The organism is Paenibacillus sp. FSL M8-0334 (assembly GCF_038000405.1).
GTDB classification, from domain to species: domain Bacteria; phylum Bacillota; class Bacilli; order Paenibacillales; family Paenibacillaceae; genus Paenibacillus_AQ; species Paenibacillus_AQ campinasensis.
Window position 1 is genome coordinate 2,709,161 of sequence record NZ_JBBOCH010000001.1, and the last position, 115,343, is coordinate 2,824,503.

At 52.2% G+C, this 115,343-nt stretch carries 103 protein-coding genes and 1 riboswitch (2 of these 104 running past the window's edge); of the genes, 90 read left to right on the forward strand and 13 right to left on the reverse strand.

Annotation, left to right across the window (positions count from 1 at the left end; translation table 11 throughout):
• The 3 genes from MKX64_RS11820 to MKX64_RS11830 all read left to right on the forward strand — a co-directional run.
• A protein-coding gene (locus MKX64_RS11820; RefSeq protein WP_155618497.1) for an MFS transporter crosses the window boundary here: on the forward strand, nt 1-974 show its 3' portion. Its footprint begins 310 nt before the window's first position; only the last 974 of its 1,284 coding nucleotides appear in the window; the start codon falls outside the window, past its left edge; its stop codon occupies nt 972-974.
• Nucleotides 975-1,201: 227 nt separating this feature from the next.
• Complete coding sequence (locus MKX64_RS11825; RefSeq protein WP_095264968.1) at nt 1,202-1,696, forward strand: GNAT family N-acetyltransferase; 495 nt, start codon at nt 1,202-1,204, stop codon at nt 1,694-1,696.
• Nucleotides 1,697-1,857: 161 nt separating this feature from the next.
• Nucleotides 1,858-2,523, forward strand: coding sequence for an MOSC domain-containing protein (locus MKX64_RS11830; RefSeq protein WP_155618496.1), 666 nt, complete (start codon nt 1,858-1,860; stop codon nt 2,521-2,523).
• 18 nt (nt 2,524-2,541) lie between these two features.
• Here MKX64_RS11830 and MKX64_RS11835 read toward each other — a convergent pair whose 3' ends face one another.
• From MKX64_RS11835 to MKX64_RS11845, 3 genes are read right to left on the reverse strand one after another with little or no spacing between them, the layout of a single operon-like run.
• Nucleotides 2,542-3,087 (reverse strand): GNAT family N-acetyltransferase, encoded by a 546-nt coding sequence (locus MKX64_RS11835; RefSeq protein WP_095264966.1) that lies wholly within the window; start codon nt 3,085-3,087, stop codon nt 2,542-2,544.
• Nucleotides 3,088-3,128: 41 nt separating this feature from the next.
• Nucleotides 3,129-3,383, reverse strand: coding sequence for a DUF2164 domain-containing protein (locus MKX64_RS11840; protein WP_095264965.1), 255 nt, complete (start codon nt 3,381-3,383; stop codon nt 3,129-3,131).
• 34 nt (nt 3,384-3,417) lie between these two features.
• Nucleotides 3,418-3,555 carry a hypothetical protein gene (locus MKX64_RS11845; RefSeq protein ID WP_155618494.1) on the reverse strand — a complete coding sequence of 46 codons (138 nt, stop codon included), beginning with the start codon at nt 3,553-3,555 and terminating at the stop codon, nt 3,418-3,420.
• 95 nt (nt 3,556-3,650) lie between these two features.
• On the opposite strand from MKX64_RS11845, the gene MKX64_RS11850 reads away from it, so the two are divergent.
• The gene (locus MKX64_RS11850; RefSeq protein WP_155618493.1) at nt 3,651-5,390 is read left to right on the forward strand and encodes a glutamine--tRNA ligase/YqeY domain fusion protein; all 1,740 of its coding nucleotides are present in this window, start codon (nt 3,651-3,653) and stop codon (nt 5,388-5,390) included.
• Nucleotides 5,391-5,481: 91 nt separating this feature from the next.
• Here the strand turns inward: MKX64_RS11850 and MKX64_RS11855 are convergent, their stop codons facing one another.
• A complete protein-coding gene (locus MKX64_RS11855) occupies nt 5,482-6,717 on the reverse strand; it encodes an MFS transporter (RefSeq protein ID WP_413773626.1) in 1,236 nt (411 codons plus the stop codon).
• 184 nt (nt 6,718-6,901) lie between these two features.
• Here MKX64_RS11855 and mobA point away from each other — a divergent pair, with 184 nt between their 5' ends.
• On the forward strand, nt 6,902-7,576 hold the full coding sequence (mobA, locus tag MKX64_RS11860) for a molybdenum cofactor guanylyltransferase (protein WP_095398358.1): 675 nt from the start codon (nt 6,902-6,904) through the stop codon (nt 7,574-7,576).
• A 68-nt stretch (nt 7,577-7,644) separates the two neighbouring features.
• Here the strand turns inward: mobA and moaA are convergent, their stop codons facing one another.
• On the reverse strand, nt 7,645-8,649 hold the full coding sequence (moaA, locus tag MKX64_RS11865) for a GTP 3',8-cyclase MoaA (protein WP_095264961.1): 1,005 nt from the start codon (nt 8,647-8,649) through the stop codon (nt 7,645-7,647).
• Between the two features lie 345 nt (nt 8,650-8,994).
• Between moaA and MKX64_RS11870 the strand changes: the two genes are divergently transcribed.
• Nucleotides 8,995-9,672, forward strand: a complete 678-nt coding sequence (locus tag MKX64_RS11870) for a TorD/DmsD family molecular chaperone (RefSeq protein WP_095264959.1) — start codon at nt 8,995-8,997, stop codon at nt 9,670-9,672.
• 102 nt (nt 9,673-9,774) lie between these two features.
• On the opposite strand, the gene MKX64_RS11875 is transcribed toward MKX64_RS11870, so the two are convergent.
• The 5 genes from MKX64_RS11875 to MKX64_RS11895 all read right to left on the reverse strand — a co-directional run bounded on the left by MKX64_RS11875 (nt 9,775) and on the right by MKX64_RS11895 (nt 15,387).
• Entirely contained in the window at nt 9,775-12,972 is a 3,198-nt protein-coding gene (locus MKX64_RS11875) for an efflux RND transporter permease subunit (RefSeq protein WP_341035917.1), read from the reverse strand.
• Between the two features lie 42 nt (nt 12,973-13,014).
• Nucleotides 13,015-13,950 carry a TetR/AcrR family transcriptional regulator gene (locus tag MKX64_RS11880; protein ID WP_230875764.1) on the reverse strand — a complete coding sequence of 312 codons (936 nt, stop codon included), beginning with the start codon at nt 13,948-13,950 and terminating at the stop codon, nt 13,015-13,017.
• Nucleotides 13,951-14,116: 166 nt separating this feature from the next.
• Nucleotides 14,117-14,431, reverse strand: coding sequence for a DMT family transporter (locus tag MKX64_RS11885; RefSeq protein WP_095264956.1), 315 nt, complete (start codon nt 14,429-14,431; stop codon nt 14,117-14,119).
• Between the two features lies 1 nt (nt 14,432).
• Nucleotides 14,433-14,780 carry a DMT family transporter gene (locus MKX64_RS11890; protein WP_095264955.1) on the reverse strand — a complete coding sequence of 116 codons (348 nt, stop codon included), beginning with the start codon at nt 14,778-14,780 and terminating at the stop codon, nt 14,433-14,435.
• A 25-nt stretch (nt 14,781-14,805) separates the two neighbouring features.
• On the reverse strand, nt 14,806-15,387 hold the full coding sequence (locus MKX64_RS11895) for a TetR/AcrR family transcriptional regulator (protein ID WP_095264954.1): 582 nt from the start codon (nt 15,385-15,387) through the stop codon (nt 14,806-14,808).
• Between the two features lie 383 nt (nt 15,388-15,770).
• Between MKX64_RS11895 and cls the strand changes: the two genes are divergently transcribed.
• The 6 genes from cls (at nt 15,771) to MKX64_RS11925 (ending at nt 23,776) form a co-directional block, all read left to right on the forward strand.
• Entirely contained in the window at nt 15,771-17,273 is a 1,503-nt protein-coding gene (gene cls / locus MKX64_RS11900) for a cardiolipin synthase (protein WP_095264953.1), read from the forward strand.
• A 154-nt stretch (nt 17,274-17,427) separates the two neighbouring features.
• Nucleotides 17,428-18,549: a type 2 isopentenyl-diphosphate Delta-isomerase gene (fni, locus tag MKX64_RS11905; RefSeq protein WP_095264952.1), complete on the forward strand. Its 1,122-nt coding sequence runs from the start codon at nt 17,428-17,430 to the stop codon at nt 18,547-18,549.
• A 294-nt stretch (nt 18,550-18,843) separates the two neighbouring features.
• Nucleotides 18,844-19,944, forward strand: a complete 1,101-nt coding sequence (ychF, locus tag MKX64_RS11910; RefSeq protein WP_095264951.1) for a redox-regulated ATPase YchF — start codon at nt 18,844-18,846, stop codon at nt 19,942-19,944.
• 267 nt (nt 19,945-20,211) lie between these two features.
• A complete protein-coding gene (gene prfA / locus MKX64_RS11915; RefSeq protein WP_095264950.1) occupies nt 20,212-21,279 on the forward strand; it encodes a peptide chain release factor 1 in 1,068 nt (355 codons plus the stop codon).
• 25 nt (nt 21,280-21,304) lie between these two features.
• Nucleotides 21,305-22,174: a peptide chain release factor N(5)-glutamine methyltransferase gene (gene prmC, locus MKX64_RS11920; RefSeq protein WP_179292093.1), complete on the forward strand. Its 870-nt coding sequence runs from the start codon at nt 21,305-21,307 to the stop codon at nt 22,172-22,174.
• A gap of 402 nt (nt 22,175-22,576) precedes the next feature.
• Entirely contained in the window at nt 22,577-23,776 is a 1,200-nt protein-coding gene (locus MKX64_RS11925) for an FtsW/RodA/SpoVE family cell cycle protein (protein ID WP_095264948.1), read from the forward strand.
• Between the two features lie 470 nt (nt 23,777-24,246).
• On the opposite strand, the gene MKX64_RS11930 is transcribed toward MKX64_RS11925, so the two are convergent.
• Nucleotides 24,247-24,642, reverse strand: coding sequence for a hypothetical protein (locus tag MKX64_RS11930; protein ID WP_341035922.1), 396 nt, complete (start codon nt 24,640-24,642; stop codon nt 24,247-24,249).
• Nucleotides 24,643-25,037: 395 nt separating this feature from the next.
• Here MKX64_RS11930 and spoIIR point away from each other — a divergent pair, with 395 nt between their 5' ends.
• From spoIIR to argH, 73 genes are all read left to right on the forward strand, one after another.
• Nucleotides 25,038-25,742, forward strand: a complete 705-nt coding sequence (gene spoIIR, locus MKX64_RS11935; RefSeq protein WP_196426445.1) for a stage II sporulation protein R — start codon at nt 25,038-25,040, stop codon at nt 25,740-25,742.
• A gap of 300 nt (nt 25,743-26,042) precedes the next feature.
• The gene (locus MKX64_RS11940; RefSeq protein WP_230875763.1) at nt 26,043-27,239 is read left to right on the forward strand and encodes an L-threonylcarbamoyladenylate synthase; all 1,197 of its coding nucleotides are present in this window, start codon (nt 26,043-26,045) and stop codon (nt 27,237-27,239) included.
• Between the two features lie 297 nt (nt 27,240-27,536).
• The gene (locus MKX64_RS11945) at nt 27,537-28,094 is read left to right on the forward strand and encodes a manganese efflux pump MntP (RefSeq protein ID WP_095264946.1); all 558 of its coding nucleotides are present in this window, start codon (nt 27,537-27,539) and stop codon (nt 28,092-28,094) included.
• A 39-nt stretch (nt 28,095-28,133) separates the two neighbouring features.
• Nucleotides 28,134-28,727 (forward strand): low molecular weight protein arginine phosphatase, encoded by a 594-nt coding sequence (locus tag MKX64_RS11950; RefSeq protein WP_341035925.1) that lies wholly within the window; start codon nt 28,134-28,136, stop codon nt 28,725-28,727.
• A gap of 224 nt (nt 28,728-28,951) precedes the next feature.
• Nucleotides 28,952-29,033, forward strand: a riboswitch (ZMP/ZTP riboswitch).
• Between the two features lie 116 nt (nt 29,034-29,149).
• On the forward strand, nt 29,150-29,605 hold the full coding sequence (gene rpiB / locus MKX64_RS11955) for a ribose 5-phosphate isomerase B (protein WP_095264944.1): 456 nt from the start codon (nt 29,150-29,152) through the stop codon (nt 29,603-29,605).
• A gap of 111 nt (nt 29,606-29,716) precedes the next feature.
• Nucleotides 29,717-30,301: a TIGR01440 family protein gene (locus MKX64_RS11960; RefSeq protein WP_095264943.1), complete on the forward strand. Its 585-nt coding sequence runs from the start codon at nt 29,717-29,719 to the stop codon at nt 30,299-30,301.
• Nucleotides 30,302-30,381: 80 nt separating this feature from the next.
• The gene (gene glyA, locus MKX64_RS11965) at nt 30,382-31,632 is read left to right on the forward strand and encodes a serine hydroxymethyltransferase (protein WP_095264942.1); all 1,251 of its coding nucleotides are present in this window, start codon (nt 30,382-30,384) and stop codon (nt 31,630-31,632) included.
• Nucleotides 31,633-32,062: 430 nt separating this feature from the next.
• Complete coding sequence (upp, locus tag MKX64_RS11970; protein ID WP_095264941.1) at nt 32,063-32,692, forward strand: uracil phosphoribosyltransferase; 630 nt, start codon at nt 32,063-32,065, stop codon at nt 32,690-32,692.
• Nucleotides 32,693-32,774: 82 nt separating this feature from the next.
• Nucleotides 32,775-33,929 (forward strand): non-hydrolyzing UDP-N-acetylglucosamine 2-epimerase, encoded by a 1,155-nt coding sequence (gene wecB, locus MKX64_RS11975; protein ID WP_341035928.1) that lies wholly within the window; start codon nt 32,775-32,777, stop codon nt 33,927-33,929.
• A 178-nt stretch (nt 33,930-34,107) separates the two neighbouring features.
• Nucleotides 34,108-34,338, forward strand: a complete 231-nt coding sequence (locus MKX64_RS11980; RefSeq protein WP_095264939.1) for an AtpZ/AtpI family protein — start codon at nt 34,108-34,110, stop codon at nt 34,336-34,338.
• Entirely contained in the window at nt 34,335-34,715 is a 381-nt protein-coding gene (locus MKX64_RS11985; protein ID WP_095264938.1) for an ATP synthase subunit I, read from the forward strand. The genes MKX64_RS11980 and MKX64_RS11985 overlap by 4 nt, the downstream gene beginning before the upstream one ends.
• 34 nt (nt 34,716-34,749) lie before the next feature.
• The gene (gene atpB, locus MKX64_RS11990) at nt 34,750-35,517 is read left to right on the forward strand and encodes a F0F1 ATP synthase subunit A (protein WP_095264937.1); all 768 of its coding nucleotides are present in this window, start codon (nt 34,750-34,752) and stop codon (nt 35,515-35,517) included.
• 97 nt (nt 35,518-35,614) lie between these two features.
• Nucleotides 35,615-35,827, forward strand: a complete 213-nt coding sequence (gene atpE / locus MKX64_RS11995) for a F0F1 ATP synthase subunit C (protein ID WP_006213098.1) — start codon at nt 35,615-35,617, stop codon at nt 35,825-35,827.
• Between the two features lie 98 nt (nt 35,828-35,925).
• Nucleotides 35,926-36,414 (forward strand): F0F1 ATP synthase subunit B, encoded by a 489-nt coding sequence (atpF, locus tag MKX64_RS12000; RefSeq protein ID WP_095264936.1) that lies wholly within the window; start codon nt 35,926-35,928, stop codon nt 36,412-36,414.
• Nucleotides 36,411-36,959, forward strand: coding sequence for a F0F1 ATP synthase subunit delta (locus tag MKX64_RS12005; protein ID WP_095398367.1), 549 nt, complete (start codon nt 36,411-36,413; stop codon nt 36,957-36,959). Before atpF ends, MKX64_RS12005 begins: the two co-directional genes overlap by 4 nt.
• A 15-nt stretch (nt 36,960-36,974) precedes the next feature.
• A complete protein-coding gene (gene atpA, locus MKX64_RS12010; RefSeq protein WP_095264934.1) occupies nt 36,975-38,489 on the forward strand; it encodes a F0F1 ATP synthase subunit alpha in 1,515 nt (504 codons plus the stop codon).
• A 235-nt stretch (nt 38,490-38,724) separates the two neighbouring features.
• Nucleotides 38,725-39,585 carry an ATP synthase F1 subunit gamma gene (atpG, locus tag MKX64_RS12015; RefSeq protein WP_095264933.1) on the forward strand — a complete coding sequence of 287 codons (861 nt, stop codon included), beginning with the start codon at nt 38,725-38,727 and terminating at the stop codon, nt 39,583-39,585.
• Nucleotides 39,586-39,692: 107 nt separating this feature from the next.
• Complete coding sequence (gene atpD / locus MKX64_RS12020) at nt 39,693-41,087, forward strand: F0F1 ATP synthase subunit beta (protein ID WP_095264932.1); 1,395 nt, start codon at nt 39,693-39,695, stop codon at nt 41,085-41,087.
• A 92-nt stretch (nt 41,088-41,179) separates the two neighbouring features.
• Complete coding sequence (locus MKX64_RS12025) at nt 41,180-41,593, forward strand: F0F1 ATP synthase subunit epsilon (protein WP_095264931.1); 414 nt, start codon at nt 41,180-41,182, stop codon at nt 41,591-41,593.
• 409 nt (nt 41,594-42,002) lie between these two features.
• Nucleotides 42,003-42,287 carry a hypothetical protein gene (locus tag MKX64_RS12030; protein WP_095264930.1) on the forward strand — a complete coding sequence of 95 codons (285 nt, stop codon included), beginning with the start codon at nt 42,003-42,005 and terminating at the stop codon, nt 42,285-42,287.
• 395 nt (nt 42,288-42,682) lie between these two features.
• On the forward strand, nt 42,683-42,943 hold the full coding sequence (locus MKX64_RS12035) for a DUF1146 family protein (RefSeq protein WP_176475558.1): 261 nt from the start codon (nt 42,683-42,685) through the stop codon (nt 42,941-42,943).
• Nucleotides 42,944-43,461: 518 nt separating this feature from the next.
• Nucleotides 43,462-44,805, forward strand: a complete 1,344-nt coding sequence (murA, locus tag MKX64_RS12040; protein ID WP_196426447.1) for a UDP-N-acetylglucosamine 1-carboxyvinyltransferase — start codon at nt 43,462-43,464, stop codon at nt 44,803-44,805.
• A 1,361-nt stretch (nt 44,806-46,166) separates the two neighbouring features.
• The gene (gene spoIID, locus MKX64_RS12045; RefSeq protein WP_341035936.1) at nt 46,167-47,204 is read left to right on the forward strand and encodes a stage II sporulation protein D; all 1,038 of its coding nucleotides are present in this window, start codon (nt 46,167-46,169) and stop codon (nt 47,202-47,204) included.
• Nucleotides 47,205-47,263: 59 nt separating this feature from the next.
• Entirely contained in the window at nt 47,264-48,007 is a 744-nt protein-coding gene (locus MKX64_RS12050; protein ID WP_095264929.1) for a M23 family metallopeptidase, read from the forward strand.
• Nucleotides 48,008-48,277: 270 nt separating this feature from the next.
• On the forward strand, nt 48,278-48,562 hold the full coding sequence (gene spoIIID, locus MKX64_RS12055; protein WP_009594246.1) for a sporulation transcriptional regulator SpoIIID: 285 nt from the start codon (nt 48,278-48,280) through the stop codon (nt 48,560-48,562).
• Between the two features lie 201 nt (nt 48,563-48,763).
• Nucleotides 48,764-49,762, forward strand: a complete 999-nt coding sequence (locus MKX64_RS12060) for a rod shape-determining protein (RefSeq protein WP_176475564.1) — start codon at nt 48,764-48,766, stop codon at nt 49,760-49,762.
• Between the two features lie 76 nt (nt 49,763-49,838).
• Complete coding sequence (locus tag MKX64_RS12065; protein WP_341035939.1) at nt 49,839-50,717, forward strand: flagellar hook-basal body protein; 879 nt, start codon at nt 49,839-49,841, stop codon at nt 50,715-50,717.
• A gap of 72 nt (nt 50,718-50,789) precedes the next feature.
• Complete coding sequence (locus MKX64_RS12070) at nt 50,790-51,608, forward strand: flagellar hook-basal body protein (protein ID WP_095264926.1); 819 nt, start codon at nt 50,790-50,792, stop codon at nt 51,606-51,608.
• Between the two features lie 11 nt (nt 51,609-51,619).
• The gene (locus MKX64_RS12075; protein WP_341035940.1) at nt 51,620-51,820 is read left to right on the forward strand and encodes a DNA-directed RNA polymerase subunit beta; all 201 of its coding nucleotides are present in this window, start codon (nt 51,620-51,622) and stop codon (nt 51,818-51,820) included.
• A gap of 493 nt (nt 51,821-52,313) precedes the next feature.
• Nucleotides 52,314-52,745, forward strand: a complete 432-nt coding sequence (gene fabZ / locus MKX64_RS12080; protein WP_095264924.1) for a 3-hydroxyacyl-ACP dehydratase FabZ — start codon at nt 52,314-52,316, stop codon at nt 52,743-52,745.
• A gap of 42 nt (nt 52,746-52,787) precedes the next feature.
• Nucleotides 52,788-54,506 (forward strand): phospho-sugar mutase, encoded by a 1,719-nt coding sequence (locus tag MKX64_RS12085; RefSeq protein ID WP_095398368.1) that lies wholly within the window; start codon nt 52,788-52,790, stop codon nt 54,504-54,506.
• 106 nt (nt 54,507-54,612) lie between these two features.
• Nucleotides 54,613-56,637, forward strand: a complete 2,025-nt coding sequence (locus MKX64_RS12090; RefSeq protein WP_341035942.1) for a DUF5693 family protein — start codon at nt 54,613-54,615, stop codon at nt 56,635-56,637.
• Nucleotides 56,613-57,815 (forward strand): polysaccharide pyruvyl transferase CsaB, encoded by a 1,203-nt coding sequence (gene csaB, locus MKX64_RS12095; RefSeq protein WP_341035944.1) that lies wholly within the window; start codon nt 56,613-56,615, stop codon nt 57,813-57,815. Before MKX64_RS12090 ends, csaB begins: the two co-directional genes overlap by 25 nt.
• Nucleotides 57,815-58,582, forward strand: coding sequence for a WecB/TagA/CpsF family glycosyltransferase (locus MKX64_RS12100; RefSeq protein WP_095398371.1), 768 nt, complete (start codon nt 57,815-57,817; stop codon nt 58,580-58,582). The genes csaB and MKX64_RS12100 overlap by 1 nt, the downstream gene beginning before the upstream one ends.
• A 110-nt stretch (nt 58,583-58,692) precedes the next feature.
• Nucleotides 58,693-59,817: a glycosyltransferase family 4 protein gene (locus MKX64_RS12105; RefSeq protein ID WP_095264919.1), complete on the forward strand. Its 1,125-nt coding sequence runs from the start codon at nt 58,693-58,695 to the stop codon at nt 59,815-59,817.
• A 151-nt stretch (nt 59,818-59,968) separates the two neighbouring features.
• On the forward strand, nt 59,969-63,844 hold the full coding sequence (locus tag MKX64_RS12110) for an S-layer homology domain-containing protein (RefSeq protein WP_341035946.1): 3,876 nt from the start codon (nt 59,969-59,971) through the stop codon (nt 63,842-63,844).
• A 171-nt stretch (nt 63,845-64,015) separates the two neighbouring features.
• Nucleotides 64,016-64,360, forward strand: coding sequence for a hypothetical protein (locus MKX64_RS12115; RefSeq protein ID WP_095264917.1), 345 nt, complete (start codon nt 64,016-64,018; stop codon nt 64,358-64,360).
• A gap of 361 nt (nt 64,361-64,721) precedes the next feature.
• Nucleotides 64,722-67,676, forward strand: a complete 2,955-nt coding sequence (locus MKX64_RS12120) for an S-layer protein (protein WP_341035948.1) — start codon at nt 64,722-64,724, stop codon at nt 67,674-67,676.
• A 73-nt stretch (nt 67,677-67,749) separates the two neighbouring features.
• Nucleotides 67,750-68,244, forward strand: coding sequence for a hypothetical protein (locus MKX64_RS12125; RefSeq protein ID WP_341035950.1), 495 nt, complete (start codon nt 67,750-67,752; stop codon nt 68,242-68,244).
• Nucleotides 68,245-68,433: 189 nt separating this feature from the next.
• Nucleotides 68,434-68,718 carry an alpha/beta-type small acid-soluble spore protein gene (locus MKX64_RS12130; RefSeq protein WP_155618740.1) on the forward strand — a complete coding sequence of 95 codons (285 nt, stop codon included), beginning with the start codon at nt 68,434-68,436 and terminating at the stop codon, nt 68,716-68,718.
• A gap of 233 nt (nt 68,719-68,951) precedes the next feature.
• Nucleotides 68,952-70,157 (forward strand): methionine adenosyltransferase, encoded by a 1,206-nt coding sequence (gene metK, locus MKX64_RS12135; RefSeq protein ID WP_155618741.1) that lies wholly within the window; start codon nt 68,952-68,954, stop codon nt 70,155-70,157.
• 356 nt (nt 70,158-70,513) lie between these two features.
• Nucleotides 70,514-73,204 (forward strand): stalk domain-containing protein, encoded by a 2,691-nt coding sequence (locus tag MKX64_RS12140; protein ID WP_341035951.1) that lies wholly within the window; start codon nt 70,514-70,516, stop codon nt 73,202-73,204.
• Nucleotides 73,205-73,249: 45 nt separating this feature from the next.
• Complete coding sequence (locus MKX64_RS12145) at nt 73,250-74,404, forward strand: sensor histidine kinase (protein ID WP_330164036.1); 1,155 nt, start codon at nt 73,250-73,252, stop codon at nt 74,402-74,404.
• Nucleotides 74,405-74,408: 4 nt separating this feature from the next.
• Nucleotides 74,409-75,131 carry a response regulator gene (locus tag MKX64_RS12150; RefSeq protein WP_095264910.1) on the forward strand — a complete coding sequence of 241 codons (723 nt, stop codon included), beginning with the start codon at nt 74,409-74,411 and terminating at the stop codon, nt 75,129-75,131.
• A 254-nt stretch (nt 75,132-75,385) separates the two neighbouring features.
• Nucleotides 75,386-75,808 carry a hypothetical protein gene (locus MKX64_RS12155; RefSeq protein WP_095398376.1) on the forward strand — a complete coding sequence of 141 codons (423 nt, stop codon included), beginning with the start codon at nt 75,386-75,388 and terminating at the stop codon, nt 75,806-75,808.
• Nucleotides 75,809-76,519: 711 nt separating this feature from the next.
• On the forward strand, nt 76,520-78,505 hold the full coding sequence (locus MKX64_RS12160) for a helicase-related protein (RefSeq protein WP_341035954.1): 1,986 nt from the start codon (nt 76,520-76,522) through the stop codon (nt 78,503-78,505).
• A gap of 361 nt (nt 78,506-78,866) precedes the next feature.
• Nucleotides 78,867-79,445, forward strand: a complete 579-nt coding sequence (locus MKX64_RS12165) for a ComF family protein (RefSeq protein WP_244908263.1) — start codon at nt 78,867-78,869, stop codon at nt 79,443-79,445.
• 120 nt (nt 79,446-79,565) lie between these two features.
• Nucleotides 79,566-79,979: a TIGR03826 family flagellar region protein gene (locus MKX64_RS12170; protein WP_095267055.1), complete on the forward strand. Its 414-nt coding sequence runs from the start codon at nt 79,566-79,568 to the stop codon at nt 79,977-79,979.
• A gap of 87 nt (nt 79,980-80,066) precedes the next feature.
• Nucleotides 80,067-80,363, forward strand: a complete 297-nt coding sequence (flgM, locus tag MKX64_RS12175) for a flagellar biosynthesis anti-sigma factor FlgM (protein WP_095267053.1) — start codon at nt 80,067-80,069, stop codon at nt 80,361-80,363.
• A complete protein-coding gene (locus MKX64_RS12180) occupies nt 80,360-80,860 on the forward strand; it encodes a flagellar protein FlgN (protein WP_095267052.1) in 501 nt (166 codons plus the stop codon). Before flgM ends, MKX64_RS12180 begins: the two co-directional genes overlap by 4 nt.
• Before the next feature lie 19 nt (nt 80,861-80,879).
• A complete protein-coding gene (gene flgK / locus MKX64_RS12185) occupies nt 80,880-82,451 on the forward strand; it encodes a flagellar hook-associated protein FlgK (RefSeq protein WP_095267051.1) in 1,572 nt (523 codons plus the stop codon).
• Nucleotides 82,452-82,460: 9 nt separating this feature from the next.
• Nucleotides 82,461-83,357, forward strand: a complete 897-nt coding sequence (gene flgL, locus MKX64_RS12190; protein WP_244908262.1) for a flagellar hook-associated protein FlgL — start codon at nt 82,461-82,463, stop codon at nt 83,355-83,357.
• 13 nt (nt 83,358-83,370) lie between these two features.
• On the forward strand, nt 83,371-83,946 hold the full coding sequence (locus MKX64_RS12195; protein WP_095267048.1) for a DUF6470 family protein: 576 nt from the start codon (nt 83,371-83,373) through the stop codon (nt 83,944-83,946).
• Nucleotides 83,947-84,020: 74 nt separating this feature from the next.
• Complete coding sequence (gene fliW / locus MKX64_RS12200; RefSeq protein ID WP_095267046.1) at nt 84,021-84,485, forward strand: flagellar assembly protein FliW; 465 nt, start codon at nt 84,021-84,023, stop codon at nt 84,483-84,485.
• The gene (gene csrA, locus MKX64_RS12205) at nt 84,457-84,708 is read left to right on the forward strand and encodes a carbon storage regulator CsrA (RefSeq protein WP_330164037.1); all 252 of its coding nucleotides are present in this window, start codon (nt 84,457-84,459) and stop codon (nt 84,706-84,708) included. The genes fliW and csrA overlap by 29 nt, the downstream gene beginning before the upstream one ends.
• A 156-nt stretch (nt 84,709-84,864) precedes the next feature.
• Nucleotides 84,865-85,689 (forward strand): flagellin N-terminal helical domain-containing protein, encoded by an 825-nt coding sequence (locus MKX64_RS12210; protein WP_095267042.1) that lies wholly within the window; start codon nt 84,865-84,867, stop codon nt 85,687-85,689.
• A gap of 79 nt (nt 85,690-85,768) precedes the next feature.
• Nucleotides 85,769-86,116 carry a flagellar protein FlaG gene (locus MKX64_RS12215; RefSeq protein ID WP_095267041.1) on the forward strand — a complete coding sequence of 116 codons (348 nt, stop codon included), beginning with the start codon at nt 85,769-85,771 and terminating at the stop codon, nt 86,114-86,116.
• Nucleotides 86,117-86,134: 18 nt separating this feature from the next.
• Entirely contained in the window at nt 86,135-87,622 is a 1,488-nt protein-coding gene (gene fliD, locus MKX64_RS12220; RefSeq protein WP_095267039.1) for a flagellar filament capping protein FliD, read from the forward strand.
• Nucleotides 87,623-87,679: 57 nt separating this feature from the next.
• On the forward strand, nt 87,680-88,075 hold the full coding sequence (gene fliS, locus MKX64_RS12225) for a flagellar export chaperone FliS (RefSeq protein WP_244908261.1): 396 nt from the start codon (nt 87,680-87,682) through the stop codon (nt 88,073-88,075).
• Entirely contained in the window at nt 88,072-88,383 is a 312-nt protein-coding gene (locus MKX64_RS12230) for a hypothetical protein (protein WP_095267038.1), read from the forward strand. The genes fliS and MKX64_RS12230 overlap by 4 nt, the downstream gene beginning before the upstream one ends.
• A gap of 13 nt (nt 88,384-88,396) precedes the next feature.
• A complete protein-coding gene (locus MKX64_RS12235; RefSeq protein WP_176475559.1) occupies nt 88,397-91,561 on the forward strand; it encodes an IPT/TIG domain-containing protein in 3,165 nt (1,054 codons plus the stop codon).
• Nucleotides 91,562-91,865: 304 nt separating this feature from the next.
• Entirely contained in the window at nt 91,866-92,063 is a 198-nt protein-coding gene (locus MKX64_RS12240) for a cold shock domain-containing protein (RefSeq protein ID WP_009594275.1), read from the forward strand.
• A gap of 368 nt (nt 92,064-92,431) precedes the next feature.
• On the forward strand, nt 92,432-92,992 hold the full coding sequence (gene hpf, locus MKX64_RS12245) for a ribosome hibernation-promoting factor, HPF/YfiA family (RefSeq protein ID WP_095267035.1): 561 nt from the start codon (nt 92,432-92,434) through the stop codon (nt 92,990-92,992).
• Between the two features lie 475 nt (nt 92,993-93,467).
• The gene (secA, locus tag MKX64_RS12250) at nt 93,468-95,981 is read left to right on the forward strand and encodes a preprotein translocase subunit SecA (protein WP_095398388.1); all 2,514 of its coding nucleotides are present in this window, start codon (nt 93,468-93,470) and stop codon (nt 95,979-95,981) included.
• Between the two features lie 236 nt (nt 95,982-96,217).
• Nucleotides 96,218-97,331, forward strand: a protein-coding gene (prfB, locus tag MKX64_RS12255; RefSeq protein WP_141235842.1) for a peptide chain release factor 2 whose coding sequence is annotated in 2 segments (ribosomal slippage) — nt 96,218-96,289 and nt 96,291-97,331 — 1,113 coding nt in all. Because the reading frame shifts where the segments join, the coding sequence is not laid out codon by codon here.
• 27 nt (nt 97,332-97,358) lie between these two features.
• Nucleotides 97,359-98,273 (forward strand): YitT family protein, encoded by a 915-nt coding sequence (locus MKX64_RS12260; RefSeq protein WP_341035959.1) that lies wholly within the window; start codon nt 97,359-97,361, stop codon nt 98,271-98,273.
• A 291-nt stretch (nt 98,274-98,564) separates the two neighbouring features.
• Nucleotides 98,565-99,617, forward strand: a complete 1,053-nt coding sequence (gene argC / locus MKX64_RS12265; RefSeq protein WP_341035961.1) for an N-acetyl-gamma-glutamyl-phosphate reductase — start codon at nt 98,565-98,567, stop codon at nt 99,615-99,617.
• Nucleotides 99,618-99,637: 20 nt separating this feature from the next.
• On the forward strand, nt 99,638-100,864 hold the full coding sequence (gene argJ / locus MKX64_RS12270) for a bifunctional glutamate N-acetyltransferase/amino-acid acetyltransferase ArgJ (protein WP_095267025.1): 1,227 nt from the start codon (nt 99,638-99,640) through the stop codon (nt 100,862-100,864).
• Between the two features lie 134 nt (nt 100,865-100,998).
• Nucleotides 100,999-101,835 carry an acetylglutamate kinase gene (gene argB, locus MKX64_RS12275; protein WP_341035964.1) on the forward strand — a complete coding sequence of 279 codons (837 nt, stop codon included), beginning with the start codon at nt 100,999-101,001 and terminating at the stop codon, nt 101,833-101,835.
• A gap of 62 nt (nt 101,836-101,897) precedes the next feature.
• Nucleotides 101,898-103,085, forward strand: coding sequence for an acetylornithine transaminase (locus tag MKX64_RS12280; RefSeq protein ID WP_095398394.1), 1,188 nt, complete (start codon nt 101,898-101,900; stop codon nt 103,083-103,085).
• A gap of 54 nt (nt 103,086-103,139) precedes the next feature.
• On the forward strand, nt 103,140-104,096 hold the full coding sequence (gene argF, locus MKX64_RS12285; RefSeq protein ID WP_341035969.1) for an ornithine carbamoyltransferase: 957 nt from the start codon (nt 103,140-103,142) through the stop codon (nt 104,094-104,096).
• A gap of 136 nt (nt 104,097-104,232) precedes the next feature.
• On the forward strand, nt 104,233-105,465 hold the full coding sequence (locus MKX64_RS12290; protein ID WP_095398396.1) for an argininosuccinate synthase: 1,233 nt from the start codon (nt 104,233-104,235) through the stop codon (nt 105,463-105,465).
• A 166-nt stretch (nt 105,466-105,631) separates the two neighbouring features.
• Nucleotides 105,632-107,050: an argininosuccinate lyase gene (gene argH, locus MKX64_RS12295; RefSeq protein ID WP_095267016.1), complete on the forward strand. Its 1,419-nt coding sequence runs from the start codon at nt 105,632-105,634 to the stop codon at nt 107,048-107,050.
• Nucleotides 107,051-107,197: 147 nt separating this feature from the next.
• On the opposite strand, the gene MKX64_RS12300 is transcribed toward argH, so the two are convergent.
• Nucleotides 107,198-107,989, reverse strand: coding sequence for an alpha/beta hydrolase (locus tag MKX64_RS12300; protein ID WP_095267014.1), 792 nt, complete (start codon nt 107,987-107,989; stop codon nt 107,198-107,200).
• A gap of 269 nt (nt 107,990-108,258) precedes the next feature.
• Between MKX64_RS12300 and MKX64_RS12305 the strand changes: the two genes are divergently transcribed.
• Nucleotides 108,259-108,984 carry a polymer-forming cytoskeletal protein gene (locus MKX64_RS12305; RefSeq protein WP_095398398.1) on the forward strand — a complete coding sequence of 242 codons (726 nt, stop codon included), beginning with the start codon at nt 108,259-108,261 and terminating at the stop codon, nt 108,982-108,984.
• A 236-nt stretch (nt 108,985-109,220) separates the two neighbouring features.
• On the opposite strand, the gene MKX64_RS12310 is transcribed toward MKX64_RS12305, so the two are convergent.
• Nucleotides 109,221-110,660, reverse strand: coding sequence for a VanW family protein (locus MKX64_RS12310; protein WP_341035971.1), 1,440 nt, complete (start codon nt 110,658-110,660; stop codon nt 109,221-109,223).
• 227 nt (nt 110,661-110,887) lie between these two features.
• On the opposite strand from MKX64_RS12310, the gene ftsE reads away from it, so the two are divergent.
• From ftsE to MKX64_RS12330, 4 genes are all read left to right on the forward strand, one after another.
• Nucleotides 110,888-111,574, forward strand: a complete 687-nt coding sequence (gene ftsE / locus MKX64_RS12315; protein ID WP_095267124.1) for a cell division ATP-binding protein FtsE — start codon at nt 110,888-110,890, stop codon at nt 111,572-111,574.
• Nucleotides 111,564-112,472, forward strand: a complete 909-nt coding sequence (gene ftsX / locus MKX64_RS12320; RefSeq protein WP_095398401.1) for a permease-like cell division protein FtsX — start codon at nt 111,564-111,566, stop codon at nt 112,470-112,472. Before ftsE ends, ftsX begins: the two co-directional genes overlap by 11 nt.
• Nucleotides 112,473-112,500: 28 nt before the next feature.
• On the forward strand, nt 112,501-113,775 hold the full coding sequence (locus MKX64_RS12325; RefSeq protein ID WP_095267122.1) for a murein hydrolase activator EnvC family protein: 1,275 nt from the start codon (nt 112,501-112,503) through the stop codon (nt 113,773-113,775).
• A 227-nt stretch (nt 113,776-114,002) separates the two neighbouring features.
• Nucleotides 114,003-115,343 carry the 5' portion of a S41 family peptidase gene (locus MKX64_RS12330; RefSeq protein ID WP_095267121.1) on the forward strand. It continues 144 nt past the right edge of the window, so only the first 1,341 of its 1,485 coding nucleotides appear in the window; it begins with the start codon at nt 114,003-114,005; its stop codon lies off the right edge, out of view.

The window sequence follows — 115,343 nt, forward strand, 5'->3', positions numbered from 1 at the left end:
TGACGATGGGGCTCGTCGGGCTCTTTAACGCCGTCTCGATGCCGGCGATACAGGCCTTTATCGGCTTTCGCTTTGCCGATCGGCGGGGAGAGCTGTTCAACGTCGTCTATGTGGCGAACAATATCGGAGTTGCGCTCGGAACCGCAATGAGCGGCTTTCTGGCGGAAATCTCGTACCATCTCAGCTTTGTGCTGAACGGGGTAACATCATTTGGTTTTGCGGTGTTCTTCCTGATCTATCTGACCAAGCTGGATGCGCCGAAGGAGGCAGCAGGCCCAGCCCTTCGCAAAACGCCGCTGTCGGCCGGGCCGGGTGCGTGGGCGCTGCTTTCCCATACACGGATTTATCTGTATATGGGACTCGGCTCATTGTTTCTCTGGTTCGGCAATTCCATCTGGAATACAGGCGTATCGCCGTTCATCATCTCCGAGGGGATGTCGAAGGCCGCATACGGGTATCTGTGGACGCTGAACGGCATTCTCATCTTTGCCGCCCAGCCGCTTGTCGGTTTGATCAGACGCTGGCTGGCCCGCACGGAGTCCAGCCAGATGACGGCAAGTGCGCTATTCTACCTGGCGGCTTATGTGGTGATTGCCTTGATGCAGAGTTACCCGGGGTTGGTGCTGGCGATGGTGCTGGCCACCTTAGGCGAGATGCTGATCTCGCCGGCAATTCCGGCCTTCATCTCGGAGCGGGCGGGCCGTTCGGCTCCGTTCTATATCGGCGTCGCCGGCGGCATGGGCGCAGCTGGACGGGTGCTCGGGCCGTACTTTATGGGAACGATGTTTGACAGCGGCGGACTGACACCGGTCGCATGGCTGGCCGCCGCAACAGCGGTGCTCTCATGTATCGCCTTTGTTGTGCATGCACGAATGAGCCATCATTTTACACTTCCGGAGGATGCGGGCGGTGCCCCGCCTCTCGGAGGCACGGTGCTGCAGAAGCCACTGCTGGATAAGCCGTCTGAATCTTGATGGTTGCGCTGGAAGGCATTATGTCTTCACGCGAAAGGATGACGCTAGGGCTGCCGGCCTGTGGCATGCACGGCTTCACGCTCCTGTGTAGTTCCTCGGCAGCGCCCCTGCATGGAGGTGCCCGACTTCTGCCCCAGGCTGGCCGGCTCAGGCGATGACCGTCCCTGCATGGATCCCAGCCAGCTGTTATAATGAGAGTAGCTACGGTTCATAGAGGGGGGGATGCCATGAAAGCCAGCCAGGAAGTTCTGCTGATCCGCTTGTCCGAGATGAAGGATGCCGGCTGCCTGATGGAGCTGGATCATCTGGTCTGGGACCGGAACACGGCGCCGGAGCCGCTTGTGTGGACATCGCGGGAGCAATACTTGCTGCACTGTCCCCCCGGAAGCCAGCTGGTTGCCTTTACGGGGGATGTGCTGTGCGGGTATGTCGGCTTTCGATCCCCGAGCGGTCTGGCGAGTCAACGCCACGTGAAGGAGCTGAACATCGCCGTTCATCCTTCGTATCGCCGTCAGGGCATTGGTCGGCAGCTGATCGAAGCGGCTTGGCATATGGCCCGGAGGGAAGGGGTCGCGAAGCTGAGGCTGCGGGTGCTGTCCTGCAATCCCGGGGCGCTTGCTTTCTACCAAGCCTGCGGGTTTCAGGAGGAAGGGCGGCTGTCAAGGGAATTCGAGGTGGACGGCCGGTTTGTGGACGAGATATGGATGTGCCTTTTTGTCTGATAAGATAAGATGCTATTGATCGTATACAGGAGCGGTTCGGCAGGATGCCGGGCCGCTTGTATTGTATGAGGGGCGTGGGTCCTGTCTGCGGCTAGACAAGGGCTGCGCATGTGCATATAGTTTAGATAACGATCAAATAGATAAGAGGGAGCTGGCAGAAGATGAGTATGCGGATTGTATCCCTGAACGTAGGGAAGCCGATCACGGTAGATTATCTAGGCAAGCCTTTGAGTACGGGCATTTACAAGCAGCCGGTAGAGGGTGCGGTATTTCTAGGGAAAGAAAATTTTGCAGGCGACGGCCAGGCCGATCTCGTCCATCATGGGGGAGCGGACAAGGCGGTATGCGCCTATCCGTTCGAGCATTATAAGTATTGGGCCAGCTCCCTTGGCAAGGAGATGCCGCCTGCTTCATTTGGGGAGAACCTGACGCTCCAGGGCCTGCTTGAGGATCAGGTGAGCATCGGGGATGTATTCCGGGTCGGAGAAGCGGTGGTGCAGATCAGCCAGCCGAGATACCCGTGCTTCAAGCTGTCGCAGAAGCATGGGGTGAAGGATATGCCGGCCCGTGTGCTGAACACCGGTTACAGCGGCTTTTATTTCCGTGTGCTGGAGGAAGGTGAAGTGAGTGCCGCCTCTCCGGTAACCCGTCTTGAAGCTCATCCGAAAGGGATCACCGTGCGCGAGGTGCTGCTCCTGATGAAGGACGGCCGCAAGGATGAGTCCGGCCTGTCCCGCATGCTGGAGCTGGAGGAGCTGTCTTCGAGCGTGAAAGGCCAGTTCGCCAAGTGGCTTGAAGCGCTGCGCAGCTCCAGCTCCAACTCTTAACGTACAGAACCTATGATTTTACAGCCGTCTCCATTCGCTTTGCAGCATGCCATAGACCGCATGGTTGACATAGCCTTGGGGCAGCTTCTCCGCTTCGCGAATAACCCCTTCCAGGACGAAACCGAGCCGCTCGGGGATGGCACGACTGCGCTGATTGGCGGTGGCACAGCGAATCTCTACCCGATTCAGCCCCATCCGCATCAAGGCGTGCTCGGTGAATGCGCGGCAAGCGCTGGTCATCAGCCCTTGCCCGGTGTAACGCTCGCCCAGCCAGTAGCCGATGCCGACGGAGCGGTTGTTCCAGTCGATCTCGTGGTATGAGATCGTGCCGGCGAGTTCTTCACGAACCCAGATGCCGGCGGAGAAGCCGCCGTTATCGGCCGCTTGCTTAAGCGATCCTTTAATATAATTCAATGAATCATTCACTTCCCGCACCGCGTCAACCCACGGCAGCCACTTCCGCAGGCGGTCCCGCGACCGGTCTGTAAGCTCGAACAGCGCCCGTGCATGCTCAATCGCCAAGGGGCGCAGTTCCACATGTTCGTCAAGCGTAAATGCAAACATCGTGTTCTTCTTCTCCCATTCCTTCGGTATTCCCGACTTCTTTATCGGGTTCTTCTCACGCTTTGCTCCAGCGCATAGATGTCTTCTTCAAGGGTGGCCATCCTGTCATTCACCACAAGCCTGCAATCGCTGAGCGCCTGGTTGTATATATAGGGGCCGAGGGTCGCCGTGAAAAAATCAAGCACACTTTCTGCAGCCAGATGGCCGATCGGCTCACCGCGCTCCACTTCGAAATATTCCATCACTTGCTCTACCAATAGCTCGCGTTGCTCCTTGGGAATTTTAAGGGGTCTCATGAAGAAGCCCTCCTATCGGCTGTTTTCTTTCATGCTACCTCAATAAAAAGCCACCGTCAAAGCCTGCTTGATCCCGCCGCTGCAGCTTGCCTTTAGCCGCCGATGCGAATACAGGGGACATGTCCATGCCAGAGCGGATATCGGCTTCAGCAGCCCAAATCCATCCTGCCAAGAAGCTCTCCATTCCTTGAACAATTGCGGCGTTACAGGTATATTTAAGAGAAACACGTTTATACAGGCTAATAGACGGAAAATTAGGACGAAAGGTTGATCAACGTGGAGAACCATCGGGGCACCCCCTCCAATTTTATAAAAAACATAATTGAAGATGACTTGAAGTCCGGCAAGGTGAAGGAGATTGTTACCCGATTCCCGCCGGAGCCCAACGGCTACCTGCATATCGGACATGCCAAGGCGATCTGGATCAATTTCACGCTGGCTGACGAGTTTGGCGGGCGGACACATCTGCGGTTTGACGACACGAACCCGGTCAAGGAAGACATCGAGTATGTGAACTCGATCAAGGAAGATGTGAAGTGGCTCGGCTTTGAATGGGAGGAGCTTCGCTACGCCTCTGACTATTTTGAAGAGATGTATGACCGCGCGGTTCTGCTGATTAAGAAAGGGAAGGCCTATGTGGACGATCAGTCCCCGGATGAGATTCGGCGGACGCGCGGAACGCTGACAGAACCGGGCAAGAACAGTCCTTACCGTGATCGCAGCGTGGAGGAGAACCTGGACCTGTTCGAGCGTATGCGTGCAGGTGAATTCGCCAATGGCGAGCGCGTGCTTCGCGCCAAGATCGATATGGCTTCACCGAACATCAACCTTCGCGATCCGGTTATCTACCGGATTTCCCATGCGCATCATCATAATACCGGAGACAAGTGGTGCATTTATCCGATGTATGCTTACGCTCATCCTCTGGAGGATGCGATCGAAGGAGTTACGCACTCGCTGTGCTCGCTTGAGTTCGAAGATCAGCGCCCGTTCTACGACTGGGTCATCGCGGAGTGCGAGATGGAGAGCGTCCCTCGCCAGTATGAGTTCGGCAGACTGAATGTCGCTCAGACCGTTACGAGCAAGCGGAAGCTCAAGCAGCTGGTAGATGAGCAGGTTGTGGATGGCTGGGATGACCCGCGGATGCCGACCATTTCCGGGATGCGCCGTCTGGGCTACACGCCGGAGGCCATTCGCAACTTTGTGTATGAGACCGGCATTTCCAAAGCCTATGGCACGGTGGACCGCCAGGTGATGGAGCACTTCATTCGCGAGGATCTGAAGCTGAAGGCGCCTCGGACGATGGCGGTGATCGATCCGCTCAAGGTGGTCATTACCAACTACCCGGAAGGGGAGACGGAATGGCTTGAGGCGGAGAATAATTCGGAGAATCCGGAGATGGGGTCGCGTCAAATTCCGTTCTCCCGTGAAATTTACATCGAGCGGGAAGACTTCATGGAGGATCCGCCGAGCAAGTATTTCCGGCTGTTCCCGGGCAATGAGGTTCGCTTGAAGCATGCCTACTTCATCAAGTGCAATGAAGTGATCAAGGACGAGAACGGTGAAGTCGTTGAGCTTCACTGCACATACGATCCCGAGACGAAGAGCGGCACCGGCTTTACCGGCCGCAAGGTGAAGGGAACGATCCACTGGGTGGAGGCTTCCCAGGCGGTGCCGGCGGAGTTCAGACTGTACGAGCCGCTATTCAAGGACGAGACGGCTGCCGAGGAAGAGCCGGAACAGGAAATTGCCGGAGAAGCCGAAGGCGAGGCTACGGAGACCGAGACGCCAGTGGAGAAGTCGTTCCTGGACGATCTGAATCCAAACTCGCTGCAAATCGTGCACGGCTTTGTGGAACCGAATATGAAGGAGGCCAAACCGCAGGATAAGTTCCAATTTTTCCGTCATGGTTACTTCAATGTCGATTCCAAATATTCGGAGCCGGGGCGTCCGGTATTCAACCGTGTCGTTTCGCTCAAGAGCTCTTTCCAGCTGCCGAAGAAATAAGCTTTAGCATCGAAGCGGCAACAGGGACTTTACATTGCAAAAGACTCGAACATCTTGGTCGATGTTCGAGTCTTTTTTTAGTTGCTCAACGCTATTCGGTTGTCGAAACCTCTTCGATCTCTTGACCGTTCTCATCCAGGTTTAGCGGATGATAGCCTTGTCTGCGCAGGGTATACCACATGCTGCCAAAGCCGATCGCCCCCATGATGGCCAGCAGCATGCCCGACTGGTACATCATCTGGGCCCCGAAGTTCTGGAACATCCAGCCGCCGGCAATGCCGCCGATGACACCGGAGATACCGCTCCAGCTCAGCGTATACAGCGCTTGGCCCGTCGCCTGGAACGCCCGTGGAACGAACAGCATCGTCAGCTGGACCCCGACATAGAAGTAACCGCCGAAAGTGACGCAGTGAAGCAGCTGGATGAAGGCGACCTCGATCGGGCTGGAGGCGTCCGCCATCAGATACCAGCGGAGGGCAAACAGCAGACTGACGACGGCCAGACATCCGACAAGCACATGGATGTTCCGCTTGAGGAATCGGTCAAACAGCAGAAAGACAGCGATTTCGAAGATAGAGGCAAAAAATATCGCCAGTCCGACCATCTGTTTGGAGCCGCCGAGCTCCAGTATGTAAATGGACATAAACGTATTGTTTGCCGTGTTCGGAACCGATACAATGATGCCAAGCAGAATGAATGCAATAAAGTACATGTTGGAGAACAGCCGCCCGAATCCTTTCAGGCTGACGCTGGCCGTATGGCTGGTCCGCTGGACGCCGGGAAGCAGGAAGATCAGCACCGCTGCCAGCACAAGCATAACCGAGAATACGATCGAAATCCGCCCGGAGCCGAGCCTGTCTATTACAGGTCCGGCCGCAATTGCGGTCAAAGCCCAGCCGAGGGAGCCCCACAGCCGGAAGGCGCCGAATTTATGCCGGGTTCCTTCAATATAGGTCAGAATTAATGTGTTGGTCTGAGAGAACATCGGTGTCTGGAAAAAATAAAACAGAATCATGGCCATATAAATCATCGTGTACGTGTTGGCCTGAAATACCCACTGTACCAACAGCAGAGTGCCGGCCATCATAATCAGAAGCACGCGTTTGATATCTCCAGCCCGGTCGCTCCAGAAGCCCCAGAAAGGATTGGCAAATACCGACACGAATGGAGCGATGGCCATCAGACTGCCGATCTCGATTTTGCTCATGCCGATATCCTGCAAATACAGCTGGAAGAAACCGGTGAAGATGACCATGGTTCCATACATGAAGAAGTTGAACAGCTTCAGGGAGTGCAAGGATGCTGAGTCATTGTTCTTATTCCGCAAGAAGGTCATTCCTTTCAGAACCGAATGCAGTCCATAATGCGACAGTGTCTCAGTAGCTGCCTGTCCTTCTCAATGTAACACGCATTCATATGGGATACAAATGATCTTTTTATCGTATTTTTCAACAAGGATACTGATAATGGGTCCGGAATGCAGCGATAAACGATGAAAGGATTGTCTAAACATGAACGGAAATCACGCAAGTGAAGAGGAGAAAAATACGGTCGTAACCGGCATTGTGCTGGCTGGGGGCGCCTCCCGCCGGATGGGCACCAATAAGGCGCTCCTGCCGGTAGGGGATAAGCGCTCCATTGAGCATGCGGTTGCCGGTTTGAAGCCGATCTGCAGCCGGGTCATCATCTCTTCGAACGATGAAGATGCCTATGCCTTCCTTGGTCTTGACATTGTGCCGGACCGATATCCGCAGTTGGGGCCGATGTCCGGCATTCATGCAGGGCTGTCGGCATCCGAGAGCCGGTGGAACGTGGTGGCCGCATGTGATATGCCGTTCCTTGATGCCGCCGTCATTGCCGCGCTGGTACAAATAGCGGAAGCTGCCGAGCGCAGGGAGCCGGGGCTGGAGGCGGTCATTCCTGTGGCTGCCGGACGTGAGCAGCCGCTGCTGGCTGTCTATCGGCGGGACGTCAGACATGGTCTGGAACGCAGACTGCAGAAGAGGGAGCTCCGTCTAACAGATTGGATCCTGGGGCTCCGCAAGGAAATCGTGGATGAGGCGCGGCTGGCGGAGCTGACTGGCCACCAGCCGGAACGGCTGCTCTTTAATATGAACAGGCCGGAGGATTATTCGGAAGCCTGCCGCTGGATCGGTCCCTCCGATCGGCAGCTTGGAGACGGATGACTGCTGCCACCCCCGAAAAACAAAGGTCAGGCTGACCGCAATGGAGCGCGATCTGGCCTGACCTGATGTTATCCCCCGATCTGGGACATCCGACGCACGGTCGGTGTATGGCTTTGCGCTTTTCTTTCCAGTGCGAGCGCCATTTCATGATTTTGCGGCTTTGCTCCGAGCGCCTTGCGGAACATATCGGCGACGGCTTGCGGATCATCGACGACCCGGCGAACGTTGAATTCATCCGACCAGTACAGGCAGGCCTTAATGTTGCCGTCCGCTGTCAGTCTGAGCCGATTGCAGGAATCACAGAAGTGTTCGCTGACCGGATGGATCAGGCCGAACGAGCCAGTGGCCCCGGCCACTTTCATATTGCGGGAAGGACCGTTGCCGGAAGGGCCTTTCTCATCGACAACTTCCCAGCCGGCCTCCTGACATACTTCCTGAACCCGGCTCAGCGGCAGATACGAATTCCGCCAATCCTCGGAAGCCTGGCCAATCGGCATATATTCAATAAATCGGACGTGAAGAGGACGATCCAGCGTAAGCGCGATAAAATCGCGAATCTCATCATCATTGAAGCCCTTCATAAGGACCATATTCAGCTTGATCGGATCAAGCCCGGCCTCGTAGGCAGCCTCGATCCCGCTGAGCACGCGCTCGACATTTCCTCCGCGGGTGATGCGCTCATACCGATCCGGCTGGAGGGAATCAAGACTGATGTTGATGCGGGTCAATCCCGCTTCCTTCAGTAATCTGGCCTTCGATGCCAGAAACATCCCGTTGGTGGTTAGTGAAATATCCTCGATGCCATCAATGGCAGAGATCATGCCTACCAGCGATTCCAGGTCCTTGCGTACAAGCGGCTCGCCGCCGGTCAGACGCACTTTGGAAACGCCCATCGGGGCAAGGACTCGGAGTACGGAAGCTATCTCCTCGAAACTCATAATTTGGTCGTGGGGTTGGAATTCCATTCCTTCTGCGGGCATACAATAGACACAACGAAGGTTGCATCGGTCCGTTACCGATATCCTGATATAATCATGGACCCGGCCGAAGGAGTCTTTTAACGGTTCGATCATGAGCATCCCCCTTTCGCTAGCTTCGCATGGTCACATTGTAGCTATTCCCCGGATAAGAGTCAATGCCGCAGTGCATGTCCGGAAACCGGACAGGCCTGTGGCATATGGACGCCGTGTAGTGAGGTTTATCACGGTAAGCGCTTTCGGTTTGGCGTATACTGAAATTGTCAAGAAACGAGGGGCTCCGTGGATAATGAAGTTATCGCGCTTCCGGAATGCGAAACTTCCCAAGTATTTCCGAAATTTTCGGAAAAAAATGCAATTCCCTTTCATTAGACCTGCATCTAAGATATACTGTGAATGATATCACATCCAACAAGATCGGTTTCAGGTAGGAGGTTCAATATGACGATATCACCTGATCAAACTTTAGAGGTACCCGACGTCTGCCACAGGTGGCTTGAGAACCGCGGCGCGATTTATGAGCTGCTTATTGATTTTCTTGGACAATGGCCAACGTTGTCTCTCGTTGCAGAATGGAGCCGGGGAAGCGGAATTGGAAAAGCGGCGGAATTGTCCCAGGGAGGACAGGAGCTGCGCAATTATTTAAGCAATCGTTCACCGGAGGAACTGGTGCGCATCAGCGAGTATGAAGAGGCGGAGTACCGCCGGTTGCTGGCTTACTCCAAGCAGCGGCCGCTGACCGAAACGAAGTATACCAAGCGCGGTAACGCTCAGGATCTGGCGGAGTTTTACGCTTCCGTAGGGGTTGCGTTCAAGAAGCTGGAAGGGGAAGCGGACGATTACATCGCGATTGAGCTGGAGTTTATGACATTGCTCCATGATCGCATGATGAACAACACGTATTGCGAGGACAGCATGATTAAACTGATGGAAATTCAGGAGAAGTTTTTACAGGATCATCTGTTGACGTGGATTCCGTCGTTTTGCCAGGATTTAAGGACTGCTACCGATAGCCCGCTCTATCAATCGCTGTCGCGATTATTGGAGGAATTCCTTGTTCAGGATCTCCATATGCTGAGAACCTGGAGACAGCACCGGGATGTTAGTCGAATCTCTTGATCTGTCGTTTACAATATAGACGTGCAACCTTTGAATGATGAGGTTAGATAATATAAAGCCGCGGTCTCCATATCGGAGCCGCGGCTTTTCTGTTAATTGCGATCACTCTTGTACTTGTTTTCTGCGATATTTCATCAGGAATTCGTATACGATCGGAACGATGACAAGCGTCAGCAGCGTCGAGCTGATCAGACCACCGATAACGGTAATTCCGAGTCCGCGCGAGATGATGCCGGCACTGTTTTCCCATCCGAACACCAGCGGCAGCAGCGCACCGATCGTGGCTAAGGCTGTCATCAGAATTGGACGCAGACGCGTCGTTCCTGCTTCCAGCAGCGCCTCGCGCGTGCTGAGTCCCTCGCGCTCTTTATGAATAACGCGGTCGATCAGTACGATGGCATTGGTGACAACGATACCGATCAGCATGAGAACCCCCATCAGAGCGGATACGTTCAGAGTCTCACCCGCAACGAGCAGGCCGACAATCGCACCGATCACAATGAACGGCAGGGAGAACAGAATGGCGAATGGTGCGAGTCCGCCTCCGAATGTTACAACCAGAACGAAGTAGACGATGGCGATGGCCGCCAGCATGGCCAGACCTAGCTGTCCGAACGTTTCGTTAATCTGCTCGGTTACACCGCCGAACTGTACGGAGACGCCGTCCGGCAGATCCAGCTTGTCAACTTCAGCTTGCAGCTTCGAGGAAGCCGCACCAATGTCGCTGGTCAGAATGTCAGCCGTCACGGTAACCGTCATTCTGCCATCCATCCGGGTGATCGTATCCGGTGTCGTTCCTTCTTCAACCTTGGCCAATTCCTTGATCGGAATGTCCATGCCAAGCGGCGACGTTACGGTTTCATTCTCAATTTCCTCAAGGCTCGTGTAGGTTTGGCTATCGGCCTCGATATACACTTTATAGCTCTTGTCCTCAATCTGAATCTCCGTCAGCACGGGACGTTCGCGCTGAGGGCTGAGCTTCATGGCCAGCTGGCCTGCGGTAAGACCGAGAGAGCTCAGTTTCTCCTGATCCGCAACGATGGTGTATTGCTGATAAGAATCCGACAGGCTCGTCTCCGCATTGTCGAAGTTTTCGGTATCCTGGCTGGCAATCTCCAGAATCTGATCAGCGACTGGTCGGATCTGCTGCAGCGAGTCGCCGAATACGTTCACCGTCAGCTGGGATCCGCCGAAGCCCCCGGTCATATCCATATTAGCCCAGGTGCCTTCCGGTACGATTTCGGCCAGGCCTTCGATCAGACCGGTCTTCACGTCTTCAAAATTCGGGGTATCTGGTTCATACATAATATAGAACAAGCCCGAATTGCCAGAGGAGCTGCCCATGCCAAGCGGACCGCCGCCGCCGATTGAGTATTGCATCTTCTCGATATGTGGCTGCTCCAGAATGAATTTCTCCGCTTGCAGCGCACGCTCTTCTACATCTTCAAGCAGAACGCCTGGTTCCGGGGAATACGTAACCATCACATACTTGTCTTCCTGCTCCGGCAGGAAGCTGACACCCAGGAACGGCGTCAACAATACGCTGCCTACCAGCAGAATAACGGCCATGGCGAACGTAATGATTTTATGATTCAGGGACCATTTCAGAATCGAGCGATAGCCGCGGGCCATGGCGCCCGGCTTCTCTTCATGATCATGCGTATTCTTAAGCCCCTTGCGGAAGAGGCTGTGAGCCATAGCTGGCACCAGCGTAATCGCAACCACGAGGGAAGCGAGCAGGGCGAATACAATCGTCAGAGCAAACGGAATGAACAGCTCGCCTACCATGCCGCTGACCAGGGTGAGCGGCAGGAACACCGCGATGGTGACGATGGTCGAGGACATGATCGGTACAAACATTTCACGCGTTGCTTCAAGAATGAGCTGCCGCCCTTTTAATTTCTCGGTCGACAGGGACATTCGCCGGTATATATTCTCGATAACGACGATCGAGTCGTCCACGACGCGCCCGATGGCAACGGTCATTGCGCCCAGGGACATCATGTTCAGGGTAATATCCATCTGCCACAGGCACAGCACAGCAATCAGCAGGGACAGCGGGATGGAGATGATCGATATGATCGTGGATCTGATATTCCGCAGGAACACCATAATGATCAGGACAGCGAACAGAGCTCCGTACAGTGCTTTGGACAGCATTGTTTTGACGGAATCCTCAATCGGCTTGCCCTGGTCCAGCATGATGGTCAGATCCATGTCCGGATAGACCTGTTTCAAATCTTCGACTTTATCTTTCACGAGGTTGACGACATCCACGGTGTTGGCGTCATTGGCTTTCACGATCTGGATGCCGATCGACTCCTTGCCGTTCGTCCGGGAGATGGACTCGGAAGTGCCGATCACCTCAATGTCGGCAACATCGCTTAGCTTGACGGTAGGAATGCCGGCAGGAATACCCGCATCCATATCGGCCGTGCCCGGCTCTTCCAGGGCTAGCTCATCCGGAACACCTGCATCCGGAACGCCTGCACCTGGAGCGCCACCCATTCCGGCATCAGGCGCCATGCCGCCAGGGGCAGCTGGAGCTCCGCTCGGAATTACCGGGATGGCAACGTTCTTCAGATCATCCAGATCCACGATGCCTCCGTCAACCGCAACGGCTTTCTGGGAACCTTCCATCTGAAACAGACCTAGCGGGGCATAGATCGAGGACCCCTGTACAATGCCTCTGACAGTATCCTCCGTAAGTCCGAGTTCATTCATTTCGTCCTGTTTGAATTTGAGCCGCACTTCATTGACGTATTGGCCAGCTACCTGAATCGTGGCAACGCCATCGAGATCTTCGAGCTGCGGCGCGATCTCATTCTCCGTAATCCGGGTTAATTCATCCAGGCTCATGCTTTCATTGTTGGCAATGCTGAGCGAGACGACTGGCATCGAGCTCATGCTGAATCTGGAGATGGTCGGGCGCTGTGCCCCCTCCGGCAGCTGAATGTCGCTAAGCGCTTCGCGAACAGCAGCGGTAGCGTTGTCCAGATTTGCGCCGTAATCAAACTCCACAATCAGGTTGGCTGCGTTCTCCATCGAGGTGGAGGTGATGGTTTTTACGCCATCAATTCCCCGAAGTCTGGTTTCCAGCGGCTTCGATATTTCTTCGACGACACCTTCAGGCGCTGCTCCGGGATAGATGGCCGTAACACTCAGGAAGGGAACGTTAATGTCCGGGATGGTCTCCTGCTTCATGGTGAGACCGCTGTATAAGCCGCCGAAGCTGACGATTATCGTCAACAGCCAGATGGCAAACTTATTACGAAGCGAAAAGTTAATGATTCCTTTCATTCGTCGGTGTTCTCTCCTCTCAATCTGCTCTATTTTTCTTTGTTAGACATCGCTGGCTTGCTTCGTAAAGCCTGGTGCAAGATAGATATCCAGCATTGTATTCATCGTTTCCTTCAGCTCTCGCTGCAGATCGGCTAATCCTTCAATGCCGTCCAAGTTAGCAAGCATTCCTTTCACAACAGCCCGGCTTGGTCGGATCGAGATCAGTTCCTTCTCCATAATGCCAAGCGATTCCATTGCGTCTTCTTTGACCAGAGGGTCAACGGGCAGTCCTTTGAGCTCCTGCTTCATCGCTCTGATAATGATCAGCGGATGTCGTGGCCCTTGCACTTCGTCTTCCAGGCAAATCCGGTCAAACTGTACGAGCACATCCGGCGGCACAAGCGGCTCAGGCCGTCTGTTCAGCATGCTGTGAACGATATCGTCCATCAGCTGAATCAGATGGTTGGCAGCCTTGCCCACATTCAGGTGAAAACCCGGCAGGAACAGAAAGCGGATATAAGAGCCCAGCATCCCCAACACGAACATGGCAATCTCCATGGTGTACGGCTCGGCTTCGGCCCCGTACAGCGTCTTGAGTTTATTGTTGAACCACACGAGCGTCTTCTGGAGCTGATCATGAAAATGATCTTTATCAAATGGAGTGTTGCCAGGCGGCAACTGATCATGGAACTGCTTGAGGAGAAACTCGCGAATCTCCAGAAAATGAATCAGCAGCACTTCCACCTGCTTGATCAGCTGCTCCTTCAGGCTCAGCAGCGGGTCCTGCTCAATGCTTAATATCTCGTCTTTGATCCGGTTGGCAATATAGTCGTAAATGCTTCGCTCAAGTTCCTCTTTGGACTTAAAATGCAGGTACAGGCTTCCTTTTGACATCCCGCATACTTCCGCGATCTCCTGCATGGATGTCATCGAGGAGCCTTTTGCAGAAAACAGCTGCATGGCCGTGATGAGAATCTGCTGTCTTTTTTCTGTCATTTTGTCCACCAATCAGACGCTCACCTCACAATACAAAACTACTTGGTTTTTATAATGACCGCCGGGTCAAAATAAGTATACAAAAAAGGAACGCCCAATACAAATGTCGCATGGGCGCCCCTGCAGACAGGCCTGCCTTCTAGGTCTGCGGCCTGGTTTTCTCAAGTTATGTGATGATTTTGAGCCCTACCGCAGCACACAGAATCATGGCGATAAACAGCAGGCGTCGCCACTCTCTCGGCTCACCGAACAGCAGCATGCCCACGGCGGCGCTGCCGACCGTTCCAATGCCTGTCCAGATCGCATACGCCGTGCCCATAGGCAGGGTTTTCATCGCATAAGACAGCAGGGAGAAGCTGGCCGCGAACGATACGCAGAGCAGCAGCACGTAGGGCCAGCCCTTGCGGCGGGAGGCCCCCTGAATTCCGATCACGCCTGTAATTTCGCAGGCGCCGGCCAGTATAAGCGCAAACCATGCCATATCAGCTTCTCACTCCTTTCGCAGGCTGCGGCTGTTCATCCGTCACAAGCTTCAGGCCGATGACACCGGCCAGCAGGATTGCAATCAGTATAATTTTCGATAGCCGAAAAGGCTCGCCAAAGGCCAGCATCTCCGTCGTCACCGTCCCCGCCGTTCCGATGCCGGTAAAGACAGCGTATACGGTACCCACCGGAAGCCGCTGAGCCGCCTTCATAATAAGATAAAAGCTGAGCACAATCGTAACGAGCACGGCGGCCCACTCCCATAGCTGCTGGGCATGCTTCAAACCGATAACCCATAAGATTTCAATCAAGCCGGCAAGCAATACATAAATCCAGTTCCTGTTCATATCGGTTCTCTCCTTTAATGCAAGCCTATTCCTTCGTGACCCCTGACCAATAGACCGGCCATACCGCCGCGATCCGCCGGGCCGTACGGTCTTTGCCTCCATATAGAATCTCGACATAAATGCCGTCCAGCAGTGTAATGTACGCGATAGCCGCCTGGCGCGAGTGGTGGATGATATCGCCATGAGCAGGACAGCCTTTGTCCAATAATCGGGTCACCATGTCTTCCTGCCGCCCGATGAAGGGGTACACCATCTCCTCCATTACTTCCACGTACAGGGAGCTTGGCGGAAAAAAGGACATCCGTAAAAAAAATCGGGTCTCATCATCCAGCTCATACGCGGCCTGGCGGCTGTCGAGAAATCCCCGCAGCTGCTCCTCCAGCGGCTGGTCGGCGCAAGAGGCGAAGAACGCGTCGATCTTCCGCTCCTGCTGCTCGAATACGTCTTGCAGCACCTGCAGAAACAGGTGCTCTTTACTGGAGAAATGCGCATAGATCGACGGTTTCTTGATCCCGCAATCATCGGCGATCGATTTCAGCGATGCACCTTCATACCCGTCCCGGGCAAAATGGACAAGCGCTGCTTGTTTAATATTGTCTGCACTCATGGCGAAGCCCCCTAACTAACGGTCGTTAGCTCAAGTTATAACAGGGTATGTTAGATTTGTCAATGAAGGACGAGAACGTTTCTGTTCTTCATATTTGACAGCGAGGCCGAGCGGCCTGTCCTTTAGTTCCTGCACCTGATCATGTAGAATATGGGTGACAAGCATCATAATGATTTGTCATGCGGATTTCGATTTGACGATATTTGATATAAGAAAGTTGGCTTAACCCAATTCTCCGTGCTAGACATCATAACGGTCAGAAGCGAAGGGGAAGGGAGAGACTGGCGAAGCCAAGCGTTCGCCTTTGTCCCGGATTTCAACCGCTGAGGCAATGAATGAAGAACACATCATCCTGATAAAGAAAAAAACAAGGGGATCTTACGATGAGAAAGGGAATACTGGCCGTTTTAATATCCGTCATTTTGTTTGCGTTCTATTATTTCGGGGTCAACGCTTTTGGTAAAACAACCGGGACCGTGATCGGGATATTCTCCACGCTGACGGTTGTGTCGATCGGTTTCATGATCTTCATGGAGAATCGGCATCCGACCAGCACGATGGCTTGGATCCTGCTGCTGGCGCTCATGCCGCTTGTCGGACTCGTGTTCTATTTTCTGTTTGGCCAAAACTACTTCAAACGGAGAAAGTATGATAAAAAAGCACAACGAGACATCTTGGCTTACGAAAGTCAGGCTTCCCGCAGACAGGCCCCTGACCATCCTGCCTTTAAACCGAAATATCATCAGCTCCTTCAGCTGTCCAGAAGGCTTGCCCGCACGCCGGTGTCTTTCGCTAGTGATACCCGAGTTCTGACCAACGGCGAAGAAACGTTTAATACGCTGTTACAGGAGCTTGAACAAGCGAAGCATCACATTCATATGGAATATTACATTTATCGTTCCGACGCCATCGGCACCCAGATTCAGCAGCTGTTAATCCGCAAGGCACGAGCTGGCGTGGCTGTCCGCTTCATGGTTGATGCCGTCGGCAGCTTGCAGCTGCCGCCCTCTTTCCTGAATGAGCTCAAGGAGGCCGGCGTACAAGTCGCTGTCTTCGGAAGCCCGAAATGGATCTTCTTCACCAGCAGGGTGAATTACCGAAATCACCGCAAAATCGTCGTGATTGACGGCAGTGTCGGCTTTATTGGCGGACTTAATGTCGGCGATGAATATTTGAGCCGCAGCAAAACGTTTGGCTTCTGGCGCGATACCCATCTGCTTGTGCGAGGCGAGGCGGTGCGGACGCTGCAGGTCGTCTTTTTGCAGGACTGGCATTACGAGACGGGCGAGCAGCTGTCAGACCAGGCCTATTTCTCCCCCGAACTGACGGAGAACGGCCGAGGGGCCGTCCAGATTATCGCCAGCGGGCCGGACAACGAGCGCCGGGCGCTGAAGAACATATTTTTCTCCATGATTGTATCTGCACGCAAATCGGTGTGGCTGGCTACACCGTATTTTATACCGGACGATGACATTCTAACCGCGCTACGGGTAGCTGCGTTGTCCGGACTGGATGTGCGCATTCTGTTTCCGTCCAAACCGGATAAATGGCTGCCGTATCTGGCATCCCATTCCTACTTTCCGTCACTGCTCAGCGCGGGCGTGCGCGTATATGCGTATGAGCGAGGCTTTATGCATTCCAAGCTTCTGATCGTAGACGGCGAAGTGGCCACCATCGGCACGGCCAATATGGACATGCGCAGTTTTCATTTGAACTTTGAAGTCAATGCGCTGCTCGTTCAAACGGACAGTGTGCAGAAGATCGTGGATGACTATATTGAGGACCTGGAGCATGCCAGCCTGATTGACCGGACCAAGTCCAAGCAAAAACGGATCGTGACCCGCCTTCTCGAATCTGCTGCCCGGCTGATGTCACCGCTGCTGTAGAATCGCCTTCGAGGGAGGACGGGAGGTTCAAGTCTAAATCTGCATCAATGAGGGGCGTCCGGTTGACAATGTATAATGATGGGCGCTGGAATTTTGCGAGGAGACAAGCTTTCGGCTTGATACGATACATTTTTAACTTATTAGGAGGTACGGAATGGAATTGGAACGGAAAAGGAACGAGGCAGGCGATAGCCTGAATCATCATGACTCGACAGCTGTACCTGAGAAAAGAACCGGCCCTTTGCTGCCGGAGGTCCCGACCGGTGAACGAAAGATCGAGCACGTGCGCTTGTGCCTGGAAGAAGAGGTCGGCTCCCGGGGCGTTACGCCCGGCTTTGAACGGTACCGCTTCCGCCATGCCGCCTTGCCTGAAGTGGATTTTGACGATATCGATCTCGGCACCTGGTTTCTTGGATATGCCGTTCGCGTTCCGTTCTTGATCAGTTCCATGACCGGAGGCAGCGCAGCCACAGGGGAGATCAATATGCGGCTGGCCGAAGCAGCCGAGCGTCGGGGATGGGCGCTCGGCGTCGGCTCGGTGCGCGCCGCGGTGGAGAAGGAGGAGCTCGCTGCTACCTTCCGCGTCAGGGATCGCGCGCCGAGCGTGCCTGTCTTCGCCAACCTCGGTGCTGTGCAGCTCAATTACGGCTTCGGTGTGGAGGACTGCCGCCGCGCGGTGGACATTGCGGGCGCCGACTTGCTGGTGCTCCATCTGAACGGGCTGCAGGAGGTGTTCCAGCCGGAAGGCAACACCCGCTTTGGCAATTTGCTGGTTCGGATCGAGGAGCTGTGCCGGAAGCTGGACGTCCCGGTCGGCTTCAAGGAAGTCGGCTGGGGGATCGATGGCGAGACGGCCCGGCTGCTGCTGGATGCGGGCGCGGCGTTTATCGACGTAGCCGGAGCAGGCGGAACTTCCTGGAGCCAGGTCGAGAAGTTCCGCAGCCATGATCCGGTCCGGCGCGCAGCGGCCGAGGCCTTCGCGGATTGGGGCAACCCGACCGCCGAATGCATCCGGGAAGTGAAGGCCGCAGCACCGGACTGCCCTCTTATCGGCAGCGGCGGGGTTGGCAGCGGCGTGGACGCGGCCAAAGCCATCGCGCTTGGCGCCGATCTGGCGGGCTTTGGCCGCGGGCTGCTGGGAGCCGCGGTATCGTCCGAGGCGGCGCTGGATGAGCGGCTCGCCCAGGTCGAGCTGGAGCTGCGAACGGCCATGTTTGGCATCGGGGCAGCTTCCATTGCTGAGCTCCAGGCGACGACGCGCCTGATGAGGATATAGATGGAACAGAGATCCGCTCAAGATAGATACGGAGATCTTCCCAAGATGGAACGGGATCTGCCCCAGGGCAGAACGGACTTGGAAGCAGCCCTGCGGGTGCGGGGATATTATGGTTTGAACTCTATGAACGATCTGCTATAATGAGTGAGATTATGAGTGAACGTTAATCCATTCGGCGTGAATAGCGCAGGATTAGAGATTCGAAATACCGTAGCATCTGATTCCGCCGCCCCGAGCATTATGGCCATGGGATCGGATGGTTCAGAGTATAACCGATAAGGAGTTGTCACATAAATGGCTTTGAAAGCTGGGATCGTTGGTTTGCCGAACGTCGGCAAATCCACATTGTTTAACGCTATTACGCAAGCAGGTGCCGAGTCGGCGAACTATCCGTTCTGTACCATTGACCCGAACGTCGGGGTGGTTGAGGTTCCGGATGAGCGTCTGGATAAGCTGACAGAGCTTGTTCAACCGAACAAAACCGTACCGACCGCTTTTGAATTTGTCGATATTGCCGGCCTCGTCCGCGGCGCAAGCAAAGGCGAAGGGCTCGGGAACAAATTTCTTGCCCACATTCGTGAAGTGGATGCGATCGTCCATGTTGTAAGATGTTTCGAGGACGAGAACATTACGCATGTTGACGGCAAGGTGAACCCGGTCAGTGACATCCAGACGATCAATCTGGAACTGATTCTCGCAGATCTGGACAGTGTCGAGAAACGGATTGACCGGACGAAGAAGAACATGAAGGGCGGCAACAAGCAGTTTGCCCAGGAACTGGAGCTGCTTGAGCGGCTGAAGGAAGCCTTGTACAACGACCAGCCGGCTCGCAGCGTGGAGCTGACCGATGAGGAGAAGCTGGTGGTGCGCGATCTTCATCTGCTGACGCTGAAGCCGGTGCTGTATGCGGCAAACTTAAGTGAGGACGGCGTTAATGATGCCGACAACAACCCATATGTGCAGCAGGTGAGGGAATTCGCAGCAGCTGAGAACGCGGCTGTCGTCCCGATCAGCGCCAAGGTTGAAGCCGAGATCGCCGAGCTCGAAGGCGAAGACAAAGCGATGTTCCTCGAGGAGCTGGGGCTTGAAGAATCCGGCCTGAACCGCCTGATCAAGGCAGCGTACAGCCTGCTTGGCCTGTATACCTACTTTACAGCTGGGGTGCAGGAGGTTCGCGCGTGGACGATCCGCAAAGGCACGAAAGCGCCGCAGGCAGCGGGCGTCATTCACAGTGACTTTGAGCGCGGATTTATCCGGGCCGAAGTTGTATCCTATGAGGACCTGGTTGCCGCCGGTTCGATGAACGCTGCGAAGGAACGCGGCCAGCTTCGTCTCGAAGGTAAAGAATATGTAGTAAATGATGGAGATGTCATGCACTTCCGCTTTAATGTGTAGATCATGTAAAGCCGCAGGCCACAGCTCTCTGTACCTTCGTGTGCATGAGCCGTGGTCTTCTTCTATGCTCATTATCTGCCTTCTCCTAGTGTGGCCTGCGTCTTATAAGTGGGCAGACCTATCTAGTCAAAGCGCTGTTTCCTTGTTATAATAAAAAGTCGTCTGCCACTGTACCAACCTGTAAAGGAGATAAAGTGGCGGTATGCTGTTTACAAGTGTGGAAGTTTACTAATAATTGAGGAATATTACGTAGTGAGGTGAATTCCTGTGCTGGACCGATTGCAATCCCTGGCGGATCGTTACGAGAAGCTGAGCGAGCTGCTGTGTGACCCTGATGTTGCAAGCGATGCAAAGAAGCTGAGGGACTATTCCAAAGAACAATCTGATCTGCAGCCTGCTTATGAGGCTTATGTTGAATATAAGAATGTTATCGAAGAGCTGGATGCCGCCAAGATGATGCTTGGCGAGAAGCTGGACGATGAAATGCGTGACATGGTCAAGATGGAGATCGAGGAACTCACCTCCCGCCAGCAGTCGCTGGAAGAGAAAATCCGGGTTCTGCTGCTGCCGAAGGATCCAAACGATGATAAAAACGTCATTGTGGAGATTCGCGGTGCTGCTGGCGGTGATGAAGCGGCTCTGTTCGCTTCCGACCTATACCGGATGTACACACGCTATGCGGATTCGCAGGGCTGGAAGGTTGAAGTGCTGGATGCCAGCATGAACGACCTCGGCGGGTTCAAGGAAGTCATCTTCATGATTAATGGCCGCGGCGCCTATAGCAAAATGAAATTCGAGAGCGGTGCCCATCGCGTGCAGCGCATTCCTACAACGGAATCGGGCGGCCGTATTCATACCTCCACCTCCACGGTAGCTGTCATGCCGGAAGCGGAGGAAGTGGACATCGAAATTCTGGATAAAGATATTCGCGTGGATACGTTCTGCTCCAGCGGAGCGGGCGGACAGTCCGTCAACACTACCAAGTCGGCGGTGCGCGTAACACATATTCCGACAGGCATCGTGGCGACGTGCCAGGATGGCAAGTCGCAGAACTCCAACAAGGAGAAGGCGCTGCAGGTATTGCGCGCCCGCATCTACGACATGATGCGCCAGGAGGAAGAAGCGAAGTATGCCGGCGAGCGCAAGAGCAAGGTGGGTACCGGGGACCGAAGCGAGCGCATTCGGACCTACAATTTCCCGCAAAGCCGGGTCACGGACCACCGGATTGGACTCACGCTGCACAAGCTGGATCAAGTGATGAACGGCGAAATCGAAGAAATCGTTTCGGCCCTGACGCTTGCGGAACAGGCGGAATCGATGGAAAAAGGAGTATAACGCTTTGGAGCGGATATCATTTGTTATGACGCCGGAGCGCAGCATAAGGGAAGCCTTTGTGGAGGCTTCTTCTTTTTTAGACAGCTGCGGTGTGCAGGAGCCCCAGCGCAATGCCCAGCTGCTCCTGGAATATGTGCTTGGCCTCACCGGTTCAGCCTACTATATGGCGCTGACGGAGCCGTTTCCGGCTGAGCGCCGCGAGCTGTGGGAGGAAGTGGTCTCCCGCAAGGGCAGCGGAGAGCCCGCCCAATATATTATGGGGGAGCAGGAGTTCTACGGGCGGGCGTTTCAAGTGACGCCGGCCGTGCTCATTCCGAGACCGGAGACGGAGCTGCTGGTCGAAGCGGTGCTGCAGCACGGGGCGAGCCTTGCTCCCCGCGATGGCGAGCGCCTTCTCGCGGCGGACATCGGCACAGGCAGCGGGGCGATTGCGGTGACGCTGACGCTTGAGGCCCCGGGATGGCAGGTGCTGGCCAGCGATATCTCGCCTGAGGCGCTCCGGGTTGCGGCCCGGAATGCCCAGCAGCTTAACGCGGCCGTGGAATTTCGGCAGGGTAACCTGCTGGAGCCATTTACGGGCATGGCGCCGGATATCGTCGTGTCCAACCCGCCGTATATTCCGGCAGAGGATATACATGGGCTTCAGCCGGAGGTGCGGGACTTCGAACCGCGAACGGCCCTCGATGGCGGCCCGGACGGCCTGGCGCCGTATCGGATTATGATGGCGCAGCTTCCGCTGCTGGCAGCGCCGCCGCGGCTGATTGCGTTCGAGCTTGGCATGGGCCAGGCCGCCGATGTAGCTAAGCTGCTGCGCCGCGCCGGTCATTGGGATGAAATTGTGACCGTACCGGACTTGGCCGGGATCGACAGGCATGTTCTGGGAATCGCCCGTTAATTGTATTCAGGGGGTTTTTCTTTTAAAATAAATGACGGTGGGTTTCACGTGCAGACATGCGCGAGCGATGGGCGGGAAGAACGAATCCCGGCCGCAGCCTCAGAGGTGCGCAATACGCATAGGTCTGGCGTGATATCTGATCTGTTCATATAACTGCAAGTGATGAACTCGGGAAGCGAAGACTTCGGGTACAGCCTTTTTGAGATGGATGAAATGCGCAGTTTCTGCAGATAATCGCCCGCCTGAACAGTCGCCGTGTTTCTTGCGAGCTTTAGATTGGGCGATACAAGCTCCTGTTTGTGATGGGCGCAATCGCAGAGGGCAAACTTTTTGGCCGTGCGCATAGTTTATGAACTGTAAGGCACAGCGGGGGCACAGCTCCGGTACGGGAGGACCGAGGTCATGTTGAATTACTTTTGGGAAAAAATAAAGAAAATCGATTATTTAATCGTGTTTGTGCTGCTCATCCTGATGGTTGTCAGTCTCACCTCCATATACAGTGTCACCAAAGACACTAAGTTGGATGGATCTCACATCTCGATGATTAAGTTTTATATTGTTGGCTTCATCGCTTTTTTTGGCATGAGTCTGGTCGATTTCCGGCTGCTTATCAAATATGCTTGGTACATTTATGGTGGCGGACTGATTACGCTCGTATTGGTTATTTTTATCGGGAAGGACCTTAACGGTGCCCAGGGATGGATCTACATCGGGACATTAAGTGTGCAGCCTGCGGAGTTGTTTAAGCTGGTGCTCATTATTTTCTTGTCCTTTGTGCTTTATCACAAAAGAAAGAAGCCGCATCTCAAGTTCTGGAGCGATGTCGTCCCGATCGGCATGATTGCCTTCTTACCGTTTGCGCTGGTGATGGTTCAGAATGACCTCGGGAATGCGCTGAGTTATTTTGTAATCCTGGTAGGGCTGTTGTGGATTGGCAATATTAAATACACCCACGCTCTCATCGGGGCCGTGGTGCTGCTCGGCGGCGCCTTCGGCGGTACGCAGGCGTATATCCACTTCCATGATGAGCTGGTGGAATCTAAACTGTTGAAATCGCACTGGATGGCTCGGCTGGATTCCTGGCTGCTCCCTGAGGAAGCGCCGTCGGATACCGTCTACCATACCCGCAATGCCAAGCTGGCGATTTCATCCGGCGGGCTGAGTGGAGCGGGCTATATGGAAGGCGGTTATGTACAGAGGAATTTCATACCGTATGCGTACTCGGATTCGATCTTTGTTCAGATCGCCGAGGAGTACGGATTTATCGGCTCCTCTGTGCTGCTCCTGCTTTATTTCATTCTGATTCATCGCATGATTCTGATTGCGCTCGAATGCAAGAACAGGGCTGGCCCCTACCTTATTGTCGGGATCATTGCCATGTTCATATACCAAATCTTCGAGAACATCGGCATGTTTATCGGTCTGATGCCGCTGACCGGGATTACCCTCCCGTTCATCAGCTATGGGGGTACGTCGTTGTTGATTAATATGGCGAGTATTGGTGTGGCGATGAGTGTGAAACTCCACGGCCAAGAGGTGGAAGAGGATATGCCGGACCCGCATGCGGTGCGGCCCGCCGCTACCCGGACGAGAGAGGCATAGCATAGCATCGATCAAACAGCTTTGTGCATGGCCACCGCGTCGGTTCGGCGGAGAGTTGTGAAACGCCGGAGGGCGTGTGCGGTTATTCAGAGTCGTCCAAGGGAGATCCCTTGGGCGATTCTTTTTTGTCTCGAATCGAGCAGGTGACGTCCACAGCATGGCCCGTACTTTCAACACGGGGCGGCAGATCCATATTCGTGTTCCGTTGGCTTTGCATGATTATCCCGTTCGATCAGGCAGCAGGGAAGAAACAAACAAAACAGACTAATCTAGCAATGAGACAAGGAAGCAGAGTAGCAGAGCAAGTAGATCAGCAGAGCAAGTAGATCAGACAAAGAAGCAGAGCAGAGAGCAAGTAGATCAGACAAAGGAGCGGAGTAAACAAAGCAAGTAGAGTGGACAAAGCAAGCAGAGTAGAAGAAAGCTAAGGTTAGATAAATAGATAAAATAGCTTGCAAAACAGACAAAGCTTACAGAATAGATAAAATATACAAAAAATGAAATCGTATACCAATCAAATACAGTAGACGAATCAGATACAGAAGATCAATCAGGTATAGTAGGTCAATCAGATACAGTAGATTAATCAGGTACAGTAGATCAATGAGATACAGTAGATTAATCAGGTACAGTAGGTCAATCAGATACAGTAGATTAATCAGGTACAGTAGGTCAATCAGATACAGTAGGTCAATCAGATACAGTAGGTCAATCAGATACAGTAGATTAATCAGGTACAGTAGATCAATGAGATACAGAAGATCAATCAGGTATAGTAGGTTAATCAGATACAGAAGATCAATCAGGTATAGTAGGTCAATCAGATACAGTAGATTAATCAGGTACAGTAGATCAATGAGATACAATAGATCAATTAGATAAAGTACCTCTATCAGATCAAGTGGATCAATAAGATCAAGGTAAGTAAAAACAGGTGAAAGTGAAAATAATCACATTGAGTCATAGGCTGTTTTCTTTTAAGTCTGGTGCCCTGTTCAGCCGCGACCGCGAGTTCTTTCGTTGCCCTTTTTTCTGACATCTAGCGTCTTTGCGCGAGCAAATCCATGCTTTTTCTCCCCAAATGAATCCCATCCTTTCTTCCTGAACAAAAGGGATAATGGTGCAAAGGTAAAAAAACAATACTGGAATCCGCGGAACGGGGCTCCGGAAAATACTAAATAATGCTAGATTCTACGTTTATATCTTTGCCGAGCGGACATACTGGTAGCATCATAGATTAACGATGAGAGAGGCGATCAGGATGCTGGCAAATAATCAAGAGACTCTTCGTATTGTTGTTAAGAAAATCATGCTGCTATTATCCAGTATGTTCATGGTTATGATGGTGTGGGAAGGTCAAAGAATCGACGCCTCGGTGGTAGGCGGACCGATTCCGCAGGAGTCGATCCGGCTGCGCATTCTGGCTAATTCGGATAGCCCGGCTGACCAGCTTGTGAAGAGAGAAATTCGAGACGCGGTGATCGAGCAGATGCAGCTGTGGGTCATGCAGCTCGACGATCCGCAAAGCCTGGAGGAGGCCAAGGCGCTGACGCAAAAGCACTTGCCTGAGATCCACAAACTTGTAGGAGAAGAGCTTGCCAAGCGCGGATTGAGCTATGGCTATCATGTGGAGCTCGGCGTGGTGCCGTTTCCGACCAAGATGTATGGGGGAACCATCTACCCGGCAGGAGATTATGACGCGGTTCGCATTACGCTGGGAGAGGGACGTGGACAGAACTGGTGGTGCGTCTTGTTTCCACCGCTTTGCTTTATCGACGGGGGCAGCGGCGATGCTGCAGCTCAGCCGGCTCCAGCGGCGTCTGTCAGCACGGCTTCCGCATCGGCGGAAGCGTCAGCGTCCACGGAGACACTGGTCCATGCGAGCGCGAGCGAACCGGAAGTGCGTTTTTTCCTGGTGGATATGTTTCTCGGATTGTGGAATTGGGTGTCGGGTTTGTTTGGATGAATGTGAGATTCCTGATGTTGATGCTTCAGCGTCGCTTGACTGGACCGTGCAAGGTATCGGTACCGGGAGACTTAGGTTTCCAAGGGCTGGAGGGAATATGGCGGGGTGGTAGGGGCGATATTTTCAATCCTGGTATGGTATGATACACTTGATCGGAAAGAGTGCTTTCTCTTGGGCGCGCCAACGTTATCTTGGGTTTGGCCGGGCTTGAAGAATCAAAGCGCTTTTTATTATGGAGCGGTAGCTTTCAGATCGAACTTTCGGATTGAATGAATATACTAGAAGGCATGGGATGTGCTCATGAATATCAATAAAGATCGGGATATGGACAACAAGGAACGCTTGCTTGCCAGGGAGGAGCTTGAACGCGGGATAGACACCCTGGTGTGGCACATCAGGTCGGTGACGGAGCAGGAGACGGGCGTGGCTGCGAGCCGTTTGACTCAATCGTTAGAGAAGGCGGCTGTGCTGCGAGTGAAGCTGGAAGAAGCGGGGCAAACGCTCGCGCATGGCGGAATTGTGGCGTTTCCGACCGAGACGGTATATGGGCTCGGCGCAGATGCAAGAAACACGCAGGCGGTGGAGAACGTATTCGCAGCTAAAGGCCGTCCGTCGGACAATCCGCTGATCGTGCACATTTCGGACCGGTCCCAGCTCGAAGCGCTGGTGACGGGAGTCAATGAGACGGAGCGCGCCTTGATGGACGCATTCTGGCCGGGCCCGCTGACGCTGGTGCTGCCCGTGAAGGAGGGGGCCGTCTCCCCGCGGGTGACGGCCGGGCTGGACACGGTGGCGGTCCGCATGCCGGACCATCCGGTAGCGCTGGCGCTGATCAGCGCTGCCGGATGTCCGCTCGCTGCGCCGAGCGCCAACCGCTCGGGTCGGCCGAGCCCGACGCTGGCCGAGCATGTGCTTGTGGATTTGGCCGGCCGGATTGACGGCGTGGTCGACGGCGGCCCCGCCGGGGTCGGCGTCGAGTCGACGGTGGTGCAGGCCGGCCCGGACGGTGCCGTGACGGTGCTTCGTCCCGGCGGCGTCACGGAGGAGCAGCTTGCCGCAGTGGCGGCAAGCGTGCAGCGCGACCCGGCGCTAGCGCAGGCCGGGTCGCTGGAGAGCCCGGCGCCGCGCTCGCCGGGCATGAAGTACACGCACTATGCGCCGAAGGGCGCGATGTGCGTGGTGCAGGGCCGGGACGCCGATGCCGTGGCGTCCCGCATGGCGGCCGAGCTCGAGGCAGCGGCGCGGCGCGGGGAGGTGACCGGTGTGCTGTCGTACGACGAGCACATCGGTCGCTTCCGCGCCGGCGTAGCCGTCTCGCTCGGCAGTGCGGCGGCACCGGAGGAAGCCGCCCGCCGGCTGTACGCCGGGCTGCGCCGGTTCGACGATGAAGGGGTCACCTTCATCGTCGCCGAGGCATGCCCGGAGCAAGGGCTTGGCGCAGCCGTCATGAACCGGCTGCTGAAGGCGGCGGGGCATCATGTCATCCATACGGATTGAACGCCCCGCCCTGCCTCACGCCTCTGCCTGCGCCGCATATCATTAAGGCGCCGCAGGTATGGACAAGCTGCCGCTCGGGCAGCTTGTCCATACGACGATTGCCCCGCGTCTTAATCTGCGCGGCGCCAGTCAAGGCGCAGCCGTCATGAGCGGCTGTAGGCGCAAGCCGCGTATCGGCGCATGCATGGTTGTGCTATGGCCCGATAACGCGGGCGGGCCGCTGCAGCGCCTTTCCAGGCATCTTTTCCCCCTTGTCCGCATAAGGTGTACAAGACCACAGAACTTGGGGGAATCGGCATGCAGATGGCATCTGTCCATTCGGGACAGCTTGCGACAATACTCATGATGGCGTTTGCGCTTGGGCTTGACGCCTTCTCGCTGGGCATCGGCATGGGCATGAGAGGAATCCGGTGGAGGCATGTCTTGATGACCAGCCTGCTAATTGCCGTGTTCCACATGATTTTGCCAATGCTCGGGATGATGGCTGGCCGCTATATGGGCCTGCTGCTCGGTCAGGTGACCGGGTTGGCAGCGGGCGGGCTGCTGGCTCTGCTTGGGATGCATATGATCTATAATGCCTTCCGCGGCGGCGGACAAGTGATGAAGCCTACCGCCTGGTTCGGAATGCTGCTGTTCTCCCTCAGCGTCAGCATGGATTCGTTTTCCGTCGGCCTCTCGCTCGGGATGGTTGTCAACGATATGGTGCTGATTGCGCTCAGCTTCGGCGCCGTTGGCGGGCTGATGTCCGTGCTTGGACTGACAGTGGGACGGCAGGTAAGCGGCAGACTGAGCGAGTATGGCGAGATGCTCGGGGGCATTATTTTGTTTGTGTTTGGTTTGATGTTTATCTTTTGATAGAATACTGGGTAATAGATACTTCGGGAGGTGGGGGTCGTGAAACATATTTTATTCGTCTGCACCGGGAATACGTGCCGTAGTCCCATGGCCGAAGGGTTGCTGCGCAAGCTGGCCAAGCAGCGTGGAATCGAGCTTGAGGTTCGCTCTGCCGGCGTTGCGGCGGTAGAAGGGATGCCGATATCACGGCATGCGGAATCGGTGCTGAAGGACCAGGATATTCACGATCAATTCTATTCCAAGCCGCTCACGGGCGAACTGGTCAATTGGGCGGACTTGGTGCTCACGTTAACGCAGTCCCATAAGCAGTATGCGATCCGCCAGTTCCCTGATGCTGCGGACAAGACTTATACCCTTAAGGAATATGTGGAAAATGACGAGCGGGTGCTCGGCGATCTGAAGGAACAGGACAGCCTGTACGTGTCGATGGAGCTTGCCAAATCGCTGGGCAATGACATCAGCGACGCGGACAGGGAGCGGCTGATCGAGCTGCGGCAGCGCATACCGAGCTTTGACATCTCCGATCCGTTCGGCGGATCCCGAGAAGAGTATGAAGCGACAGCTGCGGAAATCCGCACCGCTATATTCCGGCTGCTGGACAAGCTGGCGTCCTCGGACCAGAATCGGGCTTGATCCGATCATCGGATGTTCGTCTCATCCTGCGTTCTCATCAGGCCCTACATTTTTTTGTTTATTGTTAAAGATGCGTGATGGTGGCGGTGAGGTTTATTTGGGGCCTTATTTATGAAATGTTGTCAGGCGCCTGAGGCGCGAAAGCAGTCTGGTTTATCATCAGGGCATCGCGCAAAAGGCGCTTGCCTTTCATCTGCAATTGCTTTAAGATGAAGGGGAACCTAAAGATCCGGTGTAACTGGCGACGAAGTGGATGAAACCACGATGGAGCATCGGATGATACGGCCGGTCGCCTGGGCAAAGAGCATTTAGTACACTATCGGTGTGCTGACTGCTCTTTTTTCGTCTTTTGCGCGGAAATTGCGGTATAATGAAACAAGCTTAGTCGCAAAAGCGAACATGAATGAGGGGGTTATTCATAGATGAAGGTAGCACTCGGAACAGATCATGCTGGGATTCGCTTGAGAGAGGAAATTGCCAGCGTCATTACCGGTCTCGGGCATGAGGTCATCGATCTCGGATGCGGCTGCACGGATTCCGTCGATTATCCGGACTACGCGCTTCCGGTCTGCGAGAAAGTCGTATCGGGCGAGGCGGATCGGGGGATATTGATATGCGGAACAGGAATTGGCATGAGCATTGCTGCCAACAAAGTGCCTGGCATCCGGTGCGCATTGACGCATGACGTATTCTCCGCCAAGGCGACCCGCGAGCATAATGACAGCAATGTGCTGGCGCTCGGGGAGCGAGTCATCGGTCCGGGTCTGGCAGCAGAGATCGTCACCGCCTGGCTGACTACGGAATTCAGTCATGGCGAGCGTCATGTGGGCCGTGTTGACAAGATCAAGGCGATTGAAGAGCGGTATTTGAAGCGTTAATCGTCCGGTGACGGAATCGAGCAGGGCGCTGAATCGCATCCCTTATAGGTTTGGGGGCTTGTGCGCAGCTGCTTGTCCGGCAGATCAGCGGTATGAAAGGAGACGATCGACTTGAGTACATCTTCGAACATTTCTTTCAGCGAACAGACAGCGGCCATCGTCCGGGAATTGGCCGAGGCGGCGAAGCTGGGTCCGGGCAAAGTGCTGGTGGTCGGTGCGAGCACCAGCGAGGTGGCTGGTCGGCGAATCGGCACCGGCGGTGCGGTGGAGACGGCGGAGGCACTGTATCAGGGCATCGCGGAAGTCCAGGCGGCGTTCGGTTTCGCAGTGGCCTTTCAATGCTGCGAGCATCTGAACCGGGCGCTGGTCATGGAGCGTGAGCTGCTGGAGACGCTGGGCCTGAATGAAGTGGCTGCGGTGCCGGTTCCCGGAGCTGGCGGCTCAATGGCGGCCTACGCCTACCGGAAGCTGAACGATCCTTGTCTCGCGGAGCGGATGGAGGCCCATGCGGGCATCGATATCGGCGAAACCTTGATCGGCATGCATCTGCGGAGTGTGGCGGTGCCCTTCCGCCCGAGTCTGAGGTATATCGGCGAGGCGCGTGTGAACGCGGCCTATTCCCGGCCGAAGCTGATCGGCGGCCAGCGGGCGGTGTACCAATTGGAGTCTGAGGGCGGCTCGGCCCTTTGTGATTAATTCGATGAGACGCTTGGTGTACAGCTGCGCCTGACATGAGGTGCGGACACAATAATCTACAATATGGGAGGATTCGAATCATGATGGAACACTTGCGGAAGAATGACCCAGCGGTGCTGGAAGCGATGGACCTGGAGCTGAAGCGTCAGCGCAGCAATATCGAGCTGATTGCCTCGGAGAACATTGTCAGCGAGGCGGTTATGGAAGCGATGGGCTCGGTGCTGACCAATAAATATGCGGAAGGGTATCCTGGCAAACGCTATTACGGCGGATGCGAGCGCGTGGATATCGTAGAGGATATTGCGCGCGATCGTGCCAAGCAATTGTTCGGTGCGGATCATGCCAATGTGCAGCCGCATTCCGGAGCTCAGGCCAATATGGCGGTATATCTGGCGGCGCTTAATCCAGGCGATACCGTGCTCGGGATGAATCTGGCCCACGGCGGTCACCTGACTCACGGCAGCCCTGTGAACGCATCGGGTGTGCTGTACAATTTCGTGGCTTATGGCGTGCAAGAGGATACGTTCCTCATCGATTATGATGAAGTGCGCAAAGCGGCTTTCAAGCACCGTCCGCGCCTGATTGTTGCCGGAGCGAGCGCATACCCGCGCATTATTGATTTTGAAGCGCTGGCTTCCATCGCGAATGACGTGGGTGCCCTGTTCATGGTTGACATGGCTCATATTGCAGGTCTGGTAGCTGCAGGTGTTCATCCAAGCCCGGTTCCTCATGCCCATTTTGTAACAACGACCACGCATAAAACGCTTCGCGGCCCGCGCGGCGGCATGATTCTGTGCAAACAGCCGTGGGCGCAGGCGATTGATAAAGCGGTGTTCCCGGGAAGCCAGGGCGGTCCGCTCATGCATGTCATTGCATCCAAAGCGGTAGCTCTCGGCGAGGCGCTGTCCCCGTCCTTCAAGACCTATGCCGAGCAAGTGGTGAAGAATGCCAAAGTGCTGGCTGACACGCTCACGGAGGAAGGTCTGAACATCGTCTCCGGCGGCACGGATAACCATCTGATGCTTGTGGATACCCGCAACCTGGACATCACAGGCAAGGATGCGGAGAAGGTGCTGGATTCCGTTGGCATCACCGTCAACAAGAACGCCATTCCGTTTGACCCGACAAGCCCGTTTGTCACAAGCGGCATCCGGATCGGTACGCCAGCGGTCACTTCGCGCGGCATGGACGAGAAGGCGATGGCTGCGATCGGCAAAATCATTGCTATGACGCTCAGAGCGCCGAAGGATGAAGCTACGCTTGAGAAAGCGAGCAAGATGGTTGCGGAGCTGACCGAGCAATATCCATTGTATGCGGACATGAAATATTAATTATACACCGGTCAATGTAGAATCGAATGAGGCCTCATCTTCCCGTTTGGGAAGATGGGGCTGTTTTTATGCGGAAAATAGCTGGAGAATCGCGGATATGTGGATGAGCTGCATATCGTTCTCTTTTATCCCAACATATACTGCAAGAATGAAAGGGGGACAGACCAAAAATCAGCACGGCCAATGCATAGGTGCGCCCTGGCATCATTCTGCTGAGATCTGGAAATCCTAGTAAGGAAGCCCGGCCCGGCTGCCGCCCTCCGCAGCCTTTGGTGAACGATGAAGAAACATGACTTGTGCAGGTGTAAAATCGCGAATGGGAATGATATAATAGACAAGATTTATGGAGCTTACGCTGTTTTTTGCCCATATTTGATGAGGATTAAGCAAATCCTGTAATAACATTTGGATTAAACCGGAGGGACCTGAAATGGGAAAATTGGTGATATGTGATCACCCATTGATTCAACACAAACTGACTTTTATACGCGATATGCGCACCAACACGAAAGATTTTCGTGAACTGGTTGATGAAGTCGCCACTTTGATGGCTTACGAGATTACGAGGGAGGTTCCTCTTGAGACGATATCGGTACAGACACCGGTAGCCGAAACGGAAGGCAAGGTCATTTCAGGAAGAATGCTGGGCTTGATCCCGATTCTCCGCGCGGGTCTTGGCATGCTTGACGGCGTTGTGAAGCTTCTTCCAGCGGCCAAAGTCGGACATGTCGGGCTGTTCCGCGATCCCGAAACCCTCAAGCCGGTTGAATATTACACCAAACTGCCAACCGATGTGACCGAGCGCGAGCTGATTGTGATCGATCCGATGCTGGCGACCGGCGGCTCTGCGATTGCGGCGATCGACGTGCTGAAGAAGCGGGGCTGCACCCAGATCAAGATGATGAATCTTGTAGCCGCGCCGGAAGGCGTTAAGGCGGTGCATGATGCGCATCCGGATGTGGATATCTATGTTGCTGCGCTGGACGAGGGACTGAACGATCACGGTTATATCGTACCGGGTCTCGGCGATGCCGGAGACCGCCTGTACGGCACGAAGTAGATAATGATAATGACCAATGGCCTGGAATATACGCTTAGAGTAGAACCAGGCCTAGCATGTATACAGAGGGGGAAATCGAAGCATGTCAAAGATAAAAGTAATGACGATCTTCGGCGTTCGTCCGGAAGCGATCAAAATGGCGCCGCTCATTCTCGAGCTGCAGCGTCACCCGGATCATATTGAATCCATCGTGTGTGTGACCGCCCAGCATCGGCAGATGCTTGATCAGGTACTGGACGTATTCAAGATTGTGCCGGACTACGATTTGGACGTGATGAAGGACCGTCAGACGCTGAATGAGATCACCGTTCGCGTTCTGGAGGGCCTGGAGCCGGTTCTGAAGGAAGCGAAGCCGGATATTGTACTTGTCCACGGTGACACGCTCACGACGTTCCTGGCAAGCTATGCCGCGTTCCTGCAGCAAATTCAAGTCGGGCATGTGGAGGCCGGCCTCAGAACGTGGAACAAGCTGTCTCCTTATCCGGAAGAGATGAACCGCCAGCTCACGGGCGTGCTTGCCGATATTCATTTCGCGCCAACCGAATGGTCTGCTGGCAATCTTCGTAAAGAGAACAAGAAAGAGTCAAGCATTTACATCACAGGCAATACGGTGACGGATGTGTTTCAATATACCGTACGGCAGGACTATACCCACCCTGTTCTGGAATGGGCCGAAGGGAAACGGCTTGTGCTGATGACCGCTCATCGCCGGGAATCCCAAGGGGAGCCGCACCGCAACATTTTCCGGGCGATCAAGCGGATTGCCGACGAGTTTGAGGATATCGCTATTGTGTATCCGGTCCATCCGAGCCCTGCGGTGAAGGAGCCCGCACATGAGATTCTGGGCGGCCACCCGCGCATCAAGCTGATCGAGCCGCTGGACGTTGTGGATTTCCATAACATCTATGCGCACACCCATCTGATTGTCACGGATTCCGGCGGAATGCAGGAGGAGGCGCCTTCATTCGGCGTGCCGGTTCTGGTGCTGCGTGACACGACTGAGCGTCCGGAAGGCATCGATGCCGGCACGCTGGAGCTGGTGGGTACGAATGAGGAGGATGTCTATGGACGTACGAAGGCATTGCTGAGCGATCAGGAGCTGTACAACGAGATGAGCAAGGCAGCGAACCCTTACGGCGATGGACGCGCTTCCGAACGAATTGTCAATGCGATTTTGCACCATTTCGGGGTTCGAAAGGATCGTCCGGAAGAATTTCACAGAATGTTCACAAAGTAATTATTGGCTGCATTCTGACCGCAAAGTTGACAGCATACAGTTGAACTGTACGGTTATTGCGGCGTTTTATGTAGTTCCGGCTGCATAAAACGCCTGTTTTTCACCATAAATCCGGCAAATCGATTCATTGACAAACGCTTGTTATGTTAAGTAAAATGAGTTGGGATTAGAGGTTCATATGAAAAATCCGAGAAGTCAAGATAGCCCTTGGTTGATAGCGCTCTATATTAGCGGGGCCGGTGGCATGCTGGCCGCTTACATTGTTGTCGGTTTTTTTGTCGGCAGATGGCTGATGCTGCAGTTGGACGGGCCCAGAGCTTGGCTCGCTGTTGGAACCGTGACGGGACTGTTTTTGGGGATTTTGAATATCGCTCTTCTCATTAAAAAGTTTCTTGGGGGCACAAAGTGAATGATTTGACGACATCCATTGTGAATGCCGTAACCAGGACTGTGCTGCTGTGCTTATCCGCCTTCCTGTTGGGATGGGCGCTGTACCCGAATCTACAGTCGGTATTTGCCGGTCTGACTCTCGGGGTCGTTGGCGGCCTGTTCAATGTCCGCTACCTGTCCGTCAAGATCAGACAGATTGCTGACATGGCTGTGAACCAGGATCACAGAAGGCTGGGCTTTGGATTTGTCACAAGACTTTGTATTGCTTTCTTGGTTGTAATGCTTGCTGCCAGACTGGACCAGGTGTCTCTGGGTGCAACTATTGCAGGGCTGTTTATCCCCCAGTTGTTGACCATTCCAGTCAGCATTATTGTTAGCTTGAGGAACAAGAAATGATCAGCGCTAATTGGAAAGGGGTGAATACAATTTCATGCATGAATCACCGATCATAAAATTTGGCGGATTCCATCTCGATCTGTCGGCCGTCATAATGCTGTTTGTAACATGTACCATCGTGTTTGTGTTAGTGCGGCTGGCCGTTCGTAATCTATCTGTCGAAAACCCTTCCAAATTGCAGAACTTTATGGAGTGGGTCGTGGAATTTGTGCAAGGCATCGTAGCGAGTGCTATGGATTTGAAGAAGGGGAAGGGGTACATATCGCTTGGTCTAACCTTGATCCTGTTTATCTTCGTAGCTAACCTGCTAGGGTTGCCATTTGCCATCATCACGGACTTGCCTGCGAACTTCGAAGTGTTTGGCAAGACGATTGAAGCAACAAGGAATCTTCATGACGGCTATATGGCCCACGTTCTTTGGTGGAAATCGCCGACAGCGGACATCTCGATTACAGCAGGGCTTGCGATCATCGTCTTTATTCTGATGAACTATCTCGGATTGAAGCTGAACCGCAAGCATTACCTGAAGCACTATCTGGAGCCGTTTCCGATTTTCCTGCCGCTGAACATCATCGAGAACCTGGCGAAGCCGGTCGCGCTGGCCATCCGTTTGTTTGCAAACATCTTTGCCGGTGAGGTGCTCATTACGGTGATTTTGAAAATGGGGATCCTCGGGATTCCGTTCCTGGCTGTATGGCAAGGGTTCAGTATCTTTGTCGGTGCCCTTCAGGCCTTCATTTTCACAATTCTGACGATGGTTTACATCGCACAGACTACGATTCACGAAGAAGCAGCACATTAATAAACTCCAACGGATTACCTGATCTTTTATCGGTACTTCGAAAGAGATATATTATAGTAACTATAATTTTGTAAATGTATAAGGAGGATATTTATCAATGGAATTTTTAGCAGCAGCTATTGCAGTAGGTTTGGGCGCACTTGGCGCAGGTTTGGGTAACGGTATGATCGTGAGCAGAACAGTAGAATCCATCGCTCGTCAGCCAGAGGCTCGTGGTCCGCTTCAAACAACGATGTTTATCGGTGTTGGTATCGTCGAGGTAGTACCACTCGCTGCTACCGTTATTGCTTTCTTGATCATGTTTTCTTAATAAATATACAACGGTTTGGCGGGGAGGGCCGATGCCATCCGCGCCTTCGTTTTGTTAAGAACAGTACGCGCATTAACGGAAAGGAGTGAGCTTAATCCATGGAGGTACTTTGGGAGAATATTTTAATCTCGATCGTAGCATTTGCCATCCTATACTTTCTGCTTCACAAATATGCGTTCAGCAAATTGTTCGCCATTATGGAGCAGCGCCGTGAACTGGTGATGAATCAGATGAATGAGGCCGCGGAGACGCGTAAGCAGGCGGCATTGTATGTCGAAGAGCAGAAGAAGGCGCTGGATCAGGCTCGGCAGGAGGCTCACGAAATTATCGAGCGTTCGAGACAGACCAGCAACAAGCAGGCTGAGCAGCTTATCGAGCAAGCTAAGGAAGAAACGGTTCGCTTGAAAGCCGAAGCCGTTCGCGATATTGAGAATGAGAAGAACAAAGCGGTTGAAGAACTCCGCGGCGAGCTTGGCAGCGTATCTGTGAAGATCGCATCCAAGCTGATCGAACGCGAAGTGAAAACCGATGAGGCCCAGGAACAGTTGGTCGACCAATACCTTAAAGAGGTAGGAGGCAGATCATGAGCCAAAATACAGTAGCAGCCAAGCGGTATGCGCGAGCGCTGTTCGAAGTGGCGGCTCAGCAGCAGAAGGGGCTGGAAGTAGAAGAGGAATTGCGGGCGATCGTCTCTGCCATCGAGGGAGATGGCGACATCCAGAAATTCATCGCTACTCCGAATATTCCCCAGTCCGTGAAGGTAAACGTTCTTAAGCAGGCACTGGAGGGCAAAGTATCCCAACCGGTGCTGAGCACACTGGAACTGCTTCTGGACAAAGGGCGCACGGAATTGTTCGCCGAATTATTGAACAGCTATGTGAAGATTCAGGGTGAAGCTCTTGGATTCGCGGATGCTGTCGTATATTCGACCTACCCGCTCAATGATTCGGAGAAGGAACAGGTGGCTGCCGAATTCGGAACGGTCGCGAACAAGAAAATCCGCGTGAACAACGTTGTTGACAAAGGCTTGCTCGGCGGACTGAAAGTGGTTATCGGCGACAAGCTGTACGACGGCAGTCTCGCAGGGAAGCTGGAACGTCTTGAAAAGTCTTTTAATAGACGAGCAAAGTAGATAGGGGTGAAAATGTTGAGCATCAGACCTGAAGAAATTAGCACTTTAATTAAAAGTCAAATTGAGGAATATAAATCCGATATCGCGGTTTCTGAAGTGGGAACGGTGATTCAAGTTAGTGACGGTATTGCTCGCGTTTACGGCCTGGAGAATGCGATGTCCGGGGAACTCCTGGAATTCCAGAGCGGCGTGTTCGGTCTTGCACTGAACCTTGAGGAAAGCAATGTCGGTGTCGTTATCCTCGGTCCTTACTCTGACATTAAAGAGGGCGATCAGGTTAAACGTACCGGACGGATTATGGAGGTTCCAGTAGGGGAAGCTCTGCTCGGCCGCGTCGTCAATCCGCTCGGACAACCGCTTGATGGCAAAGGCCCGATTGAGGCGGCAGCGTTCCGTCCGGTAGAAAGCGCGGCTCCTGGCGTTATCGATCGTAAATCGGTACATGAGCCAATGCAGACCGGGATTAAAGCGATTGATGCGATGGTTCCGATTGGCCGCGGACAGCGTGAGCTTATCATCGGGGACCGTCAAACTGGTAAAACCTCCATCGCCATCGATACGATTCTGAACCAAAAGGGCAGTGGCGTGAAATGTATCTACGTTGCGATTGGTCAGAAACAATCCACGGTAGCTCAAGTAGTGGAAACACTTCGTCGTCACGGAGCACTTGAGTATACCATCGTCGTTACAGCATCGGCTTCCGAGCCAGCTCCACTGCAATACATCGCACCATATGCGGGCTGCGCGATGGGTGAATATTTCATGTTTAAAGGTGAGCATGCGCTCATCATCTACGATGACTTGTCGAAACAAGCAGCAGCTTATCGTGAGCTGTCCTTGCTTCTCCGTCGTCCTCCGGGCCGTGAGGCTTATCCGGGTGACGTATTCTATCTGCATTCCCGTTTGCTGGAGCGTGCTGCGAAGCTTAGCGATGAGCTTGGCGGTGGTTCGTTGACGGCGCTGCCGTTCATTGAAACACAGGCTTCCGACGTATCCGCATATATCCCGACAAACGTAATTTCGATTACCGACGGTCAGATCTTCCTGGAGTCCGATCTGTTCTATGCAGGTCAGCGTCCGGCGGTTAACGTAGGTATTTCCGTATCCCGTGTCGGCGGTTCCGCACAGATCAAGGCGATGAAGAAGGTTGCCGGCGGTCTGAAGCTCGACCTGGCGCAATATCGTGAGCTTCAAGCGTTCTCCCAGTTCGGGTCCGACCTGGATAAATCGACGCTGGCTCGTCTGAACCGCGGTTCGAAGCTGATGGAGATCCTGAAGCAGGGCGTAAACCAGCCGCTGTCGGTTGAACAGCAGGTTGTCAGCCTGTACACCGCAGTCAGAGGCTACCTCGATGACATCGAAGTTGCCGACGTTCGCCGCTTCGAGAAGGAATTCCTGGAGTTTGTGGAAGGCAACAAACCGGAAATCCTGCAATCGATCACAGATACGAAGGACCTGACTTCTGAAAATGAAGAGGCGCTGAAAGCTGCGATCGAACAATTCAAGAAGGGCTTTGCCGCTTCGGTGTAAGCTCCTCGGGCACACTTTAGGAGGGGAGCCGGGCCTTGAAGTCCGGTATCCTCTTTCATCATATGGAATATAACGGTGGCTGCATTGCCAGCGACAGAATTGATAGATTTGCGAAGTAGCTTTGGCTCAGCCAAAGTTAAGCTAATGCTTACGAAGTTAGCTTTGGCTTTGCCAAAGCTAAGCAAATGCTTACGAAGTAACTTTGGCTCAGCCAAAGTTTTAAGGTGGTGAAAACATGGCAAGAGGCTTACGTGATATTAAACGGCAAATCAAGAGCATCCAGAACACCAAACAGATCACCAAGGCAATGGAGATGGTCGCCGCCGCGAAGCTGAGAAGAGCGCAGGAGAAGGCAACGGCCGCTCTGCCGTATTCAGATAAGCTGAAGGAAGTGGTTTCCAGCATTGCAGCCGGTACGCAAGGCATTAGCCACCCTATGCTGGAGAAGCGCGAAGTCAAAAAGACCGGTTACCTGGTTATTACGTCTGACCGCGGTCTTGCCGGTGCGTCGAACTCCAACATTTTGCGTAAAGTGTACAATTTCATTTCCGAGCGTCATCAATCCAAAGACGAGTATGCGATCTTTGTGATCGGGCGCAAAGGGCGCGATTATTTCCGCCGTCGTGAAATGCCGGTTGTAGAGGAGCTTACCGACCTGTCGGACAGCCCGACGTTCGGGGATATCAAGTCCATTGCTAATGCGGCCGTGGGGCAGTACGAGCGTGGAGAGATTGACGAGCTGTTTGTATGCTATAACCGCTTTGTCAATGCCTTGACGCAGGACCCTCAAGTGGACCAGCTGCTTCCAATGGAGAACATTGGCGGCGGTGACTCCGCGGCAAGCTATGAATATGAGCCTTCCCCGGAAAGAGTGCTTGAGGTGCTTCTTCCAAAATATGCGGAAACCCTCATTTTCAGCGCAATGCTGAATGCAAAAGCAAGCGAATTGGGAGCGAAGATGACGGCTATGGGAGCGGCTACGAAGAACGCCAGCAAGCTGATCTCCGAGCTGACGCTGACTTACAACCGTGCGCGTCAGGCAGCGATTACGCAGGAAATCTCCGAGATCGTCGCTGGGGCGAATGCTCAGCAATAATTGCACTGAAAATTTGTTTATAACGGATATGCGGCTGAGGTTATGGCCGCGCTAAGAAGATCGTTCGCCGCCTAGAGAGGTGAGCGTGTAGGAGGGAATACGTTAACATGAAAAAAGGACGCGTTGTCAGCATTACAGGCGCTGTTGTTGACATTGAATTTGAACGCGGTCATCTTCCCGAGATTTTTAACGCCATCAAAGTAAGCTCGGAAGGCGATCGCCCCATAAACCTGACTCTTGAAGTAGCCAACCACCTGGGAGACAATCTGGTTCGTTGTATCGCGATGTCTTCGACGGACGGTCTCGTTCGCGGCATGGAAGCTGTTGACCTTGGCGCTCCGATTACGGTGCCGGTTGGCGCTCCAACGCTGGGCCGTGTATTTAACGTGCTTGGCGAGCCTATCGATAATGCAGGGGATGTTGTAGCTGAGATCAACGAACCGATCCACCGTGAAGCTCCTGCTTATGATGAGCTTTCTACGCAAGCAGAAATGCTTGAAACAGGTATCAAGGTTATCGACCTGCTGGCTCCGTACCAAAAGGGTGGTAAAATCGGTCTGTTCGGTGGTGCCGGTGTAGGTAAAACCGTAACAATTCAGGAACTGATTAACAATATCGCACAGGAGCATGGCGGTATTTCCGTATTTGCGGGCGTAGGCGAGCGTACTCGTGAAGGAAACGACTTGTACCATGAGATGAGCGATTCCGGCGTTATCAGCAAAACCGCGATGGTGTTCGGACAGATGAACGAGCCTCCGGGCGCGCGTCTTCGCGTAGCATTGACCGGCTTGACGATGGCGGAATATTTCCGCGATCAAGAAGGCAAGGACGTGCTTCTGTTTATCGACAACATCTTCCGTTTCACACAAGCAGGCTCCGAAGTGTCCGCACTTCTCGGACGTATGCCTTCCGCGGTAGGTTACCAGCCAACGCTGGCTAGTGAGATGGGTCGTCTGCAAGAGCGGATTACTTCCACTAAAAAAGGATCGGTTACATCCATTCAGGCGATTTACGTACCTGCGGATGACTATACGGATCCGGCTCCTGCAACAACGTTCGCTCACTTGGATGCGACAACAAACCTGGAGCGTAAAATTTCCGAGATGGGGATTTACCCTGCCGTTGACCCGCTGGCATCTTCATCCCGTATCCTGACACCGGAAGTGGTAGGCGAAGAGCATTACAACGTTGCTCAAGGCGTGAAACAGATTCTCGCCCGTTATAACGAGCTTCAGGATATCATTGCGATCCTCGGTATGGACGAGCTGAGTGAGGAAGACAAAGCGATCGTTGCTCGCGCACGTCGTGTACAACGTTTCCTGTCCCAGCCATTCCACGTTGCCGAAGCGTTTAACGGTATTCCTGGTAAATACGTGCCGGTTAAAGAAACGGTACGCAGCTTCAAGGAAATCCTGGAAGGAAAGTATGACCATCTTCCTGAAGCAGCCTTCCTGTTCGTAGGTACGATCGAAGAGGCAGTTGAAAAAGCAAAAACATTGTAATCTGACACTATTGTGTTCGGTTGACCGTACCCGTGCGGCTTGATTAGGCCTGTACGCGAGTTTTTCGCGGATAACGGTTAGGAGGGATGGAAGTGAGCACCTTTTTGTTGGAAATCGTAACGCCGGACCGTGTTGTGTACTCGGAACAGGTTAATGGGGTTACGGTTCGCGGTGTGGAAGGGGAACTGGGTATTTTGCCTGGCCACATCCCGTTTGTTACACCGCTTCAGATAGCACCCGTTTATGTCAAGATCGGGAATAACAGACAGCCGTTTGCCGTTCAGGGCGGATTTATCGAGGTGCGCAAGGAGAAGGTTGTTATTCTTGCCGAAAGCGCCGAGAAGGCTGACGAAATCGATCTGGAGCGCGCGGAAGCCGCGAAGGAGAGAGCACAGACCCGTCTGAATGCCAAAGGCAGACAGGACGAAATCGACCATCGCCGTGCAGAGCTGGCTCTGCAAAGAGCGATGAACCGGATCAAAATTTCCGGCAACACCAAGCACTAACATCACCAAGGCAGCAGTTTCTGCGAAAGCGGACTGCTGTCTTTTTTTGTGGGGAGGAGGATACTCTATGTTTAAGTTCCGTGCTAGATTTCCATCAGGAAGCATTTCCTGCGGAAACAATGCCTTAATGATCGAACCGTTCCTCTGTATCCGGACCTCATCGACCTCATCGCAGCATTGCGATCAGCCCTCTAGCCTACGGATTACTCCTGCAAGATGAGTCGTCAAGTACATATGGTTTTGCTATATATAATAGAAGTTTGAGGTCTAAGAAGGGAACCTAAGTGGGGAATCAAAGATATCAATCTCTTATTCTCTTAAATGTGCGAATCTCCTATGATATCTACCATTCCACTTACTAGAGTCATAGCATAGAATATTCTATCTAAGAGGAAGGGAGGAATCACAGATGGCTGTACTTCTTCCACTGCAAGTGTTCTCGCTGGCCCCTAATGTTGGCAAGTCATACTATGAAAATCTGAATGGAGGCGCGGATGCGGCTGTAACGGTGAACAACTTGTCTGAATTTGATGTTGCGCTCGTGATCACCAGTGTCAACGCGCCTGTTCAAACCTATGTTATTCCAGGCAACAACAGTCTCACCCTGGTTGTGCCTCGGCTTCTGGTGGCTGCGCTGTTGACCGGCGCTGTGCCTGCTTTTGGCACCATTCAGGTGGTGTCTGCACAATTGTAATGGAGAAGAAGCATAACGGAAAGCCGGCCCTGTAGGGTCGGCTTTTTGTTAGCAGCAGAGAATGAATACCGGATAAACATAATAAAAGCAGAGCTGAAAAAGGCGAGAGCTGCAAAGGGAGCTGACAGACCCCATCGAGCGCGCAGTGCTTTGCTGTAGGGAAGCGCCCGTCAACGACATAAGGGGGCTAGCGAGCGTAGTATAAAAAAACGTTTGAACCAAAAGCCCAGATGATACATATTGTATTTTATGACAAGTTTCTTGAATTATTAAGGGAATTTAATTATTTCCGAGGAAATGGAGTGTAGAAAGGTCTGGATTCTTGGCGACTTGCCAAGTATTATAGAAGAGTCGGGCCCTTAAGGGCTGAAACTGTACGAGATGGAGGGAGGAGTATGCGCGAGGATATCCTTGGAAATTCGGTTATGAACACTGTGGGTGTGAATGGACTGATATCCATTATTGTATCATTGGTCTGTATAGCGCTGGCATGGTGGGCTCTGCAGCAAGTAAAGCTGGATTTGGTCGTTCGAAATCCCAAAGGTCCGCAAGGCAAGCTGCTTCATGTGCTGCTGGCCGTGGTACTTGGGCGTTTTGTCGCCCAATTCCTGATTGACTATATTACTTGGAGCCAAATGATCCGATATATATTTTAGCGGGTTTACCGCATTAAATACTCGACATACTTATGTGGGCCGTGAGCCTGATCATAAATGGCATGGAACCGTGAGGCTAAAAGGTGATCCGGAGCGAGCATCATGACGCTGCTGTTTCGTGTGAATAAGGACGATTATCGTCATGTTTGAATTGGCAAGCAAATGGTTATATCTCTGTTAGGCTGCTAAGAGAAGATGTCGAATAAACGTATTTTATTATGTTAACACTGAAAACAAGGATAAGGTCTGGGGAACGAAACCGTGTGACTTCGGGACTATGGCGTTCACCCGGAACAGTTGGGCTTTAGGGGGCAGCCGTGGAAATGAATGGCATCCGCTCACAACCTAAACTGCGAATAACAGGCGTTTCACGGGCGCATGGTTCCATGAATCGTAAATAGTTCAAAAAACGCTTGTACAGCTTAATTCATCGGTGATATGATGAAGCTTAGTGATTTAGCAATGAACTACTCAACTTATTGAATAAAAGGAAAAATATGGACGCGGAGGGAACCATGATGAGCAAATTTATCGTCCGCGGTGGCAAAAGACTGACCGGAAGCGTCAAAGTCAGCGGAGCAAAAAATTCTGTTCTTCCGATCATCGCTGCCTCTCTCTTAGGGGAAGTAGGGGAAAGTGTTATTATGGACGCACCTCCTCTTGACGATGTAATTACAATCAGCAAAGTGTTAGAGTCACTCGGTGCGGGCATTACATACGAGGGCGAAGTGATACGTGTTAATGCAGAGCACATAACATCCTGTGAGGCGCCTTACGAATGGGTGCGCAAGATGCGGGCATCTTTTCTGGTTATGGGGCCTTTGCTGGCGCGTTGTGGCCAAACACGAATTTCCCTTCCGGGCGGATGCGCAATTGGTACAAGACCGATTGATCAGCATTTGAAGGGGTTTGAGGCACTCGGTGCTGACATCAGTCTGGGCCAGGGATATATAGAGGCGAAGAGTAATGGCAGACTGCGCGGGGCGAAGATCTACTTGGATGTTGCCAGCGTAGGAGCCACTGAAAATATTATGATGGCAGCCACATTGGCTGAAGGGGTAACCACGATCGAAAATGCGGCGAAAGAGCCGGAAATTGTCGATTTGGCCAATTACCTCAATGCGATGGGAGCCAAAGTTCGCGGCGCCGGTACCGGGGTCATCCGAATCGAAGGGGTTGAGCAGCTGCACGGTGTTCAGCATAACGTCATTCCTGACCGGATTGAAGCAGGCACCTTCATGGCCGCTGCGGCCATTACGGGCGGAGACGTCTATGTCGAAGGCGCTATTGCCGATCACCTGGGACCTGTCATTTCCAAAATGGAGGAGATGGGAGTCACTGTCCTGCCGGATGAGAACGGAATTCGCGTCATTGCCGACAAGCCGCTCAAGTCCGTGGATGTGAAGACACTCCCTTATCCAGGATTCCCTACGGATATGCAGTCTCAGATGATGGCGCTGCTGCTTGTATCCGAAGGTACAAGTGTCGTGACGGAAACGGTGTTTGAGAACCGGTTCATGCATGTGGATGAATTCCAGCTGATGAATGCGGAGATCAAGGTAGAAGGCCGATCTGCGATCGTGACGGGCGGAAGCAAGCTGCAGGGCGCGAAGGTGTGCGCAACAGACTTGCGCGCCGGTGCGGCGCTTATTCTGGCTGGTCTCGTAGCTGAAGGTACGACGGAAGTTAGCGGTGTGCATCATATTGACCGCGGTTACGTGGACCTGGCCGAGAAGCTGTCGGGGCTTGGTGCCGATATTTGGCGGATTTCGGCGGATGAAGCACCGAAGCCAGTGTCGCCGTCGACTCCTGTCGAAGTCAAGGACACACCGGTCTTGAAAGTACAGCCAACCTGGGTATAAATCCGGTTCGTTATTTTATTTATTACTGAAGTGAGAGAAGCTCTGCCGCTTGCGGCAGGGCTTTTTTTGTACATATATGATTTGTGCAGTACAGATGAAGGACAGATATTATAAGCTGAGGGTGAAGTACCATGGGGGTCCGTTGTCTCCCAATAACCTGGGGTGATTTGTATGATATGTCGTACAAAACTCACTTATACTCGATGAAATGGCTGGGTTTGTACGATTTGGCGCACAAAATCGGAGGGTTGGATGGGGTGACGAGCATATTTGTATGATGGATCGTATAAGTTGCTTGTCATCCTGGGATTCCGTATAGACCTTATACGATAAATCGTACAAAGTCATCGTGGTGAAGCGCGTAGGCCCCGATCATGCTGCCTGAGCAGAGTGAATGGGGATTTTATTGTAGTTGTTACATCCAGGAAGGTTCCTTTGGCCTTCTCGATGCATATGCGGCATTGATGCCGGCGTATGCCGAGCCTTCTTTCTTAAATGACGATTGGTCAACGATGAAGTGCTGTTGTCTTTATCCCCTAATTGCTCGAATGGCTCCCTTCTGCCGCACCCGTTCGACCAGCCGCATTTCGCTCCGGGGCGCCTTACCCGGGTTACTCCATCGCCGCATCCCTTCTACAACCCATCCCTCGCACATTGTTTATGGAATATATATCGAGGAGCGTTCCCAAACTGAGGATATAGGTATCTATTTCAAGTCATCTACTTAAGGTCATCTACTTTTCTCTTAAACAGGTTCTATCAAATGGCCGGGCCCCATAATTATAAGTAGAACGAGCCGTCACGGCAGGATGCAGCAATTGCACAGGAGGGAAGACAGATGAAAGATTCGAAGTATCGGATTCATGTAGCCTTGCATCAGGAGGAAGCGCAGCGAGTGGGACCGGATGATAGGAAGCTTGAGGCCCGCCGCGTGGAGACGTCGAAGGATCAGGGAGCAAATGTGCTCACGTGGCGGTTCCCGAGCGAGCAGGCTGCACAGCCGGGGCACCCGGCTGCCGATCAGCATGCAGGCGAGCGAGGGCCGGCAGTCACGCGGGCGCAGCCGCGTGACGCCGCGGGGACGCCGGACGCCTCCGGCATGTCCGGCGCTGCCTCCCGGGCGGCCGTGCCGCCGCCCGGGAGCCGGGCCGGGGCGGCTCCTGCGGATGCCGCCCCAGGCGGCGGGCCAGCGGCACAGCCGGGCCCGCCCCTCGCGGCCGAGCCGCCGCGCCTGGCGCAGCCGGCGGCGGCTGGCCGCGTCCCGCGCGCGCGGGGGCCGCACGTTCCGTGCGCGGCCCTCGCGCGCCGGGCGCCGCGGCTTCGCTGCGCGGCGCGGCACGGCCGCCCGCCCGGGGCGGCGGGTGCGGGTGCACCCGGCCCTGTGGGCGGTGGCCGTGCTGCTGGCCCTGGCGCTCGCGCTGCCGCTGCTTGTGGTTGACCCCGGCAACCACAAGCAGGCGCCGCTCCCGCCGGGCCCGGCCCCGCTGCCGTCCGCGGAGCCTAGCGGCGCGGACGAACCGGTGGTGTCCGTCTACCTAAGTGCGACGGACACCGTGGAGGAGCTCCCGCTGGAAACGTACCTGGTCGGCGTGCTCGCCGCCGAGATGCCGGCCGAGTTCCAGCTGGAGGCACTCAAGGCGCAGGCCATCGCTGCACGGACTTACATCGTGCAGCGGCTCGCGTCCGGCGACCGCAGCGGCGTGCCGGACGAGCGGGCGCTGGTGACCGATACGGTCAGTCACCAGGCCTACATCTCCAGCGAGCGCCTGACCAAGGAATGGGCCGGCGCCGGCAAGGAAGCCGAGCTTGCCAAGCTCGCCCGGGCCGTTAAAGAAACCGAAGGCATGGTCATGACGTATGAGGGAAAGCCGATCACGGCTTCTTTTTTCTCGACCAGTAACGGATATACTGAAAATTCAGAGGATTATTGGAAGAACGAGATTCCTTACCTGCGGAGCGTAGCGAGTCCCTGGGACCGAGAGATATCTCCTAAATATGAGGATACGGTGACGATCCCCCGGGCGGAGTTTCTATCGAAACTCGGGCTGTCCGAGGGAGCCGTTCCCGTCGCTGCAGGAGGAGAGGGAGCCTCTTCTTTCATCAAGATCCTATCTTATACGCAAGGCAAACGGATTGAGAACGTGAGAATCGGAGGGAAGACATTCACGGGCAGGGAAGTAAGAGAGAGACTCGGGCTGCGCTCCAGCCAGTTCAGCTGGAAGGTGGAGGGCGGGAACGTCATCATTACCACTTACGGATATGGCCATGGCGTAGGCATGAGCCAGTATGGGGCCGAAGGAATGGCACGGGAAGGGCGTACCGCCGAAGAGATATTGGCACACTACTATACGGGGATTTCTTTTGATAAATCTTCAAATCTTCTGTCTTCAAAAAAATAATAGTCAAATACGTATAAAAGAGTTGGCCCCGGTAACAATGGTTACTGAGGTGATAGCCAATGAATGAACAGAACAAAAATACCAAACCCCATGAAGAAGCTCCTAAAACCAATCAGGGAGATCAGGCGCAAGCGCCGGCTTCATGGAAGAAAGTGTTGTCCAAACGGTGGGTGTTCCCGGCAGCATACTTAGCAGCAGCGGCAATTATACTAACCCTCGTGTGGGTCTACCAGGACGCCAGCCAGAAAGAGTTGAAGCCGCTAGAGAACGCGTCGGAGGTTTCCAGCACGGCCACAGGTTCAGAGCTTGATCCAGCAGCCGAAGGTCAGAATAACGAAGCTGTTGAAGTGGTTGCCAATGCCGAGGATATGATCTGGCCGGTAGCCGATGATGCAGCGGTTAACGTCGTGAAGCCTTTCTTTGACGAAAGCGATCCGGAGACGCATCAAGCAGCGATGGTTCAATACAACGATACGTTCAGTCCGAACCTCGGCATTGACCTGGGAACGGAAGACGATCAGTCCTTCGAAGTCAGAGCTGCGCTCAGCGGAAAAGTAACGCATGTGGAGAACCATCCAATCAACGGTTACGTGGTTGAGATTACCCACCCGGGCGAGCTCAAGACCGTATACCAAAGCTTGACGGATGTAAAGGTTGAACAAGGCGCTGAGGTGAAGCAGGGCGACGCGATCGCCATGGCTGGCCGCAGCGAGTATGAGAAGGACCTGGGCAACCACGTACACTTTGAAGTGTATGAGAACGGGAACCTGGTGAACCCTTCGAAGCTGCTTCCGCAGCGCTAAGCTTGTCCTTGCTTCCATAACGAAATGCGCCCACCGCGCACATGATTCAGGCAGGAACATTTGGTTCCTGCCTTTTTCTTTGCTCATTTGCAGACGAAGCTGAAAACCCTTCCCCCGCCTTGGTTTTTCGCGTTGTGGTCCAAGCCCTGACCCGGCATGTCCGGAAAATAAATGGGCCCGGGCAAGCTTGTCAGCCCGTGAAACCGCGAATATCCCGTCATGCCCCTCATATAATGTACCAAACTATCCACACAGTAGGGAGGCGGGAGCGTGCACGATTACATCAAAGAGCGGACCATTAAGATCGGACGCTGTATCGTGGAAACGAGGCATACGGTTCGAACAATTGCCAAAGAGTTTGGCGTGTCGAAGAGCACGGTGCATAAGGATCTAACCGAACGTCTGCCGGAGATTAACCCGGACCTGGCGGATCAGGTAAAGCACATTCTCGAGTACCACAAGTCCATCCGTCATTTGCGAGGCGGAGAAGCGACCAAGATCAAGTACAAAAAAACCGGCAGCAACCGTGAGCCGGTAGCTACGGCAAAATCCTGAGTTTTTTAGGGCTCAGGTCGCTAGATTGTCGTTGAATCCCTCCCCTAAAGTATGATATGTTAAAAGCTGGTATAGGATCGAATTATGGGACCTGATTTGCCGAAGATCATCATGAAATGCAGGATTTTGTCGAGAATCGGAAACCGGCGCAGTGTACACAGACTCTTTACCATAAAATAATTACTTTGGGGGCTTTTCATGATGTTGAGCAAGGATATTGGAATCGATCTCGGGACAGCAAACGTGCTTATTCACGTCAAAGGGAAGGGGGTAGTGCTTGACGAACCTTCCGTAGTCACTATTGAGGCCGACACCAAACGAGTCCTTGCCGTAGGAGAAGAGGCGCGGCGTATGGTCGGGCGAACTCCTGGCAACATTACGGCGATCCGCCCGCTGAGGGACGGGGTCATCGCCGATTTCGAAATTACAGAAGCCATGCTGAAGTACTTTATTGATCGCGTAGGCGGACGCAGCTGGTACAGCCGGCCCCGCATTCTGATCTGCGCACCGACGAACATTACCTCGGTGGAGCAGAAGTCGATTCGGGAGGCAGCTGAGCGCAGCGGTGCCCGGGATGTTTTCCTCGAAGAGGAGCCGAAGGCGGCAGCAATCGGAGCAGGCATGGACATTTATCAGCCAAGCGGTAACATGGTCGTGGATATCGGGGGCGGCACGACAGACGTAGCCGTCCTGTCCATGGGCGATGTCGTCACCGCCTCTTCGATTAAAATCGCAGGGGACAAGTTCGACGAAGCGATCACGAAGTACATCAAGCATAAATATAAATTGTTGATCGGGGAACGGACAGCAGAGGATCTGAAAATTGTGATCGGCACGGTTCGTCCGGGCGGGCGCCAGGCGGAGATGGATATCCGGGGCCGGGACATGGTTTCGGGCCTGCCGCTGACGGTGACGGTTTCCTCGTCAGAGGTGCAGGAAGCGCTGTGGGATCCGGTGTCCTCCATTGTACAAGCAGCCAAGTCGGTGCTGGAACGCACGCCGCCGGAGCTGTCGGCGGATATTATTGACCGCGGTGTCATTCTGACAGGCGGAGGCGCGATGCTTCACGGCCTGGACGAGCTCTTGACCGATGAGCTGCGGGTACCGGTCCTCATTGCAGAGGATCCGATGCACTGTGTGGTAAAGGGTACGGGAATTATGCTTGATAATTTGGACAAGGTCGTTAAGAAAAACTTCTAACCTTCCGATATATAAAATAATCATTCATCAATATGCATCGTTGATATGGACCTTGAATTTGGAAGGGAGTGCCTCCATGATAAGAGGATTGTATAATGCAGCTTCCGGGATGATCGCCCAGGAGCGCAGGCACGATACGGTAACCCAAAATATCGCCAACATCAATACGAACGGATATAAGCAGGTGAACAGCGTTCAGCGCACCTTTCCGGAGATGCTGATCTCCATGATCGGGGGGAACGCTCAGAATCCGAACCGTCAGGTGGGAAGAATGAGCACCGGCGTTTTTGCCGAAGAGAGCATCTCGATGCATCTTCAAGGAGCGCTTCGGGAGACCGGGAAGACCACGGATCTCGCGCTGGTCACCAGCCTCGAATTGTTGAATCCGGCAACCGGCGAGAATTATCTTTTTGACGCTTCGGGCAAATACGTGAATGAGAATGGCGATGTGGTCTACCGTCCGGAAGGATTTTTCACGGTACAGAACGCAAACGGTGATGTTTTATACACAAGAGATGGCAGCTTCCGCGTCAGTCCGGAAGGAAATCTGATCACCTCCGGCGGTTATCAGGTGCTGGATAACAATAACAACCCGATTGTGTTGACAGGCCCGGTCTCGAACCTTAAAGTGAATGAACAAGGACAAATCGTGGACGCGGACGGAAATGTGGATGCAACGATCGGAATCAGCGTTGTGCAGCAGCCGCATCAGCTAATCCGGGAGGGTGAAGGCGTATTCCGCTTGAGAGACCAGAATGGCAGCGAAGTTCGCTGGCTCGCCGCCGAGGACAATGCGGTGATCCGCCAAGGGTATATTGAGGCTTCGAATGTGGATCCGGCACAAGCGATGGTAGATTTGATGGCCGCTTTACGTGCTTATGAAACGAACCAGAAGGTGGTTCAATTCTATGATAAGTCACTTGAGAAAGCGGTCAACGAAATCGGCAGAGTCTGATCATCTCGTTTGAAATATAGCGGAGCTGCATAGTTGCAGCTTTCATTGAAGTAAGCTAACAGGAGGTTAGTGATGAACAACTCCATGATCAGTGCCATGGTCTCCCTGAACACCCTCCAGCAGCGTCTGGATGTGATCGCGGACAATTTGGCCAATCAGAATACAGTCGGCTATAAGAAGAAGGAAGCGTCCTTCGAGGATGTTCTGACCCAGGTTCAGCGGCATCATCAGGATTTCAGCAGACCGGGCCGGGCGACGCCGCCGGGCTTCACGCTCGGGTATGGCATGAAGCTGTCTTCAATCACCCAGAGCATGGAGCAAGGCCAGCTTCTGGAGACGGGCTATCCGCTCGATCTGGCGATCCAGGGCAACGCGATGTTTGTCGTGCGAAGCGGAGGCGAACTGCGTTATACCCGTGATGGCAGCTTTAACCTGGTGCCTGATCCAACCGCCGATGGCAATCTGCTGCTTGTGGATGCCAAGGGCAATCCGGTGCTGAACACCAACAATGCTACGATCTCCATTCCGGATAACGGCAAGGTAGCGGTGGATGAAGAGGGACGGATCCTTGTTGAAACGGCTGCCGGCCGGACGGAGGCTGGCCAGCTTCGCTTGGTCGAGCTGCAGCGGCAGGATGGTCTGGTGCCGATGGAGGACAATCTGTATATGATCGGCAATGGCCTGGCGGAAGGGGATGTGTTCGATCTGGCACCGCCTGCGGATGGCATGCGCCGTTCCACGGTGTCTTCCGGGTTTCTTGAACAGTCCAACGTCAATATGGCGGATGAGATGACCCGCATGATGGAAGTGCAGCGGGCATATCAACTGACCGCACGCGCGCTATCGTCCAGCGATACGATGATGAACCTTGCCAACACAATGCGAGGGTAGGTGGGCTTCCCATGAGTGAATCGAAGGAGAATAACCGCCCGAGAACATCCGGGTGGAAAATCACGCTTCGGATTATGGTGCCGGTGCTGATGGTGATGGCCTTGTTCGGAGGGATGACCTTCGGCTATGTTGTTTTAGGCAAGCAGGAGCTCAGCGAGGTTTTTGAATGGAGCACGTGGCGGCATGTGTATGATCTGATCTTCGCGCCGTAACGGAGGTGAAGAGATGTGGAGCCTGTCCGGATCCCCGGATGGATTCCAGTGGACACGCCGCATATGGTAACCTTATGGCAATTTACAGAAACTCCCCTTTAAGGGAGTTTTCTTTTTTTTCGGTTAAACGGTATAATGGGATGGGACTTAGCATTCTTTCGGGTGAGGATGAGTGCGCGGTAAAAGGGCCTTCCCCATGAACAATAATGTCGAAGGAGAAAGCCCCTTATCTTAACCTTCACGTCTGCAGTCATGAAGGATATTACTCATTTTTTCCGTAAACCTGTGAATTTATGCAAGGCTCTTTTATTCTGTCGAAATTCGAGATTTTTGATAGCCCGAGACGTTCCTGTGAGCTGCTTTTGACAACCTATTCGGATCAGGCAGGAAACGATATTTTTTTCAAACGCCCTCGCTGGCGGGTAAGTACATAAGGTGGATTTTGCAAAAGTCCAGGTGTGATGTTTTGCATCTTCCTGAAGGAGGAAATACCGTGTTGAACATTAAACAAATTCAAGAGATTATTCCGCATCGCCCTCCATTTTTGCTGGTGGACAAAATTGTGGAGATCGAGGATGGCAAACGCGCCGTCGGGATTAAAAACGTAACGATTAACGAGCCTTTTTTTGTCGGACATTTTCCTGAGTATGCCGTTATGCCGGGTGTGCTGATCGTTGAGGCACTGGCTCAGGTCGGTGCTGTAGCGATTCTGAACGTAGAGAGCAACCGGGGCAAGCTGGGCTTTCTTGCGGGGGTGGACGGCTTCCGTTTCCGTGGACAAGTTGTTCCTGGAGACACGCTTCGCCTGGAAGTTGAAATAGTTCGTCTTAAAGGTATGATCGGAAAAGGAAAAGCGACGGCTACCGTAGACGGCCGCGTGGTTGCCGAAGGCGAGATTATGTTCGCGCTGGCGGATAAGGAGTAATTCCATCATCACTCTTGTTGGTCGAAGGAGGAGACTTTGTTCATGACAATGATAAGTCCAAAATCAATGGAAACGGTTCAGCGCTGGCTGAACGACCCCTACGTAGATGAGGAGACCAAGAGCGAGCTTCGCGCATTGGAGAATGATCAGGCAGAGCTGGAGGACCGCTTTTATCGCGATCTGGAATTTGGTACAGGCGGACTGCGTGGCGTCATTGGTGCAGGAAGCAATCGAATCAACAAGTATACGGTAGGACGAGCCACGCAAGGCTTGGCCGAATACATTAAAGCAATTCACGGGGATGCGGATGGCAAGCCTTCTGTCGTGATCGCGCATGACTCCCGCCACTTCTCGCCGGAATTTGCGCTGGAAGCGGCGCTCGTATTGGCGGGCAACGGCATTGTAGCGAAGCTGTACCCTTCCCTTCGTTCCACGCCGCAGCTGTCCTTCAGCGTTCGTCATCTGGGGGCGACCGGAGGCATTGTCATTACGGCAAGCCATAATCCGCCGGAGTACAATGGATACAAGGTGTACAACAGCGAAGGCGGGCAGCTGGTGCCCCATGAGGCGGAGAGGGTAATCGCTCTGATCCAGCAGGTGGACTCCTTTGCAGCCATTCGGCGATTGTCGAGGGAGGAAGCCGAGGCGCAGGGCCTGTTGGTATGGCTCGGCGAAGCGGAGGATCGGGCGTTTATTGATACGGTGGCCAGCGTTAGCGTCAATCGGGAGCTGATTGCCTCCAAGCTGGCAGACGATTTCACAATCGTGTTCACCCCGCTGCACGGGACAGGCAATATGCCGGTGCGGCAGGTGCTGGAGACGATCGGATTCAAGCATGTGCATGTGGTGAAGGAGCAGGAGCAGCCGGATGGCGGATTTCCGACTGTGAAGTCCCCGAACCCGGAGGAGCGCGAAGCCTTCACGCTGGCCATGAAGGTTGGCGAGGAGATTCAGGCCGACATTCTGATCGGAACGGACCCGGACGCTGACCGGATGGGAGCGGTCGTGAAGAATGGCAAAGGGGAGTACGTCGTTCTGACTGGCAATCAATCCGGAGCGATTATGATTCACTATCTGCTGAGTCAGTTGAAGGAAACGGGTAAGCTGCCTCATAACGGCGCCGTCATCAAAACGATTGTGACCAGCGAGATGGGGGCGGCGATTGCCGAGCATTACGGGGCAACCATCTTCAATACGCTAACCGGATTTAAATATATCGGGGAGAAAATGACACAGTTCGAGCAGACCGGCGATTATACGTACTTGTTCGGGTATGAGGAGAGCTACGGCTACCTGGCTGGCAACTACGCCCGTGATAAGGATGCAGTGCTTGCATCCATGCTGATCTGTGAAGCGGCAGCTTACTACAAGGCTCAGGGCAAGACCTTGTATGATGTGCTGCAGGAGCTGTACGAGCAGTTCGGATTTTTCCTTGAAAGTCTGGAGTCGCGCACGCTGAAGGGTAAGGATGGTCTCGCACAGATTCAGGCCAAAATGGCGGACTGGCGCAGTCAGCCGCCACAGCAGGTGGCTGGGCTTGCGGTCGAGAAGGTGCTTGATTATTCACAAGGGCTGGACGGGCTGCCGAAAGAAAATGTGCTGAAATATATGCTGGAGGACGGATCATGGTTCTGCCTCAGACCTTCCGGCACGGAGCCGAAGATCAAAGTATACTTTGCCGTCCGCGGAGCATCGCTGGAGGATGCCGAGCGTAAGATCGAGTCGCTGCGGGACGAGGTTATGGCCCGGGTCGACGGTTAATGGAATGAAATGATCATCAGTGAATGAGAACGATGGGACTTCCTTGCTGAACATTGCGGAAGCGATGAGGCGAGGGGTCCCTGTGGTTCGATGAGGAGGTACTTTAGTGGTTCAGAAATGGAAACGCTGGAACACGGCAGCCCGGAAGTGGCTGTGGATTCTGGTTGTTCTTGGCGTGGCAGCTGCCCTGCCGGTTGGATATGACCGACTGCAGACAGAAACAACATCCAAAAATGTAGAATTGGTGTTTAATTATCGCGATTTGGTTGACATATCTGCGTATCAGGCTCATCCGCAAGATTTCATCAGTGAACAACTGGATCGTCTTCAAGCTGCAGGTGTCACAAGCATGGCGCTGTTTGAGAGCACGCTGGACGAGCTTGTGAAGTCCCGCCGGGTGGTGCTGTACGATTCACAGCAGGTTGCCGATCTTACCGGGAACGTAATTTCCCCCAACGAGAATTTTACTTATGTAACCTTCACGAATGAGGATCAGGCACTCCGGATTCGCCCCATCATTGAACAGACGTTCATGATGCTCGATATTCCGGTCCGCAGCTGGGAGTATAACGGCAGTGAAGGGTTGGTGATTGAGACCCCTCGGGCGAATGCCATCATCAAACCGTTGTCACCGGATCCTATTGCCTTTGAGATGCTCCGAGACCGTGGTTTTCAGATTGTGCCTCGTTTAACGGACAGCCTGCCGTACAATCAAGAGCACACGGAAAATCTGATCGCTTATTTTGCTGAAAACGGGGTGAAGCGGATCCTTTTTGATGGTGAAGCCGTCAAGGGATTTAATGATGAGGCCGAGCAGGAGAGTATGACAGCTTTTGCTGAATTGCTTAATAAGTATGATATCGGTCTAGTTGCTATTGAAAATATCCGGAATCAGCAGAAAGGGTTCGCAAAGCTGGCCTACCTTACGGATTATAACGTTACCCGCGTTTATTCACTTAGCGCGCGGGATGCGAACCTGGATGTGGACGTAATCAGTGATCGTTTTGCCCTTGCGTCCAAGGATCGCAACATCCGGATGTTCTATCTCAATGCGGAGCCAAGCCGGGATATGACGAAAGCTTCGATCACCCATCCGTTGGATAATCTGATCGAGAGCTTGACCGAACCGGGACATGCGATCAAGAAGATAGAGGATAACGGCTTTACGATTGGGCCGGCTGAAGCATTTAAGGTGACGGACTCTTCCCTTCAACGTTATTTCAAAATGGTCGTTGTTGTCGGAGCCGTTGCGCTGATCGCGCTGATGATTTCCTTCTACATTCCGTTTCTAACGATAGCGGCCTTCTTGTTCGGTATGGTGGGCAGCGCGGGCTTGTATGTGTTGAACGCCTCCTTGATGGAGCAGGCGTTAGCGCTCTTCACGGCGATTAGCGCACCGACGTTGGCTGTTATTCTGGCGATCCGCAAGGTCGATCATAGCCGCAAACAAGTGCAGAATATGAAGACAGGCCAAAGATTGTCGAATGCCATTGTTCTGATGCTTACAACAACCGTTCTGACGTTGATTGCAGTGCCGCTTGTTGTCGCACTTTTGAACAATGTCACGTACATGCTCGTATTGGATCAGTTCCGTGGTGTCAGCTTGCTTGCTGCTGCGCCGATCGCACTGATTGCCTTGTATGTTGTGCTGTATCGCGGAAGCTCGGCGGGCTCCACCTTTGCAGCGATTCGTAAACTGCTCCAAACGCCGATTACGCTGGTATGGATCATTGGAGCAGGTGTCGTGGGCATTGTGGGCATGTATTACTTGAGCAGAACCGGTAATGCTGGCACGGTGTCGTCCATTGAGATGGCGTTCCGTTCCTTCCTCGAGAATACGTTCGGGGTACGCCCGCGCAATAAGGAGTTCCTGCTGGCTCATCCTCTGATGGTGCTTGGGTTGTTCCTGTCGTTTAAGTACCGCTACGGGGTGTACTTGCTCATCATCGGTGTGATGGGGCAGCTGTCGATGGTCGGAACCTTTACGCATATTCATACGCCGCTGGATATTTCGGCGATCCGGGTCGTTCTCGGGCTTGTGCTGGGTCTTCTGATCGGATTGATTGCCGTAGGGGTATGGCAGGTCGCAGAAAGGATATGGAAACAATGGTCTCCACAATTAATACGATAGTCATATCCGGATATTACGGATTCAAGAACAGCGGGGATGAAGCCGTGCTCAAGTCGATCCTCACCGCGCTGGAGCAAGAGGGACAGGCTGCGGGCATACAGGTGCAGCCCGTGGTCCTGTCCATCGATCCGGAATGGACGGAGCGGACCTATGGTGTGAAGTCTGTGCACCGGATGAAGCTGGGTGAAGTGCGCCGGGCGATTAAGGAAAGCGACGGATTGATCAGTGGCGGGGGCAGTCTGCTGCAGGATGCCACCAGTCCGAAAACGATTCCCTACTATCTTGGCATCTTGAAGCTGGCCCAATGGGCAAACAAGCCGACCTTCATCTATGCCCAGGGCGTCGGTCCGGTGAACCGGGGCTTGTTCCATCCGATGATCCGGTCCGTGTTTCGCAAATGTTCGTATATCTCGGTTCGGGATGTGCAGTCAGCCGAACTGCTTCAGTCGTTCGGGATTGATCAAGCCAGCATACAGGTAGTACCAGACCCGGTCATGGGGCTTCCGCTTCCAGAAGAAATCGGGGCAGGGGTAGATACAGGGGCACCAGGTACTTCAGTTGAAGCTGCCGAGCGCAGTGTATCCGAGGCGCCGCCTGTAGACAGCGAGGTTCAAGATCGCAGTCCTGTGCCTGTTGTCGGGATATCAGTCCGGTACTGGAACCCGGAGAAACGCGAGCTGGCAGCGATCGCCGAAGCTCTTCGGGAGATCAGCTCCGACCGTGCAGTGCATTTTCGGTTTCTGCCTTTTCATCAGCCTGATGATTTGCAGGCTTCGCGGTATATTGAGCAGCTGATGGGGGATATTACGCGCGATGGATCCCGAATCAGCTACTATCTTGAGGAGAAGCAGGCTCAAGATATGCTGCGCGAGGTGGGCAGCTGTGACGTGGTGCTGGGCATGAGGCTGCACAGCTTGATCTATGCAGCGAACCGAAAGGTGCCATTGATCGGCATTTCGTATGACCCGAAGATCAATCACTTTTTGAACAGATTAGACAGTGAGCCGGCCGGCAGCAGTGATTCGCTGGATCCGGCCGTATTGAAGGATCGGTTGTTGAAGCTGCTGGATAATGCTGAATCCTGGAAGGCCGAACACGAGGAGCAGATTGCCGTGCTGAAGCGGGAGGCGGCTTTGCCTGCACGCCGTATTGTTGAATATTTACGCCACAGAGGATGATGAACATGAATGAAACCACTCAAATTCCGACCGTATCGGTTTTTGGAGTCCCTTTTTCCAAACTGGATATGAAGGAAACGGTGAAATACTTGACGGAGGCGGTGCAGTCGGGACAGCCGCATCAGGTGATTACGGCAAATCCGATTATGGTGATGACGGCCCTTGATCGTCCGGAGTACAAGCAGATGATGAAAAGTGCGGAATTGATCGTTCCGGACGGGACGGGGATTGTCTGGGCTGCGGGGGTCGGCGGCGATCCGCTCGACGGGCGTGTAACCGGCTTCGATCTTTTACATGAATTGTTCAAGGCAGGGGAAACCTATAGATGGAGATTTTATCTGCTGGGTACGACGACCGAAGTGATTCAGGAAGCTGCCAAGCGGTTACAAATGCAGTATCCGGCTGCAGTGATTTGCGGCTATCGGGACGGATTTTTTGGAGCGGACGAGGATGTGGCTGTCATTGAAGATATTCGGGCTGCCCAGCCGGATATTTTGTTTGTCGCCCGTGGTGCGGACAATCAGGAGCCGTGGATCGCTCAGCATAAGGAAGCGCTTGGTGTTCCGGTCATGATGGGTGTTGGCGGTTCCTTCGATATCATTTCCGGCAAGCTGAAGCGGGCGCCGAAGGTGTTCCAGAAGCTGAGATTGGAATGGTTTTATCGTCTGCTCAGGGAGCCAAGCCGGTATAAGCGAATGCTTGCGCTGCCGAAATTCGCCCTGAAAGTGCTCCGTGAGAAAGAGAATGTGACAAAACCAGGCTATTAAGTATGATTTTGCACGTTTAGTCCGGTTAATCGCCGGATATTGGCATTGGATTTCGTCCTTGAAGGGAGTATAATTCAACCGGTAGACAATATTGGGGGTCGAATGATTACATGTTAACGCTATACATCGTCGGGTTTGTTGTGTCGCTCCTGCTGGCGCTGCTCCTGACTCCTTTCGTCAAGAAGCTTGCGGTGCGTATTGGGGCTGTTGACGTGCCAAACGCCCGAAAAGTGCATACAAGAATCATGCCCCGGCTTGGCGGGCTTGGCATATATCTGGCTTTTGTGCTCGGACTGATTGCCGTGCTTCCGTTTTTTCCTGAGACGCTCTCGGCGCGTGATGCCAATTTTATGAAGGCATTTCTGATCGGTGGTTCGATGATCGTGTTGATCGGAGCGCTGGATGATCGCTTTGAGCTGTCGGCCAAAGTCAAGTTTCTGGCTCAAATCGCCGCAGCTTGCGTCGTTGTGTTTGGTTTTAATATTACGGTGGATTTTGTTAATATTCCGTTTCAGGATCGCTACTCCTCGCTGGAGAGCTGGGTGTCGATTCCGCTTACGATATTCTGGATTGTCGGCGTGACCAACGCCATCAATTTGATTGATGGGCTGGATGGTCTGGCTGCCGGGGTGTCGGGAATTGCCATCGGGACGATCCTGGTCATGGCTTTCTTGATGGGCAATACAACGGTGGCGTTGCTGTGCCTCTTACTGCTGGGCAGCATTATCGGGTTCCTGTACTTTAATTTCCATCCGGCTAAAATTTTCATGGGTGATACAGGCTCGCTGTTCCTTGGATTCAGTCTGGCTATGCTGTCACTGCTTGGCTTCAAGCAGATTGCCATCGTATCGTTCATTACTCCGCTGATCATTATCGGTGTGCCGCTGTCGGATACCTTCTTTGCTATCATTAGAAGAAAGATCCAGAAGAAGCCGATCTTCTCGCCGGACAAGGGACATTTGCATCACTGCCTGCGTGAGCTTGGCTTCAGCCACCGCCAGACGGTGCTGATCATATATGTTATTGCTGCGTTCTTCGGTGTGCTGGCTGTGATTCAGTCTTCAGCCGCCATGTACGAAGCCAACTGGGTAACGTTTGTTGTTATCTGTATTATGATGTGCTTCATGCAGATTGGGGCTGAAGTGATAGGACTTGTCAGCAAGACCAAGCGGCCGATCCTAAGTTTGATCAATCGGCTGCGGATGAAGGCGAATACGGAAAGCCGTTCGAAATAATTTCTATTTTTTTACTGAATAAACCAATTTATTTGGACCTCACCTTTTTTTGGTGGGGTTTTTTTGATATATTCTAAAAATTTGGATATCTGTAACCGATACATATGGAAGATACCTTCGAAACTAAATGCAAGGGAGAGATTAATCAGAGATGAAGCGAGCGAAACGTATCATGGTCTGGTTGATGCTGACGACCATGCTGGTCACGCTGGTCCCGGCGGGAATCATCAAGCCTGTCCAGGCGGCATCTGCAGCAACCTACTTTATTCCGGATATTGTTGAGATCAGAAATACGGCTTTGTTAACGACGGAACCGGGGACTTCCCAGATTACGCGGGAAAATGTGTACAGAACCAACAACCCGGCACTGTCCATCACAGGTACGTATTCTCATGTGGCAAGTGATACTCTGTCGGTCAAAATCGAGCGCCTCAGCTCTGAGCCTGTAACCGGGGGCGGTGTAAGATGGGTGACGGACAGCTCGACTGCGATTACAGCGCCTGTAACTGCAGACACAACCTCCACGAACAAGTTCACCGCAAGTAATATGACCTTGTTCTCAGGGTTTAACAAAATTACATTTTCCGGGATGCAAGGCAGTGTTGAGCGTTCCGATACATTCTATGTATTGTATGACAGAATTCCATATATCGAAGGCCTGCAGCTCATGGGTGGCGCAACACCGGTGAACCTTAATGAAGGTACGCGCGTGGTTGTGACAAACCCGATGGGAACACTTCAAGGTAACGCGAAGAATGCAACGCAGGTCACGGTGTCTTTGAATGGTGGAACAGCGTTTGTTTCGTCTTTATTGGAAGACGGTACCTTCTTCACACCTGCGCTGAACTTTACTCCAGGATTCAATACGATTGATCTCGAAATTAAGAATGCTTCGGATTCGATCCGCGTAAGTCGCGGGGTGTATTTCTTCGATCCGGCTGAGCCTTTCATCGGAATTGATATCGTTCACGGAGGAACTTCTTATCCGTCGATTAATAAAGTGCCTGTTCTGACGAGTCCAGCGACAGACGCTACACTTGAGGTTGAGGCATTGGTTCCATACAGTGCAAATGCTTTTGCCGGGAATGCCACATATAGCCTTGGCGGACAAGCTGCAGTTCCAGTGACGGCGGCGGATGTGATCAGCGAGACGGTCATTCCGGGTCCTGACGGTGTTACGCCTGCTTATCGCCTTGTGAAGTTCAGAACCGGAACGTTTCCAGTAGCTGCTGGAACACAATATTTGAATTTGGCTTTAACCTATGAAACGTTCTCAGCCGCTTACAATATTAGTTACAGATATCTTCCTGGCGAGGTCGTAATCACAGGTATCGATCTCCTTCCAGGCTACAACGGAACGGATAATGTATCGACAGTAACCCGCATTCCGCTGAATAAGTCGGAGACCGAGACCGCTGATTTTTACATTGTGGTCAAAGCGGATAAAGCGCCAACGACGACTGTAGAAGCTAAGTATTTGCCGATAAGCGCAAATGCTGTCAATATTACTCGCGTGAATCCACAGCCAGCAGGGCTTGGAGCCAATGAGGAAGTATACAGAATTACGGGCTTCTCTAACGGTCAGCATATGATTGGCTTCAACTACCAGGGCTCGACCTCAGTGTACAACGCTGAAATTTCTTATGTTTCGAAGAACTACATTTATGTAGCGAATTTGCATGATGGTCAGACCTATTCGTTTGATTCTCGTTCGACACATACCCTTAATGTAGAAGGGGAGTACATCGGGTTTGAGAATATTAACAGCCCTTATTTCAACGCCCAAGTGTTCGTGAACGGAATTAACGGTGATCCGAACCCAGCCAATCCGGGTCAATGGCTGACGATTAATGGAGGCAGAGCGACCTTCAATTTAAACTTTACAATTGATGCCGCTGGCCCACTTGTTTACGGGGAAAACCGCATTGTATTTACCGGTACGGCTACGGATGCTGCAGGAAACGCGCGGGAAATCCGTAAAGAGCTCAGAATTTATATCATTGATACGAATATTTCCAAGATTACAAACTTCATGCCTACCTTGGCAGTTCAGGGCAGAGAGCCATTTGATAATCAGGACCCAAGCACATACCCTGATGACAAAATGAACCGCATCTTTAATGTTTCACCTGAGTTTGTGTGGAACAACGAGCGATATGTAACCAGCGAGCAACGATATGACCTGGTGATTCGCGGTAACGGCGCTTCCAAACTCAATGTCTATTTTGGATCACAGCCATTCTTCTCACGAGATATTAGAGATAGAGGCAACTTTGATCATATTCCGTCCTCCGTGTTTACATATAACGGAAGAGACTACACTTACAGCTTTGCAGGGAATGAATCGGACTTCATCCTGCGGATTCAAGATATTCCGTTTGAAGAGCCAGGAAGTCATGTATACAGTCTGGAGCTTATAAACGGTACAGGTGCACGTGCCACACAGCGCCTTGAAATTGTACGCGAGGTATTGCCTTATCGTATTCTTTCGCCTCAACCTACCGTTGGCGAGGAAATTGTCGTAAACAAAAACTTTGTACGGTTTGACATCGAGGCCGAAGGGGCCACCGAGGTTCTGATTGGCAAGGAACGCGCGATTAAGCGTGAAGATATGGATAATCGTTTTGTGTACGACTACGTTGGGCTGAAGCCAAACAGATCGAACAAAATTGATATCCAGGTTGTCCGTCCTGGTGGAACCATCAAAGAGTCTATCTATGTGTATTACACCGGAACGGTGACGGTCGACAGCCAGTTCATGGCGGAGAAGGTAGCTAACAAGTATACTGCGTTCAACAAAAAACTGGAGCTTTCGTTCCCGAAAGGCACCATTCTGCAATCTGCAAGCACATCCGGTAATGGGATTACAAAGTTCTATCCGGACAACAAAATCCTCTTCGGAATCGCGGATCCGCGGGACGGGGTTGTGGAGCGGCGTAACGATTATGGAAACATCATCAATGTAACGCCGGATGATCGTACTTCAGGCGGAGCTGGCATGATCCGTATTCCGGAATACCTGGTGCAGCGCTTTAACTCGACGGCAGATACGAACAACTTCACACTCGCATCAGATATTTACTGGATTCATGGCGGGATCGGCGAGCAGAATGATCGTGGGCAGATCGGCTATAAGCCAAGCACGAACGGACTGTCTCCTTACTCGCTCGAAGGTAACTTTACCGAGTTTACACCAGATCGTAAGATCGTTCCTTCCCAGCGCGGCACCCTGAAGCTGTCCTTCAACAGCAACATTGTGGATGAAGCCGGAACGACAGTATCGGTATTCCGTTATGCGGATAATGGCCGGTGGGTAAATATCGGCGGGGAAGTCGACATGAAGAACAACACGATCACCGTGCCTTTTGACGAGTTTGGCTACTATAAAGTAATGAAGATGCGCCTTGGATTTAGCGATATTACGAACCATCCGTGGGCGAGAAACATTTTGAATGCTCTATATGCGAAAGGAATCATGAACAACCTCCGCTTCGGTGAATTCGGTGCGGATGACCAGACAACTCGCGGCGAATTTGCGATGCTGCTGGTGAAGGGGCTGAATCTGCCGCTGAATTACGACAATCAGCCAACCTTTGTGGACATTCAGCCGGGAACCGGCACGACAACCTGGGATTATGCCCATATAGAAACAGCAGCAAGAGCAGGTATTATTCAGGGACTGGGCGACGGCTTCTTCGGCCCGACTCAGCGTGTTACACGGGAACAGGCAGCTGTGATGATCGCCCGCGCGCTGGATCTGAAGATGGCAGCCAATGACAGCAAGCTGGAGCAGTCACTGTCCAAAGCGTTTGCGGATGCTGGCAGAGCTGATTACTATGCGCGTCCGGCCATCCTAGCCGTGTCCAATGCGAAGATTATGCAGGGTAGTCCATTCACAGTACAAGGGCAGAGCAAGCCGCTGTACAACTTCAATCCGAAGGGCAATCTGACCCGTGCGGAGGCAGGGAAAATTGCGGTTGAGCTGTTGAAGAAAAGCACGAAGATTTTCCCTAAAAACTTGAGCTAGTCCATTTTGAAATCTTGCCAAAGCTGCTCCTGAAGCGGAATAATCCGCGGCAGGGGCGGCTTTTTTTTCCGAGGCTGGCCCCGATTACCAGAATCTATTGTTTTGTAATTTATTGTAGAATACGCTACAATAGCGGAAGCACATACTATTTTTAAAGGGTGAAGATGAATTATGAAGCCGATCTTATCGAAAGCGCAGCTCGATTACATGAAGGCCAAAACGAAGTTTGAGGATAAAGCCAAAGTGATGGAGAAGAAGATTGAGCTGGCTCGCGCCGCTCAAAATGAGATATCGCAGGAAGTCATGGAGGAGCTCGTCGTTGAGACAGGTTTTCATGATGCATTTAACGAGTTGACGATGGCAGAGAATGCGCTGATTCAGTGGTCGCATTCCACGATTAAGCATGAGAAAACTTACCGTGATAACAAGGCAGAGATTGAACTGATGTACAGCCGGCTGAATGACGATCCGAAGATGCGGAACCGAATTATCCAGCTTGCTATGAAGATTCGATAGATTTCAACAGAAGGCGCCAAACAGGCGTCTTTTTTTGTTGTCGTTTGGTGGCGGAAGCGTATTGTTACTGGAAATTGCGGTTTCCGAAAAAAAATTAAAAAAACTTTGCAACTGCCGCAACTTTTTAAGAAACAGAACGTTTAAAGATATAGAACGCGGCGAGCGATCCAGGATTAACCGAAAGAAGAAACTTGTCTATAAATTAGAAAAATGTTCTTTACGGTTATAGGGACTCGTTGTATAATACCTAGGTAGGATTCTATTCTAGTTATGAAGTGTTCTCTCGTTAACAGGATTCTGTGATATCATCACAGACATCATTATTGATTACTGCTCAACTCGGGAAAGGAGGTGCACGGCTATGAGTGATAAGAGCTACCAAATTAAAGAAAACAATCAAGTGATGATTCAAGGAGGAGAAAAAAAGGTTATGAAGAAAATTTTATCCGTGGCACTGTCTACAGCAATGGCATTCTCCATGTTTGCTTCTGTTGCATTCGGTGACGACGCACTGACTTCTCAACAAAAGTTTGACATTCTTAAAGAAGAAGGCATCTTCACTGGTTATCCAGATGGAACTGCTGGTCTGGACAAGGAAATGACTCGCGGCGAGTTCGCCAAAGTCCTGGTTGAACTGCTTGGTCTTGAGCCAATTCAAAACAAAGCTTCCTTCAATGACAAAAACTACGCTGCTGGTAAATGGCCGGCTCCATACGTAGAGGCAGTATACGCTGCTGGTATCATGGAAGGTAAGAACACAACGAAAATGATTTTCGACTTCAACGGTAACATCACCGTTCAAGAAATGGCGAAAGTCCTCGTTACTGTTCAAAACCTGGAAATTCCATCCGAGACAAACAACAACGCATCCAACTGGGCTAAAGGTTATGTTCAAGCAGCAATCAATGCTGGTCTGATCAACAGCAGCGTGAACCCACTGGCTAACGCTAACAGAACTCAGCTGGTTGAAGTTGCTTACGCAATCTACCTGGCTCAAAACAAACCAAAAGTTGCTTCTTATGACGTTCAAGAAGACGGTAAAGTGGTTGAGTTCACCCTCGCTAACAGCGAAAAAGTGAAAGTAACCCTTGAAACTCCTCTGAAAGCAAACGTTGCAACTGAGGTTAAATTTACTTACAACAACTACGAGTACACTGAAAGTGTAACTTGGGTAGTAACTGCTGCTACTAAGATCGAAGGCGTATCTGCAACTAACTACAAAGAACTCACTGTTAACTTTGACGGTGAAGTAGATACTGCTACTGCAGAGAACGAAGATAACTACAAAGTAACTGGTGTTACTTTCGAATCTGCAAAATTGTCCGATGACAAGCGCAGCGTAACATTGCTTGTTGCAGAAAATTCTGCAAACAACTTGCCTCAACAAAAAGACGCTAAACTGGAAATTAACAATGTTAAGAACTCTGATGGTTCCAGAACGTTCAAAGAGACAATTACATTCAGAGCGGTTGACACTCAACTTCCAGAAGTGACTGAGGTTGTTGGTCTGGGAACTAAGGCATTCAAGGTTGTATTCTCTGAGCCTGTTCAAGCTAACACTGCAGCGAACATTTCTAACTACAAAATCGATGGAAAAGCAATTTCCGGCTGGGTGAAATTCACTTATCCTAATGTTGCTTTCATTACAACAGACATCGCCGTAGGCGAGCACACACTGAGCGTTCAAGGTGTAACAGACTTTGCTAACTTCCAAGTGAAGCCAGTTGACGTTCAGTTCAATGTTGCTGAAGATACTACAGCTCCTGAGGTTGTTTCCGTTAAAACTAAGGATCTGACAAAAGTTGAAGTTGAATTCAACGAATCCGTTAAATCCGTTGACAAAGTGTATCACACTTCTTCCAGTAGAACTGCTGACAAAGTCGAAATCAAAGACAATGTTGTAGTTCTGGAATTCAACGGCGACAAAAAACTTAGCCTGGGCGAGAATACAATCTATCTCCAAGGCGTAAAAGACTACAGCGACAACTCCGCTAATCGCGAAGCTAAAGTAACTCCAGTACTGGATACTACTCGTCCTGTTGTGAATGATGTCAAGGTAGAAGTTGAAGATAATGCTACTGTTATGACTGTAGAATTCTCTAAAGACGTAAACCTGGATGACATCCAAAAACGTGACAACTTCGTTCTGAAAAACTCTAAAGGTGAAGTTGTGACTGATAAAGGCTTTAATAGCGGTAAACCTGTAAATGCTCCTGCTTATGTAGTTAAGGATGCTAAAACTTACAAAAACCGTGTTGAAATTAGGTCTATTGGCAAACTTCCAGCTGGTACGTACACTCTCGAAGTAGCAAACATTCGTGATACTGCTACCATCGGGAACACAATGCTGCCACAAACTTTGACAGTTGAAGTTACCAACTCCGAGACTCTGCAAGTTGTTAGAGCTTGGATAGACACAACTTCCAGCAACGATGATCTCTACATCGATGTCCAATTCAACAGAGCTGTAGCGGTTGATGGAAATGGAACAGCACTTGACATTAACAAATATAGCTATGTAACTGGTAGTGTATACAAAGTATTCCCTACGAAGAATGCTCCACAACCTTCGTTGAGAAATGCTGAAACAGTGCGTATTACACTGCCTAAGAAGGACATTAGTGCCGATGAACTTAAAGGTGCAGAGCTGCGCGTAGTTAACGTTGCTGACCTTAATGGGAACTACCTGACTACTGCTCAGACTCCTATCGCTGATTCTGTAGCAATTCCTGTGAAATCTGCTAAGGCAACTGCTGAAGATAAAGTAACTGTTGAATTCAACGGGAACATTACTTCGGTATTCTCTAGCGACTTCTACTTCGGAACACTGAGAGGAACAGCTGGCGAGCCTAAGTATAACGACGGTGTTACAAAAGTTGAGTTTACTTTGAATGGTAAGTTCAGCGATGTTACAAACTTGCCTCTACTGACAACTGTTGCTAACCCTCAATCCTCTGATAATCTTGGACACAAGATTGCCAAGGTCGATGGTCTGCAAATCACAGACGGAATTGCTCCGAAAGCAATTGAAGCTAGATCGGTTGTTGGCGATGTTTATGTAGATATCGAGTTCAACGAAGAAATCAACGTATACTTTACTCCAGATGCATTTAAAGTTTATGTAAATGGAGGAGAAGTTAAAGTTAAAGGTGCTACTAAAGCTAGTGCCAACGTTGTTCGCGTAGAACTGGAACAACCATTCAACCCAACAATTCCAGGTGCTCAAGTTTCGGTACCAAACAACAAAAACGGTAAATATATCGTCGATCTGGAAGGAAATGCTCCAGACACTGTTTACGAATCCATTAAGTACTAATTATTGTACTTCAGAAAACTGCCCGGACTTGATCCGGGCAGTTTTTTTATTAAAAAATGAAGGAGATAACAGCATGATGACAAAAAGGAAATACTTCGCTGCAATCATTTCTGCCTGTATTTGTATCGGTGCCGGTTCGATTCTCAGTGTAAAGGTAAACAGTGCAAGCACCACCCCAGGCACGACCGACGATCCGGTTGTCACCAAGAGCTATGTGGATCAGCAGATCCAGAAAGCGCTGGGTGGCGGGGCCACCAATCCAACACCGACTCCTTCTACTCCAGAGCAAAACTCAAATGAAGTGAAAAATGTATCGCTGAAACCTGGGGAGATCCTCGTTGCTGATGCAGGTACCGAGTTTATTGTTCGCTCAGGGAATGCAGTCATCTATACGGAGGATGCGAACGGCGTTGCAGACTTGACAGCGGGTGTTGACCTGCTGAATGGACAAGCTGCTCCTAAAAACCATCTGCTCTCCTTCCCGCGTGATGGACGCGGTATTCAAGTAAAGCCTGGGCAAACGAACGGTCTGATTGTCATGGTACGCGGTGGCTACACCATTAAGTAAACGTAGCGTTCTTTGTGCCAGATTTAGTTATGCGATAAGCGAATTCTTTAATCCGTTGTATATTCATTACCCTAACCAAACAGATCTTAATATCTATAATTATTACCAACAGTGACAACGTTTAATACGTGTTGCGGTCATGCTTACAACACATAATAGGTCTGTAAACAATTACAGGAGGTGTTGATCATGGCGCGCAGCAATCGGAATCGACAAGTTGTACCAGAGAGCAGACAGATGTTGAATCAAATGAAGTATGAAATTGCAGCCGAGTTTGGTTTACCTGTCGGATATGGTGGTAGCTCTAACGGAGCCGATACGGAATTCGGATCTGAGTTGGGGATAATGAGTACAGCAACCAGCCGTCGTCCGGGATGGGGGCATTTAACTTCCCGTGACAACGGATCTGTCGGAGGAGAAATCACCAAACGCCTGGTACGCAATGCTGAACAATCCCTGTTCGGACAACTGTAAAGATTCATGGAATTGTGAACTTATAGGTGTATGAATTACGTGTATGAAAAACAGATTGAAAAAATCTCGAAAACCCTCGGAAACTGCTTGTTTATTGGATTGACAGGGGGTAGCAAATAAGTTAATATGCATGTTGAGGATTGTACATTCAAACCTTTTCCAATCGGGAAAGGTTCATTTTTTGTGTAGGACCTCTTAATATTTCACATACTACTATATGGGAGGTTGATCTCATGTCTTTAACAGGGCGACGTTTATTTACATCCGAGTCCGTGACAGAAGGACATCCGGATAAAATCTGTGACCAGATTTCCGATGCGGTACTCGATGCATTTTTGGCCAACGACCCTTATGCTCGCGTAGCTTGCGAAGTTTCCGTGGCAACTGGTCTAGTGTTGGTAATTGGTGAAATCAGCACCAAATCCGAATATGTGGATATTCCATCCATCGTGAGAAATACTGTGAAGGAAATCGGGTACACCCGTGCAAAATACGGTTTTGATTCCAATACATGTGCTGTGTTAACATCGTTGAACGAGCAATCTGCCGATATTGCACAGGGGGTAAACGCTGCACTGGAAAGCCGTGATCCTTCCCAAATGGATAAGGAAACCGAAAACATTGGCGCTGGTGACCAGGGCTTGATGTTTGGCTTTGCCACCAACGAGACGCCTGAATATATGCCGCTCCCGATTGCGCTTTCCCACCGGATCGCTCGTCGTTTGTCTGAAGTGCGTAAGGACGGTACTTTGGAGTACCTTCGTCCAGACGGTAAAACTCAAGTGACGATTGAATACGATGGCGACAAGCCTGTACGTGTAGATACTATCGTTGTGTCCACACAGCATTCCGAGGAAGCGACGCTGGAGCAAATCCAGAAGGACATTAAGGAAAAGGTAATTCTTCCGGTTGTACCGGCAGAGCTGCTCGATTCGGAAACGAAATATTTTATTAACCCAACAGGCCGTTTTGTAATTGGTGGTCCTCAAGGGGATGCCGGCTTGACCGGTCGTAAAATCATCGTGGACACTTACGGTGGCTATGCCCGCCATGGCGGCGGAGCTTTCTCTGGTAAGGATCCTACGAAGGTGGACCGTTCCGCGGCATATGCAGCCCGTTACGTAGCTAAGAACCTCGTTGCCGCAGGCTTGGCTGACAAATGTGAAATCCAGCTTGCTTACGCGATCGGCGTTGCAAATCCGGTTTCCATTAGTGTCGACACTTACGGAACAGGAAAAATCAGCGAAGATAAGCTGGTTCAACTCGTGCGTGACAATTTCGATCTTCGTCCGGCTGGCATTATCCGCATGCTGGATCTTCGTCGCCCAATTTACAAGCAGACCGCTGCTTATGGACATTTTGGCCGCACGGATCTGGATCTCCCATGGGAGCGTTTGGATAAAGCTGAAGCGCTCAAGGAGCAGGCAGCAGCGCTCTAAACCGATGCGTGGGTTAGGGGCAGTAGATCTGAAACCTGTGAACGTTACAATTTAGACATCATAAAGGGCCGGTATCCGTTATAGGGTATCGGCTTTTTGGTATTTAATATTTGGAAATACAGGAAATTGAACTTGTACTTTGCCCTATTTTTTTATATATAAATACTAGAACAGGAATTATCCCCCTGCTAGACCAGGAACCCCCGCTTTGATACCGCAAAAGGTTGAGTTAAAATACGCGCATGCAATTTTTTATAACAAAATCGTAACTTTTCCGCTAAAACGAAGTCTATTAAATATAGACTTTATTTGTTCGGGCAGTGGTTCTGAACAAGAGATGGGAGAGTTACAAGAACATGAGAGGTCAGGAAAACGCGTTACGCAATGCGGGGAAAAAATGGGCTATTATTACGCTTGCAGGTGTCATTTTTATAACTCCTGTTCTGGGAAGCGGAGTACCGATCATCGAAAGGTTGGCCCCCGTGTCGGTCGCTCACGCGGCGGCATCTTCAGTCCAGAAGCTGGGTGAGGAGATCATTACCTCGGGTGCGGTGTTGATGAAGTATCAATACACGAGCACCACCGGTACGAAATCACTGGCGAATGTGATCCGCGTCGATCTGAGCAACAAGCATGTGAAGCTAGATGTGATGACAGGGCAAGGGAACCAATTTACAACAAGACAAAGCACAGGCGGTATGGCAAAAGAGTATGGAGCTGTTGCCGCATTAAATGGAGATTTCTTTAATACGAGCAGGGAAGGGGCGCCAATTGGGGGACAAGTGACAAGCGGGGTTCTCATGTCTACCCCTTCGGAGCTTAAAGGGATGTACGCTTTTGCCGTGACGAAGGACGGTAGGCCGATCGTGGATGAATTTGCATTCTCCGGGAGCGTCACAGCCGAGAATGGAGCATCTTTCCCTCTGGCAGGTATGAACAAAACAGCCTACAACCCTGAAGGAACGGGATCGAGCTACAGCCATGTGGATGCTGCATATATCTACACAAGTGCCTGGAAAGCAGTGGAGCGTCCGCAGAACAGCTCAACGACACCGACGGAAGTGCTCGTGAAGGATGGCGTCATTGTCGAAATTTCGGATCGTGCCGGTCTGCCAACATCTGTGCCGGAAGGCAGTTATATTTTACGTACACATGGCCAGGCGGCTACCTTTGTACGAAATAATCTGGCCGTTGGACAAACGCTGAAAACCGATTATGCGCTTGTCTCCAAAACGACAGGGCAAAAGCTGGATCCATTGAGCCTCCAGATGATGATTGGCGGCCATTCGATTCTGGTTAACGACGGAAAGGCCTCCTCTTTCTCTCGTGACGTAAGCAGCCTTGGGGGCTCCCGTGCACGCTCAGCCGTTGGATACTCCAAGGATGGGCGCTACGCGTATCTGGTTGCGGCAGAGCGCAATGACAACAGCCCGGGCATGACATTGGCACAGCTGCAGGACTTCATGGTGAAGGTTGGCGTGTGGAAGGGTGTCAATCTGGACGGCGGCGGGTCGACGACGATGGTGAACCGTCCTTTGGCGGAGACGAGCACGCAATTGACCTTCCATACGGAGTATGGCACAACACAGCGCAGCATTGTTAACGCACTGGGCGTCTTCTCTACAGCACCGCAAGGCACCTTGAAAGGCTTGAAGGTAAGCGGCAGCAATACGCTCTTGATCGGGCAGACAGGCTCTTATCAGCTGAAGGGTTATGACACTTACTATAATCCGATCGACGCGGGATCGATCACGCCAACGTGGAAATCGAGCAACGGCAATCTGACGGTAAGCGGGCAAGCGATTAAGGGCGTGAAGCCGGGAACAGCTACGTTGACAGCGGTGAGCGGCAGTGCAAGTGCCTCGATGCAGGTCAAGGTGCTTGGAGCCGATGATATTACGGCCCTTACATCAACCGTATCCAGTGCGCCGCTGAAAGCAGGCACGAAGGTGTCTGTACCGGTAACGGCAGTGACAAGCAGCGGCCAAAGCCTCGAGGTGCCGAGCAGCGCGCTCAAATGGGAGTTCATTGGGTTCAAGGGCAGCGTATCGGACGGGCAGCTGACGGTCTCCTCTGTGAACAGCGGGACGAAGGTGGGCTATGCTATCGCCCGTTATGACGGCTTTAGCACGGTGATCATTCTCTCGGCAGCGGGGGAGAGCACATGGGAGGATTTTGAGAAAGTCAATTATCCGATCGCTTTCACAACCAATGTGTCCGGTGTGACCGGGACAGCCAAAGTGGAAAAGGGCAGCGGCAACCGATCCGGCTCGAACGTGCTGAAGCTGACTTATGATATGACCGCCGGGCTGGGACAGAAAGTATACGCTTATGCCCAGCTTAATGGAACAACCGGCAAAACGATTCCGGCTCAGGCAACTTCGATGACCCTGGATGTGGAAGGGGACAACAGCTTGAACTGGCTGCGTGCCGAGCTGAGAGATAACAATGGCAAAACGGTGTACGTCGATCTTGCCAAAGCGATTGATTGGACCGGCTGGAAGACACTCCAGATTGATCTGACAGGCTACAATATTGCTTTCCCGGCCGAGATGAAACGCATGTATGTCGTGAATGTAGAAGAAGGTCAGGATGAGCGGGCGCTGACGGGGTCGGTAGCTTTTGATAATATTCGCTTTACCATGCCGTCTCTCTCCAGCAACGAAGGGCTGCCAACAGGAAAAGCTGTCATGACGATAGGGCAAAAATCAATGGTGGTGAATGGGTCAAAAGTAGCGATTGATTCCGCTCCTGTACTCCGCGGAGGAACGACATATGTGCCGATTCGGCATGTGCTCGACGCCTTTGGCGGACAGGCTTCCTGGAACAAGGACGCGCAGCGCGTCAGTGTGCTTCGCGGCGCAGTGCTGCTGGATTTAACGGTTGGCAAGAAGGCGTATGTCCTGAACGGAAAACGCCACTCAGCGGCTGTTGCACCTGTCATTATTGGGGGAAGGACTTTAGTCCCATTAAGACTGGTTTCCGAGCAGTTAGGGATGAACGTAAAATGGGACAAGAAAACGAAGACCGTCACGATCGAATCATGATATGGTATGATATGTATATGAAACGTTAGAAATGGAGTAGAGTGCGTGGATTATCAAGCCGATGCCATTGATCGTGTCATAAAAAATGCCCTCAAAGTCATGGAGGACAGCAAGTACCAAATGTTTGACATTCTGGAGGCTTCTAGACAGGAGCTGCTGTCTCTCAATCAGGAATTGAAACGAACTTTAAAAGAAACAACCGAAACCATCGAGAAGGTGGACCAGCTCGAGAAGAATTACCGCAGATCCCGGATCCGGCTGACAGAGGTCAGCCGGGACTTCGTCCGGTATAAGGAAGAGGACATCAAGCAGGCGTATGAGAAAGCGACGCAGCTGCAGCTGGACCTCATGATATACCGGGAGAAGGAGATGTATTTGAAAGCGAGGCGCGAGGAACTGCAGAAGCGTGTTCGCAACGTAGAAAAAACGGTCGAGCGTGCGGAACTGATCGGGTCCCAGATGGGGGTCGTCCTGGAGTATTTATCCGGCGAGCTTGGTCAGGTCTCCAGAATTATTGAAAGTGCCAAGAACAGACAGGCAATTGGGCTCAAAATTATTTTGGCCCAGGAGGAAGAACGCAAACGCATATCCCGGGAGATTCATGACGGACCTGCTCAACTGCTGGCAAATCTGGTTCTTAGGACGGAAATTGTAGAAAGAATGCTCGCAAAGCAGGAATTTAAGATGGTGCAGGACGAAATAGTAGATTTGAAGGGTCAGGTCCGATCCAGCCTGGAGGAAATGCGAAAGGTTATCTTTAATCTGCGTCCTATGGCACTAGATGACTTGGGATTAATCCCGACGCTGCGGAAGTATGTTCACGACTATGAAGAAAAATCGAAAATCCGCACAATTTTTGAGACACGGGGCAAGGAGCATCGTCTCTCTTCTGCGATGGAGGCGGCCATCTACCGCTTGGTGCAGGAAGCACTCACGAATGCTGCAAAGCATGCTTACCCGACCTATGTGCTTGTGGAGATTACCTACCAGGCGCAGCTGGTCAAGATCGTGGTACAGGACAATGGCCTGGGCTTCAACGTAAGAATGCTGGAACAGAAAAGCAAGGAGCACTTTGGGTTAATAGGCATGCGGGAGAGGGTTGAGCTGCTCGAAGGGAGAATGGAGATCGAGTCAGCCGAGAATCAAGGAACGAAAATCGTGATTCATATCCCGACGAACGTAGAAAAGAGAAAGGAGTAATAGGATGGAAAATATGGAGAATGAAAAATCAATTATTAAAGTCCTTTTAGCCGATGATCACCAGTTATTTCGGGAGGGCTTGAAGCGCATTCTGAACATGGAGGATGACATTGATGTCATCGGAGAATGCGGCGACGGCATTCAGGTGCTGGAGTTCTGCAACGACGTCAAGCCGGATATCGTTCTGATGGATATTAATATGCCAACGGAGAACGGGGTTCAGGCAACGGAGAAGCTGCGTGAGATGTTCCCGGAGATCAAGGTCATTATTTTGTCGATTCATGACGATGAAAGCTATGTGTTTGAGACGCTCCGCAAGGGAGCCAACGGCTATCTTCTGAAAGATATGGAGGCCGAGTCGCTGATTAACGCCATTCGCTCCGTTCATGAAGGCTATGCTTTTATTCATCCGAAAGTGACAGGGAAGCTTATCCATCAGCTGCGCCGCATGACGTATGTCAACGAGGCTGGGGCGATGTCCGAGAACGGCTCGCGTGAGGCTGGTGTGAAGTTTGTAGCCGGGGAGAACAACCCGTTGACCCGCCGTGAAGCGGAAGTGCTTCGTCTGATGGCTGAAGGCAAGAGCAACAAGATGATTGGTGAATACCTGTTTATCAGTGAGAAGACAGTGAAAAACCATGTCAGCAGCATTTTGCAAAAAATGGAGGTTGATGATCGTACCCAGGCGGTAATCAACTCGATTAAATATGGCTGGGTAACATTATAAGCAGGCCAGTCCGAATCCAGGACCTGGCATACATAGGGGAGAGGGGCTGCCGAGGGGCGGTCCTTTTTGTTTACGCGACTCTTCGGGGCGAACTAAGGCGTTCACTGGACAGTAGTTCGTTCATTGAGGCGATTGTAGAAGACGTTAAGTGTCCCCGCCCATCCCGGACCATGACGTGTGGGCTCCGGTTACACCTTTGTCACCGTCCAATCTGAACCGGCATATAGTGGTGGTATCAGAAGGAGGTGAGTCTCATGGTTGCCCATTTGTTATGGATTCTCGCGGTGTATGGAGCTGCGGTGGCGCTCGTCCATATCATCCATCGACGTAGCCGGGACGGATACGATCAAGGCCGGACCCGTACCAAACATTACGTATTGATCACGTCCAATCATGAACATCGGGTGGAATGGTATTTACGAGCTTTGTCGCTGTACGCTCTGTTAAGCGGGAGTCGGGTGAAAGTCACCGTCCTTGATAAGCAATCGGATGATGATACAATGAAAATTGTCAGCAGGCTAAAAGGATTGACCGGCATTGAACTCGAGTATCACAGCCTGGGAGCTGAAGACCCAAACCTGGTCGCGACCGATCGGAATCCTCTTCATGATCTCCTATTCTATGTCGATCTTAGACTGCCAAGAGAGGCTGCTCGAATTCCATATGTACAAGGATAGATGCAGGCGGCCAGCGAGACGTGATATAATGAAGAAGCAGGTTCATAGCATGCGGCGAATAGCATACAGCAAGTTGGTGTGAAGCACACTCCGGACTGTCTGATCGACAGGGGAGTGTGCTTTTTTTGTGGGAAAAGAAGAGCGAGAATCAGCCGGAGTGCCGCCTATAGTGGCGATCTGCGTCCGATTGCCTGTGCCTTGCATGATTATCCCGTTTGATCAGGCAGTGGATGACTGAACATTAAATAATCAATGTCGGGTGTCGTGACGGATGAATGAACATTGAACTGTCAATGTGATCAGGTGGCGGATGAACGAGCACTGAATCGTCATTTTGTCGGAATCTGTCCGCCCGCGTTTGAAGTCTGGAAGTCAGAACATTAAAAAGTCAGAAAGTTATCCATACTTGAAATCTCAAATCTTAAACCTGCTCAAATCTTGAACCTTCTCGAATCTCGACCTGTTTAAATCGAATGTCTCTCTTCTAGCATCCGATTGTCCTCCTGAACGAAAGGGATAACGGGGCAAGGCGAAAGCCAGACGAGGGGCAGGGCAAGGACCTTGCTCTTCAAATAACAAGCGGGTTCTTCACCCTTAACTTGGAAGTGGACGTCCGACATCCTCGCAATGGCGTTGAACTGAATCATCTCTCGTTAGACGATCAGCTTTTGTTCAAGCGAGGAAATTATAGTGAGGAAAGGATGAAACCTGATGCGGGTGGCGCTGTATATGCTTCGGAATGAAGAGCAATGGAATTGCTGCTTATCGCTCGATCTGCGCGTGGATATAGAGTGGTGGCTAGGATCGCTCAGGAATAACGGCAAGGGAACGCGTATGGTTGTCCTCTCGGAACACATACCCCTCGGATGGGCCGTAGCATGGAGGGATCATTATACGCCGCTGACGGGGATGGACGCATGGGGGGAGACGGAATGGCGGCGGTATATGCGGGGAAAGCTGATGTCCTTTGTAGAAACGGAGCCACCTGAGAACCGAGCGTCTTGGGAAGCTTTGCTCCATGGGGTGAGCTTATGGGGAGAGTTCGAGCTGAGCTCTCAGAAGGTGCGGCGGACCGCTTCGCACACCTTGAGCGCGTCGCTGCCATTGGGAACAAACGGGGCATTCGCCGCAGCAAGGACGTTGCCGGGGGAGCGGCAGGGGAGGCGAGAGTCGCAAGGGATAGACTTGGACGAGCTGATGCGGCGGACGGAGCTGTTATGCCGCCGCATGGTAGGCCGAGCCTTGCTGGCTGGCGAGGTGGAAGGGCTGCTCGCGGAGGTCGCCGGGGACGGCGGCGACTGGCGCCCTGCGGCCCAGCTGGGCTGCCTGCTGGGCAGGCTGCGCCTGGAAGCGGGGCTGGGGCCGGATCGGCCTGCCCCGCGCGGAGTGCCCGGCTGGCTGCGCCGCCGCCGGGCACCGGCCCTTCGCTGCCGGCGATGCGGCAGCGTGGCCGAGAGCCGCACGGCATGCGCCGCGTGCGGCTCCGCGGCTTGCGCCTATTGCGAGGCCTGCCTCGCTATGGGGCGCAGCCGCGCTTGTGCCCTGCTGCTGCATGGCACAGCAGGGCCGGCCGTGCGGGGCACGGCCGGGGGTTCCCCCACCGAGGCCCTGGGCCGGTGGGGGCTGAGCGCAGCGCAGAGCGCCGCCGCTGGCGCTGCGCTGCGGTTCTTGGCGGAGCCGCGTGCCGCGGGCTCCGCGGGGGCCGCCCAGTTTCTCATCTGGGCGGTGACAGGAGCCGGAAAGACAGAAATGATCTTTCCGCTCCTGCAAGCCGTCCTTGATGCGGACGGCAGGGTGCTGGTCGCGGCTCCCCGTAGAGATGTCGTACTGGAGCTGGCGCCGCGACTAGCGAAAGCTTTCCCCAGCGAGACCGTCGTTACGCTGTATGGCGGGAGCCCGGACAGGTGGAAGGAGGGGCGCATTACGCTTGCCACGACCCATCAGCTGCTACGTTTTCGCAGGGCGTTCGATCTGGTGGTGATCGATGAGATTGACGCTTTTCCGTATCACAACAACCCCATGCTGGATTATGCGGCAACGGGAGCGGTCAAGCCTGGAGGGAAGTACATTCTCTTGTCCGCTACGCCGCCAGCCAGGCTGCAGCGACAGGCGGCGGCAGGAAGGCTGCCGCATGCCAAGGTGCCGGCGCGGTTCCATGGTCATCCGCTGCCGGTGCCGGAACGGATGCAGATGATGACGCTTGCCCAGTGCCTGCAGAAGCAGCGACTTCCGTCGGCGCTGTTGAACCGGCTCAGGTCCTCGCTGGGACGGGGAGCGCAGGTCTTTCTGTTTGTGTCGCGGATTAAGCATATCGAGCCGATGCTTCGGCTTTTGCAGCAGGCGCTGCCTGGGACACCTGTTGACGGTACGTCCTCCGTGGATCCTATGCGGGCGGAGAAGGTGATGTCGTTCCGCAACCGCGACATTCGTGTGCTGGTCACCACGACGATCCTTGAGCGCGGCGTAACGGTACCGAAAAGCGATGTGTTTATCGTGGACGCCGATAGCGAGCTGTTCGACGAGGCCGCGCTTATTCAAATGGCCGGACGTGCCGGACGATCGAAGGATGATCCGGCCGGGAGGGTGCTGTTTGCAGCCTCGCAGTGGACGCGAAGTCAACGTCTGGCTGTGCAGCAGATCAAGCAGATGAACCGGATTGCGAGTGCGGGAGGGTATCTCCGACATGGTGGTTCATGAAGAAGTTAACTTTTGAAGCCAGTAGAGGCGAATATCGGGCACCTACGCATCTGGCATTTAGTAGATATATGCGGTGCTTGAAAGTACATAACGGGGGGCTGTCCATATGTTTGGGCATGGTTTAGGCCAATTATTAAATCGAGTGCAAGAGTTGTTGGGGCCATCCGATCCAAGCTGCTTGACCTGCGGCAGGCGCACCCGGCTGACTCGTGAACTGCCGGGTATATGTCCGGCTTGTTTCAGAATGATACCTTGGATCACGAGCATTCGCTGTTTCCAATGCGGAAGGGCCATCGGTTGTCCCGATTGCAGCCGGCCAGGGGCAGATGAAAGGGCCTTTGTCCTGAATCGAAGTGCCGTTATGTATAACGGGCCGATGCGGGAGTGGCTGGCCCAATATAAGTACCGGGGAAATGAACGCTACGCGGAGCTGCTGGGAGAGATGATCGTTCGTCCGTATGTTCAATTAGAGCAGGACTTGCGCGTGGTATTAGGCAATTCGGAGACTTCCGGCATTCATTCGGCGGATCGGCTGATCCATGCGGTTACGTCCGTCCCTGTCAGCGAGGCGAGGCTTCAGGAGCGGGGGTTTAATCAAGCCGAAGTGCTGGCAGAGCTGCTGGCAGGCAAGGTGAAGCTGCCGTATGTCGGTCTTCTACGGCGCGTACGGCACACCGATAAACAGAGCTTCAAGAACCGCATGGCGCGATTGAAGGATATGGGGAGCGCGTTTGACAGGGATCCGAATGCTTGTATGAGATTGTCTCAAATTGCGGAACGGGCAAGGGGGAAGCGAAGGGCCCCGTTACGAATTTTGCTGATTGATGATATTTATACGACCGGCAGTACGGCGGATGCCTGTGCTCATGTGCTGCAGTCCTATGAAACGGAACTGGATATGCCGATTGAGGTCTACTGCTTGACTTGGGCACGATCTTAGGAAACAGATGAAGTGAAGAGAAATTCTATGAATTTGCCGCGCAAGCCAATAGACGTGGCAGGCAATATCATGTAATCTAGGAGTATTAAAGGTTTCATACGTAAGCGGAGGTCGTTGAGCATGAATCTTGGGAATTGCCCTCGTTGCGGCAAATTATATGCCTTGAATTTTCGTGATATGTGTCAGGATTGCTTGAAAGAAATTGAGAAAGAATATGAGAAATGCGCGACCTATTTAAGAGAACAGAAGGGTGCCACGATCCATGAGGTATCGGAAGCCACGGAGGTTTCTGTCCGGCAGATTACGAAGTTTATTAAAGAAGGCCGAATATCGATAGCGAATGCGCCGAACATGGCGTATCCTTGCGAAGTGTGCGGAACGCTGATCCGTGAGAGCAACATGTGCGACTCCTGCAGATCACGGTTGACACGGGAGCTTAGGCAAGCGGCGGAGAACGAGAACGAGGATCGAAAGTCCGGGTCCGGCAAGGAGAAGGAGACTTATCGAGCCATTGATAAACTGCGGAAAAACTAACTTTTGAACTATTAACTATGTTTCAATCCGGACCGATAAACTTAGTAAAGCTTATCGGTCCTTTAATTTAAGCGAGGTGATTTGAGAATGAAGATCAACGAATCGGGACGCCTGAACGGCATCAATTCGTATCAGCGGAATATAGAATCGAGAGAAGCACAGCATATCGATAAGAAGCAGCGCCGGAAGGATGAAGTGTCCATCTCCATGAAGGCAATGGAACTGAATGCACAGAGCAAGGTTCAGGATCCGGAACGCGCTGAGAAGGTTCAACGTTTGAAGGAGGAAGTGGAGAGCGGGACGTACCAGGTGCCTGCCGAACGACTGGCAGATAAATTGCTTCCTTATTTTCAACCCTATAACAAATCGGGTGAATCCAAGTGAGCGTTAGGTCCATTATCGATTGTATGAGACGGCAGATTGAGCTGCACGAGCAGCTGATCGAAGCGGGGAAAGACAAGAGACAAGCCATCATGGTGAATGATGTGGAACGTCTGACAGCAGTCATAACCAGGGAGAACCGCCTGCTGAAGCAGGTGGCGGAAACGGAAGCGCTGCGACAAGGCGCCGCTGATAACTTTTTACGTGAAAAGGGCATCCGCTCCCAGCTTCAGCTGACGGTTACTGAATTGACTCGACTTGTATTTAACCCGGAAGAGAAGGATGAGCTGCTGGCCGTGCAGCGTGAATTGACGGATCGGCTCTTGGAACTGAAGGAATTGAACAACAGCAATCGGGATTTGATTGAGCAGTCCTTGGACTTTATTGATTACAGCTTGAACTTGCTGGTTAGCAACCCCGATGATGACATGCTTTACCGACATCCTAACCAGCCGAACACGACAGGCAAGGGCCATAGCATGTTTGATACCAGGGCATAAGAAGAAAGGAACGTATACGATGAGATCTACATTTCATTTGCTTGAAGTCGGAAAACGGGGCTTGATTGCACAACAGGCAGCCATTAATACGTCCGGTCACAACGTAACCAATGCCAACACACCGGGTTATTCCCGGCAGACCACACGTCTTGTTGCTTCCAATCCGATCGCGTTTCCCGGAATGCAGCGTTCTCAGGCAGCGGGGCAGCTCGGCATGGGTGTTGAGGCGGAGAGTATCACGCGTGTGCGCGACTATCTGCTCGATATTGAATATCGGAACCAGAATACGAATTTGGCGACATGGGCTGTTCAACAAGAGACGCTGCGAAATATTGAAGGGATCTTTAATGAACCTTCGGAGAGCAGTTTAAGTAATAACATTGCAGAGTTTTGGACGGCTTGGCAAACACTGAGTAAAAATCCGAGTGATGCCGATTTATCAGCGCGCATGGCTGTCCAGCAGAAGGCTATTGCTTTGACAGAAACATTTAATCATATATACTCCCAGCTGGATACGCTGCGCAACAACCTGACGGCTCGGATCGACACCAAGATCATGGAAGCGAACAATTACATCGACCAGATTTCAGAGTTGACCCAGAGTATTAAACGTATCGAGGGCCTTGGCGATAACGCCAATGACTTGCGGGACAAGCGGGACTTGCTTGTTGACCAGCTATCGGCCCTGGGCAATGTGGTCGTAACGGAAACCGATGATATTTATCAGGTTACGTTTGGAGGTCAGCTTGTTATTGATGATATGGCATCCACTCCAGTTACTGCAGCTATCGCAGCTACGTTGACAGGCGGCGAGATTGCGGGTTATGTAACCTCTCGCGATGTACACGTGGAGACTTACATTAACCAGCTCAACATCATGGCAAATACGCTTGCAACCGGAAGAGTGGAGGTAACCCTTCCGGCGGGTACGATATTGCCTCCAGGAGTTACGATTCCGAACGCTGTCATGGATGCGAACAATCCGCGTATGTTGGCTCAGAATACGCCGTATACGGTAGATGGCCTTAACGGACTGCACAAGCTGGGTTATACATTAAGCGAGCCTGCAACCGCTGGAGGGGACTTCTTTGTATCGGCGGATGGAACACCGATTACCGCGGGAAACATTAGGTTAAGTTCTACGATTCAGGGGGACTTGAAGAACATTGCCGCTTCGTTGCGGACAGAGATGAAGACCAATCCGGATGGAACGACGTCGGAAGTTGTTCTGAAAGGAAATGGCGGAATGGCTCTGCTGATTGCCGGCTTGTCCGAGCTCTCGTTCAGCTTTAACCCGAATAATAACAACGGCGCTTTGACCAATATTTCAAATTTCGAGGGTTATTTGCAGTCAATTGTCTCAAAATTAGGCTCGGACAGCGTGAACGCCCGGAATATGATGGAAAATGGCGATCTGCTCGTACAGCATGCGGACACGCTTCGGATGTCGATTAGCAGCGTGTCTCTAGATGAAGAAATGTCGGATCTTATTCGCTTCCAGCATGCATATACTGCGTCTGCGCGGGTGGTTACTACAATCGATGAGATGCTGGATAAACTGATCAACAGCACCGGCATCGTCGGCAGATAGGAGGAATGAATGATGCGAATTACGCAATCTATGATGACTAGTAACATGATGGGCGGTCTGCAGGGCAATTACAAGCGGCTTGACAAATATCAGGAGCAGATGATGACCCAGCGCCGTATCAATCGTCCTTCCGACGATCCGGTCGGAGTTGCAGGTGCGCTGCAATACCGGAGTCAGATTACGGCCACAACTCAATTTGAACAAAACGCAGAAGATGCGAATTCTTGGCTCAAGTATGGGGACACCGTGTTGATGGAAACAACTCAGATTATCCAACGCTTGGCTGAATTGGCGGTTCAAGGCTCGACGGAGACGACCCCTGCTGATGCTCGAGTTAATATTGCAGCAGAAGTGGAGCAATTGTATAATCAGTTGGTTTCCCTTGGTAATGCTCAGTTTAAAGGGAAGTATATTTTCAATGGGGAGCGAACGGATCAACGACCGTTTCCGGATGACCCTACTCAAACTCCTTATGATCTGGACAAAGGAGTTGTTATGTACCAGGTAGGGGCTGGCATTACGTTCCCAGTGAATACGCTTGGAGAAGAAGTTTTCGGGGCTTTTGGAGATCCGTCAGGGATCTTTGTGGTCGTGGATAATTTTAGGCAGGCATTACTTGCCGATGATACTGCAGGCATTTCAGCCGCTATACCTGCCCTTCAGAAGAACCTGGAGACTACAATCATAGCGCAGGCAGAAATTGGCGGAAGGCAAAATCGCCTGGAATTTACACTTAGTCGACTCGGCGATCTCAATATAAACTATATGGACCTTCAGTCCAAAGTAGAGGACGCGGATATCTCTAAAGTGATTATTGAGCTTAAAACTGCGGAAAGCATCTATCAGGCTTCACTCGATACCATGGCCCGGATTATCAGGCCTAGTTTAGTGGATTTTCTAAGATAGGGGGGAGTTACTTATGAATATCCCCCGCATTCAAATTCAGCAGGGATTTTCTCGGTTGGGTATTGAAACAACGAAGGGTCTGCATAGCATAGAACAGCCCCGACCTTCGCTCAATATGAAACAGCATCGCGGCGTCCTAGAAATGGAGCAGACGATGCCCGGACTCGAGATCGATTCAAGAAAAGCCTGGTCTGCACTCGGTAAACCGAGATTTGAAGAGATGACTGATCGGATTGCTCAATCCTCCCTTCAAATTTCCATGCATAACATTGCTGAGATTGCCCGTAATGGAGATAGAATGATGGCTTTTCAAGAAGGTGGAAATGTCTTTGCTGAGATTGCTAGAGACAATGTGTTTAAGGATCGGCCTAGGGTTGAATTATCGGGAGAGCCGGGATATGACAATGTAGATATTACATTTATCCCTGGACAAGCACATATCACTTATCGTCCTGGTGGCGTTACGTTCAATCCGGAAACCTATAAACCCGTCATTGATTATTACCCCGGTAAAGTGAATCCGTATTTAATCCAGAAAAATTTTATATTTATGTCTGCCGCGGGCAAACAATTGGATGCGGTTGTCTGATGGCAGATATACAATAGCTATAATGATTTTAATGCATTATAGCTATTGTTTTTTAATTAAGGAGGAAGGATGTCATGATGGTCAACACGAAAAGATTTGGGCTCGTAGAAATTAACGAGGATCAAGTTATAACATTTATTGGACCGGTACTAGGCTTTGAGAACTTAAAGAAGTATGCCTTTGTTTCAACTGGAGAGGATCGCCAACCCTTTGAATTTTTGCAAGCAATCGAGGATGAGAATTTGACATTCATCGTAACAGATCCGTTTGTCTTCTTTAAGGACTATGAATTTCAGCTTGATAAACATTGGACTGAGGCTTTGGATGTACATCGTGAAGAGGACATTCAAGTCATGGTTATTGTCACGGTGCGTTCACCTGAGGATATTACTTGTAATTTGAGAGCCCCTATTGTGATTAACCGGACAAAAAGAGTAGCAGCTCAAGTCATTTTGGAGCAAGGAAGTTACCCGACAAAGCAACCTTTACTTGGAGGGAAGAAGGGAGCTGATGCCGATGTTAATCCTGTCTCGAAATAAAGGTCAAAAAATAATGATCAATGACAATATTGTTCTTACCGTTATTGATATTAATGGGGATCAGGTCAGGATTGGCATTGAAGCACCTTCAAATATATCGATTTACCGAGAAGAGATATACGAAGCCATCAAACTGCAGAATCAAAATGCCGTTGATTTCAATGATAATGTTGAAGATATCCTTCACGAAATTGTCGCCAAGAAAAACAATAAAAAAATATAAAAAAATCATATAGAGCTATAAACATTAAGGTAACTCGACCGATAAATATATTAAGGATCGCGCGACATGGTATGGACGGCCGAATGCCATAGTCCCGATCACTAAGGGTGAAGCAAGGATGCTCATCACTAACATATTCCAAGGAGGAATTTTATCATGCGTATTAACCACAATATCAGCTCTTACAACACACAGCGTCAACTGACTTTCAACAACACTCAACAAGGCAAATCCCTTGAGAAATTGTCTTCCGGTTACCGTATCAACCGTGCCGCTGACGATGCTGCTGGCTTGGCGATTTCCGAGAAAATGCGTAACCAAATTCGTGGTCTGGAGCAAGCCAACCGTAACGCATTGGATGGCATTTCCCTGATTCAGACCGCTGAAGGTGCATTGAACGAAACTCACGCAATGCTTCAACGTATGGCCGAGCTGTACACGCAAGCAGCGAACGAAGTGTTGACAGATACAGACGCTCAAAAGATTGACGCTGAAATTTCTCAGCTGAGTGAGCAAATCGACTCTATTGCTACACAAACGAAATTCAACACGAAAGAACTGATCAGCGGTACTGTTGCTGGCGAGACATTGACTTTCCAAGTTGGTGCAAACAACGGTGACACCATTACTCTAACACTCGCTGCTGCTGATGGAGCTGCTCTTAGCCTGGATAACCTCACAGCTCTTGATGGCACCAACGCTACTGCTGCTGGTAACCTGGATATCGTTCAAGCTGCAATCGACACAGTTTCCGCGATCCGTTCTGATCTTGGTGCTGTACAAAACCGTCTGGAGCACACAATCAACAACCTCGGAACAACTGCCGAGAACCTGCAAGCTGCTGAATCCCGGATTCGTGACGTTGATATGGCTAAAGAAATGTCCGAATTCACGAAAAACAATATTCTTCAACAAGCTGCGACTGCAATGTTGGCTCAAGCCAATCAGCAACCTCAAGGTGTGCTTCAATTGCTTCGTTAATTTTTATCGCAGCTCATGGAAGCCGGCCGGATTATCCGGTCGGCTTTTTTTACAATGAATATTAAGGGAGTTGCAGTGGATGCGAGTTAATCCAATAAATGAACCCGTGACTTCATCCCATGACTTCAATGTAGGTACTGCTAAGGCACAAGGGGAAGCGGATAGACATAATGATATGACATCAAATCCTAGTCTCTCATTAGGAGACAAATACTTTAATGAACTGATAGAGAAGACCAACAAAAAGCTTGCTTCGCAAGGTACTCATTTGCAGCTGTCTGTTCATGACATGAGCCGTCAAATTGTAGTGAAGGTCGTTGATACGGAAACGGATGAAGTCATCAGGGAGATACCGCCTGAGAAGTTCATAGACCTTGTTTATAATCTTTGCAGACAGGTTGGTCTGATCGTAGATGAAAAGGGATAAACTCAGGAGGTGTGAACAATGATATCACCTATTCGGTTTGGAGGTATCGCCTCGGGGCTAGATACAGATATGCTAGTTAGCCAGCTGATGACTGCAGAAAGAATGCCTCTAAACAAATTAAATCAACAAAAACAGAAGTTGGCATGGAAACGAGAAGCTTACCAGGAAATGAACACCCAACTGACTGCTCTTCGCACGCTAACGGATAAGCTCAGGTTCACTACATCATTTAACAAACAGGCAGCCTCAAGCAGTAATGAATCCGTTATTAAGGCTACATCATCTTCGAATGCTGTTAGTGGAAGCTATAGCATCCAAGTGAATAGCCTGGCTTCGTCAGCACTTGTAACCGGGGACACAACGAATATCAATTTAAAAGATAAAATAGGGGTCTCCTCTGAACAAACGTTCACAATTACCGGTCCTAAGGGCGACATCGAGATTAAAGTGACTCCCGATTCGACATATGAATCTGTTATGAAGCAAGTAAACGCAGCGAATACAGGCGTTAACCTTAGCTTTGACAGCATTAACAAGCGTTTTATGGCGACAACAACTTCTACCGGTGAGTCGGCAGTTCTGAAGGTGGATGATCCTGACGGTGTTCTTCAAAATTTCTTTAAGCTGGATTCAGCCTCTTTTCCCCAGACCGGAAGTAACGCATCAGTTACTATAAACGGAACAACCATGGAGCTGGAGAATAACTCCTTTGAGTTTAATGGCGTACGTTTTGATATTCAAGGAGTGTCGACTTCGGCGGTGTCCGTTACGGTGTCGCAGGATACCCAAAATATTGCCTCCGTCATTAAGGAATTTGTTGAGCAGTATAATGCTCTTGTAGATTCAATTAATGGAGCAACAAAGGCAGTGCCGAATCGGAGCTATGCTCCGCTCACGAGTGAGCAAAAAGAAGGTATGACTGAAAAGCAAATTGAACTCTGGGAATCGAAGGCCAAGACTGGACTTTTATACCGTGATAGTATCTTACAGGAAACACTGACATCTCTTCGGGGGATGCTTCTCCAAAGTGTAGAGGGTCTGCCAGAGGAATTTAATAGTTTGTCGGATATAGGAATCACATTTAAGAAGTTTGTCCCAGGCATGACAGGCGAGTTAGGAAAGCTGGAGTTGGACGAGCAGAAACTCCAAGATGCTATCACGAATAATCCGGAAGCGGTTATGAATCTATTTACCAAGACCACCAGCTTGAAACCGGGCGAGCAGGGTTATGTTGAAGAGGCAGGCTACGGGGACAGGCTCTATAACGCGTTGAATACGAGCATCAATAAAATCATCAAGCAAATCGGTACAACGACGATATCTGACAGTGCGGACAGCAGTATATTCGGTCAACAATTCAGAGATCTTAACAGCAGAATTGACACACTGGAAAACCGCCTTAAGGCCGTGGAGGAACGTTACTATAAGCAGTTTACAGCCATGGAGAAAACATTGCACAAACTAAATTCTCAAGCAAGCTGGATTGCACAGCAGTTAGGCCAATAGTATCGAAATGCCGCCTATTTATGATGGAAACTTACGTTAATAAGGAGAGGTTAACAAATGATGGCACCGACACCCAATTATCAACAACAGTATCTAAAAGCGAAGGTAGAAACCGCTAGCCCCGGTGATTTAACACTCCTGTTATACGAAGAGTTGCATCGTAAATTAAATATGGCAAGGGTACTCTATGAGAAGGGGCAATTTCCAGAAATGATGGATCGGTTGCATGGGGCTCGCTCAATACTGTATGAGTTCATAGCAACACTAAACTTCGAATATGAAATCTCTCATCAATTAAGGCAGCTATATGATTATTATATTCGAAGAATAGGGGATTTTGCAGTGAATAAGGATATCTCTATTCTTGATGAAGTCATTGAGTTTGCGAGAGAGTATACCGATACTTGGAGACAAGCATTGGCCCAAGTCAAAAGTGCTAAAGGTAAATCATGAACCGAGAAGAGATCTTAGAGCAATTGCAGAGCAAATATTCGGAAATTGTAAAGTGCAATCAAATTACCCTCTACTACGAACTTGAGAAGGAAATAGATTCATGTTATGAAGTGCTCCAATCCTCGAGCCAAGATGCCTACAGTGAGAAGGAGCTTAATTTGCTGCAAGAAGTAGCCAGTCTTCATCAAACCATTGTTGGCATGATGGAAGTGAAGAAACAGCAGATGACGAAATTGAATCAACTAGCAAAGGACAATTATGCCCGGACAGCCGTCACAGAGTCATATTTCTTTGATAAACAATCATAAAAGGAGGAGAGTTATGAATAAGAAGTCAATAGCTTTATTGCTTCTTTCCTTTGTTCTGCTTATAAGCGGTGTGCCTGTGCAGCCTGCATCAGCCAGTTCTGCAAGCTATGTCACAGCTACAAAAAGCTTAAATCCATCAAGTATTCTTGTAGGAGGAGAAACTGAAGTTACGTTAAATATTCAGGGAACGCCTCCCGTCAATGTAGTGAAACCGAACGATGTCTTACTGGTCATCGACCGTTCCGGAAGTATGGGAACGGAGAAGATGAACGCTGCTAAATCGGCAGCAAAAGGATTTATTGATTTGATGGATCTGACCCAGCATAGAGTAGGTATTGTTGACTATAGCTCGGATGTAAGATCCTATGACTTAACCACAGATGCAGCGGGTGCCAAGAGCTATATCGATACTTTGTTTGCTAATGGCGGAACGGCTACAGGGGATGCCATTAACGTCTCGACAGAACTGCTTGCTAATCATCGGGATGAAGCACAGCCAGTTATTGTCTTATTGACTGACGGTGAAGCGACAGGTACTGGTGATGGACTGAATGCATTCGATTACGCGCTAAAGAAAGCTAACGAAGCGAAGGACGCGGGGATTGTATTCTATACAATCGCTTTATTAAATGTCGGAGACAATCCGGATAATAGTGCGCCGAATAATTTACTTAAGAACATGGCAACAACTTCTCATCACCATCATTTTGTGCTGGGATCCGTTGGCTTGAGCGCTATTTATGAGGCCATCGTTCAAGAGATTGGTCTTGCCAGCGCGTATGACGTCGTAGTTAAGGATGTTGTGGCTCCTGGCTTTGAGATTGTCCCAGATTCTTATCTCAATAATATTCCAAAACCCGAAGTTGTAGGTAATACGTTAACATGGCGATTCCTCGAGTTAAAGGACGATACCCTTACCTTTACTTACAGTATTCGACAGAAACCTGGAGGAAAGAACGGTACCTTTCCTGTAACAACCACCGAATCTGTGATTACTTATAAAGATTACACAGGATCTTCCAAAACATATAGAATTCCAACGGCAAATCTTGAGGTCACCTATTTGCCGCCTGTGATTGATAGTATTACGCCTGATAAAGGGTTGACTGCCGGTGGAGAGCCGGTAACCATTACAGGCGCCAATTTTAGGGCAAATGCAAAAGTGATGTTCGGAACTAAATTCGCGACAAATGTGGTTGTCGTAAATGAAAACGAGATCACTGCGACTACACCTGACGGAACACAAGGTATGACCCAGGTGAAGGTAATTAATGATGATTCCCAGTCGGACACCATCGATTTTGCTTATTATGCAATACCTGAAATCACAAGTATCACGCCGACAAATGGTCCAATATCAGGGAATACGAATGTAAAGATCTATGGTAAGAACTTCATGAACGGTGTTAAAGTTAAATTCGGAGATCGATATGTAACATCTCTAACCTACTACAACTCCGGGTATTTATATTTACAAACACCTGCAACAGATACTTGGGGAGCTGTAGACGTGGTTATAGAGAATCCGGACGGCACAACCACCGTGCTCGAGGATGGATTCTTTTATGATGAACCTCCTAAATTGACACTTACTGATGTTGCACCTAATGAAGGTCTTACGACTGGAGACGAGATCGTGGTGCTCACTGGAATGGAGTTTAAAGCAGGGGCCAAGGTTTTCTTTGGAGATATTGAGAGTCCTTCTGTGACGGTTAACTCAGCTTCAAGACTTACTGTTAAAACCCCGGTAGCGCCAGAAGGTACTGTGGATGTAAAAGTAGTAAATACGGATGGGGCCGAATCAGTTTTATCACAGGCGTTTACATTTTTACCTCCGCCGCCTCCGAACCCACCCCAAATTACTGCTGTGTCTCCAAACTCCGGTAGGTTGGATGAGTCTACGCTTGTATATGTAGATGGTAAAGACTTTGTTAGTGGAGCCGTCGTTTATTTTGATGAAAATGAAGTTTCAACTAGTTATCTTAGTGATACGAGACTTCGATTCAGAACACCGACTGGCAACGAAGTGAAGTCGGTAGCAATTAAAGTCGTCAATCCAGATGGGCAATCAGATGTTCTAGAGGATGCCTTTAGTTATCTCCCTCCTCCTGAGAAGCCCGATCCGGTCATTAACGGTGTAACGCCAGCGAACGGACCGATGGCAGGAGGAACTTTGATCTACGTTGACGGTGCAAATTATCAGCAGGGGATTCAATTATTTATGGTTCGTGATGGAGTAGAGACACCTCTTTCCGCTGATTATCTCAGCTCCTCTCGTCTCAGACTTCGCACCCCGGCCGTCAACGCGCCTGGAGCTGTCGATTTTAAGGTCGTCAATCCAGATATGAAAGAAGCAACGTTGTTATCAGCGTTTACTTATGATCCGCCACCTGTAATTCCGGCGCCAACAGTTTCTCTGATTTCTCCTTCTGTAGGAAATACGAAAGGTGGAAATATTGTTGAGATAACAGGAGAGAACTTCCAAAGAAATGCAACGGTTAGCTTTGGGGGTTATACAGTAGGATTGCATACGTTTGTAAGCGACACGAAAATCCGGGTAAGAGCACCAGAAGTAACAACAGCTGGAATTGTTGATGTTACAGTGACCAATCCAGATGGTCAGTTTTTTACCGTCAACAATGGGTATACTTTTGAGGAGTTACAGCCTATCATTACCAATGTAAGTCCTTCTAATGGTCCGCTTGCGGGTGGTACGCTAGTATACGTTGATGGCATGTATCTTGAGCCTTCTTTAACCGTTACGTTTAATGGTAATGTTATAAATTATGATTATTTGAGTGCAACTAGAGTTCGATTTAGAACTCCAGCAGGTACAGCACCAGGCCCTGTTGATATCGTGATTACCAATCCAAACGGTAACTCGGCAACTTCACAGTTTACTTATGACGCACCACCTCCAGTTCCTGCACCTACACTGCGGGCACTTTCACCTACCAGCGGTCCTGTCAATGGAGGTACGCTGCTGTATGTAGATGGTTCTAATTTTGTCAGTGGGGCAAAAGTTCATATTGACGGTGTTGAATATTCTGCCGATCTGCTTAGTGCAACTAGACTCAGACTACGCACTCCTAGAGCAAATGCGCCTGGTGCAGTCGAGGTAAGAGTCGTTAATCCTGATGGTCAGCAATCCGGAGCTCTATATTTCGAATATAGATGATGGAAATAGTAATTGATTGGGAAAAGGGTGCTCGTAGAGCGCCCTTTTTTCATATCAGAGAGTCAGCAATGTTTCACTTCCCGCCCCTTGGGTTAATAATATGACAGACATACTCGTTCATTTTTTTGTCTATTGCTGCCGAATTCTGGTGTCGAAGACCTATAGACAATTTCCGACGTTTTTTTTGACGGAAAAAACTGTCTCCGGGGCGATTGACACTGGATAACGCGGGGTGCTATAGTCGGAAATGTGGACGGACAAATTACTGTCACACTTTATTTGACAATGAAGGGAATGTTAGTGCATGCAAGGTAAAGTTAAATGGTTCAACGCAGAAAAAGGTTATGGCTTCATCGAAACTGAAGATGGCGGCGACGTTTTCGTACACTTCTCCGCAATCCAGTCTGAAGGCTTCAAGACCCTGGAAGAAGGACAGTCCGTTGAATTTGAAATCGTTGAAGGAGCACGTGGCCCGCAAGCAGCTAACGTAATCAAATTATAATCATCCCGGCACAGCCGACCTACATAAACATGGTATAGATGGTTAGCAATTGAGGATTCGCTAGCGAGAGACCCTGATTCGTCAGGGTCTTTTTCTGTTTTTTGTAAGCGGTGTCGCGGCGGATGCCCGTCCCGTGTGCGACCGGGGTTCCGCTCACAGCCAGCTCATCGCACACGAATACGAATGATGCCGCCAAGCCACGATTCCTTAGCCGGCCACAAGAGGCGAGTATCCATAACAATGACGCAATCTTTCCACGGCAATCCCCCAATATTTTCCTTTCCATATTATGTGCGAAAATTCACAAAACTGCCTTTTACACAGCATTAACATAATGGTATAATAAGGTTGCAAAGGAGGAGTGCCCTATGCAATTCAGTATTCGAGGTCAACAAATTGAAGTGACCGAAGCTTTGAAGGACTATGTTGACAAGAAGCTCAGCAGACTTGAGAAGTACTTTGATGCACCCCCCGCCTCAGAAGGATACGTTACACTTAGTGTCATTCGAGGATTGCACACAGTGGAAGTGACGATTCCGCTCCCAGGCGTGGTTCTGCGCGCGGAACATCGAAGCGATGATATGTATGCTTCCATTGACGCTGTTGTGGACAAGTTGGAACGTCAGATTCGCAAACACAAGACGAAGCTGAACCGTAAGTTCCGTCAGGAAGGCAGTCTGAAGATGCTGATTGCCGAGAATGACCAGGCCGCAGGGAACGCTGTTCATGAGGACGAACATGAAGAGGACCAGTATCAGGTCGTCCGCACGAAGCGTTTTGCCATGAAGCCGATGGATGTGGAAGAAGCTATTTTACAAATGAACTTGGTTGGACATGACTTTTTCGTTTTCTCAAACATTGACACCAAGGAAGTGAATGTCGTCTACAAGCGTGATGACGGCAAGTATGGACTGATTGAGCAAGGCTAAGCCAAGTGCTGCTAGCTCCCCGCTAGCTGCTATCCATCTGCATGGCCAAGCCGCAGGCTCCATACGCAAGCGACGATAGATTTACCATGACATGAGACTGCAGGATGAGCCTTCACCCGAATGCCGGGTGGGGCTCTTTATTTGAGTTGCAGGATGCGCTTGAAGGCGCTCAGAACAGCTCGCCTGGAAGCAGCAGAAAAATATGGTGTCTCCCGGCTTCGCAACTTTTCATATAATTAAGGCGTCTTAAAGAAGAAGAGAAAATGCCGCTATCTCACTCTTGAAGTAACCCTAATGTTGCGGCATCACATACAAACTGTTACAATTTATGCAAACCCTATTCCGGTGGACGGACTTCAAGAGGCCTGCCAGGAATGGGAAATCATAAGGAATCCATGAATCGATTTCATCATTTAACCCTTTGGCATTTAATGAAGTTGATTCGATCACTTGTTTTGCACGAAAGGGGTTAACCATGCTAGGACTTGTCAAAAAGATTTTCGGCGACACCAACGAGCGTGATGTCAAACGTCTCATGAAGACGGTCGATGTAATCAACCAATTGGAACCGCAGTTTGAGGCGCTCTCGGACGAGCAGCTACGAGCTAAAACAGAAGAGTTCCGCGCACGGATCGAGAAAGGTGAGACGCTGGAGGAACTGCTCCCTGAAGCGTTTGCGACAGTCCGCGAGGCTTCCAAACGGACACTGGGCAAACGTCATTATGATGTCCAGCTAGTCGGAGGTATGGCCCTCCACGAAGGGAAAATCGCTGAAATGAAGACCGGTGAAGGTAAGACCCTGGTGGGTACACTGCCGGTTTATTTGAATGCCCTCCTGGGGAAAGGTGTTCACGTTGTTACCGTCAACGATTATCTGGCGCAGCGTGACAGCTCTGAGATGGGGCAAATATATAACTTCCTGGGCATGACCGTCGGGGTGAACCTGAGCGGCATGGAGCATGCGGAGAAGCAGCATGCGTATGCATGCGATATTACGTATGGAACGAATAATGAATTCGGCTTCGACTATCTCCGCGATAACATGGTGCTGTATAAAGAGCAGATGGTACAGCGTCCGCTGTATTTCTGTATCATTGACGAGGTTGACTCCATTCTGATCGACGAAGCACGGACACCGCTGATCATTTCAGGTCAAGCGCAGAAGTCGACGGAGCTGTACTTTGCGGCAGACCGTTTTGTGAAGCGTCTCGTGCCGGAGGAAGACTACACGGTCGATATCAAGGTCAAGGCCGTTTCGCTGACCGAGAAAGGTGTGGCGGCAGCCGAGCGCGCTTTTGGCATCGACAACCTGTACGACCATAACCATGTAACCTTGAATCACCACATTGTTCAGGCGCTGAAGGCCAATGTCATTATGCGCCGGGATGTCGATTATGTTGTGACGGAAGATGAAATTGTCATCGTCGACGAATTTACGGGCCGCCTGATGGCAGGTCGCCGTTATAGCGATGGTCTCCATCAAGCGATCGAAGCCAAGGAAGGCATTGAAGTTCAGAATGAGAGCATGACGCTTGCGACGATTACGTTCCAGAACTACTTCCGGATGTACCGCAAGCTGGCGGGTATGACAGGGACGGCGAAGACGGAGGAAGAGGAGTTCAAGAAGATCTACGGTCTTGAAGTGCTCCAGATTCCTACCAATAGACCGAACCGTCGTAACGACATGCCGGATGTCGTCTATAAGAGTGTAGACGGCAAGTTCAAGGCCGTTGTTAACGAAATCGTGGAGCGTCACCAGAAGAACCAGCCGGTGCTGGTTGGTACGGTCTCCATCGAGAATTCCGAGCGACTGTCCGAGATGCTCAAGCGCAAGGGCGTTAAGCATAAGGTGTTGAACGCGAAGTATCATGCGGAGGAAGCTGAGATCATCTCCAAGGCGGGCCAGCCAGGCGCGGTTACGATCGCAACGAACATGGCAGGACGCGGTACGGATATTATCTTGGGTGAAGGCGTTCAGGAGATTGGCGGTCTGCACATCATCGGTACAGAGCGCCATGAATCCCGCCGGATCGATAATCAGCTCCGCGGTCGTGCGGGTCGTCAAGGGGATCCGGGCTCGACCCAGTTCTACCTGTCGCTCGGGGATGAACTGATGAAGCGTTTTGGCACTGATAACGTGCTGAACATGATGGAGCGCCTGGGCTTCGAAGAAGACCAGCCGATTGAGAGCAAGATGATTACACGCGCGGTGGAATCGGCTCAGAAGCGGGTAGAAGGCAACAACTTCGACATGCGTAAAGTCGTTCTGCAATATGACGACGTGATGAACCAGCAGCGCGAAATCATCTACAAGCAGCGCCGTGAGATTCTGGAATCCGAGGACATCAAGCAGATCGTCCTGGATATGATCAAGCCTGTTATCCAGCGTGTGGTAGAGGCGCACTGCAGTGACGATATTCCGGAGAACTGGGAACTGCAGGAAGTGGCCGATTACGTTAACAACAAGCTGCTTGATGAGGGCGCGATTACCCGTGAAGATCTGTGGAGCAAAGAGCCGGAAGAGATGGTGGAATACATCTTCGGACGCGTGCTGAGCAAGTATGAGGAACGCGAGCAGGCACTCGGCCATGAAATGGTTCGGGAGTTCGAGAAGGTTATCGTTCTGCGTGCCGTAGACAGTAAGTGGATGGACCATATCGATGCGATGGACCAGCTTCGTCAAGGTATTCATCTCCGTGCTTACGGCGGTACCGATCCGCTGCGTGAATACCAGTTCGAGGGCTTCGAAATGTTTAATGCCATGATTGCGACGATCCAGGAAGAAGTGTCGACCTACATTATGAAGGCACACATCGCTACGAACCAGGAGCGCCAGGCTGTCGTGGACGAGAACAAGGTATCCACCAACAGCGGCAGTGAGCCTGCACAGAAGCGTCCGGTTCAGGTCGGCGATCAGGTGGGCCGTAACGATCCATGTCCATGCGGCAGCGGCAAGAAGTACAAGCATTGTCATGGGCAGAACGCTTAAGTAACCAAGCGTTGTCCCGTATGATGTGAAGTGAATATTGACCCGCGCTTAGGAACGAGCGTGATTACCGGCTCCCTTAAGAGCAGTGGCAATCTTGGCGGCCTTTAAATGGCCTTCTGGATACCGCTGTTCCTTAAGGGAGTTTATGTGAATAAATGGATATTTCGTCACGCTTTTCGTGTAGAACAGGATATACTATAAATCGAAATACGGATTAGAGAAAGGGCGATAAACATATGATCGATCCAAGTGTAAAGCAAGACCTGCGCGAGATTAGCAAGAAACTAACCAACCTTAGGGGGTCTCTTTGACTTAGATTACAAGCAGGAGGTCATTGAGAGCTTAGAAGAAAAGATGGCTGCACCGGATTTCTGGGATGACAATGAGAAGGCCCAGAGCATCATTTCGGAATTGAATGGCGTCAAATCCAGTGTGGAGCAATATCAGAAGCTGCAGCAGGAATATGACGATGCGGTTGTCATGATCGAGCTTGCGGATGAAGAGGGCGACGAATCGCTCAGCGGTGAGCTCGGCGAGTCCGTCAAGGAGCTGGTGAAGCGGGTGGAGGATTTCGAGCTTCAGCTGCTGCTGAATCAGCCCTATGACAAAATGAATGCCATTCTGGAGCTGCACCCGGGCGCTGGCGGAACCGAGTCTCAAGACTGGGGGCAAATGCTGCACCGAATGTATACCCGCTGGGCGGAAAAGCGCGGCTTTAAGGTAGAGACGCTGGATTATCTGCCGGGGGATGAAGCTGGCATCAAGAGCGTGACGCTCCTCATCAAAGGCTTCAACGCCTATGGCTACCTGAAGGCGGAGAAAGGGGTGCACCGTCTCGTACGCATCTCGCCGTTCGACTCTTCCGGTCGGCGCCATACCTCGTTTGTATCCTGTGATGTTGTGCCGGAGATTACGGATGATGTTGAGATCGAAATCCGTACCGAGGATTTGAAGATCGATACGTACCGCGCTAGCGGCGCTGGCGGACAGCATATCAATACAACGGACTCAGCGGTCCGGATCACCCATATCCCGACCGGGATCGTTGTCACCTGTCAGAACGAGCGCTCCCAGATCAAGAACCGCGAGCGCGCGATGACGATGCTTCGCTCCAAGCTGTATGAACGGAAGCTGGAAGAACAGCAGAAGGAACTGGCCGAGATTCGCGGTGAGCAATCTGACATCGCTTGGGGAAGCCAGATCCGTTCGTATGTGTTCCATCCTTACAGTATGGTCAAGGATCACCGGACCCAGGTGGAAACCGGAAATGTCGGTGCGGTGATGGACGGAGATCTGGATGCTTTCATTGATGGTTATTTGCGCAGCCAGATCCGGCACGACGCCGAATAAGACCCCTGAGGAGAGATTTGACCCGTTATGGCCCAATCCGTTCGTAACGCGAATGTTCGCAACCCAAAGAAACGCGAGCCGCTCATCCCGATGAACGGCCCGCTTCGACAGACTGTCGATACTTTGTTTATCATTATCGGCTCATTTATTATGGCCGTATCGTTTAATTTATTCTTTCTGCCGAACCAGATTGCTTCAGGCGGCGTGGCCGGCCTGTCGGTTCTGGCTGAAGCCTGGCTAGGCATCGAGCCGGCCTATACGCAGTGGGGACTCAACATCCCGCTCTTCATTCTGGGCTTCTGGCTGCTGGGCAAGGAGTATGGCATTCGCTCGCTGCTTGGGAGCATCGTGCTCCCGCTATTCGTTTATTTGACGAAGGACTGGCCGGTTCCAACCTCCAATGCCCTGCTGGCCTCCATTTATGGAGGGATCGGCGTCGGGATTGGGATGGGGCTGGTCTATCGCGGACGCGGCTCCACCGGCGGAATGACGATCGTGGCACAGCTCCTGCAGAAATACAGCGGACTCAGCTTCTCCATCAGCGTCGTGCTGATGGACGCAATCGTGATCTCCTTGGCTGCGCTGGTGCTGTCGCCTGAGCAGGCGTTGTTCGCGCTTATCGGTCTTTATGTGACCGGCAAGGTGATCGACGGTATCGAGCTTGGTTTCAGCTTCACCAAGGTCGCATATATTATATCGGATCGTACGGAGCCGATAACAAAAGCCATACTGGAAGATATGGACCGGGGGTTAACAAAGCTGACGGCCGAGGGAGGCTACACCGGCGAGAAGCGAACGGTGCTGATGGTCGTGGTGAGCCAGAGCGAGATTCCGAGGCTGAAGACGGTTGTCCAGTCGGTAGCGCCTGATGCATTTGTCATTATCAGCAATGCGCATGAGGTGCTCGGCGAGGGCTTTCGGGATATTAAAGGATCGTCCTGATCTCCTGGTGAGCGGATGACCACGAACACGCCAGCTTCTATCACGATATGTGCTTTTTGAAGGATCCTTATGATAGGGAAAGTATAGATACAGCTTCTGCAGGCTGACCGCCTGCAGAAGCTGTATTTTTTTGTTTTTATGAATAACCATTGTATTTATATGAATGAGGTCGTATAATAATACATATTTATGAGACGGATAACAGAAATCGATGATCGTTTAGCCTGGCGGCCAGAGCCGCTTGTCGTATACATGCTTGCCCAGCAGTACGTGGAGAGAGGATGAGTCATAATGGTACAAGAGAAGTTGAGAGTTGCAATCGTAGGTTCAACAGGCTACGGCGGAGTGGAGCTGATTCGACTATTGCAGGCGCACCCGAATGTGGAGATCACATCGGTCATTTCTTCGTCCAGCGCAGGTGTGCCGATATCGGAGGGCTTCCCGCATTTAACCCATATCATTGAACGGAATCTGGATGGTGTTGAGCCGGCTGACATTGCCGCTGTGGCCGATGTCGTGTTTACGGCCACTCCTTCGGGCGTCAGTGCCAAGCTCGTTCCGCAGCTGCTGGCGGCGGGGCTGAAGGTCGTTGATTTATCCGGTGACTTCCGCCTCAAGGACGGTAGCGTATATGAAGCATGGTATAAGCACCCGGCGCCGGACAGCGAGTGGCTGGACAAGGCGGTTTACGGGTTAAGCGAAGTATTTGGTAGCGAAGTCACGGGACAGTCCTTCATTTCGAACCCGGGCTGTTACCCGACCGCGACGCTGCTGGGACTTATCCCGGCGCTCAGCGCGGGCTGGATTGACCCGAAGACGCTGATCATTGATGCGAAATCAGGCGTTTCGGGTGCAGGCCGCGGAACGAGCTTGACGACGCATTATGCGGAGATTAACGAAAACTTCAAAGCCTATAAAGTGAATAAGCATCAGCACATTCCTGAAATCGAGCAGGTACTGAGCCAGGTGAGCGGAGCGCCGGTGACGGTTACGTTCACTACTCATCTCGTACCGATGACAAGAGGAATTATGAGTACGATGTACGCATCGCTTCTGGGCACATATACTGAAGATGATTTGATCGAACTGTATCGCCAGTATTATGAAGGACGCCGATTTGTCCGCATCCGCGATAAAGGCGTATGGCCGGCAACGAAAGAGGTTAGCGGGTCCAACTACTGCGATATCGGCTTTTCCGTCGATGCCCGCACCAACCGGGTAACCTTCATATCGGTCATCGATAATGTGGTGAAAGGTGCTGCAGGTCAGGCGATTCAGAACCTCAACTTGATGATGGGATGGGAGGAAAGCCTCGGACTTACGTTTACACCAGTGTATCCGTAAGCGGACGAGGGGACATGAACATGGAACAGAAGCTGTATGCGATCGTTGATGGTGGAAGTATTGTAACGCCGAAAGGATTCAAAGCCGCAGGTTTGCATTGCGGGCTTAAGAAGACGGATCGTCATGATCTCGGGGCCATTGTATGCGACGTGGCTGCAACTGCGGCGGCGGTCTATACGACAAATGCGGTGCAGGCTGCCCCGCTTCAGGTGACGCGGGAGAGCCTCCGCAGCGGCAAGCTGCGGGCGATTGTGGTCAATAGCGGTAATGCGAATGCCTGCACAGGCAAGCAGGGATTGGAGGACGCTTACGTCATGCGTTCGAGCGCTGCTGAGCAGTTTGACGTGGCAGAGGACGATGTGGCCGTTGCTTCGACAGGCGTTATCGGCGAGCTTCTCCCGATGGACCGGGTGACCTCGGGCATTACCGGGCTGCCTGCCCGCCTCAGCGGGGATGCGGAAGGCGCTGAAGCGTTCAGCCAGGCGATTTTGACAACGGATCTGGTGAAGAAGGAAGCCTGCGTCACCGTCAAGGTGAACGGAGTCGATGTGACCATCGGCGGTGCGGCCAAAGGCTCCGGCATGATTCATCCCAATATGGCAACAATGCTTGGGTTCGTGACGACCGATGCGGTTATCGATCAGGAAGCGCTGCAGCAGCTGCTGCGCGATACAACCAATACAACCTTTAATATGATTACGGTAGATGGAGATACGAGCACGAATGACATGCTGATTGCAATGGCGAGCGGCCTTGCAGGCAACGAACCGCTAACGCCGGCTCATCCGGACTGGGAGGCCTTTGCGGCCGGATTCCATGATGTGTGCCGGGTGCTGGCGATGGCGATTGCCCGTGACGGCGAAGGGGCCTCGAAGCTGATCGAAGTGCGGGTCAAAGGCGCAGAGTGCGACGAGGACGCGCAGGCGATTGCGAAGACCGTGATCGGCTCGAGCCTGGTCAAATCGGCGATGTTTGGCGCGGACGCCAACTGGGGCCGAATTATTGCAGCCGTCGGGCGCGCAGGACGTCCAGTGAACCCGGAGACGGTGGACATTCACATCGGCCCGATCCATGTGCTGGAGCAGTCCAGACCGGTTCCTTTTGACGAGGAGGCTGCGCTTGCCTACCTGCAGGGCAGCATGGTGGAAATTAACGTGGACCTGCATATCGGAAGCGGCAGTGCAACTGCGTGGGGCTGCGACCTCACATACGACTATGTGCGGATTAATGCGGCATACCGGACATAATAGGCCGGTCAAGGCAACGGGGAAGCGGCGATATCGAGAGACGATATTGAGATCAGATTACGCGTGAGAACCTAAATTCACGGGTATGAAATATGGAAACAGCTTAACAAGTTCGGATCAGGAGGGGACGAAACATGAAAAGTGTGACAGAACACCAGGAGCAGCAGCAGGGGGCTGTAGCCGCCGGCGGGACGTTTGTCATGAAATGCGGGGGCAGCACGCTGGCTGCCCTTCCGGATAGCTTTTTCGAGGATTTGGAGAAGCTGCAGCAGCAGGGAGTCCATGCGGTCATCGTTCATGGCGGCGGACCTGCCATCTCTGGCAATCTGGAGAAGCTGGGCATCGAGACGGAGTTCGTGAACGGACTTCGGAAAACGACGGAAGAGGTGCTGGACGTGGTCGAGATGGTGCTTGCAGGCACCATTAACAAGCAGATCGTGCGCCGAATCCAGCGTGCGGGCGGCCAGGCGATCGGTCTGTCAGGCTCCGATGGCGCGCTCATTCAGGCAAAGCCAGTGACGAATCATGAGGAGGTCGGCTTTGTAGGCGATGTTACTGATGTAAAGTCCCCGATCCTGACGGGCATGATGGATATGGGGTATATCCCGGTTGTAGCGCCGATTGGCGTGGACGCTGCAGGACAGCGATACAACATTAATGCCGATACGGCGGCAGGGGCAGTGGCCTCTCATCTCGGCGTGCAGCAGATGATCGTGGTTACTGACGTGCCGGGCATCCTGAAAGGATCCGGAAGCGAGAAGCGGGTACTTCCTTCCGTGACCGTCCAACAGATCGAGGATATGATCGGAACGGGTGAAATCTACGGCGGCATGATTCCGAAGGTCAGAGCAGCGATCAGCTGCATCCATGGCCAGGTGCGCGAGGTCGTGATCGTGGACGGAAGCGAGCCGAATGTGCTGAGCCGCGTGCTGGCAGGGGAGAAGCTCGGTACACGCATTGTGCGGATGTAAATGCAGGCGGAATTATTTCATACATCATTAAACCATTGAAAGCCGAAGGAGCGTGGAGGGTCATGGGAAAAGAAAGCTCGTTGTTCCAAACGTATGCGAGATATCCGATCAGTCTGGTGAAAGGGGAAGGCAGCTGGCTATGGGATGACCAGGGGAACAAATACCTGGACTTTATGTCAGGCCTGGCGGTGACCAATCTCGGTCATGCCCCTGCCAAGGTCAAGGAGAAGCTGAAGGGACAGCTGGATGAGCTGTGGCATGTATCCAATCTGTTCCATATTCCGGGCCAGGAAAAAGCGGCCGAGCTGCTGACGGCAAATACGTGCGCGGATGCGGTCTTTTTCTGCAACAGCGGGGCAGAGGCGAATGAAGCCGCCATCAAGCTGGCGCGCCGCTATCACCAGAAAGTGAAGGGAACGCAGCGCTTTGAGATCATCACTTTCGCGCAATCCTTCCATGGACGCACGTTGGCAACGTTGACCGCGACCGGTCAGGACAAGGTGAAGGACGGATTTCTTCCGCTTCCAGCCGGCTTCAAGACGGTGCCGCTGCATGATCTTCCGGCACTGGAGGCAGCGATTACGAAGGATACGGCGGCGATCATGCTGGAGATGGTCTTGGCCGAAGGCGGCGTGCATCCGGTGGATCCGGAGTTTCTGAAGGCGGTCAGCGAGCTGTGCAAGCAGCATGGCCTGCTTCTCATCGCCGACGAGGTTCAGACCGGCATGGGGCGTACAGGCAAGCTGTTCGCGCATGAGCATTACGGGATTGAGCCGGATATCTTCACGGTGGCCAAAGGCCTCGGCTCCGGCTTTCCGGTAGGCGCCATGCTCGGCAAGGGCTTCCTGCGTGAAGCCTTCACGGCGGGGAGCCACGCCTCCACCTTCGGCGGCACGCCGCTGGCAAGCGCAGTGGTCACTGCCACCATCGAAACGATGCTGGAGGATCAGGTGCCGCAGCGAGCGGCAGAAGCGGGCGAGTACTTAATGGGCAAGCTGAACGAGAAGCTGGGCAGCCATCCTTTTGTCAAAGCGATCCGGGGCAAGGGTCTTCTGATCGGGATGGAATGCGCGGAGCCGGTCGGTGAGCTGGTGCTGAAAGGTCAAAGCCGGGGGCTGCTGTTTGTCACAGCCGGACCGAACGTGATCCGTCTGCTCCCTAATCTGTATGTCACCCGTGAGGAGATGGATCAGGCAGTCGAACTGCTGGCTACACTCATTCAGGAGCATACGGCGGTTAACCAGGCATAGAGAGTCGTGATACAATGAGAACATCGATTAGATACAGCAAGGAGGATGCAGTTTATGGCCGCTAGCGGACAAGTGCAGCAATTGAACCTGAAAGGGCGCGACATGATCGAGCTGGACGATTATTCAACCGAGGAAATCCAGTATCTGCTTGACTCGGCGATAGAGCTCAAGCGCAAACAGAAGAGCGGAGAGGTGTACCAGCCGCTGAAGGGAAAGACGATCGGACTGATCTTTGAGAAGTCGTCCACACGGACGCGGGTTTCGTTCGAAGCCGGTATGTTCCAGCTTGGCGGACACGCGCTGTTCCTGAGCAAAAACGACATTCAGCTCGGGCGCGGAGAACCGATCAGCGACACGGCCCAGGTCATGTCCCGCTATTTGGACGGCATCATGATCCGCACATTTGGCCATGACAATGTGGTCAATCTGGCGAAATATGCTTCGATCCCGGTCATTAACGGGCTGAGCGACATGGCGCATCCTTGCCAGGTGCTGGCTGACCTGCAGACGGTGCTGGAGCATAAGGGCAAGCTGAAGGGGCTGAAGATGGCCTTCATCGGGGACGGCAACAACATGGCCCACTCCCTCCTGATCGGCGGGGCGAAGATGGGGATGCATGTGGCTGTCGCAAGTCCGGAGGGCTACCAGCCGGATGCCGGCATCGTGCAGCTGAGCCGTGAGATTGCAGCCGAGTGCGGCGGTCAGATTACGGTGACCCAGGACCCGATCGAGGCGGCCAAGGATGCCGATGTTGTATATACGGATGTGTGGGCAAGCATGGGCTTTGAAGAGGAGCAGGCGCAGCGGGAAGCGGCCTTTGCCAACTATCAGGTGAATGAGGATCTCGTCAAGGCTGCGAAGCCGGATTATCTGTTCCTGCACTGCCTGCCAGCCCATCGCGGGGAAGAGGTCAGTGAAGGCGTGATCGACGGACCGAATTCCGTCATTTTTGATCAGGCGGAGAATCGCCTTCATGCGCAGAAAGCGCTGATGGTTGCTTTGATGGGATAATAAGCTAGAACGATCGTAAGAACATCGGCTGCTGGTCTGCAACAGCAACAGGCTGAATACGATGGCGGCACGAACGACGGATAAGATGAGATTCTGATGAGATTTTGAAGTAACAGGGAGAGGGAGTTTGGATAAGATGGCTAAACAAAAAATCGTACTGGCGTATTCGGGCGGTCTCGACACGTCGGTCATTCTGAAATGGCTGAAGGAAACCTACGACGCAGAGATTATTGCGTTCACCGCGGATATCGGGCAAAAGGAAGAGCTGGACGGCCTGGAGGAAAAGGCGCTTGCGACCGGTGCTTCCAAAGTGTATATCGACGACCTGCGGGATGAGTTTGCCAATGACTTCATCTTCCCGATGTTCCAGGCGGGCGCGATGTATGAAGGGCAGTATCTTCTCGGTACAAGCATCGCCCGTCCGCTGATTGCCAAGCGCATGGTAGACATTGCCCGTGCGGAAGGAGCAACTGCGATCGCGCACGGCGCGACTGGCAAAGGGAATGACCAGGTTCGCTTTGAGCTTGGCGCGGCAGCGCTGGCGCCGGAGATTGATGTCATCGCGCCATGGCGGCTGGAGGAGTTCCGCAACCAGTTCCCGGGTCGCGCAGAGATGATCGCTTATGCGGAAGCCCACGGCATTCCGGTAACGGCTTCTGCAGCGAAGCCGTACTCCATGGACCGCAACCTGCTTCATATCAGCTATGAGAGCGGCGTGCTGGAGGATCCATGGTTTGATGCAAGCGCTGAGGAGAACAAGGATATGTACCTGCTCAGCGTGTCGCCGGAGGATGCGCCGAATGAGCCTGAATACGTTGAGCTTGAGTTCAAGCAGGGGAACGTCGTTGCGATCAATGGCGAGTCGTTGACGCCGCTTCAGGTCATGGAGAAGTTGAACGAGCTTGGCGGCAAGCACGGCATCGGTCGGGTGGATATGGTGGAGAACCGCTTTGTGGGCATGAAGAGCCGGGGCGTGTACGAGACACCGGGCGGAACGATTCTGTTCACCGCGCACCGCAAGATGGAGTCGATCACGATGGACCGCGAGGTGATGAACCTGCGGGACAGCCTGATCACACGCTACAGCACGCTGGTGTACAACGGCTTCTGGTTCGCGCCGGAGCGGCTGGCCATTCAGGCGCTGGTTACAGAGAGCCAGAAGAATGTCAGCGGTACGGTTCGCCTGAAGCTGTACAAAGGCAACATCATCGGCGCTGGTGTGAAAAGCCCGGTCAGCCTGTACAATCCGGACATCGCAACGATGGAGGCGGATCCGACGCAGGCCTACGACCAAGGCGATGCTACAGGCTTCATCCGTTTGAACGCCCTGCGGCTTAAAGTAGCCGCCGGTGTCGATCAGAATCAATAACGAACGAGTTTCGTGCCGGAATCGCGAAGATACAAGTTTAGGCGGAAGGCCGTTTTCATGTCGGAGTGAGGGAGGTAGCGGTCTGGGGGATCCGGATCGAATGCCAACTTGCCATTCTTTCGGCGGGAAGCGGCCATCTGCCTTAAGTAAGAGAGGGGCAAAAGGTGTGAGCAAGCTATGGGGCGGACGTTTTACGAAGCAAACAAACGCATTGGTTGAGGAATATACGGCGTCAATCGGGTTTGACAAACAGCTGGCCGAAGAGGATATCCAGGGCAGCCTGGCCCATGTGACGATGCTGGGCAAATGCGGCATCCTGCCGCAAGAGGACGTGGAGACGATCAAGGCGGGGCTGAACAAGGTGCTGGATCGCATCCGTGAAGGAAGCGTTGACTTTTCGGTGTCGGATGAAGACATTCACATGAACATTGAGAAAAATCTGATTGCGGAGGTCGGGCCGGTCGGCGGCAAGCTGCATACCGGACGCAGCCGTAACGACCAGGTGGCAACGGACATGCATCTGTATTTGCGGAACCGGGTAGTGGCGCTGACGGGCATGCTGCATGAAGTGCAAGCGGCGCTGCTTGGACAGGCCAGAGAGAATCTGGACACGATTATTCCGGGCTACACCCATCTGCAGCGTGCCCAGCCGATTCTGTTCGCGCATCATTTGATGGCGTATGTGTCGATGTTCCAGCGGGATGTGGACCGCCTGATCGACAGCTACAAGCGGATTAACCTGCTGCCGCTCGGCGCGGGGGCGCTGGCGGGCACGACGTTCCCGATTGATCGTCATTTTGTAGCCGAGCAGCTTGGCTTTGATGGCGTGTACGAGAACAGCCTGGATGCGGTCAGTGACCGGGATTTCATCCTTGAGTTTTTGTCGCATGCCTCCATCATCATGATGCATCTGTCCCGCCTGAGCGAGGAGCTGGTGCTATGGAGCAGCACGGAGTTCAACTTTATTGAACTGGACGATGCCTTCTGCACAGGCAGCAGCATTATGCCACAGAAGAAAAATCCGGATGTGCCGGAGCTGGTGCGCGGTAAGACTGGCCGTGTCTACGGCAACCTGATGGGTCTTCTGACCGTGCTGAAATCTCTTCCGCTGGCCTACAACAAGGATATGCAGGAAGACAAGGAAGGCATGTTCGACACGGTTGCAACGCTGGAGGGAGCGCTGCAGCTGTTCGCGCCGATGATTGCGACGATGAAGGTGAACAAGGGGCGGATGCGTGAGGCGGTGAATACCGATTTCTCCAACGCGACCGATATTGCCGACTTCCTCGTTGGCAAAGGCATGCCGTTCCGTCAGGCGCATGAAGTGATCGGCAAAACGGTACTGTACTGCATTCAGAACAACAAATATTTGCTGGATCTGAGCATCGAGGAGTTCAAGCAGTTCTCCGAGCTGTTCGATGACAGCATCTATCATGTGCTCCAGCCGGAGACGGTTGTGAATGCCCGTAATGTGTATGGAGGTACTGCCGAGCCTCAGGTTCAAGCCGCGATCGGCCGTGCCGAGCAGACGCTGAGTGCAACGAAAGCATGGGTCGAGGCGCACAGCGTATCAAGCAACGGGTAAGTCAGCCGGTGTATGACAATAGTAAAGGTCGAAGACCTGCTCGTGATGAGCGGGGGCTTCGACCTTTTTTGCTTGCGATCCAGAATCAGCGAGCCAGCCAGACCGAAGCGCCGGGCCGGTGCTCGTCTTTCGTGGTGCAGGGCGAAGTTACGCCTGCGTTGATCTCAGCGGGAGCCATTTCAGCACATCCTGGATTTTGGCATCCCAGTAGCCCCATTCATGGGAGCCTGGACCTTCTTCGTAAGTATAATCAAGCGAGGTTTCTTCGCACACCTGCTTGAAATTCTGATTGCTCTCATACAAGAAATCTTCAGTTCCGCAGCATTGATAGAGTTTAGGCTTCGGCCCTTCGGAGCGATCCAGTTCCTTTACCAGATGCAGCAGGTCATTCTCGGTTCCGGTAATGTCCTGCTCACCATAGATGAGCTTGAAGTCAAACTGACGCTCGGGCGCATACGGATTACGGAGGGCGCCGGCCATATCGAGCGCGCCGGACAGGCTGGCTGCAGCGGCAAAAGCATCCGGCCGGCGAAGCGCCAGCTTGAATGCCCCGTAGCCGCCCATCGACAGTCCGGCTACGAAATTGTCCTCCCGCTCATGCGACAGCGGGAAGAAGGATCTGGCCAGCGTAGGCAGCTCTTCGCTGATAAACGTCCAATACTTGCCGCCGTACTCCATGTCGGTATAGAAGCTGCGATGAACCTGCGGCATGACTACGGCGATGCCCATTTGGGCGACATACCGTTCAATCGATGTCCGGCGCAGCCAGATGGAGTCATCGTCGGACAGCCCGTGCAGCAAATACAGCACCGGATGGCGCTCGGCGCGCACGCGGCCCTCCATGCCGATCTGGGTGGCGGTCTGCTGCGGGAGAATTACGGTCATGGACGTGCTCAAGCCGAGCACTTCCGAGAAGAAACGACATTCGATCAGTGCCATGATGAACGAACTCCTTTCAGAATAGAAGGTTGGAATGACATCTAACGGAATTTCTTGGCAGCATCATTAGCTGTACTTTGATCATATCATATCCGGCGCGCTAGAATGATAGCTTCTTCTCGGTCTTGAGACCGAGGCGTCTATCCGCCAGCGGTCGGTTACAGGCAAGCGGGCAATGTGCTACAGTGGGTGTAATGAAATAGAGCGTTGGCAGACCCGGACGGACCCGGGATGCTGATATCTAACCTGAGAGAATCGGAGGGCCTCCCATGAGTGCATACGAAAAGAGAAGCGACCTGAAAATATCCGGTGCAGGAAACGGTTCAGGCGGCGTGTACGATAAAGTGAAGATCGACGGCGCTGGCACGGTAAACGGCGATGTGGACTGCCATGACTTTGTTGCCAACGGCAGTGCGAAGGTGCAGGGACAATTGAAGGCTGAAGCGATTCGCATTCATGGCTCGGCAAGCGTGGAGGGACCTGTCCAATCGGAGTCTATGAAAATATATGGAAGCGGCGGCTTCAAACAAAATGTCAGGTCTCGTTCGATCTATGTGGCAGGGCATTGTGCCATCAAGGGGCAGTGCCAGTCCCAGGAGCTGGAGCTGACAGGCAGCCTTAGCGTGCACGGCGATGTGCAGAGCGAGGTGATGCAGTCCAAGGGAAGCTTCCATGTGGACGGCAGACTGCATATCGGCAAAGCGGATATCCAGATGGTTGGCCCCTGCAAGGCGATGGAGATCATCGGGGATGACGTTGCCGTCACAAGAAAAGGAAAGAAGTTCTGGGATCTCCTGAATTTTTCTTGCAAAATGCCGGGGCTTGAAGCCGATCTGATCGAAGGCGATGTTCTTCATCTGGAGTTTACCGAGGCCGATATCGTGCGCGGAAATCGCGTGACGCTCGGCCAAGGCTGTAAGGTACGTCTGGTGGAATACAGGGACGAACTGCATCAGGACCCTCAAGCCAAGGTTGGCGAAGCGCGGCGGATCTGATGCGTCAAGGTCGTTTGGCCTTCAACTTTCATGAAAGCCCGCAGATGCTGAATGCTCAGCTGTCTGCGGGCTTTTACGCGGTTCCCGGGCGGTGGAGTGAGTGGGCCACCACATGCAGTCCATCGATTGCCGTCAGCCATGTGACGCCGTACGCAGGCCAACAGGCAGGCGCAGAGGGCATCCCACCTCATGAGCCTGGGCAGGGAAGTATGCTGGTGTCAGGTCATCGCTGCCGTTTAAGGCGTGTCTGTGCTGATACCGTCCTCGACGATTTTCTCCTGCGGCGTTTCGGGCGCCTCAGGCATTCCGGCCCCTTTCGGATTAATCGCGATGATGCTGCTCTGTGCCCGGTACGTGTCCTTGGAGATTCTTTCGGTTTCGACCACGCTGCCGTTCACCTTCTTGGTCCGGTAGGTTTCGACGACATACCCCGGCTTTCCGTTCTGGATCACTTGCCGGAATCCGGGCGGAAGTGCGGCGTTATGAATGATTTTCTCCGGGGAAGGCAGCGTCTCAACCGTTTTCGATTCCAGCTCATAGACGGTGTTTTCCGGGAAGGTCCCGAACATTTTTAGTGTCAGGGTTCCGTCTATAACCTCGGAGCGGATTAACAGATGCTTGCCGGTGTTGTTGCGAAACCGGAAGTTGATCGCCCCTTCGGCGAAGGTAGCATCCTGCCCCTTCGGCATGTAACTGACGGGCAAGGAATGATTGCGACGCTCGGTAATCTCGAGCCCGATCAGCAGTGCCGCATGATAAACCGTGCTCGATACCTGACAGATTCCCCCGCCGATTCCCGGCACCAGCCTGCCGTTCACGATGACCGGAGCCTCCTGGAAGCCGTATTCCTTCTCGGCAATCTCGATAATATGAGCATAGTTGAATTCATCGCCGGGCTTGAGGATCATCCCGTCCACCGCCTTGGCCGCAGCGGTGACGTTATGTACCCTGCCGGGTGCGCTCGCCCCGAGGGAGGTTGAGGTCTCGATGATTTTCCGCTCGATTCCTTCCGCCTTGAGCGATTTGACCGTCTGCGCAGGCTGCATCAATGTGAGGGGAAGCTCGACGGCGATGCCCTCCTGCTGCCCGGCTTCCAGATCGGAGAATTCACCCGGAATGGCGGCGCTGAACCGGTCGTAGAAGAGCGGCCAGTCGATCCGGTAAGCGGTTCTTTCCGGCGTGTACCTGACCACATCATCCTCTGAAATGCTCCGCACGGCGTTGACGGGTTCCCCGAAACGCTTCTTCTCCCATTCTTCGGAATATCGTGCCTTCAGAACATCCCGGTTCCAGTGAGCGGACAACTCGAAGTTTCTCTCGAAGTTTTTCCGGTACATGGCCCGGGTCCATATATTCCCCTCGGACAGCTTATTGACTGCGTCGATAAATTCCTCTGCATGAAACGTCACTCCTGCCTCACCGAGCGAGAGTTGCTCTGTTTGCCCCTTCAAACCGTCGGCCTGCAGCTCCAGCCTGACGTCTTGCATCGTGTTCAGCCGCTGCTCCAGCTCCTCAAGCACCGTTTGCGCCTCCTGTCCGCCGACATCCCAGCCGGACACCACGACGCCCTTTGGCAATTTGGTCTGATCTGTATACAAGTGGAGCAGACCGTACCCCACTGAACTGATTAGCACCAAACCGATAACAACAATAAAACCAAGATGAATTTTTTTCATGAAGAGACCACCTTTTACTTCGTATTGGCCGGAGTTCATGCACGGGATCTGTGTGTGACATGCACTTGTTCATATATATGTCAGAGAGCCTTCAAACTTTCGGCTACTCAAAAGGTAACAAATTTGTTACAATAGGTAATGTCGTGAGGAAATTCCGTGGTTTTTAAAGGAATTCCATGGAAACTGTCGAAAGTATAAAGGCTAACTATGTGTTGGGAAGTGATGAAGTGATCGAAATGCAGGACGTGTGGAAGACTTATCCGAACGGAGCGCATGCGCTTCAAGGCGTATCGGTTAAGATCAACCGCAATGAATTTGTATACGTCGTCGGTCCGTCCGGCGCGGGTAAATCAACATTCATGAAGCTTATCTATAGAGAAGAAGTGCCTACCAAAGGGCAGATTTCCGTGAATGGATTTAACATCGGAAAGCTGAAGCAGCGCAAGATCCCCTATGTTCGCCGAAATATCGGGGTTATTTTTCAGGACTATCGTCTTCTGCCCAAGCTGACCGCTTACGAGAATGTGGCGTTTGCGATGGAGGCGATCGAAGCGCCGCCGAAGCTGATCAAGAAGCGGGTCATGGAGGTGCTGGATCTGGTCGGTCTGAAGGCCAAGGCGCATCGTCAGCCATCCCAGCTGTCAGGCGGGGAGCAGCAGCGGATTGCCATCGCACGGGCGATTGTCAACAACCCTGCGGTCATTATTGCGGACGAGCCCACCGGCAACCTGGATCCGGAGACGTCCTGGGGCATTATGCAGCTGCTCGACGAGATTAACTTCCGGGGAACGACCATCGTAATGGCGACGCACAACAAGGAAATTGTCAATACGATGCGCAAGCGCGTACTTGCCATAGAACGCGGACAGATCGTCCGTGACCAGCAGAGAGGGGAGTACGGCTATGAGTTTTAGAACCCTCTTGCGGCATTTGCGGGAAGGGGCGAAGAGCGTTATTCGAAACGGGTGGATGTCGCTGGCATCCATTACGTCCATCATCGTGTCCTTATTTATTCTCGGCGTTTTCATTCTGCTTGTCATGAATGTCAATGCGCTTGCCGATAAAGCAGATAGTAATGTTCAAGTCAACACATATCTGAATCTCAATGTGGATGAGGAGATGCGCGAGACGGTTAGGCAGGAGATTGAATCGATGCCTGAGGTCAAGTCGATCAAATTCGTGTCCAAGGACGACGGTTTGAAAGAGCTGGAGGAGACGCTGGGTTCCGAATGGCTGGAGGGTTACAGCGAGGGAGATCGCAACCCGCTCCCTGATGCGTTTGAAATCTCGGTCATCGAGCCCACTACGGTACCATTTGTAGCCGACAAGATCAGCGCGCTGAATGAGAAGTATCCGGTGGAGCCGATTCTTCGGGTGAAGTACGGGGAAGACACCGTCGAAACGCTGTTCAAGATTACACGCACCGTCCGGAATATCGGATTTATATTTGTAGCCGGGCTCGCGCTGATGTCGATGTTCCTGATCTCGAATACCATTCGAGTGACGATTCTGGCCAGACGCCGCGAGATTGGCATTATGAAGCTGGTGGGCGCTACCAATTCGTTCATCCGCTGGCCTTTCTTTGTGGAGGGCGCTTTGCTTGGATTTTTCGGCTCTATCATTACCGTCGGGCTCCTGTTTGCCGGCTATCAGCGGCTGTTCGCCGCAGCACAGGCAGATATGACGCTGGCGCAAAGCCTGATCCCGCTTGGAGATCTGTGGCTGCTTCTGGGCGGCATCATCATCGCGCTTGGAATGGCCATCGGAATCTGGGGCAGCACCATGTCGATTCGGAAATTTTTGAAGGTGTAAAAAAATGACAAAGGATGGGGAGCGAAAGTTGAAGAAAATCGCCGCTGCAGCAGCCGTTCTGTTACTGGGCGCTGCATTGATCCAACCCTCTGACGGACAAGCTGAGAAGAAAACGGCAGCCGATGTGGACCGCGAGCTGAAGGCCTTGCAGGAGCAGGTTCAGAAGGCCCGGGAACAGAAGAACAAGGCTGCGGAAGAGAAGAAGGAAGCACAGCATTACAAAAACAAAGAGACGCGCAATCTTCAATATGTCATGCAGCAAATTGAGATCGTGAGCAATGAACTGACCAAAATCACGATGCAGATTGAGGAGACGGAAGACCTGCTTCGCAAGACCACGCAGGAGCTTGAGGCTGCCGAGGAGCGCATCGTCGCACGTGAGGAGCTGCTGGACTCCAGGCTTCGCCTTATTTACATGGACGGGCAGGTTTCCTATCTGGATGTGCTGCTGTCCTCCACAAGCTTCAGCGATTTCCTGGAGCGGGCGGATTCCTTGAAGACGATCGTAGATCAAGACCAGGATCTTCTGGTCCAGCATAAACAGGACAAGCTGCTCGTGATCGAGAAGAAGAAGGAGCTTGAAACCCAGTATGCAACGGCCAAGGATCTGTACGCTCAGATGGAAGACCGCAAGAGCGAGCTGAATGAGAAGGAGCAGGAGAAGCGTGTGCTTCTGGCTCAGTATGATCAGGAAATTGAGGATGCTGAAATTTTGAGCGAGGAGCAGGATCGTCTGCTGGTTCAACTGGCAACGAAACGTTCCGATCTGGAGAAAGAGAAGAACAAGCTCGCGGCTGAAGAGGCGGCTCGCAAGGCAGCCGCAGCGAAAGCGGCCGCAGCGGCAGCGGCCAAGAAAGCCCAGGCCACGACCCTTCGCGGCAGCTCCGGCGGAGGCTATACCGGCAATGGCGGACCGTTTGCTCTGCCTGTATCCGGTGCGCGGCTCTCTTCCAATTATGGCCCGCGTGTGCATCCGGTAACGGGCGAGAGAGGCAAGATGCATACCGGCGTCGACTTTGCAGCACCACAAGGGACGGACATTCGGGCTGCCGATAGCGGCACGGTCATTTTGGCCCAATGGTGGAGCGGTTACGGAAACTGTGTTATTGTTGATCATGGGGGCGGAGTATGGACGCTGTACGGACATATCCGCAATGGCGGCATCATGGTTAGCGAAGGCGAGAAGGTATCTCGGGGACAGAAAATTGCCGAGGTTGGCTCCACGGGGCAAAGCACAGGACCGCATCTGCATTTTGAGGTTCGTATCAACGGCAGTCCGGTGAACCCGATGCCTTACTTGTAAAGCCCCGATATTGTTCGGAAAATGAGACGGTGTTTTCGGATCAGGAATGTATAGCATTTGGAAGTCAGGCGATACTTATGAATCCGGGGTTACAACCAGTCCCAGGCGCAGCTATCCGATGCAACCTTTGACCGCTGTATAAATATTCCCGTATAACCAATCATATACTAGGTGGACGGGGTTACCCCATGAATGAATCATTGAATCGTGCAAAGGCGGTGAAATACATGCTGAAAAAAAGGACGGCTGTCTTTCTGGTCATCGCAGCCATGCTGTTTGGCGGGCTGTTTACGATGGTCGTGTCGGAGCTAGCCGGCACGGAGCAAACGGGAGAAGCCCAGGGCTTGCTCGCGAGCAGCCTTGCCGAGAGCCAGAAGGCGAGCGGCCAGGCCGATCAGGATGAGACCAGGAAGCTGCAGGTGGCTCTGGATCTGATTGAACAGAATTACTACAAGGATGTTGACCGTTCCAAGCTGATTGACGGTGCGATTAACGGCATGATGGGTGCGCTGGAGGACCCGTATTCGAACTATATGGGCAAAGCTGCGGCAGAGCAGTTTGAGGACAGCATCTCCGGCTCGTTCAGCGGCATCGGCGCAGAGGTATCCTCCGAGGATGGCCATGTGGTGGTTGTGTCCCCAATCAAGGGATCCCCGGCGGATAAGGCCGGCATTCGTGCGAAGGACATTATCTTGTCGGTGAACGGCGAATCGCTGCAGGGACTGGACTTGAATACAGCGGTATCCAAAATCCGGGGGCCTAAAGGCTCCGAGGCCGTGCTGCAAATCAAGCGGGCGGGATCGGAACAGCCGATTGAATATGTGATAGTCCGGGACGATGTCGATTTGCAGACGGTGTCCGCACGCATGGAGGCTGACGGAATCGGCGTGATCGAGATTTCCCAGTTCTCTGAAAACACCGGCAAACGGTTTAAAGAGGAGCTCAAGAAGCTCGAGGATCAAGGCATGGAAGGCTTGGTCATTGATGTCCGAAACAACCCGGGCGGGGTTCTGTCGGTCGTGATCGATATTGCCGAGCAGTTCGTTCCGAAAGGCAAGCTGATCGTGCAGGTGGAAGATAAAGATCAGAAAAGACAGAAGCATGTCTCGGGCGGAAGCGCGAAGCCATACCCGGTTACCGTCCTGATGAATAAAGGCAGCGCAAGCGCCTCTGAAATTTTGGCCGGTGCGCTGCAGCAATCGGCAGGCGCGGTGCTGGTCGGCGAGCATTCCTTCGGAAAAGGCACGGTCCAGACGAGCTTTGACAAACCTTTTGGTGACGGAAGCCTGCTGAAGGTGACAATCGCCAAGTGGCTGACGCCAAACGGATCGTGGATTCACGAGGATGGCATCGAGCCGGATATCAAAGTGGAACAGCCGGAATATTTCACGGTAGCGCCAATTGACAAGAAGAACACCCTAAAATTCGATATGAACAACAACGATGTGAAGAGTGCCCAGATTATGCTGGAAGCGATCGGCTTTGAGCCGGGACGGAAGGATGGTTATTTCGACCAGACGACCGAAAAGGCAGTGAAGAGCTTCCAAAGCAAACACAAGCTGGAGGCC

Excerpts from the sequence above, each read along its gene's own strand:
- MKX64_RS11980 (WP_095264939.1), top strand. The coding sequence starts at position 34,108 with ATGAAAAATCCGAGAAGTCAAGATAGCCCTTGGTTGATAGCGCTCTAT.
- MKX64_RS12085 (WP_095398368.1), top strand. The coding sequence starts at position 52,788 with ATGACAATGATAAGTCCAAAATCAATGGAAACGGTTCAGCGCTGGCTG.
- mobA (WP_095398358.1), top strand. The coding sequence starts at position 6,902 with ATGAACGGAAATCACGCAAGTGAAGAGGAGAAAAATACGGTCGTAACC.
- MKX64_RS11925 (WP_095264948.1), top strand. The coding sequence starts at position 22,577 with ATGTTGAATTACTTTTGGGAAAAAATAAAGAAAATCGATTATTTAATC.
- MKX64_RS12215 (WP_095267041.1), top strand. The coding sequence starts at position 85,769 with ATGCGAGTTAATCCAATAAATGAACCCGTGACTTCATCCCATGACTTC.
- MKX64_RS12060 (WP_176475564.1), top strand. The coding sequence starts at position 48,764 with ATGTTGAGCAAGGATATTGGAATCGATCTCGGGACAGCAAACGTGCTT.
- argF (WP_341035969.1), top strand. The coding sequence starts at position 103,140 with ATGGCCGCTAGCGGACAAGTGCAGCAATTGAACCTGAAAGGGCGCGAC.
- flgM (WP_095267053.1), top strand. The coding sequence starts at position 80,067 with ATGAAGATCAACGAATCGGGACGCCTGAACGGCATCAATTCGTATCAG.
- MKX64_RS12140 (WP_341035951.1), top strand. The coding sequence starts at position 70,514 with ATGAGAGGTCAGGAAAACGCGTTACGCAATGCGGGGAAAAAATGGGCT.
- fliD (WP_095267039.1), top strand. The coding sequence starts at position 86,135 with ATGATATCACCTATTCGGTTTGGAGGTATCGCCTCGGGGCTAGATACA.
- atpG (WP_095264933.1), top strand. The coding sequence starts at position 38,725 with ATGGCAAGAGGCTTACGTGATATTAAACGGCAAATCAAGAGCATCCAG.
- MKX64_RS11835 (WP_095264966.1), bottom strand. The coding sequence starts at position 3,087 with ATGTTTGCATTTACGCTTGACGAACATGTGGAACTGCGCCCCTTGGCG.
- csaB (WP_341035944.1), top strand. The coding sequence starts at position 56,613 with ATGGTCTCCACAATTAATACGATAGTCATATCCGGATATTACGGATTC.
- MKX64_RS12310 (WP_341035971.1), bottom strand. The coding sequence starts at position 110,660 with ATGAAAAAAATTCATCTTGGTTTTATTGTTGTTATCGGTTTGGTGCTA.
- MKX64_RS12130 (WP_155618740.1), top strand. The coding sequence starts at position 68,434 with ATGGCGCGCAGCAATCGGAATCGACAAGTTGTACCAGAGAGCAGACAG.
- fliS (WP_244908261.1), top strand. The coding sequence starts at position 87,680 with ATGATGGCACCGACACCCAATTATCAACAACAGTATCTAAAAGCGAAG.
- cls (WP_095264953.1), top strand. The coding sequence starts at position 15,771 with ATGAGAAAGGGAATACTGGCCGTTTTAATATCCGTCATTTTGTTTGCG.
- MKX64_RS12115 (WP_095264917.1), top strand. The coding sequence starts at position 64,016 with ATGAAGCCGATCTTATCGAAAGCGCAGCTCGATTACATGAAGGCCAAA.
- flgL (WP_244908262.1), top strand. The coding sequence starts at position 82,461 with ATGATGCGAATTACGCAATCTATGATGACTAGTAACATGATGGGCGGT.
- MKX64_RS12070 (WP_095264926.1), top strand. The coding sequence starts at position 50,790 with ATGAACAACTCCATGATCAGTGCCATGGTCTCCCTGAACACCCTCCAG.
- moaA (WP_095264961.1), bottom strand. The coding sequence starts at position 8,649 with ATGATCGAACCGTTAAAAGACTCCTTCGGCCGGGTCCATGATTATATC.
- MKX64_RS12260 (WP_341035959.1), top strand. The coding sequence starts at position 97,359 with ATGGCCCAATCCGTTCGTAACGCGAATGTTCGCAACCCAAAGAAACGC.
- MKX64_RS11940 (WP_230875763.1), top strand. The coding sequence starts at position 26,043 with ATGAATATCAATAAAGATCGGGATATGGACAACAAGGAACGCTTGCTT.
- spoIIR (WP_196426445.1), top strand. The coding sequence starts at position 25,038 with ATGCTGGCAAATAATCAAGAGACTCTTCGTATTGTTGTTAAGAAAATC.
- MKX64_RS12170 (WP_095267055.1), top strand. The coding sequence starts at position 79,566 with ATGAATCTTGGGAATTGCCCTCGTTGCGGCAAATTATATGCCTTGAAT.
- atpE (WP_006213098.1), top strand. The coding sequence starts at position 35,615 with ATGGAATTTTTAGCAGCAGCTATTGCAGTAGGTTTGGGCGCACTTGGC.
- MKX64_RS12230 (WP_095267038.1), top strand. The coding sequence starts at position 88,072 with ATGAACCGAGAAGAGATCTTAGAGCAATTGCAGAGCAAATATTCGGAA.
- MKX64_RS12290 (WP_095398396.1), top strand. The coding sequence starts at position 104,233 with ATGGCTAAACAAAAAATCGTACTGGCGTATTCGGGCGGTCTCGACACG.
- MKX64_RS11945 (WP_095264946.1), top strand. The coding sequence starts at position 27,537 with ATGCAGATGGCATCTGTCCATTCGGGACAGCTTGCGACAATACTCATG.
- MKX64_RS12110 (WP_341035946.1), top strand. The coding sequence starts at position 59,969 with ATGAAGCGAGCGAAACGTATCATGGTCTGGTTGATGCTGACGACCATG.
- MKX64_RS12030 (WP_095264930.1), top strand. The coding sequence starts at position 42,003 with ATGGCTGTACTTCTTCCACTGCAAGTGTTCTCGCTGGCCCCTAATGTT.
- MKX64_RS12075 (WP_341035940.1), top strand. The coding sequence starts at position 51,620 with ATGAGTGAATCGAAGGAGAATAACCGCCCGAGAACATCCGGGTGGAAA.
- prmC (WP_179292093.1), top strand. The coding sequence starts at position 21,305 with ATGACGCCGGAGCGCAGCATAAGGGAAGCCTTTGTGGAGGCTTCTTCT.
- MKX64_RS11870 (WP_095264959.1), top strand. The coding sequence starts at position 8,995 with ATGACGATATCACCTGATCAAACTTTAGAGGTACCCGACGTCTGCCAC.
- secA (WP_095398388.1), top strand. The coding sequence starts at position 93,468 with ATGCTAGGACTTGTCAAAAAGATTTTCGGCGACACCAACGAGCGTGAT.
- flgK (WP_095267051.1), top strand. The coding sequence starts at position 80,880 with ATGAGATCTACATTTCATTTGCTTGAAGTCGGAAAACGGGGCTTGATT.
- rpiB (WP_095264944.1), top strand. The coding sequence starts at position 29,150 with ATGAAGGTAGCACTCGGAACAGATCATGCTGGGATTCGCTTGAGAGAG.
- MKX64_RS12280 (WP_095398394.1), top strand. The coding sequence starts at position 101,898 with ATGGGAAAAGAAAGCTCGTTGTTCCAAACGTATGCGAGATATCCGATC.
- MKX64_RS12125 (WP_341035950.1), top strand. The coding sequence starts at position 67,750 with ATGATGACAAAAAGGAAATACTTCGCTGCAATCATTTCTGCCTGTATT.
- ftsX (WP_095398401.1), top strand. The coding sequence starts at position 111,564 with ATGAGTTTTAGAACCCTCTTGCGGCATTTGCGGGAAGGGGCGAAGAGC.
- MKX64_RS12035 (WP_176475558.1), top strand. The coding sequence starts at position 42,683 with ATGCGCGAGGATATCCTTGGAAATTCGGTTATGAACACTGTGGGTGTG.
- MKX64_RS11885 (WP_095264956.1), bottom strand. The coding sequence starts at position 14,431 with ATGGCATGGTTTGCGCTTATACTGGCCGGCGCCTGCGAAATTACAGGC.
- murA (WP_196426447.1), top strand. The coding sequence starts at position 43,462 with ATGAGCAAATTTATCGTCCGCGGTGGCAAAAGACTGACCGGAAGCGTC.
- MKX64_RS12120 (WP_341035948.1), top strand. The coding sequence starts at position 64,722 with ATGAGTGATAAGAGCTACCAAATTAAAGAAAACAATCAAGTGATGATT.
- MKX64_RS11895 (WP_095264954.1), bottom strand. The coding sequence starts at position 15,387 with ATGAGTGCAGACAATATTAAACAAGCAGCGCTTGTCCATTTTGCCCGG.
- MKX64_RS12305 (WP_095398398.1), top strand. The coding sequence starts at position 108,259 with ATGAGTGCATACGAAAAGAGAAGCGACCTGAAAATATCCGGTGCAGGA.
- MKX64_RS11890 (WP_095264955.1), bottom strand. The coding sequence starts at position 14,780 with ATGAACAGGAACTGGATTTATGTATTGCTTGCCGGCTTGATTGAAATC.
- csrA (WP_330164037.1), top strand. The coding sequence starts at position 84,457 with ATGCCGATGTTAATCCTGTCTCGAAATAAAGGTCAAAAAATAATGATC.
- wecB (WP_341035928.1), top strand. The coding sequence starts at position 32,775 with ATGTCAAAGATAAAAGTAATGACGATCTTCGGCGTTCGTCCGGAAGCG.
- MKX64_RS12210 (WP_095267042.1), top strand. The coding sequence starts at position 84,865 with ATGCGTATTAACCACAATATCAGCTCTTACAACACACAGCGTCAACTG.
- glyA (WP_095264942.1), top strand. The coding sequence starts at position 30,382 with ATGATGGAACACTTGCGGAAGAATGACCCAGCGGTGCTGGAAGCGATG.
- MKX64_RS11825 (WP_095264968.1), top strand. The coding sequence starts at position 1,202 with ATGAAAGCCAGCCAGGAAGTTCTGCTGATCCGCTTGTCCGAGATGAAG.
- metK (WP_155618741.1), top strand. The coding sequence starts at position 68,952 with ATGTCTTTAACAGGGCGACGTTTATTTACATCCGAGTCCGTGACAGAA.
- ychF (WP_095264951.1), top strand. The coding sequence starts at position 18,844 with ATGGCTTTGAAAGCTGGGATCGTTGGTTTGCCGAACGTCGGCAAATCC.
- upp (WP_095264941.1), top strand. The coding sequence starts at position 32,063 with ATGGGAAAATTGGTGATATGTGATCACCCATTGATTCAACACAAACTG.
- MKX64_RS12160 (WP_341035954.1), top strand. The coding sequence starts at position 76,520 with ATGCGGGTGGCGCTGTATATGCTTCGGAATGAAGAGCAATGGAATTGC.
- argJ (WP_095267025.1), top strand. The coding sequence starts at position 99,638 with ATGGAACAGAAGCTGTATGCGATCGTTGATGGTGGAAGTATTGTAACG.
- fni (WP_095264952.1), top strand. The coding sequence starts at position 17,428 with ATGGAATTGGAACGGAAAAGGAACGAGGCAGGCGATAGCCTGAATCAT.
- MKX64_RS12100 (WP_095398371.1), top strand. The coding sequence starts at position 57,815 with ATGAACATGAATGAAACCACTCAAATTCCGACCGTATCGGTTTTTGGA.
- fliW (WP_095267046.1), top strand. The coding sequence starts at position 84,021 with ATGATGGTCAACACGAAAAGATTTGGGCTCGTAGAAATTAACGAGGAT.
- MKX64_RS12050 (WP_095264929.1), top strand. The coding sequence starts at position 47,264 with ATGAATGAACAGAACAAAAATACCAAACCCCATGAAGAAGCTCCTAAA.
- MKX64_RS12165 (WP_244908263.1), top strand. The coding sequence starts at position 78,867 with ATGTATAACGGGCCGATGCGGGAGTGGCTGGCCCAATATAAGTACCGG.
- MKX64_RS11875 (WP_341035917.1), bottom strand. The coding sequence starts at position 12,972 with ATGAAAGGAATCATTAACTTTTCGCTTCGTAATAAGTTTGCCATCTGG.
- MKX64_RS12240 (WP_009594275.1), top strand. The coding sequence starts at position 91,866 with ATGCAAGGTAAAGTTAAATGGTTCAACGCAGAAAAAGGTTATGGCTTC.
- MKX64_RS12235 (WP_176475559.1), top strand. The coding sequence starts at position 88,397 with ATGAATAAGAAGTCAATAGCTTTATTGCTTCTTTCCTTTGTTCTGCTT.
- atpB (WP_095264937.1), top strand. The coding sequence starts at position 34,750 with ATGCATGAATCACCGATCATAAAATTTGGCGGATTCCATCTCGATCTG.
- MKX64_RS11880 (WP_230875764.1), bottom strand. The coding sequence starts at position 13,950 with ATGACAGAAAAAAGACAGCAGATTCTCATCACGGCCATGCAGCTGTTT.
- MKX64_RS12065 (WP_341035939.1), top strand. The coding sequence starts at position 49,839 with ATGATAAGAGGATTGTATAATGCAGCTTCCGGGATGATCGCCCAGGAG.
- MKX64_RS12005 (WP_095398367.1), top strand. The coding sequence starts at position 36,411 with ATGAGCCAAAATACAGTAGCAGCCAAGCGGTATGCGCGAGCGCTGTTC.
- atpF (WP_095264936.1), top strand. The coding sequence starts at position 35,926 with ATGGAGGTACTTTGGGAGAATATTTTAATCTCGATCGTAGCATTTGCC.
- hpf (WP_095267035.1), top strand. The coding sequence starts at position 92,432 with ATGCAATTCAGTATTCGAGGTCAACAAATTGAAGTGACCGAAGCTTTG.
- atpD (WP_095264932.1), top strand. The coding sequence starts at position 39,693 with ATGAAAAAAGGACGCGTTGTCAGCATTACAGGCGCTGTTGTTGACATT.
- MKX64_RS11840 (WP_095264965.1), bottom strand. The coding sequence starts at position 3,383 with ATGAGACCCCTTAAAATTCCCAAGGAGCAACGCGAGCTATTGGTAGAG.
- MKX64_RS12105 (WP_095264919.1), top strand. The coding sequence starts at position 58,693 with ATGTTAACGCTATACATCGTCGGGTTTGTTGTGTCGCTCCTGCTGGCG.
- MKX64_RS12155 (WP_095398376.1), top strand. The coding sequence starts at position 75,386 with ATGGTTGCCCATTTGTTATGGATTCTCGCGGTGTATGGAGCTGCGGTG.
- MKX64_RS12300 (WP_095267014.1), bottom strand. The coding sequence starts at position 107,989 with ATGGCACTGATCGAATGTCGTTTCTTCTCGGAAGTGCTCGGCTTGAGC.
- MKX64_RS12150 (WP_095264910.1), top strand. The coding sequence starts at position 74,409 with ATGGAAAATATGGAGAATGAAAAATCAATTATTAAAGTCCTTTTAGCC.
- MKX64_RS12195 (WP_095267048.1), top strand. The coding sequence starts at position 83,371 with ATGAATATCCCCCGCATTCAAATTCAGCAGGGATTTTCTCGGTTGGGT.
- argC (WP_341035961.1), top strand. The coding sequence starts at position 98,565 with ATGGTACAAGAGAAGTTGAGAGTTGCAATCGTAGGTTCAACAGGCTAC.
- argB (WP_341035964.1), top strand. The coding sequence starts at position 100,999 with ATGAAAAGTGTGACAGAACACCAGGAGCAGCAGCAGGGGGCTGTAGCC.
- MKX64_RS11830 (WP_155618496.1), top strand. The coding sequence starts at position 1,858 with ATGAGTATGCGGATTGTATCCCTGAACGTAGGGAAGCCGATCACGGTA.